The sequence below is a fragment of the Streptomyces sp. NPDC050508 genome, from assembly GCF_040655155.1.
GTDB lineage: Bacteria > Actinomycetota > Actinomycetes > Streptomycetales > Streptomycetaceae > Streptomyces.
This window is the reverse complement of the sequence record NZ_JBFAJJ010000005.1, coordinates 394,735-510,077: the sequence shown is the minus strand read 5'-3', so window position 1 is coordinate 510,077 and position 115,343 is coordinate 394,735. Positions and strand designations below refer to the sequence as shown.

At 70.2% G+C, this 115,343-nt stretch carries 103 protein-coding genes and 1 pseudogene (2 of these 104 only partly in view); 41 read left to right on the top strand and 63 right to left on the bottom strand.

The features are described from left to right. The 3 genes and pseudogenes from AB0I69_RS17880 to AB0I69_RS17870 all read right to left on the bottom strand — a co-directional run. Positions 1–168: the start of a hypothetical protein gene (locus tag AB0I69_RS17880; protein ID WP_363096568.1), read on the bottom strand. Its footprint begins 444 nt before the window's first position; only the first 168 of its 612 coding nucleotides appear in the window; it begins with the start codon at positions 166–168; its stop codon lies beyond the left edge, outside the window. 59 nt (positions 169–227) lie between these two features. Beyond that, positions 228–545, bottom strand: a complete 318-nt coding sequence (locus AB0I69_RS17875) for a barstar family protein (protein WP_363096567.1) — start codon at positions 543–545, stop codon at positions 228–230. Further along, a pseudogene (locus AB0I69_RS17870) lies at positions 542–619 on the bottom strand (ribonuclease domain-containing protein); the annotation flags it as partial. The gene AB0I69_RS17875 and the pseudogene AB0I69_RS17870, both read right to left, overlap by 4 nt. A gap of 237 nt (positions 620–856) precedes the next feature. On the opposite strand from AB0I69_RS17870, the gene AB0I69_RS17865 reads away from it, so the two are divergent. Continuing rightward, entirely contained in the window at positions 857–1,357 is a 501-nt protein-coding gene (locus AB0I69_RS17865; RefSeq protein ID WP_363096566.1) for a hotdog fold thioesterase, read from the top strand. A 189-nt stretch (positions 1,358–1,546) separates the two neighbouring features. Here AB0I69_RS17865 and AB0I69_RS17860 read toward each other — a convergent pair whose 3' ends face one another. Continuing rightward, on the bottom strand, positions 1,547–2,131 hold the full coding sequence (locus tag AB0I69_RS17860; protein WP_363096565.1) for a TetR/AcrR family transcriptional regulator: 585 nt from the start codon (positions 2,129–2,131) through the stop codon (positions 1,547–1,549). Positions 2,132–2,288: 157 nt separating this feature from the next. After that, complete coding sequence (locus AB0I69_RS17855; protein WP_363096564.1) at positions 2,289–6,149, bottom strand: acyltransferase domain-containing protein; 3,861 nt, start codon at positions 6,147–6,149, stop codon at positions 2,289–2,291. Positions 6,150–6,453: 304 nt separating this feature from the next. Here AB0I69_RS17855 and AB0I69_RS17850 point away from each other — a divergent pair, with 304 nt between their 5' ends. The 23 genes from AB0I69_RS17850 (at position 6,454) to AB0I69_RS17740 (ending at position 31,291) form a co-directional block, all read left to right on the top strand. Beyond that, on the top strand, positions 6,454–7,269 hold the full coding sequence (locus AB0I69_RS17850; protein ID WP_363096563.1) for an alpha/beta hydrolase: 816 nt from the start codon (positions 6,454–6,456) through the stop codon (positions 7,267–7,269). A 63-nt stretch (positions 7,270–7,332) separates the two neighbouring features. Then, a complete protein-coding gene (locus AB0I69_RS17845) occupies positions 7,333–8,157 on the top strand; it encodes an oxidoreductase (RefSeq protein WP_363096562.1) in 825 nt (274 codons plus the stop codon). Between the two features lie 29 nt (positions 8,158–8,186). Continuing rightward, positions 8,187–9,422, top strand: coding sequence for an MFS transporter (locus AB0I69_RS17840; protein ID WP_363096561.1), 1,236 nt, complete (start codon positions 8,187–8,189; stop codon positions 9,420–9,422). Between the two features lie 94 nt (positions 9,423–9,516). Then, positions 9,517–9,978, top strand: coding sequence for a PPOX class F420-dependent oxidoreductase (locus AB0I69_RS17835; protein WP_363096560.1), 462 nt, complete (start codon positions 9,517–9,519; stop codon positions 9,976–9,978). Between the two features lie 61 nt (positions 9,979–10,039). Further along, complete coding sequence (locus AB0I69_RS17830) at positions 10,040–11,185, top strand: FAD-dependent monooxygenase (RefSeq protein ID WP_363096559.1); 1,146 nt, start codon at positions 10,040–10,042, stop codon at positions 11,183–11,185. A gap of 28 nt (positions 11,186–11,213) precedes the next feature. Beyond that, positions 11,214–12,311, top strand: a complete 1,098-nt coding sequence (locus AB0I69_RS17825) for a phenazine biosynthesis protein (RefSeq protein ID WP_363096558.1) — start codon at positions 11,214–11,216, stop codon at positions 12,309–12,311. Continuing rightward, the gene (locus AB0I69_RS17820) at positions 12,312–13,664 is read left to right on the top strand and encodes an aldehyde dehydrogenase family protein (protein WP_363096557.1); all 1,353 of its coding nucleotides are present in this window, start codon (positions 12,312–12,314) and stop codon (positions 13,662–13,664) included. It abuts the gene before it with no gap. A 41-nt stretch (positions 13,665–13,705) separates the two neighbouring features. Further along, a complete protein-coding gene (locus AB0I69_RS17815; RefSeq protein WP_363096556.1) occupies positions 13,706–14,917 on the top strand; it encodes an acyltransferase in 1,212 nt (403 codons plus the stop codon). Between the two features lie 129 nt (positions 14,918–15,046). After that, positions 15,047–15,568, top strand: coding sequence for a hypothetical protein (locus AB0I69_RS17810; protein WP_363096555.1), 522 nt, complete (start codon positions 15,047–15,049; stop codon positions 15,566–15,568). A 52-nt stretch (positions 15,569–15,620) separates the two neighbouring features. Next, positions 15,621–16,838 (top strand): 3-deoxy-7-phosphoheptulonate synthase, encoded by a 1,218-nt coding sequence (locus AB0I69_RS17805; protein ID WP_363096554.1) that lies wholly within the window; start codon positions 15,621–15,623, stop codon positions 16,836–16,838. 129 nt (positions 16,839–16,967) lie between these two features. Further along, positions 16,968–17,498, top strand: a complete 531-nt coding sequence (locus AB0I69_RS17800) for a hypothetical protein (protein ID WP_363096553.1) — start codon at positions 16,968–16,970, stop codon at positions 17,496–17,498. Then, positions 17,485–19,176 (top strand): GH3 auxin-responsive promoter family protein, encoded by a 1,692-nt coding sequence (locus AB0I69_RS17795; protein WP_363096552.1) that lies wholly within the window; start codon positions 17,485–17,487, stop codon positions 19,174–19,176. Before AB0I69_RS17800 ends, AB0I69_RS17795 begins: the two co-directional genes overlap by 14 nt. Before the next feature lie 68 nt (positions 19,177–19,244). Next, the gene (locus AB0I69_RS17790) at positions 19,245–20,102 is read left to right on the top strand and encodes an SAM-dependent methyltransferase (protein WP_363096551.1); all 858 of its coding nucleotides are present in this window, start codon (positions 19,245–19,247) and stop codon (positions 20,100–20,102) included. 1 nt (position 20,103) lies between these two features. After that, positions 20,104–21,546 carry a hypothetical protein gene (locus AB0I69_RS17785; protein ID WP_363096550.1) on the top strand — a complete coding sequence of 481 codons (1,443 nt, stop codon included), beginning with the start codon at positions 20,104–20,106 and terminating at the stop codon, positions 21,544–21,546. Next, entirely contained in the window at positions 21,543–22,697 is a 1,155-nt protein-coding gene (locus AB0I69_RS17780; protein WP_363096549.1) for a hypothetical protein, read from the top strand. The genes AB0I69_RS17785 and AB0I69_RS17780 overlap by 4 nt, the downstream gene beginning before the upstream one ends. Continuing rightward, on the top strand, positions 22,694–23,449 hold the full coding sequence (locus AB0I69_RS17775) for a DUF6182 family protein (protein ID WP_363096548.1): 756 nt from the start codon (positions 22,694–22,696) through the stop codon (positions 23,447–23,449). The genes AB0I69_RS17780 and AB0I69_RS17775 overlap by 4 nt, the downstream gene beginning before the upstream one ends. Next, positions 23,442–24,080 (top strand): LysR substrate-binding domain-containing protein, encoded by a 639-nt coding sequence (locus AB0I69_RS17770; RefSeq protein WP_363096547.1) that lies wholly within the window; start codon positions 23,442–23,444, stop codon positions 24,078–24,080. Before AB0I69_RS17775 ends, AB0I69_RS17770 begins: the two co-directional genes overlap by 8 nt. Then, positions 24,077–24,904: an alpha/beta hydrolase gene (locus tag AB0I69_RS17765; protein ID WP_363096546.1), complete on the top strand. Its 828-nt coding sequence runs from the start codon at positions 24,077–24,079 to the stop codon at positions 24,902–24,904. Before AB0I69_RS17770 ends, AB0I69_RS17765 begins: the two co-directional genes overlap by 4 nt. Continuing rightward, positions 24,898–25,752 carry a class I SAM-dependent methyltransferase gene (locus tag AB0I69_RS17760; RefSeq protein WP_363096545.1) on the top strand — a complete coding sequence of 285 codons (855 nt, stop codon included), beginning with the start codon at positions 24,898–24,900 and terminating at the stop codon, positions 25,750–25,752. The genes AB0I69_RS17765 and AB0I69_RS17760 overlap by 7 nt, the downstream gene beginning before the upstream one ends. Positions 25,753–25,797: 45 nt before the next feature. Continuing rightward, positions 25,798–27,135: a cytochrome P450 gene (locus AB0I69_RS17755; protein ID WP_363096544.1), complete on the top strand. Its 1,338-nt coding sequence runs from the start codon at positions 25,798–25,800 to the stop codon at positions 27,133–27,135. Between the two features lie 49 nt (positions 27,136–27,184). Beyond that, on the top strand, positions 27,185–29,017 hold the full coding sequence (locus AB0I69_RS17750; RefSeq protein WP_363096543.1) for an AMP-dependent synthetase/ligase: 1,833 nt from the start codon (positions 27,185–27,187) through the stop codon (positions 29,015–29,017). An 87-nt stretch (positions 29,018–29,104) separates the two neighbouring features. Continuing rightward, entirely contained in the window at positions 29,105–30,544 is a 1,440-nt protein-coding gene (locus tag AB0I69_RS17745) for an MFS transporter (RefSeq protein WP_363096542.1), read from the top strand. Between the two features lie 99 nt (positions 30,545–30,643). After that, positions 30,644–31,291, top strand: a complete 648-nt coding sequence (locus AB0I69_RS17740) for a response regulator transcription factor (RefSeq protein ID WP_363096541.1) — start codon at positions 30,644–30,646, stop codon at positions 31,289–31,291. On the opposite strand, the gene AB0I69_RS17735 is transcribed toward AB0I69_RS17740, so the two are convergent. From AB0I69_RS17735 to rpe, 6 genes are all read right to left on the bottom strand, one after another. Further along, on the bottom strand, positions 31,257–32,813 hold the full coding sequence (locus tag AB0I69_RS17735; protein WP_363096540.1) for a long-chain fatty acid--CoA ligase: 1,557 nt from the start codon (positions 32,811–32,813) through the stop codon (positions 31,257–31,259). The two genes, AB0I69_RS17740 and AB0I69_RS17735, sit on opposite strands and share 35 nt — an antisense overlap. After that, a complete protein-coding gene (hemA, locus tag AB0I69_RS17730) occupies positions 32,810–34,060 on the bottom strand; it encodes a 5-aminolevulinate synthase (RefSeq protein WP_363096539.1) in 1,251 nt (416 codons plus the stop codon). The genes AB0I69_RS17735 and hemA overlap by 4 nt, the downstream gene beginning before the upstream one ends. A gap of 99 nt (positions 34,061–34,159) precedes the next feature. Beyond that, on the bottom strand, positions 34,160–35,740 hold the full coding sequence (locus tag AB0I69_RS17725; protein WP_363096538.1) for an AMP-binding protein: 1,581 nt from the start codon (positions 35,738–35,740) through the stop codon (positions 34,160–34,162). 186 nt (positions 35,741–35,926) lie between these two features. Continuing rightward, positions 35,927–36,292 carry a ribonuclease gene (locus AB0I69_RS17720; RefSeq protein ID WP_363096537.1) on the bottom strand — a complete coding sequence of 122 codons (366 nt, stop codon included), beginning with the start codon at positions 36,290–36,292 and terminating at the stop codon, positions 35,927–35,929. A gap of 110 nt (positions 36,293–36,402) precedes the next feature. Further along, complete coding sequence (locus AB0I69_RS17715) at positions 36,403–37,449, bottom strand: sugar-binding domain-containing protein (RefSeq protein WP_363096536.1); 1,047 nt, start codon at positions 37,447–37,449, stop codon at positions 36,403–36,405. 78 nt (positions 37,450–37,527) lie between these two features. Then, the gene (gene rpe / locus AB0I69_RS17710; RefSeq protein WP_317887984.1) at positions 37,528–38,214 is read right to left on the bottom strand and encodes a ribulose-phosphate 3-epimerase; all 687 of its coding nucleotides are present in this window, start codon (positions 38,212–38,214) and stop codon (positions 37,528–37,530) included. A gap of 211 nt (positions 38,215–38,425) precedes the next feature. Here rpe and AB0I69_RS17705 point away from each other — a divergent pair, with 211 nt between their 5' ends. Beyond that, entirely contained in the window at positions 38,426–39,592 is a 1,167-nt protein-coding gene (locus tag AB0I69_RS17705; protein ID WP_363096535.1) for an alpha-hydroxy-acid oxidizing protein, read from the top strand. Between the two features lie 344 nt (positions 39,593–39,936). Here AB0I69_RS17705 and AB0I69_RS17700 read toward each other — a convergent pair whose 3' ends face one another. Continuing rightward, positions 39,937–41,355, bottom strand: coding sequence for a transcription antitermination factor NusB (locus AB0I69_RS17700; protein ID WP_363096534.1), 1,419 nt, complete (start codon positions 41,353–41,355; stop codon positions 39,937–39,939). 75 nt (positions 41,356–41,430) lie between these two features. Continuing rightward, positions 41,431–42,372 carry a methionyl-tRNA formyltransferase gene (gene fmt, locus AB0I69_RS17695; RefSeq protein WP_363096533.1) on the bottom strand — a complete coding sequence of 314 codons (942 nt, stop codon included), beginning with the start codon at positions 42,370–42,372 and terminating at the stop codon, positions 41,431–41,433. Between the two features lie 265 nt (positions 42,373–42,637). Here fmt and AB0I69_RS17690 point away from each other — a divergent pair, with 265 nt between their 5' ends. Then, positions 42,638–43,189 (top strand): hypothetical protein, encoded by a 552-nt coding sequence (locus AB0I69_RS17690; RefSeq protein ID WP_363096532.1) that lies wholly within the window; start codon positions 42,638–42,640, stop codon positions 43,187–43,189. Between the two features lie 281 nt (positions 43,190–43,470). Here AB0I69_RS17690 and AB0I69_RS17685 read toward each other — a convergent pair whose 3' ends face one another. Further along, entirely contained in the window at positions 43,471–45,624 is a 2,154-nt protein-coding gene (locus tag AB0I69_RS17685; RefSeq protein WP_363096531.1) for a primosomal protein N', read from the bottom strand. Between the two features lie 264 nt (positions 45,625–45,888). Between AB0I69_RS17685 and AB0I69_RS17680 the strand changes: the two genes are divergently transcribed. The 4 genes from AB0I69_RS17680 to AB0I69_RS17665 are packed head-to-tail and all read left to right on the top strand — an operon-like array spanning position 45,889 to position 50,970. After that, a complete protein-coding gene (locus tag AB0I69_RS17680) occupies positions 45,889–47,190 on the top strand; it encodes a helix-turn-helix transcriptional regulator (RefSeq protein ID WP_363096530.1) in 1,302 nt (433 codons plus the stop codon). Between the two features lie 35 nt (positions 47,191–47,225). Next, positions 47,226–47,936, top strand: a complete 711-nt coding sequence (locus AB0I69_RS17675) for a toll/interleukin-1 receptor domain-containing protein (protein ID WP_363096529.1) — start codon at positions 47,226–47,228, stop codon at positions 47,934–47,936. Then, complete coding sequence (locus AB0I69_RS17670; protein ID WP_363096528.1) at positions 47,933–49,909, top strand: hypothetical protein; 1,977 nt, start codon at positions 47,933–47,935, stop codon at positions 49,907–49,909. Before AB0I69_RS17675 ends, AB0I69_RS17670 begins: the two co-directional genes overlap by 4 nt. Next, entirely contained in the window at positions 49,906–50,970 is a 1,065-nt protein-coding gene (locus AB0I69_RS17665) for a hypothetical protein (protein ID WP_363096527.1), read from the top strand. Before AB0I69_RS17670 ends, AB0I69_RS17665 begins: the two co-directional genes overlap by 4 nt. Before the next feature lie 74 nt (positions 50,971–51,044). Here the strand turns inward: AB0I69_RS17665 and metK are convergent, their stop codons facing one another. The 13 genes from metK to pyrR all read right to left on the bottom strand — a co-directional run bounded on the left by metK (position 51,045) and on the right by pyrR (position 65,328). Further along, complete coding sequence (metK, locus tag AB0I69_RS17660) at positions 51,045–52,253, bottom strand: methionine adenosyltransferase (protein WP_363096526.1); 1,209 nt, start codon at positions 52,251–52,253, stop codon at positions 51,045–51,047. A 239-nt stretch (positions 52,254–52,492) separates the two neighbouring features. Beyond that, positions 52,493–53,695: a bifunctional phosphopantothenoylcysteine decarboxylase/phosphopantothenate--cysteine ligase CoaBC gene (coaBC, locus tag AB0I69_RS17655; protein WP_363096525.1), complete on the bottom strand. Its 1,203-nt coding sequence runs from the start codon at positions 53,693–53,695 to the stop codon at positions 52,493–52,495. A gap of 112 nt (positions 53,696–53,807) precedes the next feature. After that, positions 53,808–54,080, bottom strand: a complete 273-nt coding sequence (gene rpoZ, locus AB0I69_RS17650; RefSeq protein WP_019059732.1) for a DNA-directed RNA polymerase subunit omega — start codon at positions 54,078–54,080, stop codon at positions 53,808–53,810. Between the two features lie 40 nt (positions 54,081–54,120). Beyond that, positions 54,121–54,714, bottom strand: a complete 594-nt coding sequence (gene gmk / locus AB0I69_RS17645; protein WP_363096524.1) for a guanylate kinase — start codon at positions 54,712–54,714, stop codon at positions 54,121–54,123. Positions 54,715–54,773: 59 nt separating this feature from the next. Next, the gene (locus tag AB0I69_RS17640) at positions 54,774–55,097 is read right to left on the bottom strand and encodes an integration host factor (protein ID WP_019059734.1); all 324 of its coding nucleotides are present in this window, start codon (positions 55,095–55,097) and stop codon (positions 54,774–54,776) included. 289 nt (positions 55,098–55,386) lie between these two features. Then, positions 55,387–56,232, bottom strand: a complete 846-nt coding sequence (gene pyrF, locus AB0I69_RS17635; RefSeq protein ID WP_363096523.1) for an orotidine-5'-phosphate decarboxylase — start codon at positions 56,230–56,232, stop codon at positions 55,387–55,389. Then, the gene (locus AB0I69_RS17630; RefSeq protein WP_363096522.1) at positions 56,229–57,335 is read right to left on the bottom strand and encodes a quinone-dependent dihydroorotate dehydrogenase; all 1,107 of its coding nucleotides are present in this window, start codon (positions 57,333–57,335) and stop codon (positions 56,229–56,231) included. The genes pyrF and AB0I69_RS17630 overlap by 4 nt, the downstream gene beginning before the upstream one ends. Positions 57,336–57,387: 52 nt before the next feature. Then, on the bottom strand, positions 57,388–60,696 hold the full coding sequence (gene carB / locus AB0I69_RS17625) for a carbamoyl-phosphate synthase large subunit (protein WP_363096521.1): 3,309 nt from the start codon (positions 60,694–60,696) through the stop codon (positions 57,388–57,390). Continuing rightward, positions 60,689–61,831: a glutamine-hydrolyzing carbamoyl-phosphate synthase small subunit gene (gene carA, locus AB0I69_RS17620; RefSeq protein WP_363096520.1), complete on the bottom strand. Its 1,143-nt coding sequence runs from the start codon at positions 61,829–61,831 to the stop codon at positions 60,689–60,691. The genes carB and carA overlap by 8 nt, the downstream gene beginning before the upstream one ends. Beyond that, the gene (locus tag AB0I69_RS17615) at positions 61,828–62,412 is read right to left on the bottom strand and encodes a hypothetical protein (RefSeq protein WP_363096519.1); all 585 of its coding nucleotides are present in this window, start codon (positions 62,410–62,412) and stop codon (positions 61,828–61,830) included. The genes carA and AB0I69_RS17615 overlap by 4 nt, the downstream gene beginning before the upstream one ends. Further along, positions 62,409–63,695 carry a dihydroorotase gene (locus AB0I69_RS17610; protein ID WP_363096518.1) on the bottom strand — a complete coding sequence of 429 codons (1,287 nt, stop codon included), beginning with the start codon at positions 63,693–63,695 and terminating at the stop codon, positions 62,409–62,411. The genes AB0I69_RS17615 and AB0I69_RS17610 overlap by 4 nt, the downstream gene beginning before the upstream one ends. A gap of 5 nt (positions 63,696–63,700) precedes the next feature. Then, complete coding sequence (locus AB0I69_RS17605; RefSeq protein WP_043683948.1) at positions 63,701–64,678, bottom strand: aspartate carbamoyltransferase catalytic subunit; 978 nt, start codon at positions 64,676–64,678, stop codon at positions 63,701–63,703. A gap of 86 nt (positions 64,679–64,764) precedes the next feature. Continuing rightward, on the bottom strand, positions 64,765–65,328 hold the full coding sequence (gene pyrR, locus AB0I69_RS17600) for a bifunctional pyr operon transcriptional regulator/uracil phosphoribosyltransferase PyrR (protein WP_363096517.1): 564 nt from the start codon (positions 65,326–65,328) through the stop codon (positions 64,765–64,767). A 252-nt stretch (positions 65,329–65,580) separates the two neighbouring features. Between pyrR and bldD the strand changes: the two genes are divergently transcribed. Further along, positions 65,581–66,081 (top strand): transcriptional regulator BldD, encoded by a 501-nt coding sequence (gene bldD / locus AB0I69_RS17595; protein ID WP_019059743.1) that lies wholly within the window; start codon positions 65,581–65,583, stop codon positions 66,079–66,081. Positions 66,082–66,263: 182 nt separating this feature from the next. Here bldD and nusB read toward each other — a convergent pair whose 3' ends face one another. From nusB to AB0I69_RS17530, 13 genes are all read right to left on the bottom strand, one after another. Continuing rightward, positions 66,264–66,698, bottom strand: coding sequence for a transcription antitermination factor NusB (nusB, locus tag AB0I69_RS17590; RefSeq protein ID WP_043683949.1), 435 nt, complete (start codon positions 66,696–66,698; stop codon positions 66,264–66,266). A 2-nt stretch (positions 66,699–66,700) separates the two neighbouring features. After that, positions 66,701–67,267 (bottom strand): elongation factor P, encoded by a 567-nt coding sequence (gene efp / locus AB0I69_RS17585; protein ID WP_019059745.1) that lies wholly within the window; start codon positions 67,265–67,267, stop codon positions 66,701–66,703. Between the two features lie 50 nt (positions 67,268–67,317). Further along, positions 67,318–68,424, bottom strand: coding sequence for an aminopeptidase P family protein (locus AB0I69_RS17580; RefSeq protein ID WP_363096516.1), 1,107 nt, complete (start codon positions 68,422–68,424; stop codon positions 67,318–67,320). Positions 68,425–68,576: 152 nt separating this feature from the next. Next, entirely contained in the window at positions 68,577–69,413 is an 837-nt protein-coding gene (locus AB0I69_RS17575; RefSeq protein ID WP_363096515.1) for a Pro-rich N-terminal domain-containing protein, read from the bottom strand. A gap of 166 nt (positions 69,414–69,579) precedes the next feature. Continuing rightward, positions 69,580–70,671, bottom strand: a complete 1,092-nt coding sequence (aroB, locus tag AB0I69_RS17570) for a 3-dehydroquinate synthase (protein WP_363096514.1) — start codon at positions 70,669–70,671, stop codon at positions 69,580–69,582. Continuing rightward, positions 70,668–71,186 carry a shikimate kinase gene (locus AB0I69_RS17565; protein ID WP_363096513.1) on the bottom strand — a complete coding sequence of 173 codons (519 nt, stop codon included), beginning with the start codon at positions 71,184–71,186 and terminating at the stop codon, positions 70,668–70,670. The genes aroB and AB0I69_RS17565 overlap by 4 nt, the downstream gene beginning before the upstream one ends. Further along, positions 71,183–72,367, bottom strand: a complete 1,185-nt coding sequence (gene aroC, locus AB0I69_RS17560) for a chorismate synthase (protein ID WP_363096512.1) — start codon at positions 72,365–72,367, stop codon at positions 71,183–71,185. The genes AB0I69_RS17565 and aroC overlap by 4 nt, the downstream gene beginning before the upstream one ends. A 210-nt stretch (positions 72,368–72,577) precedes the next feature. Next, positions 72,578–73,417 (bottom strand): shikimate dehydrogenase, encoded by an 840-nt coding sequence (locus AB0I69_RS17555; protein ID WP_363096511.1) that lies wholly within the window; start codon positions 73,415–73,417, stop codon positions 72,578–72,580. Then, entirely contained in the window at positions 73,398–75,146 is a 1,749-nt protein-coding gene (gene mltG / locus AB0I69_RS17550; RefSeq protein ID WP_363096660.1) for an endolytic transglycosylase MltG, read from the bottom strand. Before mltG ends, AB0I69_RS17555 begins: the two co-directional genes overlap by 20 nt. A gap of 122 nt (positions 75,147–75,268) precedes the next feature. Continuing rightward, positions 75,269–75,733 carry a Holliday junction resolvase RuvX gene (ruvX, locus tag AB0I69_RS17545; protein ID WP_363096510.1) on the bottom strand — a complete coding sequence of 155 codons (465 nt, stop codon included), beginning with the start codon at positions 75,731–75,733 and terminating at the stop codon, positions 75,269–75,271. Between the two features lie 15 nt (positions 75,734–75,748). After that, positions 75,749–78,421 carry an alanine--tRNA ligase gene (gene alaS / locus AB0I69_RS17540; protein ID WP_363096509.1) on the bottom strand — a complete coding sequence of 891 codons (2,673 nt, stop codon included), beginning with the start codon at positions 78,419–78,421 and terminating at the stop codon, positions 75,749–75,751. After that, positions 78,421–78,780: a hypothetical protein gene (locus AB0I69_RS17535; RefSeq protein ID WP_317884845.1), complete on the bottom strand. Its 360-nt coding sequence runs from the start codon at positions 78,778–78,780 to the stop codon at positions 78,421–78,423. The genes alaS and AB0I69_RS17535 overlap by 1 nt, the downstream gene beginning before the upstream one ends. 7 nt (positions 78,781–78,787) lie before the next feature. Next, positions 78,788–79,234, bottom strand: a complete 447-nt coding sequence (locus AB0I69_RS17530; protein ID WP_200686476.1) for a DUF948 domain-containing protein — start codon at positions 79,232–79,234, stop codon at positions 78,788–78,790. Positions 79,235–79,397: 163 nt separating this feature from the next. Here AB0I69_RS17530 and AB0I69_RS17525 point away from each other — a divergent pair, with 163 nt between their 5' ends. Then, the gene (locus tag AB0I69_RS17525) at positions 79,398–81,569 is read left to right on the top strand and encodes an AAA family ATPase (protein ID WP_363096508.1); all 2,172 of its coding nucleotides are present in this window, start codon (positions 79,398–79,400) and stop codon (positions 81,567–81,569) included. 31 nt (positions 81,570–81,600) lie between these two features. On the opposite strand, the gene rpsD is transcribed toward AB0I69_RS17525, so the two are convergent. From rpsD to AB0I69_RS17510, 3 genes are all read right to left on the bottom strand, one after another. Beyond that, entirely contained in the window at positions 81,601–82,215 is a 615-nt protein-coding gene (gene rpsD, locus AB0I69_RS17520; protein WP_019066381.1) for a 30S ribosomal protein S4, read from the bottom strand. Between the two features lie 297 nt (positions 82,216–82,512). Beyond that, entirely contained in the window at positions 82,513–83,868 is a 1,356-nt protein-coding gene (locus AB0I69_RS17515; RefSeq protein ID WP_363096507.1) for a replication-associated recombination protein A, read from the bottom strand. A gap of 47 nt (positions 83,869–83,915) precedes the next feature. Continuing rightward, on the bottom strand, positions 83,916–84,572 hold the full coding sequence (locus AB0I69_RS17510; RefSeq protein WP_363096506.1) for a vitamin K epoxide reductase family protein: 657 nt from the start codon (positions 84,570–84,572) through the stop codon (positions 83,916–83,918). A 142-nt stretch (positions 84,573–84,714) separates the two neighbouring features. Here AB0I69_RS17510 and AB0I69_RS17505 point away from each other — a divergent pair, with 142 nt between their 5' ends. From AB0I69_RS17505 to AB0I69_RS17490, 4 genes are read left to right on the top strand one after another with little or no spacing between them, the layout of a single operon-like run. Then, positions 84,715–85,581, top strand: coding sequence for an ABC transporter ATP-binding protein (locus AB0I69_RS17505; RefSeq protein WP_363096505.1), 867 nt, complete (start codon positions 84,715–84,717; stop codon positions 85,579–85,581). Continuing rightward, positions 85,578–86,441 carry an ABC transporter permease gene (locus AB0I69_RS17500; RefSeq protein ID WP_363096504.1) on the top strand — a complete coding sequence of 288 codons (864 nt, stop codon included), beginning with the start codon at positions 85,578–85,580 and terminating at the stop codon, positions 86,439–86,441. Before AB0I69_RS17505 ends, AB0I69_RS17500 begins: the two co-directional genes overlap by 4 nt. After that, positions 86,438–87,637 (top strand): sensor histidine kinase, encoded by a 1,200-nt coding sequence (locus AB0I69_RS17495; RefSeq protein WP_363096503.1) that lies wholly within the window; start codon positions 86,438–86,440, stop codon positions 87,635–87,637. The genes AB0I69_RS17500 and AB0I69_RS17495 overlap by 4 nt, the downstream gene beginning before the upstream one ends. Next, positions 87,634–88,257, top strand: a complete 624-nt coding sequence (locus tag AB0I69_RS17490; protein WP_262062283.1) for a response regulator transcription factor — start codon at positions 87,634–87,636, stop codon at positions 88,255–88,257. Before AB0I69_RS17495 ends, AB0I69_RS17490 begins: the two co-directional genes overlap by 4 nt. 209 nt (positions 88,258–88,466) lie before the next feature. On the opposite strand, the gene hisS is transcribed toward AB0I69_RS17490, so the two are convergent. Together hisS and AB0I69_RS17480 are read right to left on the bottom strand one after the other, a co-directional pair. Beyond that, the gene (gene hisS, locus AB0I69_RS17485; protein WP_363096502.1) at positions 88,467–89,729 is read right to left on the bottom strand and encodes a histidine--tRNA ligase; all 1,263 of its coding nucleotides are present in this window, start codon (positions 89,727–89,729) and stop codon (positions 88,467–88,469) included. A gap of 13 nt (positions 89,730–89,742) precedes the next feature. After that, positions 89,743–90,453, bottom strand: a complete 711-nt coding sequence (locus AB0I69_RS17480) for an MBL fold metallo-hydrolase (RefSeq protein WP_363096501.1) — start codon at positions 90,451–90,453, stop codon at positions 89,743–89,745. Positions 90,454–90,632: 179 nt separating this feature from the next. Between AB0I69_RS17480 and AB0I69_RS17475 the strand changes: the two genes are divergently transcribed. Continuing rightward, positions 90,633–91,460 (top strand): peptidylprolyl isomerase, encoded by an 828-nt coding sequence (locus AB0I69_RS17475; RefSeq protein WP_363096500.1) that lies wholly within the window; start codon positions 90,633–90,635, stop codon positions 91,458–91,460. A 135-nt stretch (positions 91,461–91,595) separates the two neighbouring features. Beyond that, positions 91,596–92,825, top strand: a complete 1,230-nt coding sequence (locus AB0I69_RS17470; RefSeq protein ID WP_363096499.1) for a DUF349 domain-containing protein — start codon at positions 91,596–91,598, stop codon at positions 92,823–92,825. A gap of 64 nt (positions 92,826–92,889) precedes the next feature. Here the strand turns inward: AB0I69_RS17470 and AB0I69_RS17465 are convergent, their stop codons facing one another. From AB0I69_RS17465 to pgsA, 16 genes are all read right to left on the bottom strand, one after another. Further along, positions 92,890–95,433 carry a RelA/SpoT family protein gene (locus AB0I69_RS17465; protein ID WP_363096498.1) on the bottom strand — a complete coding sequence of 848 codons (2,544 nt, stop codon included), beginning with the start codon at positions 95,431–95,433 and terminating at the stop codon, positions 92,890–92,892. A gap of 351 nt (positions 95,434–95,784) precedes the next feature. Continuing rightward, entirely contained in the window at positions 95,785–96,324 is a 540-nt protein-coding gene (locus AB0I69_RS17460) for an adenine phosphoribosyltransferase (RefSeq protein WP_363096497.1), read from the bottom strand. Next, positions 96,321–97,442 carry a protein translocase subunit SecF gene (gene secF, locus AB0I69_RS17455; RefSeq protein ID WP_363096496.1) on the bottom strand — a complete coding sequence of 374 codons (1,122 nt, stop codon included), beginning with the start codon at positions 97,440–97,442 and terminating at the stop codon, positions 96,321–96,323. The genes AB0I69_RS17460 and secF overlap by 4 nt, the downstream gene beginning before the upstream one ends. A gap of 1 nt (position 97,443) precedes the next feature. Next, positions 97,444–99,222: a protein translocase subunit SecD gene (gene secD / locus AB0I69_RS17450; RefSeq protein ID WP_363096495.1), complete on the bottom strand. Its 1,779-nt coding sequence runs from the start codon at positions 99,220–99,222 to the stop codon at positions 97,444–97,446. A gap of 143 nt (positions 99,223–99,365) precedes the next feature. Then, on the bottom strand, positions 99,366–99,872 hold the full coding sequence (gene yajC / locus AB0I69_RS17445; protein ID WP_363096494.1) for a preprotein translocase subunit YajC: 507 nt from the start codon (positions 99,870–99,872) through the stop codon (positions 99,366–99,368). Positions 99,873–100,036: 164 nt separating this feature from the next. After that, positions 100,037–101,107 (bottom strand): Holliday junction branch migration DNA helicase RuvB, encoded by a 1,071-nt coding sequence (gene ruvB, locus AB0I69_RS17440; protein ID WP_363096493.1) that lies wholly within the window; start codon positions 101,105–101,107, stop codon positions 100,037–100,039. An 11-nt stretch (positions 101,108–101,118) separates the two neighbouring features. Beyond that, the gene (gene ruvA, locus AB0I69_RS17435; RefSeq protein WP_363096492.1) at positions 101,119–101,727 is read right to left on the bottom strand and encodes a Holliday junction branch migration protein RuvA; all 609 of its coding nucleotides are present in this window, start codon (positions 101,725–101,727) and stop codon (positions 101,119–101,121) included. Continuing rightward, entirely contained in the window at positions 101,724–102,281 is a 558-nt protein-coding gene (ruvC, locus tag AB0I69_RS17430; RefSeq protein ID WP_363096491.1) for a crossover junction endodeoxyribonuclease RuvC, read from the bottom strand. The genes ruvA and ruvC overlap by 4 nt, the downstream gene beginning before the upstream one ends. A 201-nt stretch (positions 102,282–102,482) precedes the next feature. Beyond that, entirely contained in the window at positions 102,483–103,235 is a 753-nt protein-coding gene (locus tag AB0I69_RS17425; protein ID WP_363096490.1) for a YebC/PmpR family DNA-binding transcriptional regulator, read from the bottom strand. A 51-nt stretch (positions 103,236–103,286) separates the two neighbouring features. After that, the gene (gene pdxT / locus AB0I69_RS17420) at positions 103,287–103,901 is read right to left on the bottom strand and encodes a pyridoxal 5'-phosphate synthase glutaminase subunit PdxT (RefSeq protein ID WP_328684491.1); all 615 of its coding nucleotides are present in this window, start codon (positions 103,899–103,901) and stop codon (positions 103,287–103,289) included. Positions 103,902–103,907: 6 nt separating this feature from the next. Beyond that, positions 103,908–104,819 (bottom strand): pyridoxal 5'-phosphate synthase lyase subunit PdxS, encoded by a 912-nt coding sequence (gene pdxS / locus AB0I69_RS17415; protein WP_363096489.1) that lies wholly within the window; start codon positions 104,817–104,819, stop codon positions 103,908–103,910. A 126-nt stretch (positions 104,820–104,945) separates the two neighbouring features. Then, positions 104,946–105,488, bottom strand: coding sequence for a hypothetical protein (locus tag AB0I69_RS17410; protein WP_363096488.1), 543 nt, complete (start codon positions 105,486–105,488; stop codon positions 104,946–104,948). A gap of 25 nt (positions 105,489–105,513) precedes the next feature. Continuing rightward, positions 105,514–106,437, bottom strand: a complete 924-nt coding sequence (locus tag AB0I69_RS17405; protein ID WP_363096487.1) for a formylglycine-generating enzyme family protein — start codon at positions 106,435–106,437, stop codon at positions 105,514–105,516. 2 nt (positions 106,438–106,439) lie between these two features. Further along, positions 106,440–107,600 (bottom strand): glycosyltransferase family 4 protein, encoded by a 1,161-nt coding sequence (locus tag AB0I69_RS17400; RefSeq protein WP_363096486.1) that lies wholly within the window; start codon positions 107,598–107,600, stop codon positions 106,440–106,442. Beyond that, the gene (locus AB0I69_RS17395; RefSeq protein WP_363096485.1) at positions 107,597–108,508 is read right to left on the bottom strand and encodes a phosphatidylinositol mannoside acyltransferase; all 912 of its coding nucleotides are present in this window, start codon (positions 108,506–108,508) and stop codon (positions 107,597–107,599) included. The genes AB0I69_RS17400 and AB0I69_RS17395 overlap by 4 nt, the downstream gene beginning before the upstream one ends. Continuing rightward, positions 108,505–109,242, bottom strand: coding sequence for a phosphatidylinositol phosphate synthase (pgsA, locus tag AB0I69_RS17390; protein ID WP_363096659.1), 738 nt, complete (start codon positions 109,240–109,242; stop codon positions 108,505–108,507). Before pgsA ends, AB0I69_RS17395 begins: the two co-directional genes overlap by 4 nt. A gap of 232 nt (positions 109,243–109,474) precedes the next feature. On the opposite strand from pgsA, the gene AB0I69_RS17385 reads away from it, so the two are divergent. After that, positions 109,475–111,670 (top strand): elongation factor G-like protein EF-G2, encoded by a 2,196-nt coding sequence (locus tag AB0I69_RS17385; protein WP_363096484.1) that lies wholly within the window; start codon positions 109,475–109,477, stop codon positions 111,668–111,670. Between the two features lie 208 nt (positions 111,671–111,878). Then, complete coding sequence (locus tag AB0I69_RS17380) at positions 111,879–113,543, top strand: hypothetical protein (protein ID WP_363096483.1); 1,665 nt, start codon at positions 111,879–111,881, stop codon at positions 113,541–113,543. A 19-nt stretch (positions 113,544–113,562) separates the two neighbouring features. Here AB0I69_RS17380 and AB0I69_RS17375 read toward each other — a convergent pair whose 3' ends face one another. Beyond that, positions 113,563–114,123, bottom strand: a complete 561-nt coding sequence (locus tag AB0I69_RS17375) for an HIT domain-containing protein (protein WP_033282250.1) — start codon at positions 114,121–114,123, stop codon at positions 113,563–113,565. A gap of 67 nt (positions 114,124–114,190) precedes the next feature. Here AB0I69_RS17375 and AB0I69_RS17370 point away from each other — a divergent pair, with 67 nt between their 5' ends. Next, positions 114,191–114,847, top strand: coding sequence for a potassium channel family protein (locus AB0I69_RS17370; protein WP_363096482.1), 657 nt, complete (start codon positions 114,191–114,193; stop codon positions 114,845–114,847). Positions 114,848–114,899: 52 nt separating this feature from the next. Here the strand turns inward: AB0I69_RS17370 and thrS are convergent, their stop codons facing one another. Next, positions 114,900–115,343: the 3' end of a threonine--tRNA ligase gene (thrS, locus tag AB0I69_RS17365; RefSeq protein ID WP_363096481.1), read on the bottom strand. The gene runs 1,533 nt beyond the window's last position; 444 of the gene's 1,977 nt are visible here — the last part of the coding sequence; its start codon lies beyond the right edge, outside the window; its stop codon occupies positions 114,900–114,902.

The window sequence follows — 115,343 nt, the reverse complement described above, 5'->3', positions numbered from 1 at the left end:
CCGCCGGAAGGCCACGAGCCCGTCCGCGAAAAGCGCGTGCTCACGCACCCCACCGGCGGACTCGGCCAGGGGCGCCAGCAAGTGTTCCTCCACTCGGTCGCACTGCGCTTCGAGGTCCGGATCGACGACCACGAGACGAACCGACGTGCGCTGCTCCTGTTGCTCCATACCGAACACTCTGCCAGCCGCCTCGGACAATCGGGCTGGGTGCGCTGCCCGGACCGGCCCTAGCGGCCGGCTCCGCCCAGCGCGAGCGCCACGGAAAGCTCCGGCGTGCGGTCGACCGCGTCACCGAAGACGTCGACGGCGGTCTCCCATTCGTCCGGCCGCGCCTTGGCGTACGCCTGCCAGTTCCGTACGACGACCAGCAGCCCCTGCTCGACAGCGCCTTCGGGCCACACGGTGTGGTCGCCGAGGCTGTCCGCGAGCGCGTCCCAGTTACGGCCGAACCAGTCGGGCAGGGACAGCGCTCGGGCGCAACGGTCCATCAGGCCGGCCTTGTCCGTGACCCCGTCAAGGTCCAGCGTGACCGCGAGCTCCGTCATCTCAGTACCGTCCTGAACGCCTTGTAGTGATCATCGGTGTAGTAGATCCCGCCGCCCTGCCCGGTGACAACGCGCCGACCCGAAGCGGCTGCAACCTGCCTTCAGGCGGCCCGAGTTGGTGCCACACCACACCCACCCGAACATCCGAACCCGCCCCGCTACCAGCGCGTTTACCTGCTCAGACAGGAACGCGGCAGTTGACACTCCTCGAGGGGGAGACGTCGATCACAGTGCCGGGCTGATCAGATGGTGCAAACTGCAATCCCGCGAGCGATCCCTTCTCGACCCTACCGCCGATCGGAGCCGCACTCATGGGTGAGCAGACCCAGACGCAGACCACACCGCGCACTGGGGCGAAGATCCCGCCTGAGGTCCTCAGCCGTTTCGCCGACGCCGGCGTCGACCTTGAGTCGATGTTCTCCGGCGGGCACCTCGGCAACCGCATGGGCGTAGAGCTCGTCGAAGCCACCTCCGACCGCGTCGTGGGCACCCTCCCGGTCGAGGGCAACACCCAGCCCTACGGCCTCCTGCACGGCGGCGCCTCGGCGGTCCTGGCGGAACACCTGGGCTCGATCGGCGCGACGCTGTTCGCCGGCCCCACGAAGGTGGCGGTCGGCGTGGAACTGAACTGCACCCACCACAGGGGGCTGCGCTCGGGAACGGTCACGGGCACAGCGACCCCGGTCCACCGCGGCCGCACCATGGCGACCTACGAGGTCGTCATCACCGACGACCAGGACCGCCGCGTCTGCACGTCCCGCCTGACGTGCCTCATCCGGGACGTGGCCCCGAACGGGGCGGACGCGTCCTGACGGTCGCGAGAAGCCGTAACGACTTGATGGTCCGGCGCAGCGGCGAGGTCGCGCTGCGCCGCCCGGCCTGCGACCGCCGACCGCCAGCACCAGGTTCAAGCAGGGACGAGGTGCTGGACGGCTGGGGCGGAACGCTCCGTCACCACCGAAGCGCTACAGGGCCGTTGAGCGGGCACTCCCCCGCGACGGCTACTTCGTGTCGTCGGTGATGGGGCTGTCGCTGACGATGCTGGGCAGAAGGAAGTCCACGATGCCCTGCAGTTCCGTGGCCAGGCCCTCGCCCTTCAGATCGCCGCGACACCAGCGGAACAGTGCCCCCAAGTAGGCGTCCCGCAGCAAGTGCCCTACCTGCGCGGGATCCACGTCGGCCCTGATCCTGCCCTCCGCCACCCCGGCCCGGATCACGTCGGCGAAGACCTCGGCCGTGCGTGGCGGTTCGGTGATCGGCAGGCCTGCCCGCACCCATGAGGTGAGCATGACCCGGTTGAGCCCCGGCGCGTCCTCCTCCTCGTTGATCTCGACGAGTGCCGTCATGCATCGTCCGAGGGCGACGCGCAGGTCGTCGTTCGTGGGCGTTGCCCGCCGCAACTTTTCCTCGAATCGCGATTGGCGTTGACTGCTCCAGGTCGTGACGAGCTCTTCCTTGTGCTGGAAGTGGTTGAAGAACGTGCCGCGCGCGACGTCGGCGCGCTCCGTGATGTCGTCGACCTTCGTCTGCTCGAAGCCCTTCTCGGCGAACAGACTGAGGGCAGCGGAGAAGATGCGTTCCCTCATCCGCTGCTTGTTCCGTTCGCGGCGACCCATGACAACAGGGGCAACAGGGGATTCAGTAGACATACGTTCTCCAGCGACGAGGGCGTGACCTTGTAACCATGTCTTGCGCGACCCATAGAGATGGGTCTGGTCCCCCTCTGTGAAATTATACCAGAATTTAACTTTGATGCATAGTATTCGTTTGACCCCCGGTTGACGCCACCAGCTGGCCGATGCTCTCCCGGCCGAGCAGGCGCCCCACGGGGAAGTCGATGCCCATGGCGGTCCGTATACGCTGCCGCAGTCTCACGGCCGTGATGGAGTCGAGCCCGAGCTCGCGCAACGGGCGTCGGCGGTCGATGCGTTCGGGCGTCATTCCGAGGAGCGCCGCGGCGTGCGCCAGAACGGCCGCCTCGCCGTCGGCGGCCGGCTTGGGCGCAGGTTCGTTCGCGGTCTCCGCTGTCGGTGGGGCCGGCCTGGCCGCCCCTACGACCTCTCGCCGTGGCGAGGCGTCCCGAGCGTCCGTCGCCCCTGTCGCGCCTGCTGCGCCGGTCAGCCGCAAGAGCTGGATCCCGTGCAGCTCTGCCAGTACGTGTTCCCCGTTGTCCGCGTGGATCACGACGTCCGCGCGGACAACGGAGTCCCAGGAAGCCGTGTCGTGGTCCGCCGCCGGTCGGAGCACGGCCGAGCTCCACACCGGCTTCGCCAGGTCGGCCGAGTCGCCGTGCACCTTCACGGAGTCGATGCCGACGGGCACATAGGTGTAGCTCGTGCCGCCCGGTCCGCTGCGGGGCAGTACCGCGAGCAGCGGCTGCAGCGGGATCTCCCATGCCTCGCGGTGTCCGGGTTCCGGCAGGCGCATCCGGGCCACAGCGCGGTCCGCCCGTCGCCAGAGCCGGCAGACGCCCGCGAGGTGGTCGGGGATCTCGTATCCGTACCCCCGGATCTCGTCGTAGAAGTCCGGTCCTGGCAGGTACTCGGTGCAGTGTGCGAGTAACGCGTCCAGGCTTCGGGTCGTGGCGCTGCCCTTGGGCGGGGACGAGGTGACGCGGGCCGTCAGGCAGGTCCGGGCCGGTTCGCCGGTCGACCTCGGGCCGACGATCTGGACCGTCACGAGGTGGTCGGCGCCCTCGGGACGCAGCTTGACCCGGAGGGAGGCCCCGTGTGCCTGCCGGCGGTCGACCGGTTCTCCGGTCAGTGCAATGTCCTCAAGGCGGTGTGGTCCGCCGAGTTCGGAACGCGCCGCGCTCAGGACGGCGTCGACGTACAGCATCGGCGGTATGACGGTCGTGCCGCGGAACGACACCCCCGACTCCTCGATGTCCAGCGGTCGTTCATAGGTGAAACCGGTGGCCGCCGGGAGGGCTGCCGGTTCCCGCAGGTGCTCGTTGTCCCAGGGGTATCGGGGCAGTGGCACGGGGCGGGCCGCGCCCCGGAACCAGCGGGAGAAGTCGATGCCGGCACCGGCGGCGTGGAGGCGTCCGGCCGCGCGGGCGAGCTCGACGCCTTCGTGCTCCTTGCGGTGCAGGGAAGCGACGGTGAGGGACGGGGTGTCGATCGCGTCCAGGGTCTCCTCCACGGCCGAGGTCAGCAGCGGGTGCGGGCTGATCTCCAGGAAGACGCTCTCCTGCTGCTTCGCGAGCTGCGCCACGGCACCGGCGAACCGCACGGGGCGCCGCAGGTTGTCCATCCAGTACCCGGCGTCGAGGGCCGTCCCGGGGACGGACTCGGCACGCACGGTGGAGTAGAGCGGCAGCGATGTCTCGCGCGGCTCGATGTCGCTCAGGGCGTCGAGCAGCTCGGACCGCAGCGCGTCCATGTCCGGGGAGTGGGAGGCCACGCTGACGTTGACGAACCGGGCCAGCCGACCGCGCTCCGCCATGCCCTCGGCGAGCCTGCCGAGGCTTTCCGGATCTCCGGCGAGGACGGTGGAGTGCGGTGAGTTCTCCACCGCGACGCACAGTTGGCCGGGATACCGGGCGGCGGCCAGCTCGGCCTCGTCCGGGGACAGGTCGGTGGCCAGCATCCGCCCCCGCCCGCCGAGCCGGCGCATGAGTCGGCTGCGGCGGCAGATGACGGCGGCGGCGTCGCGCACCGGCAGAGCGCCGGCGACCACGGCGGCGGCCGTCTCGCCCATGCTGTGCCCGATGCACGCCGAAGGGCTGACACCGAGATCCCGCCAGAGGGAGGCCAGCGAGACCTCCATCGCCCACAGAGCCGGCTGGACCACGTCGATCTCGGTGGGAAAGTCCTCCTGCTCGCGCTTCAGCAACTCGATGACGGACCAGCCCAGTTCGGCCTGGATCGCGGCATCGCACTCGGCCATACGGTCGCGGAAGGCGGGGAAGGCCTCCAGCAGCCTGCGCCCCATGCCCGGCCACTGCGCGCCCTGCCCCGGGAAGACGAACACCGTCTGCCGCTCCGCGCCGAAGCCGGCCTCGCCGCGTCCGCCGTCGGCGATCTCCTCGCCGGCCGCCAGCGCCTCCAGCCGGTCGGCGACCTCCTCGTGGCTGCCGCCGATCACCCACATCCGGTACGGGTGGTGGTCGCGGCGCAGCGCGGCCGCGGCGCAGAGGTCGCGCAGGGGCTCCTGACGGCCCGCGCCACCGGGCCGCAGATGGCGGGCGTAGGCCGTCGCGAGCCGCTCCAGGGACCGCTGCGAACGAGCGCTGATCACCAGCAGCTCGGGGCGCTCGTCCGCGGTGGCGGGTGCGGCCTCGGCAGTGGGGCCGGAAGGGTAACGGCCCACGACGACATGGGCGTTGGTTCCCGACAGGCCGAAGGAGCTGACCCCGAGGTATGTCTCGGCGCGGTCTTCGAGGGGTTCGTTCTCGGTGACCACGTGGAGGGGGGAGTCCGGGTCGTCGAGCAGCGGGTGCGGAGTGTTCAGGTGAAGCGAGGCGGGGATCACGCCGTTGCGGGCGATCAGGACGGTCTTGATCAGCCCTGCGATGCCGGCGGCCGCCTCGGCATGGCCGATGTTGCTCTTCACCGACCCGGTCCGAAGCGGCCGGTCCGGGTCGCGCTCCGCGCCCATCACCGCTGCCAGCGCGGACAGTTCCACCGTGTCCCCGACGCAGGTGCCGGTGCCGTGCGCCTCCACGTAGCTGAGGTCGGCCGGGGTTATCCCGGAGCTGCGGCAGGCCTCGCGGAGCATCTCGGCCTGGCCCGATACGGAGGGCTTGACCAGCAGCCCGCTGCTGCGCCCGTCGTTGTTCACCGCGCTGCCGGCGAGCACCGCCAGTACCGGGTCGCCGTCGCGCCGGGCGTCCGCGAGGCGCTTGAGCAGCACGACACCGACACCGTCACTGCGCACGAACCCGCCGGCATCGGCGTCGGCGAAGGCGCAGCGCCCCTCCGGCGAGAGCATGTCCGCCTGCGAGTAGGCGATGGAGTCCCGGGGTGAGAGGACCACGTTGGCGCCGCCGACGACGGCGAGGTCGCTCTCCCCGGTGAGCAGGCTCTGCCGGGCCAGGTGCACCGCCACCAGGGACGAGGAGCAGGCGGTGTCCAGCACGATGCTGGGGCCGCGCAGGTCCAGGGCGTACGAGATGCGTCCCGAGGCCATCGCCCGCAACTGGCTGCTGATGGTGCGCCGGATGTCCTGCTCGGTCGGCGGCCGGTACTCGTCGCCGTATTCGGCGGTCGCCTGGCCGACGAAGACACCGGTCCGGCTGCCCGCGAGGGCGGAGGGGCGGATGCCCGCGTCCTCCAGCGCCTCCCACACGACCTGGAGCAGGACGCGGTGCTGTGGGTCGATGGCGCGGGCTTCAGCGGGCGAGATGCCGAAGAAGCCGGGGTCGAAGGCGAAGGGATCGTCGATGAACCCGCCCTTTGCCGATACCGACTTGCCCGGGGCGGCCCGGTCGGCAGCGTGGTACGCGGCCGCGTCGTACCGGTCGCCCGGAACCGCCGTGACGCTGTCGGCATTGCCGATCAGGTGCTCCCAGAACTCGTCGACGTTCGAGGCACCAGCGAACCTGCACCCCAGTCCGATGACAGCGATCGAGCGATCGGACGCTACTTCGGGCTGATCCATGTGGCGTACCTGCCTTCATGTGTGAGCGAAGCATCGGTGCTGCAGGAGTGATAGTCGTTCAATCATTGATGCGAGGTCAAGATTGAACCCGCGCGTCTACTTGCATCGCCGACTTCCATCGCCGGTCACCGCATACGCCCCTCACCTGCGCCGCACGGCTGTTCGGCGCGCAGGTGACACCTCCGAGCACGGCTCAGACCCTGCTCACTTACTTGGCTTTCAGTTAAAAGTGATACTTGCGTCCAACCTCAACTCGTGGTCCTATCTTGTCTGGCAGTTGACCAATCTCAAGGAGGCACCCGACATGCCGAGTGCGGAGATACGGATCAGCGGCGGCGATGCCGACGTCGCGTACACCATCAACGGCAGCGGCCCGGCTCTGCTGCTGGTGCACGGCACCGGAACCCGCGGTGACGCCTGGGCCCAGCAGGTCGAGGACCTGAAGGGGCAGTTCACCGTCGTCACCCCGGACCTGTCCGGTTCCGGCAGAACGGTCGACCACGGCGGGCCGCTGACCCTGGGCGACCTGGTCGCCGAGGTGCTGGCGGTGGCCGACCACGCCGGCCTCGACACCTTCCACCTCGCCGGCCACTCCCTCGGCGGAGTGGTGGCGCTCCTCCTCGCGGCCGAGCATCCCGAGCGCGTCCGCTCGGTCGTCTCGCACGCCGGCTGGGCGTACACCGACGAGCGGATGACGGCCGACTTCCGCTACTGCCTCGATCTGCTGCGCACCGACGCGGAGTTGGGGACCTCGCTCGTCCCGCAGATGTTCCCGCTGGCCACCCTCGGCCCCCGGTACTGGGCGGCGACGGACGAGACCTCGCACCAGAAGCTCGTCCAGCAGATCGCGGAGAGCGCCCAGCCCGGCACCACGCGGCAGTTCGAGGTCGGCCTCACCGTCGACCTGCGTCCGCTGCTCGGCCGCATCGCCGCGCCGGCGCTGGTGTTCGCCAGCACACACGACCGCGTCTGCGGAGCGGACCAGCAGCAGTTGCTGCGCGACGGGATCCCCGGTTCGTCCTACGCCGAGATCGACACGGGCCACAACGCGCTGGCGGAGGACCCTCAGGGGTTCACCGCGGTGCTCGGCTCGTTCCTCTCACAACACACCGGCGCCTGAGAACGGCGTCCACGGATCCGGGCCCCCGGGTCCCCGCAACACACCGAATGTTGGAGGAAGTTCATGTCCGTTTGGCTGATCACCGGCAGCTCCCGCGGCTTTGGCCTGCACATCGCCCGGGAGGCGCTGGCCCGCGGTCATCAGGTCGTCGCGACGGCGCGCGACCCTGAGGTCGTGCGCGCCGCGCTCGGCGAGGACAGCGGTGAGGTGCTGGCCCTGCCGCTCGACGTGACCGACGAGCGGCAGGCACAGGAGGTGGCGCAGGCCGCGGTCGACCGCTTCGGCCGGATCGACGTCCTGGTGAACAACGCCGGCCGGGGGCTGCTCGGCGCCGTGGAGGAGGCCTCGGACGCCGAGGCGCGCGCGGTCTTCGACGTCAATGTCTTCGGTCTGCTCGCCGTCACCCGGGCGGTGCTGCCGCACCTGCGCCGACAGCGCGCCGGCCGGATCCTCAACATCAGTTCTGTGGGCGGATTCACCGCCGGCTCGGGCTGGGGCGTCTACAACAGCACCAAGTTCGCCATCGAGGGCCTCAGCGAGGCCCTGCGCGCCGACCTCGCCCCGCTCGGCATCCACGTCACCATCATCGAGCCCGGAGTCTTCCGCACCGATTTCCTCGACGACTCCTCGCTGCGCCGCACCACCCCGATCGACGACTACGCGGGGACCGTCGGCAAGACCCGCGAGTGGGCGCTGGAGAAGAACCACCAGCAGCCCGGCGACCCGGTCAAGGCCGCCCGGGCGATCGTCGCCGTGGCCGCGTCGGACGCGCCCCCGATGCGCCTGCCGCTCGGCGCGGACTGCGTCGCCCGCGTCGAGAGCAAGCTTGAGGCCGTCGCCAAGGAGCTCGACGCCTGGCGGGACACCGCGCTGGACACCGCCATCTGATCCGACCGTCTCCGGAAAGGAGGACTCCGATGCGCTCGGTGAGCTCCGCCGGGCGGGTGGACCCGCGCGTCTGGCTGCTCGCGCTGGGAACATTCGCAACCGGTACCGACCTGTTCATCGTCGCCGGACTGCTGCCCGCAGTGGGACGGGAACTGCACCTCTCGACGGCACTCGCGGGCCAGACCAGCACCGCGTTCGCCGCCTCGTACGCGGTGGGAGCGCCGATCCTGGCCGGACTCACCGCCAAGGTCCGGCGCAAGCCGCTGCTCATCGCGGTGATGCTGGTCTTCGGCCTCGGCAACGTCCTGTCGGCCGTCTCCACCAGCTTCACCATGCTGCTGATCAGCCGTGTGATCACCGGTTCGGGCGCCGCTCTGTACTCCGCCAACGCCTCCGCGGTCGCCGCCCGCATCAGCCCGCCCGAGGTGCGTGGCCGGGCACTGGCCATCGTCTACGCGGGCATGACCAGCGCCATCGCCTTCGGGGTGCCGATCGGCAACTGGATCGGCGAACTCTCCTCCTGGCGTTGGGCGTTCGGCCTGGTTGCCTTCCTCGCGGCCTTGACGGTCGTAGGCATCCAGTTCTTCCTGCCGGACGTGCCCACCGGGCCCGTTGCCACGGTGCGGGAGCGGATCGCCGCGATCCGGATCCCGCAGGCTCCCACGCACCTGATGGTCACCGCCGTGTGGACCGCCGGCACGTTCACCGTCTACACCTATCTCGGCACCATCCTGGAGCAGGTCACAGGACTGTCCGCCGGTGAGCAGTCGTGGGTTCTCCTGCTCTTCGGCGTCGGCAGTTTCGGTGGGGTCTTCGTGGGCGGCCGGCTGGCCGACCGGTTCGGTTCGGTCGTCGGCCTCACGATCACCATCAGCGCGCTGGCCGTCTGGCTGGTCGTGCTCACCCCGGCCATCCGCTGGCCGCTGGCCGCGGCGGTCGCCGTCGGAGTGTGGGGGCTGGTGCACTGGCCCAGCTTCCCGTTGCTGCTGCACCGGGCCCTGGGTATCGGCGGAGACCGCGGCGACATGCTCCTCGCGCTGAACAACAGCGCCGTCTACGTGGGCCAGATGTTCGCCGCCGCGGTCGGCGGGCTGCTGGCCAACGCGGGCATGATCCGCTGGAACCCCCTGGCCGGCGCCGGCTTCGAGGTGCTCGCCGGCCTCGCCCTCGCCGTCAGCGTCGGCGCGTTCCGCCGCCGCAAGCGCCCGCTGCCGGCGGCGGCGAACAAGGAGACCGAGGAGTCCAGCCCCGTGCTGCGCGGGTGAACCGTGCCCCGGCTGTGCTCCGGCAAGATCCCCCGCCGTATCCCCGACGGACAGGTGCCAACGACGGAATCCCCTCCCGAAGGAAGGACTCAGCATGCCCGCACACCAGGAGATGGAGGTCGCGGTCGGGCCGCGCCTCGCCCCGGAGGTCCGCGCCCTCGCGGACGGACCGAACTTCGCCGCCCTGACCACCCTGATGCGCGACGGAACCCCGCAGACCCAGATCGTGTGGGTCTCCACCGCGGGTGACTACCTCGCCCTCAACAGCGAGGTGGCCCGGCAGAAGGTGCGCAACCTGCGCCGCGACCCGCGGGCCACCGTCACCATCTGGCAGCACGACGACCCCCTGAACTTCGCCGAGATACGCGGCCGGGTGGTCAAGGAGATCCTCGGCGCCGAGGCCCGCGACCACATCGACGAGCTGTCCCGCAAATACCTGGGCGGCCCCTTCGCCGACGAGTTCATCGCCTCGGACCGCGTGATGCTCCTCGTCGAACCCGACCGGCAGCTCGTCCGCGACCACGCGCGCTGGGTGGCGGGCCTGCCCCAGCAGTAACACCGGCACCAGCACCAGCACCAGTGACCCGGAATCGTCCACTCATACGTGAGGAGTCACAGTGAAACGTCGCATCCTGATCATCGGAGGGGGTATCGGCGGCCTTGCCGCCGGTGCCGCGCTCGGACAGCAGGGCATAGATACCACCGTCGTCGAGATCCAGTCGGAGAACCTCGTCGCCGGCGTCGGTATCAACATCCCGGGCAACGCCTTGCGGGCCCTGAAACAGCTCGGCCTGCTCGACGACGTTCTCGGCCACGGCTTCACCTTCGACCGTGTCGATTTCCACGACTCGGCCTCCCGGCTGCTGCTCGCGCTGCAGTCGAAGCTGGGGGTCGGCGGCGTACCCGCCAACTGCGCCATCCAGCGCAGGGATCTGGCCCGGATCCTGGAGAAGGCCTGTGTCGACGTAGGAACCAAGATCCACTACGGCACGTCCGTGGACACGATGCAGACCACCGCGGACGGCGGGGTCTCGGCCACCCTCACCGACGGCAGCACCGAACACTACGACCTCGTGGTCGCGTTCGACGGAATCCGGTCCTCCTTCCGCAAGGCGGCCCTCGGCGTCGAGCCCCGGTTCACCGGCTACTCGGTGTGGCGGGTGGCCATCGAGCGGCACGCCGACGTCACCCGGAACATGTACTTCCAGGGTATGGGCACCAAAGCGGGCCTCTTCCCGCTCAACGAGGACGTCATGTACCTGCTGCACGTGACGCCGGAGCCGGGCAATCCGCGCCACCCGAGGGAGCACTTCTACGGCCATCTCACCGAGCGGCTGGCCGGCTACACAGGTCTGATCGGCGATCTGCGCGACAGCATCAAGCCCGACGACGACATCGTGTACGCGCCGATCGAGGAGGTGCTCCTCCCGCTGCCCTGGTACCACGAAGGGCTGCTGCTGCTCGGCGATGCCGCCCACGCCATGGCGCCGCACCGTACCCAGGGCGCGGCCATGGCCATCGAGGACGCCGTCGTACTCGGCGAGACGCTCGGCCGGGACGGTGAACTCCGTGGTCTGCTCGCCGAGTTCCAGGAACGCCGCTTCGCCCGCGCCAAGATCGCCCAGGACGCCTCCCGCAACATCCTCCTGGCCGAGATGAACACCGCCGACCAGGCATCCCTCGACCGGCAGACCGACTTCCTCAGGAACGGCCTGGAAGCGGTGGCCCATCAGGTGGACGACGCGCTCAACCAGCCGTTCTGACGCCGCACCGCCCCGAAGGGACGAAAGCGTGACCATACCCCCTGCTCACCCGCCCGCCCCGCACCGGCCACCTTCCGGTGAGGCCGACTTCGACGCCCATGTGCGCGCCATGATGGCCTGGCACTTCGACGACCGCACGGGCTCACCGTTCTGGCTCGCCCGCCGCGCACAGCTGGGCTTCGACCCGCGCACCGATGTCACCGGCGCGGCCGACCTGCTGCGCTTTCCCGATGTCAGTCGCGAACTGCGCACCGTCCCTGCGGCCGACCTCATACCCCGGGGAGCCGCGCCGGGCCAGGTCTTCCGCGTCTTCGAGTCCGGCGGCACCACCGGCGCCCCCAAGCGGATCATCGACGGCAACTACCGCTCCCGGATGGGCGCCTGGACACGGCAACGGCTGACCGACCACGGCGTACCGGAGACCGGCGACTGGCTGCACCTGGGACCCACCGGCCCGCACGTGGTGGCCTTCGACACCTCGCGGTACGCGGAGCCCGCCGGCGGCCTGTGCTACACCGTCGACCTCGACCCGCGCTGGGTCAAACGCCTGCTCGGCTCAGGACGGCAGCAGGAGGCCGACGACTACATCGACCATCTCCTCGACCAGGCCCGCGAGGTCCTGCTGAGCCAGCCGGTGCGGGTCCTGAGCACCACGCCCCCGCTCATCGAGGCCATCTGCGCGCGGCCGGACCTGTACGAACTCGTCGCATCCCACGTCGAGGCCATCATCTGGGCCGGCACCTCCTTCAGCACGGAGAGCCTGCGCCTGGTCCAGGAGGACTTCTTCCCCGACGCCCGCCTGGTCGGGATCTACGGGAACAGCCTCATGGGTGTGGCCCCGCAGCGCGTGCGCACCCCGGATGACGCCTATGCCTGTGTCTTCGAGCCGTTCTCCGAGACCACCCGCCTGGACCTGGTGGACGAGGACGGCGAGCTGGTCGGCTACGGCGAGCGCGGCCGGGTCAGGGTGAACCTGGTCAGCGAGGAGATGTTCCTGCCCAACGTGCTGGAGCGGGACAGGGCCGTGCGGGTCCGGCCGGCCTCGGAGGGTGGCGCCGACGGCCTCGCGGAGGTGGCGAGCGTGGCGACCTACGAGGACGCCGACGTCGTGGAGGGGGTGTACTGAGTGCTCGTCATCGATCCCTTCGTCGCCGGTGAGAACCGGCCGAGCGCCGACCGCGGCGTCCTGAGAGACGTGCACGGCGAACCGCTCGCGGACGTCGGCCTCGCCCCCAGGCTGGCCGCCCAGGCCGCCGTCAACCGGCTGCGCCGCTCCGCCGACGGCCTGCCCCCCGATCCGGAGGTGTTCCGCACGGCCGCGCGACTGTTCGCGACGGCCGAGCTGAACGGCGAGAGCGCCGATGACTATGTGCACCACACTGTGCGCGCCACCGGTCTCGCGTCCACCACGGTCCGCCGTGCCCTGACGGACATGGCCACCGAGATCGAGGAACTGCCCGCCACCACCGCGGCGGACCTGCCCGCCGCGCAGTTGCGTCCGACCCACCGTGTCCACCGGGCGCCGTCGGGCCGGGTCTTCACCGCCGTGATGGCCAGCAACCACCCGCTGCCGCATGCCACTTGGGTGCAGCCGCTCTACCACGGCTACAGCGTCGCCGTCCGGCCCGGCAGCCGCGATCCGTTCACCCCGCGCCGGCTGTCCGCCGCACTGCTGTCCGCCGGGCTGCCACCGGACAAGCTGGCCTTCCTGCCGAGCCCGCACGCCGTCGGCTCGTTCCTGCTGAACGCCGCGGACCGCGGCATCATCTACGGCAACGAGCAGGCGGTGAGCACCTGGACCGATCACGCGCGGGTGGCCACCCGCGGCCCCGGGCGCTCCCGGGCCCTGCTCGACGTGCCGCTGACCGATGCCCTCCTGGAACACCTGACGATCAGCGCCGCCTTCGACGGCGGCACCCGTTGCACCAACCTCTCGGCGATCCTGACCAGCAACGACGTCCACGACACCGCGGCCCGGCTCGCCGAACGGCTGGCGCGCGTCCCGGTGCTGCCCGCCGCGGACCCGGAGAGCGTGCTCCTCGTCGTCGACCGCGAGCGCGCCGACGCGCTGCGCCGGCAGATGGCGAAGCTGGCCACCGAACTCACGGACCACAGCACCCCGCTGTACGGCGGCGACTTCCTCGTCGACCTCGGCGACGGCTCCTTCCTGCCGCGCCCCATGGTCCTCACCGCCGACCGCGCGGACCATCCGGCCATCGGTACGGAGCTGGGCTTCCCGTTCGTCGTGGTCGCCCCCTGGAGCCCGGCCGACGGCATAGCGCCACTGCGGCCGGCACTGGTGCTCAACCTGCTGACCGACGACGTCGCGATCACCGGGCAGGCCCTGCTCGACCACTCCGTCCGGAAGATCACTGACGGTGCCGTCCTGCCCTGGGACCTGGTGCCGGGCATGCCGCACGACGGCAACTACACCGAGTTCCTCCTGGACGCCAAGGGCGTCGTCACACCGGCCGGCTGACCCGGCCCCCGACCGCTCACCACACCATCGGGAGACTTGCCATGTCCAGCACAACCCGGACGACCGTGCCCGCGTCCGCGCGCTTCGCACGGCTGCCCTCGCTGACCGGCATGCGGTTCTTCGCCGCGTTCGCGGTTTTCCTCTTCCACTCCACCCTGCCGCCGTACACACCCTTCAGCGGCGGCACCGCCGAGTCCGTCACGCACGCCGTCAGCAAGGCGGGCTGGCTGGGTGTCGGGTTCTTCTTCGTGCTCAGCGGATTCGTGCTGACCTGGTCGGCACGCCCGGGCGACAGGCCCCGGCAGTTCCTGCGGCGCCGGCTCGTGAAGATCTACCCCAACCACGTGGTGACCTTCGTCGCCGCGCTGGTGCTGTTCGCCTGGGCCAAGAACACCTGGAAGCAGGAGCTGCCCAACCTGCTGCTGCTGCACACGTGGATCCCGGACGCGAAGACGTTCCAGAGCGTCAACCCGCCCAGCTGGTCGCTCTCCGTCGAGGTCGTCTTCTACCTCTGCTTCCCCTGGCTGCACCGGGCGATCCAGCGCATCCGGCCGGAGCGGCTGTGGCTGTGGGTGGGCATCCTGGGCGTCGCCGTGTTCGTCATCCCGGCCATCGCGTACGCGGCCCTGCCCGGCTCGCCCTCCATGCCGCTGGGGTTCAAGGCCTCCGTGTGGCAGTACTGGTTCGTCTGGCAGCTGCCGCCGTTCCGGATGATCGAGTTCGCCGTGGGCATCCTGATGGCTCGCATCGTCATGACCGGCCGCTGGATCAACCTCCCCGTCACCCCGGCGCTGCTCCTGGTCGCCGTCGCCTACGTGGTCGAACTGCTGTGGGTGCCGTGGCTGTACGCGATGAGCGCCGTGACGCTGATCCCGGTCGCGCTGCTGATAGCCGCGATGGCCACGACCGACATCTCGGGCCGGTACTCGTTCCTGCGGTACCGGGCCTTCGTGTGGCTCGGCGAGGTCTCGTTCGCCTTCTACCTGGTCCACGACATCACCGTGCACGTCTTCGTCGAGCGCTTCGGCCTCAGCCCGGTGCACAGCGCCCCGGCCGCGGCCGGGCTGCTCGCCCTGGAGGCGGGCATCAGCGTCTTCTTCTCCTGGCTCCTCTACATCGGCGTGGAGCAGCCGCTGGTGAACCGCTTCGGGCGCACCCGCCCGCAGCTGCCGCGCGACTCCGCGAGCGACACCGCCGGCACCGCCAGCACCGAGCCCGACGACAAGCCGACCGAAGCGGTACAGGCGCACTGACGCGCGCCTCACCTCAGCCGGAGAGGTGGTCGCGCCACATCCCCCGAGCGTGGCCACCTCTCCCCCGCACCGGCGCGATCGCCGGATGTTCCCTCTCCAGCACACTACGGGCAGCCCAGGAGACCAATGATGACCACGCTCCAGCAGACGCTCGAACTGGGCGCCAGCACCCGCATGCTGCTGGCCGGTGACGGCTCCACCACCCTGCTCCTGCAGGCCCTCACCGGCCACGACCTGTCGATCCGGGTCGACGCCCAGGGCGATTCCCCGGCCGGCCGGCTCCCGCCCGGCATACGTTCCGCGCTCGAACTCGCGGACACCGCAGTCGTTCTGGAGCGCCGCTCCTGCCTGGTGACCTCCGAGCAGGAGGTGGTCAGCATCAACCGGGTGGTGTTCGACGAGGTCGCCCGCAGCTGGATGGGGGTGCCCGACCCCGTCACCCCCATCGGTCTCCAGTTCCGTGAGCAGCAGGTGCACCAGCACCGTGAGCAGCTGTCCACCGGGCTCATGCGCTGGCGGGACAGCCTCACCGAGCGGTGGGTGGACTCCGCCTTCAAGGAGTACGTCATCCACTACGCCGCCGGTGGACGGGCCTATGTGCACGAGCAGTTCAACCCGCACATGGTCCAGCTCGCGAACGACAGGGCCTAGGCCCGGGTTGCCACCCGCCTGATCGCCGTTCACCACAGCGGAAGGAACTCTCATGTCCCAGGCCCTCGCGGCCGCCGAAGAAGCGGCCCGTATCCCGCACTCCCACGCCGGCGACCAGACCGGCTGGCGCTTCTACCGGGCGGGCCAGCAGCCCTCCTGGGTGGATCCGGCCCGGCGTGACGAGGTCTGCGCCGACCTCTCCGCCCGTCCTGTCCTGACCCGGCTGCCCGACCTGCTCCAGCTGCGTCGCGAGCTCGCCGACGTCGCGGCCGGCGACGGCCATGTGCTGCAGGCCGGCGACTGCGCGGAGAGCTTCGCGGAGTGCACGCCCGAGCACGCCGCCCTTAAGGAGGTCGCCCTCGCGCGCCTCGCGGGCGTCCTCGCCGCCCCGACCGGACTTCCCGTCGTCCGGATCGGCAGACTGGCGGGCCAGTTCGCCAAACCCCGGTCCGCTCCCACCGAGGACGTGGACGGCCGACCGCTTCCGGCCTTCCGCGGCCACATCGTCAACTCCGAGGCCTCGGACCCGGTGTCCCGCAGGCACGACCCCGACCGCATGCTGCGCGCCTACCGGGCCGCCAAGACAGTGGCCGACACCCTCGACAATCCAACGGCCGGACAGCGCACCTGGATCAGCCATGAGGCCCTGGTGATGGACTACGAGACCGCCCTGGTGCGGTTCGACGAGTCCACGGGCGGCTGGTTCCTGGGCTCCACCCACCTCCCGTGGATCGGAGAGCGCACCCGGCACAGCGAAGGAGCGCACGTCCGGTTGCTGGCGGACGTGATGAATCCGGTGGCCTGCAAGGTGAGCGGCAAAGGGAAGGAGCGGGACCTGCTCGACGTGGTCGGGCGTCTCGACCCCGAACGTGAGCCCGGCCGCCTGACGCTGATCGCGCGGTTCGGGAAGGACGACGTGCGCACGCTGCTCCCGGCTCTCGCGCGCGCCGTGAAGAACGCGGGTCACCCCGTCGTCTGGCTCTGCGACCCGATGCACGGCAACACGTACAAAGCCGCGAACGGGCTCAAGACCCGGCGCCTCGCGGATGTCTCCGACGAGATCCGGGGTTTTGTCTCCGCCCTGCGCGGCGTCGGGATCCGCCCCGGCGGCCTGCATCTGGAGACCACCCCCGAGGACGTCACCGAGTGCGTGGGCGCGGACGTGCCGGACGAGGCTGCCCTGACGTCGCGTTACACCAGCCTCTGCGACCCCCGGCTCAATCCCGTGCAGGCAGGCCTGGCCGTCGACACCTTCGTGTCGGCCCTGTAGAGGAGGCCTCTCATCCACTACGACACCGGGCACCCACCGTTCTGCGTACTCCTCGGCCCCGACTACTCAGGCAAGTCCTCGGCACTCGACCAGCTCGCCCGGACCGCTCCCCAGTGGCGGCCCCTCTCCGTGGACGACACCCGGCTCGCTCCCGAGCACGCCCTCATCGGCCGCCTGCGCCGGAACGTCGTCAAGGATGTGGCGCCGCACCGGAGCGCCTGGTCCCCGGAGTTCCTGGCCACCCTTGTGCAGACCGCCGTCGTCCACCTGCGCGACCAGCTGCTGCGCACCGATGCCGGCACCCCCGTTGTCGTCGACTCCTACTACTACAAGCTGCTGGCGAAATGCCGCCTCGCCGGCGCCGGGAAGAGCCCTCTGCTCGCCTGGTGGCGCACGTTCCCCCGGCCGAGCCGGGTGATCTATCTCGACGTCTCGCCGGAAACGGCCTGGCAGCGCAGTCGGCAGGGGGCCGATCTCAACCTCCTGGAGCACTACGGGCACCGGCCGGACCGGGACGGCTTCGGCCGGTATCAGACCGATCTGGCCAGGGTTCTGAGGGACGAGATCCAGGACCTGCCCGTGACCGTCATCGAGGAAACGGACCGTCCGGAGACCACCGCGGCGGCGATACGGGAGGTACTCACCCATGAGTTCGGCTGATGCCTGGGCCGACCCCGCCCGACTGCGGCGCTACCGCGAGCGCGTCTTCGCCGAACGGCAGGCTCTGCGGGACACGTTCGCCGACCCGGCCGGCCACCAGCGGCGGGTACTGGGCGACCTGCTGGAGTTCAACGCGGGTACGGAGTACGGAAAGCGGCACGGTTTCGCCGGCATCCGCACCCTCGACGACTACCGCAAGGCCGTCCCCGTACAGACGTATGCCGATCTCGAACCGTGGATCGAGCGGGCCGCGGGCGGCGAGCGGAACGTACTCACCGCCGACCGCCCCGCGGTGTTCTTCACCAGCAGCGGCAGCACCGGCGCCCACAAGAAGATCCCGGTGACCCCCCGCTTCATGCGCACGACCTTCTTCCCCTTCTACTACGCCGCATGGGCACCGCTCATCGAGCACTTCCCGGACATCCTGGATGCTCCCGACGCGGTCCTGAATCTGAAGCACGACCCCATCGCGGCCCCGCCCACCACGGCCTCCGGGCGCCCGCACATCGGCGCCAGCCAGGTCGACTTCGGAGCCGCTTTCGGGGAACCGCTGTCCGCGGAGCCCGGCACCGGTGCCCCCTGGGCAACGCTCGGCGTGCCCGTCGCGGCGGATCAGCACGCGGAGAAGATGTATCTGCGGCTGCGCCTGGCGGTGGAGAGCGACGTCCGTTGCGTCATCGGGATCAACCCGGCGATGGTCGCCGCCCTGCCGTACCAGCTGAACCTGTGGTGGTCCCGCATCGTCAAGGAGGTCCGCGACGGCACGCTCGGCGGACTGCCGTACCGCACCCCCAACCCCGTCCGCGCCGCCGAGCTCGATCGCCTCGCCCACCGGCACGGCACCGTGCGCCCCGCCCACATCTGGCCCCGGATGCGTGCCCTGTTCTGCTGGACCACCGGGCCCGCCGCGCTGTATCTCCCGCGGCTGTGCGAGGAGTTCGGCCCCGATGTCGCCGCGCTGCCCGCCCCGGTGGCCGCCTCCGAAGGCCCGGTGGGCGTGGCCCTGGACCGGCATCCCTCCGCCGGCAGCCTGGTGGTGAACGCCTCGGTGTACGAGTTCGCCGACGCCGACCGGGACCTCGGCCCCGACACCGCCACCCTGCAACCCCATGAACTGGAGGCGGACCGCGACTACCACGTGCTGTTCAGCCATGTCGGCGGGCTCTACCGCTACGCGGTCGGCGACGTCGTACGCGTCGTCGACCACCGGGACGGCGTCCCCCGCCTCTCATACGCCGGCCGCGCGAACCGCTCCGACCACGCCGGGGAGCGGCTGCGTGACGCCCAGGTGATCAGGGCCCTGCGCAGCGCGCTGGATGCCACCGGTCTCGCGCTGCGCAACGCCGCCTGCCGGGTCACCGAATCCGCACCCCGGTCCGCGGGTTACGAGTTCGCCGTCGCCCCGCGCACCCCATGGAGCCGGCACGAGTCCGACCGCTTCACCGCCCTCCTCGACGAGGCCCTGCAACGCGAATCGGCCGACTACGGCACGGCACGCACCCGCGGCCGGCTGTCCGCACCGGCACTCCTCCACCTCGACTCCGACGCCTTCCTGAGCGACTGGCAGGCCCAGGTCGAGAGCGGCATCCGGCCCACTCAGGTCAAGGACCGGCTGTTCAGGCAGGACCCGCAGCAGTGGGCCCGGCTGACCGGGCAGGCCCGGAACGGCACGGCGTAGCGGGCCCCGAGCCCGGCCGGCGACGAGCTGCACCGGTCCGGTGCACCCCCACCAACCCGAGGACCGATATGAGCACATCACTGGACGCCGTCGAGCGCACCGCGCTGCTGACCGCCGCCCTGCGCGCCGCCGAGACCAGGCGCGCGGACCGGCTGTACGAGGACCCGCACGCCGCCGATCTCGCCGGAGAGATCGGCCCCGAACTGCTCGCCGAGGTGCGGCACGCCACCTTCCCGCCGGGTCGCGAGCGCACCCTGCCGAGCACCCCCGACTACAACGCGATCCGCACCCGGTTCTTCGACGACTACCTCCAGGAGGCGGCCGAGGACCCGGGCACCACCCAGATCGTGGTGGCCCCGGCCGGCATGGACTCCCGCGCCTACCGCCTCGACTGGCCCGACCGGGTGCGCTGGTTCGAGGTCGACCGGCCGGCCGTACTCGCGTACAAGGACGAGCGGTTCGGGACGGCCGAGCCGCGCACGGACCACCGGAAGGTCGCCGTCGACCTCACCTCGCCCGACTGGGAGGCATGCCTGGAGGCCGCGGGATACGACCCCACCGTCCCCTCCACCTGGCTGCTCGAAGGGCTCCTCTACTACCTCCCCGAGCCCGACGCCCACCGCGTCCTCGCGCGGGTCGCCGCGATCTCGGCCCCCGGCAGCCGGGTCGCCGCCGACATCGTCAACTCCGCCGCCCTGACACTCCCCCACATGCGTGGTCTGCTCGATGTCTTCAGCGGCTGGGGCTGCCCCTGGCTGTTCGGCACGGACGAGCCGGAGGAGTTCTTCGACCGCTACGGATTCGACGTGCGGGCGACCCAACCCGGGGAAGCGGGCGCCGACTTCGGGCGGTGGCCCGATCCGGTGCCCCCGCGCAGCGAGCGCGACGTACGCCGGGTCTTCTTCGTCCACGGGCGGCGGCGCTGACATGCCGACCGCAGTGATCGCCGGCGGAAGCGTCGCCGGGCTGGCGAGCGCGCTCGCCCTGTCCGGTATCGGATACCAGGTCCTCGTTCTGGAGCGCGCCCCGCAACCGCCCCAGCCGTCCACGGTGGAGGCCACCTCCTGGTGGCAGCGCCCGACCGTGCCCCAGGGCCGGCAGTCGCACACGCTCACCTCGCTCGGCGTACGCGTCCTGCGCGAGCGCGCACCACAGGTGCTGGCCGACGCCGGGGCCGCGGGCGCGCCCACCCTCGACCTCACCCAGGCGCTGTCCGCCGAAGCCGGCGGCGGCGCACGGGAACCCGGCGACAGCGAACTGGTCGCGCTCGGCTGCCGCCGCTCCACTCTGGAGCTCCTTCTGCACCGCACGGTCAGCGACCTGGCCGACGTCACCGTCCGGCACGACACCACGGTCGCGAGTCTCGAACTCGACGCCGTGCACCGGAGGGTGAAGGCCGTGGTCACCGGTACGGGAGAGCGCATTCGTGCCGACATTGTGGTCGACGCGACCGGATACCGTGCGCTGTCCCGCCGCTGGCTGCGCGACGCCGGCGTACCCCTGGCCGCCGATCGCACCAGCCCGTCCGGGCTGGTCGGCCACACTCGCTTCTATCGGCTGAAGAGCCGCACCCTGCCGGGGCCGCTCAACCGCGGCCACGGTGTCGGAGACGTCTTCGGCCACTACGCGGGCGTGCTGCACCCCGGCGACAACGGCACTTTCGCCATCGCCCTGGGCTCCCTGCCGGGCGACAGGGCGTTGCTGGGCCTGCGCACCGGCCCGGGGTTCACCGCGGCCGCCCGCGCCACCCCGGGCCTCGCCCCCTGGCTGGAGGACGGCGTCAGTTCACCCGTCTCTCCGGTGCGGGTGATCTCCAGTCCGCCCAACACCCTCTCGGGGGCGGCCGGTCCGGAGCAGCGCCCGGTCCCGGGTCTCTTCCAGGTCGGCGATGCCGCCTGCATCACCAACCCGCTCTTCGGCCGCGGCATGTCGCTCGCCCTCGACCACGCGTTCAGGCTCGCGGACCTGCTGGCCGAGCAGCCTGACATCGATATCGCGCAGCGCCGGGCCGTCGCCCGTATGACCCACGACCTGTTCCTGCCCTGGTACGAGCAGTCCGCGGGATCCGACCGGCTCCGCATCGCCCGCTGGCGGGCCGCCGTCGACGGCCGCGCCCCCGCTGTCCCTGAGCCGCAGGGCGATCTGCCCACCACCGAGGAGATCGTGCACGCGGCCCGGAGCGACGGCACGGTGTGGCGGGGACTCACGCGCATGCTCATGACCTTGTCCACGCCCGCGGAGCTCTTCGCCGACGACAAGTTCCTCGCCCGGGTCAGGCAGGCGGCCCCCGCCGGTCCTGCACCGTCCCCTCAGCTCAGCCGGGAAGAGCTCGTACGCCGTGTCAGCGCGGCAGAAGGGACTCACACATGACGACCCTTTCCGTGGCGGGCCCCCGCCCGCGGCCGGACGCGGTGGACCGGCCCCGGGTGCTCCTCGCGCCCATCACCGTCACCCCGTCCAAGCCGCTCACTCCGAGCCACCTCAAGGGGCTGCTGTGGACGGACGTGATGTACCGGGCGACCCGCCCCCTCGCGGACGTCGCCTACCGCTACAGCCACACCACCTACCACCCCACCGAACAGACCCTGGGTTTCTGGGAGTTCCTCGACCGCACCCGTGGTGCCACCGACTACGGCGACTTCACCGAGGAACGCATCGGTGAGCTGTACGTCGCCTTCCGCGCGGCCGAGCGGGCGCCCGCGCAGGCGTTGTTCCCGTACGCCGAAGCGGTCGAACAGGGCTGGGTGCATCCGGCGAGCACCCGCATCCTTCAGCTGTGGTCCGCGCACTACGCGGCTCTCGGCCTGCACGATCCGGGACTCCTGCGGCACCAGCCGCCCGGCCTGGGCCTGGACGCCGTCCTCGAACGGCTCACCGGTCTCGGCATGTGCCTGGACCAGCGCGAGGTGGGCGGTCCCGTCTACCTGGACCTCACCCGCCTCGGACTGCCCCTGCGCCGGCTGGTCGCCGCGGACGGGCGGCCGAACTACCTGGCCTGCGCCCTGCGGGAACTCATCCCGCTCGCCCCGGACTTCGACGAGGTGGTGCTTCTCTACGATCACGAACTCGACTCCGACTACCAGCAGTTGGAGCGGGTACTGACAGCGCTCGGCCCCCGCGTGCGGCGGGTCGCGGTGAGCCGGGTGCCCGTCGAGGGCCGGATCTCCTCGGCGCGGCACGGCGGTTGGCGGGGTCTGCACGCCGGGACGCTCATCGACGCCGCGCGTGCCGAACACCACGAGGACGCCGTACGCCTGGGCATGCGGCTGTACTTCATCGCCGCGCTCGGTCCCGGGCGGCAGCAGTCGTTCCGCTCGGATCTGCTGCTGCAGTGCGTCAAGCGGGCCGCACGTCTGCTGGACGCGGCCGGCCCGGAGACGGACGGGGCTGCGCTCCAGGACCGGCTGGCGCAGCACCGCAAGGACCACGTGTATGTCGACCCCTACCGGCTGACCTCCCACCTCCTCGGCAAGCGCCGCGCCGCTCCCGCCGCCGACCTGCTGAGGACGGTGTTCCTGTGACGGCGACAGTGGGCCCGATAACGCAGGACTCCCTGCGCGCACAGGAAGCGATGCGCATCCGCGCCGCCCGCCCCGACCTCGCCGCCCGGCACGACCTGACCTCGCACGACGGACTGACCGCCGCCCGGAGCGACATCACCGCGGAAGGCGACGCGGGAAGCCTGGTCACGGTGGTGCTCAGGAACTTCGACCTGGCCCAATGGGTGCGCGACACCTGCGTGTTCGCTCTCAGTGTCGGACCGCAGCAGGCAGCGGACTGGCGTACGTCCTTCACCCGCACCGTCTTCCTCGCGGGCAACCCGGCGCAGCTGCGGGAGCGGTTCCGCTTCGCGCACATCGCCGACGACGACTCCGCGGCGTGGACCACGCCGGGGCCCGCCGCCCTGACCTTCTCGCTGCGCAGGCTCCTGAAGCTCTTCGACGCCCCCGCGGGGTTGCCAGCCCGACCGGACACCCTCGTCGAGATACCGGACGGACACCACCGGCCAGGACGCCCGCGAGCCCGCCGCGACCTGTATGTCGCCACCGCGGAATGCACCATCTCGGAGGCGCTGGTGCACGTCAACCATGTGCTGGCGGAAGCCGTCCTGGACGGCCTCATCGCACCCGGCGACCACCTGGTCGTGCACCAGGTACCCCGGATCGTCGGGCTGCCCGCGCGCCTGGCCACCGTGCGTGTGACCACCGAAAAGCACCTTCCCGGACGGCTGAAAGCGGCCGCCGGCCTGACCGAGGAGGCACTCGTTGCCTGAGCAGACCCTGACCGCCGCCGACTCCAGGACCGTCCGCTTCGGCTACCACGGATCCACCGAGGTGGTCACCCGCATCATCCGGCTCGCCGGCCGCGAGGAGGCCGGCGTGCGGCTGAGCGAGTACGACATCGCCGACCCGTTCCGTGGCGTACGCGCGGGCGAACTCGACGTGATGATCGTGAAGTTCGGTATCAACGAGCCCGACCTGGTCACCAGCCGGGTACTCACCGAGGACGCCCGTGCCGTGGTCGTCGGCTCCGGGCATCCGCTCGCCGCCCGTGCGTCGGTGTCCATCGAGGAACTCGCCGACTACGACGCCTTCGCCCCGCCCGGCGACTTCCCCGCATACGTCTGGGACGACGTCGTACCGCCGCGCACCCTCGCCGGGCGTCCCATCCGCCGCAACCGCCGGGTCCGCACCATCCCGGAGATGATGCGCATGGTCGCCGCCGGAGACGCCGTCCACATCTCGCTGATCTCCCTCGCCGACATCGCACCGCCCGGCATCAAGGTCGTGCCGATCCACGATCTGCCACCCGCCCCGGTCACCCTCGCATGGCTCCGTGGCGCCGAAGTCCACGACCACATAAGGGAGTTCATCACCGCGGCCGAGGCGGAGGCATCACGGTGACCGTCACTTCCCACCTGCCCGGCACCTCGCACCGTACGCCTGTCGTCCTGCTGCACGCCCTGTCTCTGCACTCATCGATGTGGGCAGCCCAGGAGCGTGCCTTACGCGCCCTGGGGCATCCGGTGCTGGCCGTCGACCAGCGAGGCTTCGGCGAAGTCCCGCTCGGCGACAGCCCGCCCTCCCTCAATGTGATCGCCGACGACCTGGCCCGCACGCTCGACGAGCACGGCATGGGTCGGGTGGTCCTCGCCGGATCGTCCATGGGCGGCTACGCGGCCATGGCATTCCTGCGCCGCTTTCCCGGCCGGGTCGCGGGGCTCGCCCTCCTCTCCGCCCGCGCCACCGCCGACAACCCCGAAGCGGCCGCCCAGCGGATGCGGTTCGCGGAGCTGGTCCAGGACCCTGCCCACCGCCCGGTGATCGTGGAGCGCGTCACTCCGCTGCTGCTCGCCGACACCACCCGCGCCGACCGTCCCGGGCTGCTCGCGCGGGTCCTGGCCGACGCCCACGCCGCCGACCCCGCCGCCCTGGCCTGGGCCCAGCGGGCGATCGCGGCCCGCCCCGACTCCACCGACGTCCTGCGTGCCGCCGAGATACCCGCCCTGGTGATCGCCGGCGCGCAGGACACGCTGGTCACACCGCGGGAATCCCGGCACGTCGCGGACGTCCTGCCGCAGGGGCGCCTGATCACCCTCACGCGCGCGGGACATCTGCAGCCCCTGGAAGCCCCCGAAGAGGTCACGCACGCGCTCTGTGGACTCCTCGACGAAGTCGACGAAGCCGAGGCCACGGCGGGCATCGGAAGCGGGGCCCGGGCGTGCTGACCCAAGACCACAAGGACTGGGGCTACACCTCCTCGACCGGCCTCGGCTTCACCCATCACACCATCGTCGACGCGCATTTCCGCGCCTGCGAGAAGCCCTATCTGGCGCTGCTCGGCCAGGCCGGTCTCCACCCGGGACAGCATGTCCTCGACGCGGGCTGCGGCACCGGCGACTTCCTGCCGCACCTCGCCGCGCTCGTCGGCGGCGAGGGCAGGGTCACGGCCGTCGACCTGGCCGAGGAGAACGCCGCACTCGCCGCGGAGCGCGCGGAGACCTGGCGCCTGCCCTGTCCCACCGAGGTCCGCGCGGCGAGCCTGCTGGACCTGCCCTACCCGGACGACACCTTCGACGCCGCCTGGTGCGCCAACACCGTGCAGTACCTCGACGACGACGAACTCGCGCGCGCACTCGCAGAGTTGATGCGCGTCGTCCGCCCCGGCGGCACCCTCGCCGTCAAGGACCTGGACGCCCACCTGATCACCGCCCGGCCCGCGGACCCCTACCTCTTCGCCGACTTCTTCCGCGCCGCGGGTGCGGAACCCGGGTACGCCCGTCAACTCCTGCGCACCCGCGATCTCCACCGGCACCTGAGACGCGCCGGACTCGCCGACGTACGCCGGCAGACCGTCCTGATCGAGCACCATGCCCCGCTGGCTCCCGCCGCCCAGGGCTTCTACAAGGCCGCGTGCGCGCAGCTGGCCAAGCAGGCCCTGGCGCTCGGCCTCAGCGGCACGTGGCGGCGGTTCGCCGATCCGGCCGATCCCGCCCACCCGCTGGACGACCCCGACGGATACATCAGCGAGGGCAACGTGCTCGCCCTCGGCACTGTGCCCCGCACCCACCACTGACCACGGAACCTGCCGCCCAGGCAACGACGAGGAGCCCGTAGAGCCATGTCAGCGACCACCACTGTCCCCTGCCCGCCGGCACCCGGGCGGGTTCCCGTCCTGGGCCATGTGCCCGCACTGCTGCTCAGGCCGCTGTCGTTCTTCGAGTCCATCAGGACCCGGGATCCGCTGGTACGCCTCGGGTTCGGGTCCTTCGGCCTCTACCTGGCCAACGACCCGGCCCTGGTGCACCGCATCCAGGTCGACACCGACGCCTTCGAACGCGGCCGCTTCTTCGAAGTCCTGGCCGGGCACTTCGGGAATCCGCCGATCGCCACGGACGGCGCCGCCCACCGGCACCAGAGGCGGACCCTCCAGCCGGGCTTCAGCCGGACCAGTGTGCGCGACCACTCCCAGGCAATCGTCGAGGAGGCCGAGCGGCGCTTCGCCGCCTGGCAGCCGGGAGTGCCCGTACAGGCGGACGAGGAGATGTCGGACTTCGTCGCCGCCGTGGTGCTGCGCTCCCTGTTCAGCGCGGATCTGCCCCCGGCCGTCGTACGCGACATCCGGCACACCCTCGGCCTGATCTCGGGCAAGCTGTTCACGGGGACCGTCTTCCCCGAGGCCCTGACGTCACTGCCCACTCCGGCCAACCGGCGCTTCAAGGCCGCCATGGATCGCTTCCACGCCGTCATCGACGCGCTGATCCAGGACCGCCGGGCCGAGCCCGGCTCCGTACCGGACGTACTCGACATCCTGCTGAAGGCGACCCACCCGGACACCGGCCGCCCCTTCACCGATCACGAGATCCGCGGTGAGTTCCTCATCCTGGTCTTCGCCGCCCTCGAAACCACCAGCACCTCGTTGACCTGGGCTGTCTTCGAGACGGCCATCCGGCCCAAGGTGCAGCAGCGACTGTACGACGAGGCGCGGTCGGTCCTGGACGGACAACCGCTCACCTACGACCGGGTCAGGGAGCTCTCCTACACCCGGAAGGTGGTGGACGAGACGCTGCGGCTGCACGCGTCGATGCTCTCCACCCGGCGTGCCCGGCACGATGTCGTCCTCGCCGGAACCCTCGTCCCGGCCGGTTCGGAAGTCGGCTACAGCCCGCGCGCCATGCACCGGAACCCGGCCACCTACACGGACCCGCATCTCTTCGATCCGGAGCGCACCGAGTTCGGCCCCGGCCAGGCACCCCCGTCCGGCGCCTACTTCCCCTGGGGCCTCGGAGCGCACCGCTGCGTCGGGGAGCACCTCGCCGCGGTCACGATGACCGTCGCTCTGGCCGCCCTCGCCGCCCGCTGGCAGCTGCGCATCGCGCCGGGCGCCCGGATCCGCGTGGCGAAGAGCTCCCTGCCGCATCCCAGCAGCCTCCCCCTGCTGGTGACGCCGCGCGGCTGACGTGGCGCCGAGCAGAGCCGGAACGACCTTGCGACGAAGGGAGCCCGCCGTGGCCTCAGCAACACCGCTCGACCTGTCCGCCGCCACCGAGGAGGTGACGATCACCGGGCTGCTGCGCCGCAACGCCCGTGACTTCCCCGACCACCCCGCGCTCACCAGCGGCATCGGTCCGGACGCCACCACCTGGACCTGGTCGCGGCTGCGCGCCGAGACGGCCGCGCTCGCCCACGGGCTGGCCGGGCTCGGCCTGTCGCGCGGCGAGCGCATGCTGATAGCGATGTCCAAGCGGCCCGAGCACTGGGCCGCGGATCTGGCCGCGGTCCACCTCGGCGCCCTGGCCTGCACGACGTACGACACGCTGAGCACCGAACAGCTGCGCTTCGTGGCCCGGCACAGCGCGGCCACGGTCGTCGCCCTGGAGGGCGCGGAGCAACTGCGGCGCTGGCAGCCGGTGTTGGCCGAGATGGACCGGTTGCGCGCGGTCGTCGTCGTGGACCCGGACGCGGTCCCGGTGGGTGACCGGCGCTTTGTCACGTACGCCGAGCTGACCCGCGAGCTGCCCGACCGGGGCACCTTCGAGAAGCTCACCGACGCCCCGACGCCCGAGACGCCGCTGACCATCGTCTACACCTCGGGCACCACCGGCGATCCCAAGGGTGTGGTGCTCTCGCACCGCAACGTCATCTACGAGTCGATGATGCAGGACGGTCTGGTCGCCGTACCCGAGCATCCACGGACCGTCGCCTACCTGCCGCTGGCGCACATCGCCGAGCGGGTGCTGGGCATCTACATGCCGATCTGCAACGCCGGCCACGTCACCATCTGCGACGACCCGGCACAGCTGCCGCCGACGCTGCGGGCGGTGCGCCCGCACGCGTTCTTCGGCGTGCCGCGCGTGTGGGAGAAGCTGGCGGCCGGGGCGCAGACGCGGCTCGCGGCGTTGCCGCCCGAGCAGGCCGCGGTCGTCGGGCAGGCGCGGGAGACGGCCGTCGAGGTGTACCGGCTGCGGTCGGCCGGCCGGGCCGTGCCCGCCGAACTCGCCGCCCGCTGCGAGAAGTTGGACGGTGCCGTGCTGCAGCCGATCCGGTCCGCGCTCGGGCTCGACGACTGCCACCGCGCCTTGAGCGGCGCGGCGCCGATCCCCACCGCCGTGCTGGAGTTCCTGGCCGGTCTCGCGCTGTGCGTGTACGAGGTGTGGGGGCTCAGCGAGACCACCGGCGCCGCGACCGTCAGCACGCCGGAGGACTTCGCGCTCGGCGCGGTCGGCCGGCCGGGGCCCGGCATCGAGGTCCGGGCCGGCGCCGACGGCGAGCTGTTCCTCCGTGGCCCCGTGGTGTGCGCCGGCTACCTGCGCGCCGGCGACGGGCTGGAGATCGATCCCGCGACCGACGCCGACGGCTGGCTGCCCACGGGCGACGTCGGCACCGTGGACGACCGCGGCCTGGTCACCGTCACCGACCGCAAGAAGGAACTGATCATCACCACCGGCGGCAAGAACATCGCCCCGACCAGGCTGGAATCCCTGCTGCGCGCCCACCCGTTGATCGGCCAGGCCGCCGCCGTCGGCGACCGCCGCCGCTACGTCACCGCGCTGCTCGTACTGGACGAGGAGGCGGTGCCCGCGTGGGCACGGGCCAACGGGATCGAGGTGGCGGGGCCGGCCGACCTGGCCCGGCACCCGGCCGTCCTGGCCGCCGTGGCGCAGGCCGTCGCCGATGCAAACGCCGACCTCGCCCGCGTCGAGCAGATCAAGAAGTACCGCCTGCTGCCCGGCCCGTGGACGCCGGAGACCGGCGAGCTGACCCCGAAGCTCAGCCTGCGCCGCACGGCGATAGCCGAGCTGCACGCGGACACCATCGAGTCGATGTACGCCGGGGACTGACCGCGCGAGCGGAACCCGTCGGCCCGCCCTGCTCTGCTGCGGGCTCTTCGACTCCTGCCACCCCGACGATCGAAAGGAGCTACCCCTGTGTCCGACGGCATCCGTCCCCACACCAGGGTCGCCTTGCTCACCTTGACCTGCATCGGGCAGTTCATGGTTCTCCTCAACAACTCCATCACCAGTGCGGCACTGCCCGACATGCAACGGCGTCTGGACACGACGTTGACCGGGCTGCAGTGGATCGTGAACGCCTACGTGCTCGCCGTGGCGATGCTGCTGCTCGCCGGCGGCGTCTTCGCGGACCGCTTCGGTGGCAAGCGCGTCTTTCTGGGCGGCATGGCCGTGTTCACGCTCGCCTCGCTGCTGTGCAGCCTGTCCGCCACCGTCGGCTGGCTCCTGGCCGCTCGCATCCTGCAGGGCATCGGGGCCGCCGCGCTCAGCCCGGCCAGCCTCGCGCTTCTCGCCTCCGCCTACCCCGTACCCCAGGAACGGATCAAGGCGATCGGTCAGTGGGCCACCTTCAGCGGCATCGGCCTCGCGGTCGGGCCGGCGGTCGGCGGCATCCTGGTCGAGGCATTCGACTGGCGTGCCATTTTCCTGATCAACATCCCCATCGGCGTGCTGACGCTGGTCGTGGGTGCGCGCATCCTGCCGGACCGTCGCAACGCTGACGCGCCCCCGCTCGACGTGCCGGGTCAGGTGCTGGCCCTCCTTGTGGTGGGCACGCTGACCTTCGGGCTCACCGAAGCGGGCGATCACGGCTGGACGTCGCCGCTGATCCTGTCCTGCTTCGGCGCGACGGTCGTCCTGCTCGCGCTGTTCCTCACCGTCGAGGCGCGGGTGGCTGCTCCGATGCTGCCGCTGCGTCTGTTCAAGCATCGTCTGTTCACCGTCTCGAACGCGGCGATGACCGTGGTCGGCTTCGGCCTGATGGGCTCGGGCTTCTTCTTCACCCAGTTCTTCGCCACCGTCCAGGGCCATTCGGTGCTGCGTGCCGCGATGGAGACGCTGCCCTGCACGCTCGCGATGGTGGTGAGCAGCCCGTACGCCGCACGGATCGCCGCCAGGTTCGGCTTCCGCAGCGTGGTCACCGTGGGCCTGGTCCTTGCCGGGACCGGCCTGGTGACGATGGCTGCCGTGCACGCGAACACGCCGTACGCGAACGTGTGGTGGCGCCTGGCGGTCACCGGTGTCGGCTTCGGCCTCACCATGTCCCCGCTGACCGGAGCGGCCATCTCCTCGGTCGGTCCCCGTGAGGGCGGCCTCGCCTCGGGGATCAGCAGCACCACTCGGCAGATCGGGGCGGTCTTCGGGGTCGCGGTGCTCGGTGCCGTCGTGCGCACGCGTCAGGAGCACGGTGCTTCCTTCGGGAGCGGCCTGAACACCGCGTTCCTCACTGCCGGGGTCGTCACTCTGGTCGGCGGTGTCTTCACCGCCCTGTGGCTGGTGCGGCAGCAGGCCCCTGTGGACGACGCCCCGGAGACCACCCGGACAGCCGCCTCCCAGTCGACGGTCTCCCGGTCCTGACCGACAGCCCCGGACAGGCGCAGGAAGGTGGCCGACCCCGCACGGGGCGGCCACCCTCGCCCGACCCGGGCCCCACCCTCACACAGCGAGAAGGAGATCATGTCCCTTCCCACGTCTCAGTCCGCGCGGGGCCTCACCGTTGCCCTGGCGGTCCGCCAGGACATCCACAGATACGGACTCGAAGGGATGCTGCATTCCCTGGAGTCGATCGCGAGCATCTTCAGCTATCCGACCATCGCCGACGCCGCGGACGCCGCCCCGCAGCTGTCACCGGACCTGCTGCTCACCACCACCGCCGAGCTGGCGGAGACCACGGACCCGGTGTCGGTCCGACGGCTGCGCGACCACGATGTGCGCCTGATGGTCCTCATCGGCCCCGACGAACGGATGGCTCCGGTCTGGGCCTCGCACGTGCACGGCTTCGTGGACCGATCGGCCCTCCACCTCAGCCTGCTGCGGGAAGCGGTCTCCGACGTGTGCGCCGGGCGCTTCCACGTATCGGCGAGCCTGGCACGGCGCCTGCTCGTGCCTGCCGACCCCACCCCCGCCGTCGCACTGACGGGACGTGAGACACAGGTCCTGGAACTGGTCGCGGGCGGCCTCAGCAACAAGCAGGCCGCCCGCTCGCTGGGCATTTCCGAGAACGGCGTCAAGCGGCTGATGGGGAACATCCTCGCCAAGCTCAACAGCCCCAACCGCACCCTCGCCGTGGTCAGAGCGCTGGAGATCGGGCTGCTCGCGAAGTGACCAGCAGCTTGGTCAACTCACGCTTGAGGACCTTGCCGCTGGGGCCGAGCGGCAGTCGCTCGACGAACTCCACGCGGCGCGGCCGCTTGTACCCGGTCAACTCCTGGCGCGCCAACTCATCGATCTCGTCGACGAGTTCGGCGTCCGTGCCGGCGCCGCCCCTGCGCACCACGACCGCGCAGACCTCCTCGCCACGTGCCGGATGCGGAACGCCCACCACGGCGATCTGCTCGACGCCCGGATGGCGCAGCAGTACCTCCTCGACCTCACGCGGGTAGACGTTGTAGCCGCCCTGGATGATCACGTCCTTCTTCCGGTCCACGAGTGTGAGGTAGCCGTCCGGTGCCAGGTGCCCGAGATCTCCGGAGCGGAACCACCCGTCCACGAGCACCTCGGCGGTGGCCTTCGGAAGACCGAGGTATCCGGCCATCACGTTGTGGCCGCGGACGACGACCTCGCCCACCTCGCCCACGGGGAGCAACTCCACGCGGCCTTCCAGGTCGGCACGGGCGACGGCCACCTCCACACCGTCGACCGGCAGTCCCACGGTGCCGGGCCGTGGTGGCACCCCTGGCTGGTTGTACGCGACGCAGGGAGAGGTCTCGGTCAGCCCGTACCCCTCGTACACCTCGCAGCCGAAGGTGCGCCGCACCTGCGTCAGGACCGGTACCGCCAGGGCGGATCCGCCGCTGTAGGCACGCCTCAGCCGGAGCGCGGGCGCGCCCGCGGCCACGGCTTCGAGCAGGGCGTGGTACATGGTCGGCACGCCCATGAAGACGGTGCACCCATGACGTTCCATCGCCCGGAGTGCCTGCTCGGCGGCGAACCGGGGCGCGAGGACCAGCGTGGCGCCCGCCAGGAAGCAGGTGCCCATGACGCAGACCTGCCCGAAGGTGTGCGACAGCGGCAGGCAGCCGTAGAGCACGTCGTCGTCCTGGATCCCGAAGGGGGAGACGGCGGTCACCTCGATGTTCGTGACGAGGTTGCCGTGGGTCAGCATCGCGCCCTTGGGCCGGCCCGTGGTGCCCGAGGTGTAGAGGATCGCTGCCAGGCCGCCCGAGGCGACGTCCGCGTAGTCCGCGACGGGCTGCCCGGCGTGGGGAGCGTCGAGATCGACTCCGCCGGGGTGACCGTCCGCCACGGTGAACAACTCGACGCCGGCGGCCGAGGCCGCGGGTGCACCTTGCTCAAGGGCCGTGCCCTCGCAGACGAGGGCGCGCGCATCGCAGTCCCTGAGCACGAACTCCACTTCGGCGGCCCGGGACTGCGCGTTCATCGGCACCACGACCGCCCCCAGGGCGAGGATGCCGTAGTAAACGGCCGGGAAGCGGGGCGAGTTGGGCACGAGCAGCACCACCCGGTCGCCGGGAGAGACGCCGTGGCGGCGCAGCACTCCGGCGTAGTGGCGGGCCCGGTCCCACAGCCGCTCGTAGGTGACGACGGCGTCGTCCCAGACCAGAGCCGGATGGTCCGGCCGCCGTGCCGCCGTGTCGGCGAGCACGGCGGCCAGGGAGCGGGTCACACAAGCTCCTTCTCCGCGGCGGCACGTCCGGCCCTGCGGTCGGACGCCGTGGCGATGTCCAACTCCTGCCAGATGCCCGCGAGGGCCTCGGCGAACTTCTGTACGTCGGCCTCCGTGTGCGTCGCCGACGGGGCGATGCGCAGAAGCTCCTCGCCCGCACGGACGCTGGGGGCGTTGATGGCCTGGACGTAGATCTTGTGCCGGTCCAGCAGGATCGCCGAGGCCTGCTTGCACAGGGCGTCGTCGCCGACGAGCGCCGAGACGATGTGCGAGTCGGACGACAGGAACGGCACGTCGGCCTCGTCGAGCAGCCGGTGCAGCAACTGGGCGTTCCTGGCGAGGCTCTGCCGCTCGGCCTCGGAGGCGCGCAGGTGGCGTACGGCGGCCAGGGCGCCGGCCGCGGTGGCGGGCGGCAGCGACGTGGTGAAGACGAACGCCCGCGACAGTGTGCGTACCGCGTCGATCAGGTCCTGCGGTCCGGCGATGTAACCACCGGCGGTGCCGAGGCCCTTGGCGAGGGTGCCCATGATGACGTCGAACCGGTCGGCGATACCCTCGCGCGCTGATATGCCCGCGCCTTCGGGGCCGTACATGCCGATGGCGTGCACCTCGTCGAGGAAGGTGGTCGCGCCGTACTGGTGGGCGAGTTCGGCGATCTCGGCGAGCGGCGCCACGTCACCGGACATGGAGTACACCGACTCCAGCACGATCAGCTTGGGGGCTTCCGGGTCGGCCTGCGCGAGGAGTTCGGCGAGGTGCGCGACGTCGTTGTGACGGAAGATGCGCTTCTGGGCGCCGCTGCGCCGCAGACCGTCGATGATCGACGCGTGGTTCAGCTCGTCGGAGAAGACCAGGGTGCCCTGGGGGTTGCCCGCGATCACCGCGAGGGCGCCGTCGTTGGCGGTGTAGCCGGAAGTGAAGAGCAGTGCGGCGTCCTTGCCGTGCCAGTCCGCGAGTTCGCGCTCCAGCTCCACGTGCCGGTGGTTGGTACCGCCGATGTTGCGGGAGCCACCGGACCCGGCGCCGAACCGGGCGACGGCGTCGTGGACGGCGGCCAGGACGGAAGGGTGCTGTCCCATCCCGAGGTAGTCGTTGCTGCACCAGACGCTGACCTCGCTGTCCTCGTCGGCCGTGCGGGCGATCGCGCTGGGGAAGTTGCCGGCTCGGCGGCCGATCTCCAGGAAGGTGCGGGTGCGGCGCTGCTCGTCGGTGAGCTGCTCGGTGAAGTAGTCGAGGTGCCGGGACATGGGGTTCCTCTTTCAGCAGGAGATGAAGACGGCTGAGACAGAAGGGAGTTGAGGCAGAAGAGAGCTGAGGCAGAAGGGAAGTTGAGCCGACGCGGCGTCTCAGGCGGTGGCGGCGCTGAGCGCGCGCAGCCTGGCCTTGTCGGGCTTGCCCGTCGCGTTCATGGGAACTTCGTCGAGCACCAGGACCCGCTCGGGGGCCAGTGCCGGAGAGAGCGAGGAGCTGATGTGCTTGCGTACGGCGTCGGCTTCGACGCGCGTGCCGGGGCGGCAGGTCAGAGCGGCGTGGAGGTGCTCGGTGCCGTCGGTGTCGCGTACTCCGTAGACGGCCGCGAGAGCGACGCCGGGAACGGTCAGCAGCTCGCGCTCGACCACGGCCGGGTAGATCTTGACTCCGTCGACCTTGACGACGTCGGAGACACGGTCGAGCAGGTGGAGGTGGGCGCGTTCGTCGCGGTAGCCGATATCGCCGGTGCGGTACCAGCCGTCGCGCAGCGCATCGACGTCCAGGGCCGGGTCGAGATAGCCGTCCATGAGCTGCGGGGAACGCATCCGGATCTCACCTACCTGCCCGTCGGCCAGCAGCGCCCCGGTGTCCAGGTCACGCACCTCCACCTCGACCTCGGGGCAGACCCGGCCGACCGTCGCGGCCAGGCCGGGATCGGCGTGCCCGGCCGGGTCGAGGAAGGTGATGCGGCCGCTCTCCGTGGTGCCGTAGAGCTGCACCAGGATCGGGCCGAACACCTCAAGCGCGGCGGCGATACGGCTGGGTGCCGCCGATGTCCCGCTGTAGACCAGGCTCCGCAGTCCGGCCAGGCCGGCCGCCTCGGCGTCGCGGTGCCCCAGGTCGTCGAGATGGTCGAGCAGCCGGTACAGCTGGGTGGTGGCCATGAAGGTGCGGGTGACGCGGTGCTCGATGACGGTGCGCACCACCAGGTCCGCGTCGAACTCCGGGAGGAGGACGATGCCGCCGCCCACCGCCAGGACACCGTCGACCAGGAGCCCGGCGCTGTGGCTCAGCGGGGTGCTGAACAGGGCCGTGATCTCGGCGGCCTCCGCGGGTGTCTCGACCGCGATCCGCACGGTGCCCTCCCAGGTCCGCAGTGACTTGCGGATCCCCTTGGGGCGGCCGGTGCTGCCGCTGGTGAACATGAGCAGTGCCAGGTCGTCGGGCTCCCCGCGCTCCGGGGCGACGGCCCCGGGGTCGTCGGTGGGCACGATCCCGGCGGATCCGGCCTGACCGGGACCGACAAGGACGGCCGCGGAGAGCTCGGCGAGTTCCGCGGCACGCGCCGCGCTGGTCCGGTCGGCATAGAGGACGGTCGCGCCCGTGTCACGCAGGATGCCGAGCTGGTCGGTGAGCGGCAGCATGGCCGTGCTGGTGCCCGGGTTGGTGGAGCGCAGGAAACAGACGGCGGCACCGGCCAGGTGAGCGGCATGCCGGACAGCGATCATGTCCGGACTGTTGGGTGCGGTGAGTGCGGCGACCACGGTGCCGCGCCCGACGCCGGTCGCCCGCAGGGTGCGGTAGGTGCCGGTGACGGCGCGCAGGTAGTCGGCGGCTGTCAGCTCCGTACCCGGGTAGCGCAGCACCACCTTGTCGGGGTGCTCCGCCAGCGCCTTCAGTACCTCGGGCACATAGCCGCCCGCGTTCGTCCACCAGGCCTCGCCCGCAGTCACCATGCCGTCGCCTCCTTCCTGCCGCGTCGAACCCGGCAGTCAGCTGTTGATCTGACGACTGGAGTCTTCTGGTCGCGAAAGGTCTGGAACAGGCGTGTTCGTGCAGGTCGATGGTGCGGCCGTGCGGCCGCTCAACGGGGGTACCCGAATGGGTAGGTCACTCGGTGACCGGTCGACGGTGTACTCACGTCATCTCAGTACGGTCCTGAACGACTTGTAGTGATCATCGGTGTAGTAGATCTCGCCGCCCTGCCCGGTCACGATGCGCCGGGCCCCGCGATCGCGTGAGCCCGGCGTCCTGACGGTGTACTCGTGGTAGTAACCACGCTTCTGCTCCGGCAGCAGCTTCTCGTAGTTCCCGAAGACGACCCCGTCCTTGGCGTACGGGAAGGGGCCGCCCTGGTCGATGAGGGCGACGGTCTGCCGTGCCTCGGCGGGGAGTTGGGACACCTTGACGGTGGCGGTGCTCCCGCTCGTGCCCGCGGACGAACAGCCGACCGGCAGCAGCAGAGCCAGACAGACGAGGAACACTCGGGAGACCAACCGCAGCAGCATGCGCCCGATGCTGCCACGGCCGCCCCCGCACGACGTGCTGTCAGGGCCCGTCGGATTCCGTCGGGGTCCGTCAGATTCCGTCGGGGTCCGTCAGATTCCGTCGGGGTCCGTCAGATTCCGTCGGGGTCCGTCCGGCTGAGCGCCGACTTCGGCGGCGCCCCGGCCGTCATCAGATAGTCCGCCGCCGCGGTGTCCGTCACCAGGCTGGTGACGAGCCCGGACCGCAGCACCGCGTCGATCGCCGCCGCCTTCCGCTGCCCGCCCGCGATGGCGACGACCTCGGGGATACGGCGGAGCTGGTCCGCCTTGACGGTGATGCACCGCTCGCCCAGGTCCCGGCCGACCCGGCGGCCCTCGGCGTCGAAGAGGTGCGCGGACGTCTCGGCGGCGACACCGAGGGACGAGTAGTGCGCCCGCTCCTCGTCGCTGAGCATGTCGTAGACCGTCGAGATGCCCGGCTCCCAGGAGCCGATGGAGACACAGGCGACCGTGACCTTGTCGAAGTACTCGAAGGCCCGGGCGATCCCCGTCTGGTGGCGCAGCGCCTCCGCGGTGGCCGCGTCCGGCAGCAGCATCGGCGCGTAGATGGGGTGGGCGTCGCCGCCCGACACCTGCGCGGCGCGCCGTACCGCCTCGACCGAGCCGCGCTCGGCGGTCCCGGCGTCGTACACGCCCGTCAGCTGGACCACCGTGCAGGGCGGCAGCCGGTCGAGGGCCGCCGCCATGTGGATGGTCGATCGGCCCCAGGCGAGGCCGAGCACATCGCCCTCGGTGACCAGCTCGCCGAGCAGGTCGGCCGCGACCTCCCCGAGGTTCTCGGGGTCGGGCGACTCCTCGCTGACCTCGGCCGGGGACTCGACCACGACCGCGTGCCTCAGGCCGTACCGGGCACGCAGCGCGTCCGAGCGCTCCGCGTCCAGCTCGGCCGGTACTCGGATCTCGATCCGTACGAGATCCCGTTCGAGAGCGGTCTCCAGGACCCGGGCCACCTTGAAGCGGCTGACGCCGAACTCCTCCGCGATCTGGATCTTGGACTTGCCCTCAAGGTAGAAGCGGCGGGCCATGGCCGCCGCCTGCACCAGCTCTGCGGGTCCCATCCGCATGGCTGACCGGCCCGCCGACATACCCGACACGGCGATCTCCTCACTGCTGTTCACACTCTGGATTCGCCGTTCATCCTTGCAGATCCGGCGCACTTGATCAGCCTTGATGGCCGCCGTTCACATACCTGCCGCTCAGTGGTCGCACGCCCAGGATGCCTTGCTCACGACCCCTTCGGCCTGCGTGCGCAATGCACGTACCGCCGCGGCCGGGTCGGATGCCCCGTAAACCGCCGAACCGGCGACGAACACATCGGCGCCGGCCTCCGCGCAACGCTCGATCGTCGAGGCCGAAACTCCGCCGTCGACCTGCAGCCACAGCTCCAGTCCGTGCTTGCGGATCAGCTCCCGGGTGCGGCGGATCTTCGGCAGCATGATGTCGAGGAACGACTGGCCACCGAAGCCCGGCTCCACGGTCATGATCAGCAGCATGTCCAGCTCGGGAAGCAGATCCTCGTACGGCTCGATCGGCGTCGCGGGCTTCAGCGCCATGGAGGCACGGGCACCCTTGGCCCGGATCTCGCGGGCGAGCCGCACCGGCGCACCGGCCGCCTCGACGTGGAAGGTGACGGAGGAGGCACCCGCCTCGACGTACTGCGGCGCCCAGCGATCGGCGTCCTCGATCATCAGATGGCAGTCCAGCGGGGTGTCCGTCGCCCGGGCCAGTGACTCTACGACCGGCACACCGAGCGTGAGGTTCGGGACGAAGTGGTTGTCCATGACGTCGACGTGGAGCCAGTCGGCGCCCTCCACCGCCTTGGCCTCCTCGGCGAGGCGGGCGAAGTCGGCGGACAGGATGCTGGGGTTGATCTGCACGGCCATGCCCCAAGCCTGCCATGCCCTCCGGGGGTTAGCGGCATCGGTCCGTCGCGGATACCGTCCGATTCCGGGTCCGGATCGTGTGTGGTCGGTCCCGCCCCGTGGCGGAACAGGGAGCGGGGTACGGTCCCTCGCGACAGACCGACGTCGCCCCACGTGGATCATCTGCCCCATCCGCTGCGAGAATCCCTCCTTGAGCGGAGAGGGAGATGGCATGGGACAGCCGTTCGGCTCCTACCAGAACGAGATCTACTTCAACGGGCTCGGCGGCATCATGCCGTCCTACCCCATGGCCTTCGCGGAGCTGGAGGACAGGGCGCGCTCCGCGCTGCCGCCCTCCGTGTGGTCGTACGTCGCGGGCGGCGCCGGCGACGAACGCACCCAGCGCGCCAACGTGACCGCCTTCGACCACTGGGGACTGGTCCCCCGCATGTTCGTCGGCGCGGCCCAACGCGACCTGTCCGTCGACCTGTTCGGGTTGAAGCTGCCCTCCCCCGTGTTCATGGCACCGATCGGCGTCATCGGCCTGTGCGCCCAGGACGGCCACGGCGACCTGGCGACCGCAAGGGCCGCCGCAGGCACCGGAGTTCCGATGGTCGCCTCCACGCTCACGGTCGACCCGCTGGAGGAGGTCGCCGCCGAGTTCGGAGACACTCCGGGCCTCTTCCAGCTCTACACCCCCACCGACAAGGACCTCGCCGCGAGCCTCGTCCACCGCGCCGAACAAGCGGGCTACAAGGGCATCGTGGTCACCCTGGACACCTGGGTCACCGGCTGGCGCCCCCGCGACCTGTCCACCGCCAACTTCCCCCAGCTGCGCGGCCATTGCCTCGCCAACTACACAAGCGACCCGGTCTTCCGCGCCCGCCTGGCGCGCACCCCGGAAGAGGACCCTCAATCCGCGGTCCTCCTCTGGACCCAGCTCTTCGGCAACCCCCTCACCTGGGACGACCTCCCCTGGCTACGGTCCCTCACGAACCTCCCCCTGATCGTGAAGGGCATCTGCCACCCCGAGGACGCACGCCGCGCCAAGGACGGGGGCGTGGACGGCATCTACTGCTCCAACCACGGCGGCCGCCAGGCCAACGGCGGCCTCCCCGCCCTCGACGCGCTCCCCGCCGTAGTCGAAGCGGCCGACGGCCTCCCCGTCCTGTTCGACTCCGGCATCCGCAGCGGCGCCGACATCGTCAAGGCCATCGCCCTGGGCGCCACCGCCGTGGGCATCGGCCGCCCCTACGCCTACGGCCTCGCCCTCGGCGGCACGGACGGCATCGTCCACGTCCTCCGCTCACTCCTCGCGGAGACCGACCTGATCATGGCCGTCGACGGCTACCCGACACTGGCCGACCTCACACGGGAGGCCCTGCAACGCGTGATGTGACGACGCGCGCCTGAGCGGGTCAGGGCCAGGAGGCGCCGCCCCCACCAACGATCGTCCGCGATGCCCGCACGGCCGGGCGACGGGAACGGCGGGCCGGACGGTCGGCGGTCGGCGGTCGGCGGTCGGCGGTCGGATGACGGTCGGCAGACGGCGTGCCGGACGGATGGCCGTCAGCGGTCGGATGCCGCGCGACCGGGCAGCCGAGTAGCGCTACACCACCCCCGCAGTCGCCAACCCGCCCTCGGAGAGCGCGCCGCGCCGCTCAGCCGACGGCCCGGCAGAGCGTCGTCCCGTACGCCGACCGTCCGGGCGCCGAGGCTCGGACCACGCGTGCGGCCGACAGGTCACCCGGTCCGGCGGATGAGCGCCAGGTACATCGCGTCCGTCCCGTGCAGATGCGGCCACAGCTGTACGTCGGGACCCTCGCCGAGCGCCGGCACGTCCGGCAGGAGCGGGCGGGCGTCGATCAGTTCGGTGTGCGGGTACTGCTTGAGGATGTCGTCGACGACGGCCCGGGTCTCCGCGAGGTGCGGTGAGCAGGTCGCGTAGCCGACGACACCGCCGACCCGTACGGATTCGAGGGCGGTGCCCAGCAGATCGCGCTGCAGCGGTGCGAACCCTTCGAGGTCCTCCGGGCGGCGCCGCCAACGGGCCTCGGGCCGCCGACGCAGGGCGCCGAGCCCCGTACACGGCACATCCATCAGGACGCGGTCGAAGCTGCCGGGACGCCACGGCGGCCGGGTCCCGTCGGCGGCGATGACCTGGTACGGCCCCGGGTTCCCGGCAAGCGACTTCGCCACGAGTCCGGCCCGGTGCGGCGCCTTCTCCGAGGCAAGGAGCATCGCCCCGCGCTCGGCGGCCACGGCGGCGAGCAGCGCGGCCTTGCCGCCGGGACCCGCACACCCGTCGAGCCACTTCTCGTCCGGCCCGTCCAGCGGCGCGTTGGCGAGGGCCAGCGCGACCAGCTGACTGCCCTCGTCCTGCACCCCCGCACGGCCTTCCTTCACCGCTGCTACGGCCCCGGGCTCGCCGCCCTCGCTGAGCCGCACGGCGTACGGCGACCAGCGCCCCGGCACAGCGGCCTCCTCGCGGAGCAGCTCCTCGGTGGTGGAGCGGCCGGGCCGGGCAACGAGGGTGACCTCGGGCCGTTCGTTGTCGGCCGCCAGCAGGTCCTCGATACCGGCGCGTCCGCCGCCGAGCGAGTCCCAGAGCGCGGAGACGACCCAGCGCGGGTGCGAGTGCACGATGGCGAGGTTGTCCTCGGGGTCGTCGTCGTAGGGCGGCGCGACCCGTTCGATCCAGGTGTCGAGGTCGTCCTGCGCGACCTTCCGCAGCACGGCGTTGACGAACTTGGCCCGCCCGTCGCCGAGGACGACCCGGGCGAGCTCGACGGAGGCCGACACGGCGGCATGCGTCGGGATCCGCGTCCCGAGCAACTGGTGCACCCCGAGGCTCAATACGTCCAGCACCGGCGGGTCGACCTCACGGAGCGGCCGGTCGACGCAGGAGGCGATGATCGCGTCGTAGGTCCCCTGCTTGCGCAGCGTCCCGTACACCAGCTCGGTCGCGAGCGCCGCGTCCCGGGCGTCGAAGTCGCCCTTCTCGCGCGCCTTCCGCAACAGCGGCGGCAGGACGAGGTTGGCGTAGGCGTCCCGCTCGTCCACGGCCCTCAACGCCTCGAAGGCGAGGAAGCGGACGGGGTCCTTCTGCGGCCGACGGTAGGGCTTGCCGGGCTTACGGGGTCGCGGGGACTGCTCACTCACGAAAAAGGTGCTCCGGATTTCTGGCCGAGATGTGCACCCAGCCTACGTCGCACCGCCCCGACCGCGCGCGGGCCGTCAGGCCCTGACACTCCCGAGGCTCTCCCCCGCGCCGATCCGCGCCCCACGCGCCCAGTCCGCCGCGCGCATCGGCTTCTTGCCCTGCGCCTGCACCCACAGCAGCTCGACGGCGTACGAACCGGTGCCCACGTACACGTTGTTCTTGCCGACGGCCAGCGCACCGGGCGCGAGGTCGGTCCGCTCCGGCACCGGCACGACGTGGATGAGCTTGAGCCGCTCACCGCGGAACACGGTCCAGGCGCCGGGGGCAGGGGTGCACCCGCGCACCACCCGATCCACCCTCAGCGCGGGAGCCGCCCAAACCACCTCCGCGTCCTCGACGTTGATCTTCGGAGCGAGGGTGATGCCCTCGTTAGGCTGCGGTACGGCCTTCAGAGTGCCGTCCTCGATGCCGTCCATGGTCGCGGCGAGCAAGCCCGAGCCGGCGAAGGCGAGCCGGGTGAGCAGGTCGCCGCTGGTGTCGGTGGGACGGATCTCCTCGGTGACGGTTCCGTAGATGGGCCCGGAGTCGAGTCCTTCCTCGATCAGGAAGGTGGAGGCGCCGGTGATCTCGTCGCCGGACATGATCGAGTGCTGCACGGGGGCGGCGCCGCGCCAGGCGGGAAGCAGCGAGAAGTGCAGGTTGACCCAGCCGTGGGCGGGGATGTCGAGGGCGACGCGGGGCAGCAGGGCGCCGTAGGCGACGACGGGACAGCAGTCGGGCGCGATCTCCCGCAGCCGCTCCAGGAACTCCGGGTCGCGCGGCTTGACGGGCTTCAGCACCTCGATGCCCGCCTCCTCGGCCCGCTCGGCGACGGGACTCGCCACCAGCCTGCGCCCACGCCCGGCCGGCGCGTCGGGCCGCGTGACGACGGCGGCCACCTCGTGCCGCCCGGAGGCGATCAGGGCGTCCAGGGCGGGAACGGCGACCTCGGGGGTACCGGCGAAGACGAGCTTCATGGGAGGGTTCGGGCCTCTCGGGCGGAGGTGGGCGGGCAGCGCACCAGTCTATGGCGCGTCCCGGCACGAGCGCCCGGCGGCTCACATCCGTCAACTCACCGACGCGCGCAGCGCACACCGGTTCAGCGGGGGCGTACGCATATGCCCTTACGCCCCCGTTGCGTGACCAGCGGAGCGCACACGCGTTGGTCAAGAAAGAGTTGACCACTATGGGCCGCATTCACGCGGCCCGATCCTTTTCAACGCCGGTTCGAGAGGCTTGTTCATGGCCGACCACGCAACCCACGACGCCCAGGCTCGGGCCAGCCTGCACTTGCTGGTGCGGGACATCGAGCGGGTCCGCCGGCAGGTGGACGCACTGCGCACGCTCACCGCCCAGCTGGGCAACGTCTACCGCCCGCGCCGCTCCGGCCCGTCCACGGGCTTCGTCGTCTACGGGCGCGCCCCCGCTCCGACGGTCCGTCTCGCGCAGGAGCTGCGGGACAGTGTCGAGACCCTGGTCACGGCTGCCGTGGACTTCGACCGCTCGCTCGGCTTCTCGTGGGACGCGGTCGGCTCGGCCCTCGGGGTCACCAAGCAGGCGGTACACCGCCGCTACGGCGCCCGCCGCGCCGTTGCCCAGGCGGCGGCCGACGCCGAGCGCACGACCGAGGCGGCGAGCACCCGCCCGGTGGCCGTGAACACCGGCCTCCCGACGATGCCCACCATGCCGACGGTCCCCGCGGCCCGCTCCATGCCGACCCAGCCGACGGCAGGCAGCCCCACCCTCCGCGACGAGGCCAGGCCAACGGCTTTCCCGGGCCCACGCAACGGCTGACCTCCCCGAACGAACCTTGTCTGCCTCCCGGACAAAGACCGGGAGGCAGCTGCATGCCGGAACCACGCACGGTCGACCGCCAACGGCGAGGACCCCCACGGCAAAGGCCCACTTCCCAACGAACGGCGAACGGCCAACGGGCGGTGCGCCGCAGCCGCATGCCGGAACTACGCACAGTCGACCGCCAACGGCGAGAACCCCCACGGCAAAGGCCCACTTCCCAACGAACGGTGAACGGGCGGTGCGCGGGTGGGAGACAATCCGAGGCCGAAGGCCGAGGCTCACCCAATATCCGGCGGATCCACCCGCACACGCACCCGCACCACATCCCCCCCACCCCGAGCCATCCGAGCAGCCTGCGCAGCCTTCAACGCGGCAGCCAACGCACTCCCGCTCCCCGGCCGCACCCGAATCAACGCCCGCTCCCACTCCTCCCCCACACCCGGTCCCCCCACCCGCCGAGGCCCCCCTGCCATAGCAGCCGACACCGGAACCGGCCCCAACACCTCAGCATCAGGCGGCAGTTCAACAGCAGCAAGAAACTCCGCCACAGCCCCAGCCACCCCAGCCACCGCAGCCATCCGAGACACCGGCGGAAACCCCAACTCGGCCCGCTCGGCAAGCTCCCGCACCGCATGCCCCACGGGATCCCACCGCACCAACGCCTGCACAGGCCGCAAGGTAGGTTCCGCAACCACCACCACGGTCCCCCCACCCCCCTGCGCCCGCACCAAGGAACTCGCCGCGATCCACCGCCGCAACGCATCCTCCCCGGCCCGCAGATCAGGCCGCCCGAGCATCGCCCACCCGTCCAGCAACAACGCCGCCGCATAGCCGCCGTCGGCAACCGGCTCGGCCCCCGGCGTACTCACGACCAACGCAGGCGTCCCCGGCACAGTGTCGAGCACCTGCTCCCGCCCGGACGTCCGCACCGGCACCGCAGGAAACGCCCGCCCCAACTCCTCCGCGGTCCGCCGAGCCCCCACCACCTGAGCCCGCAACCGGAACCCCCCGCACTCGGGACAGTGCCAGGAGTTCTCCTCGACCCCGCACCACCCACAGCGCAGAACGCCCGCGTCCTGCCCCTCCAACGGCCCCGCACAGTGCCGACACCGCGCGGCGGCCCGACACTGGGCGCAAGCCATCCGCGGCACATACCCCCGCCGAGGCACTTGCACCAGCACAGGCCCGTGCTTCAACCCCTCCCGCACCGCCTGCCAGGCCAGCGTCGGCAACCGCGCGGCCCGAGCGGCCTCGTCCCGCGCCAAGTCCCCGTCCCCCACAGTCCGTACGAGCGGAGCGGCCCCCCGCACCTGCTCGCGCGACGCGACCAACGGTCGCGCCCACCCACTCTCCACGAGCTGCGCGGCCTCCACCGTGCAACTCCAACTCCCCAACAAAAACCCGCACTTGTCCAACGCGGCCCGCAACAGCAACACCTCCCGCGCATGCGGCTGCGGCGCGTGCGGCTCGCTGTGACTCCCGTCCCCGTCGTCCCAGATCGCGACAAGCCCCAGATCCTGTACCGGCGCGAACATCGCGGCCCGCGTCCCGACGACCGCGCGCACGGACCCCCGCCGCACGGCCAGCCATTGCCGATACCGCTTCTCGGGCCCGGCGTCGGCGGTGAGCAGCGCATGCCGCCCCTCACCCAGCAGCGCGGTCAACGCGGCATCGACCCGCCCGGCGGCCCGCCCGTCCGGTACGACGACGAGCGCCCCACGCCCGGAGGCGAGCGTCGCGGCAACGGCCCGAGCGATCTCCTCGCTCCACTCGGGCCCCGGCAGCGCGTTCCACACCGCGCGCGGCGCACCCCCCGAGGCCAGCGCCTCCAGGAACCCGGCCCCCCGCTCGTACCGCCCCCAGGACCCCGCCTCGGGTACCTCAGGCGGCGGCAACGGCGCGGGCGACGGCTTCTGCTCGGCGCGAGCACTGCGCGGCGGCACGGCGAGCTGCAGCACATCGGCAAGACTCCCGGCATACCGATCGGCAACGGCCCGAGCAAGCCCCAACAACTCTTCACTCAGCACAGGCTCGGGCGACACGACCTGAGCCAGCGCGGCAAGCGGCCCGGAGTAATCCGACTCGGCAAGCCGCTCGACAAGAAACCCGTCGATCAGCCCCCCGCCCTCACGCCGCCCGTCCCGCACCCGATGCCGCCCGGCCCCGAACCGCACCCGCACCCGCACCCCGGGCTGCGCGTCGGCGTCAAGCTCCTGCGGCACGGCATAGTCGAAGTACCGATCAAGATGCAGCACCCCCTTGTCGACGAGCACCCGCGCAACCGGCAACTCCCCGGCCAGCGCGGCCCCCCGCCACGTCCGCGGCTTCGCCTTCGACCCCTTCGCCTGCCGCACACTCTCCCGAATCAGCGCAAGCTGCTCAGGCGGCGCACCCTCCGCCCCGCTGCCCCGGTCCCCGTCCTCGCTGCTCACGCCTGCATTCTTACCAAACGCGACTGACAACCGAGGTCGGCCCGAGATCATCACGGCCTCGGATCGCTTACGTCCCCAGGCGTTTCCACATTCGGCCGCTCGACCACTCGGGGTCCAGGACCCGAAGCAGGCTTCGCATCCGGTACCAGAACTGGAAACAGGAAACTCCGCCGACGGTCTTGCTCGCTCCGCCTCGCACGCCCGACGCTGGACGCGACGACGGGCGGTCCAGCGCATCGGCGGCGTCGGCATGAGGGGGATCACATGGTGGAGCAGCCATCTGTGTTCGGGGCCGAACTGCGCCGCTTACGCATCGCCGCCGGACTCACGGTGGCACAGTTCGCTTCTGCGGTGCACTACAGCAAGAGCCAGATCAGCAAGGTGGAGACCGGTCAGCAACGAGCGACGCCCGAGTTGGCTCGCCCGTGCGACGCGGTGCTCGGCGCGGGCGGCGCTCTGGCCGCGCTCGCTCCCGCACGCGGCCGCCGTCGCCGAACCGTTCAGCTCCCCGCCCCCGCCCCGACACGAGCTCTACGAGACGAGCCGAACGAACAGTCCGGCCACACCCCTTGGCCGTCGCCGACACGTCGCGAGCTGATGACCGCCGGCGCGGTGTCCGCGTTCGAGATCGGAGCCGCCCGCCTCCTTCAGCCCGCCGCCACGGACCAGCCCCTGCTCGACGCCTACCGCAGACTTTTCGGGCAGTATCGCCGCATCGGCCAGGTGTCACCGCCGCGAGCCATGCTGCCGACACTGGCCGAACAGACCAGCGCGCTCACCGAGTTGGCGGCGGGAACCGGCGGTCGCACAGGTCAGAGCCTGCTGTCTCTCTCGGCACGCTTCGCGGAGTTCACCGGTTGGATGGCGCAGGAAGCGGGCGACGAAGTGGCCGCCATGCGGTGGACCAGCCACGCCGTGGACATCGCCGAGTCGGCCGGCGACCGTCAACTGGCCTCGTACGCCTTGGTCCGGCGCGCTCTGATCACCTACTACCGGGGGGAGTCGGCCGACACCGTCCAGTTCGCGGAAGGCGCGCTGAGCAGCCGCCTGGCACCTCGTATTCGCGCACTGGCGGCGCAGCGCGCGGCCCAAGGACATGCCCTCGACGGGGACTACGACGCCTGTATGCGCCGTCTCGACCAGGCCCGCGTGCTGTTCGGGTCGGCCGCCGCCGAAGCGCCCGAGGCGGACACCCCTGTTCTCGGCCCCACGCACCTCGGCGACCCGGTGGCCATGGTGACCGGTTGGTGCCTCGTGGATCTCGGCAGGCCTCGCGAGGCAGCCGATGTTCTCGACGTGGAGTGCGCCCGCCTTCCCGCGCACGCCCTGCGGACCCAGGCCCGGTACGGGGCCCGACGTGCTCTCGCCCACGCCTTGGCCGGAGAAATCGATCACGCCTGCGCGCTCACCAGTCGTCTGGTGCGGAATACCGCCTGTGTGGGTTCCGAGACCATAGCGACCGACCTGCGTCGCCTCGCCCGCGTCCTCGCCAGGCACCCCCGTCATCCCGCTTACCGGGCCGTAGCGTCCTCGCTCGCTGCCTCCCTCACCCCGCCGGAACTCTGACCGGCACCGTCCCCAGGCCGAGAGGTGATTTGGTCATGCCCGAAATCTTCATCAACTACCGCACCAACGACGGCGAACAGGCCGCGGCGACGCTCGACAACGCGCTCCGCGTCCGCTTCGGCGACGAACACGTCTACCGCGCCAGTCGGTCGATCAAGCCCGGCACACGGTTCGACGACGACCTGATCAAGAACGTACGCGGCAGCTCCGTGATTCTCGTCCTCATCGGCGATCAGTGGATGGACAAACCCGCGCTCGGCACGGACGAGGACTGGGTCACCAAGGAAATCCTGGAAGCGTTCCGCTACGACCTCCGAGTCATCCCTGTCCTCCTCGGCCGCCGCACGGAACGGCCGGCCAAGCGCGAGCTGCCCGCCTCCCTCATGTGGCTCTCCAGCTGCCAGACCCTCCGCTACGACCACCAGAACGACGAGGCCGACCTCAAGCGCATCGGCGACTCCCTCGCGGATCTCGTCCCCGAACTCGCAGCCGCGGACCGCACCGCCGCCCAGCCGGAGACGCCCGCCGAAGCCGGCAACGCCACGGGCGATCTCCACGAGTCCCGTGTGGTGCAGACGGACGGAGGCTCAGGCAATGTCGTCCGCATCGGCCCCGACAACTCCCGTCACCACACCAAAAAGGTCCATCTGAACGGCACCGGCTCGACCCTTGCGGAAAGGGACATTCGCGGCGGCATCCGCCAGAACTTCGGTGCCACACCGCCCTCCGAGGACGACCAGCGATGAGCGACGAGCCCGGTTCCTCGGCCGACGAACCGGGCGAGTCGAGAGCGACAGGCGGTTTCCGCGACCAATACATCACCTACGTCAACACCGGGCGCGAAGGCCTCCTGGAGTCACCGGCCGCTCCTCCCCGTCAGGTCGCCGAACAGCAGTTGCTCCGTCTCCAGCGACGGTTCACCCGCCCCTCCGGCATCAATGACGCCTACGACACGCTGGAGCGGAACAACATCGTCTTCCTCGACGGCACCCGAGGGAGCGGCAGGACGACAGCGGCCCGGGTTCTACTGCGAGAGCTGCCGCGTGGCACTGGCCGGTACCACGAGATCAGCACCGTAGCGAAGGGAAAGTCACCCGAAATCCTCACCCCCGATCTCGTCGAGGAAGAGGACCGGATGCTGCTGGACCTGTCGCCGGTGAACGAGACCTTGTGGAAGCAGTACCACGACAGACTTCTGGGCTTTCACAAGACGCTGGTGGACAAGCGCGCGTTCCTGGCGGTAGTGCTACCGCATCAGTACGCCGACCAGTTGAGCGCGGACTTCATCGAGTACCGCAAGACGGTCGACCGTCCCGACGGCCTGGAGGTGTTGATCGCCCACCTGCGAGTTCATGGCGTGGCCATTCGCCGGCCCCGGCCGACTTCGCAGGTGCTGAGTGACTATCTGGGCATCAGTCCGCCCATGCGGGAACTCGCACGGCTGGCCGATCTCATCCTGGAGGCACGTGAGGCACTCAGGGGCGACGGCTCCTTCACCGACTGGTGCGAACTGGCGATCGCGGCGCGGACCGCCCGCGCCGAGGAGGTCGATTCCTTCGTCCCCGAACTACGCAAAGGCGCCCAGCGTGCCCTGCTCCTGACGGTTGCGATGCTGCACGGCGCCCCCGCCGACGCGATCCACCGGGCGGCTGTCCTCCTTCAGGAGATCCTCGGCATCCCGTCCGACACCCGTCCGCTCCTTGAGCACAAAGGACTTGCCGAGCGCCTGCGGAAGGTGGGCGCGGCCCGCGACACGTCGGCCTGCGTACATTTCGAGAAGCTGCGTTACGACCACGCCGTGCGCCGTCATTTCTGGCTGAACATGCCCGATCTTCGCCAACCGCTGCGGAGTTGGGTGAACCGCGTGCTCTCCCTTCCCGAACTCCCCGCCGCCGATCACGAGCGACTGGTCGTCCGCTTCGCGGAGTTGTGTCTGACGACGAACGGGGTGGCGGATCTCCTCGACACAGCCTGGTATTGGGCGGGGAAATCGGATGGCCGGTCGACGTATCTGCAGGCGTCAGCCGAGTTGCTCGGTTGGGGGGTTCGCAACGAAGAGGTCAGTCTGGGGTTCCGCGTTCAGATCTACCGCTGGTCACTGCGGACGATGGCGGACGGACCGCGCAGGGTCCTGATCGAGGTGTGCCTCAAGGTCATGTCGGTCTACTACCCGGAGCAGGCCGTGGTCCGACTGCACCATCTGGCCCGGGGCGAACCTCCCGGCCGGCGTCCGGCTCGTGACGCACTGCTGGGATTCGTGGCGCAGGATCCGGGGCTGCTGCGTTACCTCCTCTACCGCCTGGTCGTGTTCCCTTCGACGCGGCCCGGGCACAGGGAGTTCGACGTCCGGCTCTTCCTCGATCTCACCACCGTGCCGACCCGGCCGCCGCACGCTTTTCTGCGGGGCTCCTCGACCCGTGGCTGGCTCACGGTGTGCTGGACCGACGTGTTCCAGCACGCCAAGAACAAGACCTGGCGCCCTTACCTGGAGCGGTGGATCACTGCCGCGGACACGGCCGACGATCCGGCGATCATCCGTCATGCCCTCGATGTGCTGATCACCGCCGCAGCGGACGACTATCCCGCCCTCAGCCAGATCTATCTGACAGCCCGGACGTCTCTCTCCGTCGACAAGACGGAGCATCTCCTGTCCGCGATCAGCGAGGTCCAGCGCGCACGTATGTCACAGCGGAATAAGCCGCAGGAGGCTCCGTCATGAGTTCCGGTCAGAAGACCGTTTCCGTCTTCCTGATGCTGATCAGTTCGATACTCGTCCTGATCCTTGGCCTCTACGTGGTTTGGCCGCCATGGGCCTGGCCCATCGCTGTCGTCCTGCTGGGCGCTTCCTGGGCGGGGGCCACCTTCTCGGCGGCGCGGGCGAACCGGGGGAAACTGTTCCCCGACACCGTGACGGCGCCGCCGGTCCCGGAGGTGGAGCGTCGCGAGCTGCTCATCAAGAGCGTCGCGCTGCCCAGTTCGATGGACGACTACGACTTCCTCCTCTCGGCGACCATCCGGTGGTGCCCCGAGAAACCGTACGCACAGGAGTCCGGTACCCATCACGGGGGACTGGCCGTGGAGGCAATACTCGCCCGCGCCCGGGAGGTGACGGTGTCGCGTAACCCGTTCCGCAGCTCGCTGGTTCAACACGAACTGAGCGGCGCGCTGGCGGAGATGCACCCGGACCGTACCGAACACGTCCGGGCGATGGCCCTGGACGTCGTGCTCACACTCTCGGAGGAGGACCAGCGCCGCCTGGACCGTCTCGCCGCCATCCGAAAGGACGAGGAGGTCTGGAGGCACGAGCGCAAGTACGAGAAGGACCGGCGGGCCTATCTGGGCGGCGACGTACTGCTGGACACAGGAAGCGCGGTCGTCTGGTGGCTGACGAAGAACGACGACCAGGTGGAGAAGACAGTCAAGGACATCGGGCTACTCGCGCGGCTCACCTCGGCCGCCAACAACGAGCAGGTCGCCGAGCCGTTCCGGCACCTCGTGCCGGAGGCCTTCCCGAAGGAACCCGCCACCGAGACGGAACGCGGACCGGCCGACCTGTTCACCGACTTCTTGCGGCAGGTGGGCTTCTCGCCCGGTGACGACGAATGCGTGATGATCGCCGACCAGGTGGCGATGGCCATCAAGGACAAGGACTCGGACGCGGCGGAAGAGATCCGCACGCTGTTCGCCCCACCTCCCGTTCCACTCGCCGAGAACGGGGACGGGAACGGGGACGATCCCGACAGCCCCTCGACCGACATCGAACCCGTCACCGAGGCGTAGGCCCCGTTCGACACGAACGAGGCCCGGCTCCCCCAGAGGGAAACCGGGCCTCGCAACACCTGATGGCGCAGGACCTACAGCCCCGCAGCCTTCCGCAGCGCGTCCACGCGGTCCGTGCGCTCCCACGTGAAGTCGGGGATCTCACGGCCGAAGTGGCCGTACGCGGCGGTCTGGGCGTAGATCGGGCGCAGCAGGTCGAGGTCGCGGATGATGGCGGCCGGGCGGAGGTCGAAGACCTCGTCGATCGCCTTCTCGATCCGGTCGGTGTCGACCTTGGCGGTGCCGAACGTCTCGACGAACAGACCCACCGGCTCGGCCTTGCCGATCGCGTACGCCACCTGCACCTCGCAGCGCGAGGCGAGGCCCGCGGCCACGACGTTCTTCGCGACCCAGCGCATGGCGTAGGCGGCGGAGCGGTCAACCTTGGACGGGTCCTTGCCCGAGAACGCGCCGCCGCCGTGGCGGGCCATGCCGCCGTACGTGTCGATGATGATCTTGCGGCCGGTCAGGCCGGCGTCGCCCATCGGGCCGCCGATCTCGAAACGGCCGGTCGGGTTCACGAGCAGGCGGTAGCCGTCGGTGTCGAGCTTGATGCCCTCGTCCAGGAGCACCTTCAGCTCGGCCTCCACCACGAACTCGCGGATGTCGGGGGCGAGCAGCGACTCCAGGTCGATGTCGCTCGCGTGCTGCGAGGAGACGACCACGGTGTCGAGGCGGACGGCCTTGTCGCCGTCGTACTCGATGGTGACCTGGGTCTTGCCGTCGGGGCGCAGGTACGGGATGGTCCCGTTCTTGCGGACCTCCGAGAGGCGCTTGGCGAGGCGGTGCGCCAGGAAGATCGGGAGCGGCATCAGCGTCGGCGTCTCGTCCGTCGCGTAGCCGAACATCAGGCCCTGGTCGCCGGCGCCCTGCTTGTCGAGCTCGTCGTCGTCGCCCTCGACACGGTTCTCGTACGCCGTGTCGACGCCCTGCGCGATGTCCGGGGACTGCGCGCCGATGGACACCGAGACGCCGCAGGAGGCGCCGTCGAAGCCCTTCTTGGAGGAGTCGTAGCCGATCTCCAGGATCTTGTCGCGGACGAGCTGCGCGATGGGCGCGTAGGTCTTGGTGGTGACCTCGCCGGCCACGTGGACCAGGCCGGTGGTGATCAGCGTCTCGACGGCGACCCGGGAATTCGGGTCCTCCCGCAGAAGCGCATCGAGAATGGTGTCGCTGATCTGGTCAGCGATCTTGTCGGGGTGACCTTCGGTCACGGACTCCGAGGTGAAAAGGCGACGGGACACAACGCTCCCTGAGGTTGCAGCGGCTGCTGGCTGATCATTGGCGGACGGGACGGGAGCTGCGCCCGACGTCGTCCGAGAACAGTTTATCGGTCGCGGTCGACAGACGGTCCCCCTGTCTCGACTCTCGGGAAGTGCTGTGACCTGCGGCACGCGCATTTTGCCCAATGGCGAGTGCCGTTGGCCAGAGGCGCCACGCGCCAATGTCAGGTTTCAGCGAACCGATAAACGGCTGAAACAAATCAGTTCAGGCGGTGCGCGACAAGATCCCACACGATCTCGGCCAGTGCTTCCTTCGGGCCGTGGGGCACGGTGGTCTCGCTGCCGTCGGCGCCCAGCACGACCGCCTCGTTCTCCTCGGAACCGAAGGTCTTGCGCTCCCCCACCTCGTTCACCACCAGCAGATCGCACCCCTTGCGTGCCAGCTTGGTACGGCCGTTGGCGAGGACGTCATCCGTCTCGGCGGCGAACCCGACGACCACCTGTCCGGGTCGGGCCCGGTCGGCGGAGATCTCCGCGAGGATGTCCGGATTCCGCACCAGGACGACGGGCTCGGGGTTCTGGCCGTCCTTCTTCTTGATCTTCCCGGTCGCGTACTCGGCCGGTCGGAAGTCGGCGACCGCTGCGGCCATGACGACCGCGTCCGCGTCCGCGGCGGCCTTCAGCACCGCCTCCCGCAGCTGAACGGCGGTCCCGACGGGGACGACGTCCACGCCCGCCGGGTCCGGCAGTCCCGTGTTCGCCGCGAGCAGGGTGACCCGGGCGCCCCGGGCGGCGGCGGTGCGCGCGAGGGCGTACCCCTGCTTGCCGGAGGAGCGGTTGCCGAGGAAGCGGACCGGGTCGAGGGGCTCGCGGGTGCCGCCGGCGCTGACGACGACGTGCCGTCCCTTGAGGTCGGGTTCGGTGACGCCCCGCGCGAGCACCCGGCGGCAGACCTCGAAGATCTCGGCGGGGTCGGGCAGCCGGCCCTTGCCGGTGTCGACGCCGGTGAGCCGGCCGACGGCCGGTTCGATCACTACGGCGCCGCGGCGGCGCAGCGTCGCCACGTTCTCCTGGGTGGCCGGGTGTTCCCACATCTCCGTGTGCATGGCGGGCGCGAAGACGACCGGACAGCGGGCGGTGAGAAGGGTGTTGGTGAGGAGGTCGTCGGCCAGGCCGTGGGCCGCCTTCGCGAGCATGTCCGTCGTCGCCGGTGCCACGATCACCAGGTCGGCACTCTGGCCGATGCGCACGTGCGGGACCTCGTGGACGTCGTCCCACACCTCGGTCGAGACGGGGTGCCCGGAGAGCGCGGACCAGGTGGCGGCGCCGACGAAGTGCAGGGCGGAGGCGGTGGGGACGACACGGACGTCATGGCCCGACTCCGTCAGTCTGCGCAGCAGCTCACAGGCCTTGTACGCGGCGATACCACCGCTGACCCCCAGAACGACCTTGGGCTTGTCCACCGTCTCTCCCCGAACTCGGAAACGTGCGTGCGACTCGTGCGATCCGTACGACTCCATGACACACCACAGGCCCGACAGTCGCTGCCGGGCCTGTGGATAAAGCTGCTGCGTCTCAGGTCGCGGGGCCCTCGACGGCCTCGGAGGTCAGCAGACCCGCGTTGATCTCGCGCAGGGCGATGGAGAGCGGCTTCTCGTGGACGTGCGTGTCGACGAGCGGACCGACGTACTCAAGGAGGCCCTCGCCGAGCTGCGAGTAGTACGCGTTGATCTGACGGGCGCGCTTGGCGGCGTAGATCACGAGGCTGTACTTCGAGTCCGTAGCCTCAAGGAGCTCGTCGATCGGAGGGTTGATGATGCCCTCGGGAGCGGTGATGGAAGAGGACACGCTCTGCCTTCCGAAAGATGGGATGAGATCGGAAAAACGATCACACAACTTCCATCAAGGCTAGCAGCTCGCGCGCTACGTCCTCGACGGAGGTGTTGACCAGGGTCGCGTCGAACTCGGGCTCCGCCGCCAGCTCGACCTTGGCCGCCTCCAGGCGGCGGGCGATCACCTCGGGCGGCTCGGTGCCCCGTCCGGTGAGCCTGCGCACCAGCTCCTCCCAGGAGGGAGGAGCCAGGAACACCGAGTGGGCCTCGGCCATGGAGTCGCGGACCTGACGGGCACCCTGGAGGTCGATCTCCAGCAGGACCGGCACGCCGGACTCCAGGTGCTCCAGCACGGCCGCGCGCGGCGTGCCGTAGCGGTTGCCGGCGAATTCGGCCCACTCCAGCAGCTCGCCGTTGGCGATCAGCTTGTCCATCTCATCGTCGCTGACGAAGAAGTAGTGGACCCCGTGCTTCTCACCGGGGCGGGGCTTACGGGTCGTCGCCGACACCGAGAGCCAGACCTCGGGGTGTTCCTTGCGCATATGGGCGACGACCGTGCTCTTGCCGACCCCAGAGGGGCCGGAGAGCACGGTCAGCCGCGGACGTACGTCCGGGGGCTCGGGGGTCGTCCCCCGGAATGTTGCAGCCATGCAGCGATTATTCCAGCAATCCCGGTGTGCCCGGGACTCCCGGTCCGGAGTACCCGGACTCAGGAACCAGTGCTGCCGAACTCACGCTCCAGGGAGGCGATCTGGTTGGAGCCGAGGCCACGCACACGGCGGCTCTCGGAGATGCCGAGTCGCTCCATGATCTGCTTGGCGCGGACCTTGCCCACGCCAGGCAGGGACTCAAGCAGCGCGGAGACCTTCATCTTGCCGATGACGTCGTTCTCCTGGCCCTGCTTGATCACGTCATGCAGGGAGGCGCCGGAGTGCTTGAGTCGATTCTTGACCTCGGCCCGCTCCCGGCGAGCCGCGGCGGCCTTTTCGAGCGCGGCTGCGCGCTGTTCAGGGGTAAGGGGCGGAAGAGCCACGCCTACGTCACCTCGGATGTCGAACTGTCGGATACGGACCGGTGAGGAACCTAGTCGCCCCACACCTGGGGAGCTACGAGCAACACGCTTGCCCGTTAACTCTGCTCGGAGACTAGCGGCCAAGGGCGCCAGAGTCAGCGAGAACAGAGGAAAAGTCCTGGTCAGCCTGCGCCAGGCCGGACATTTCCGACATAACGCCCCCGATTTGAGGATGTATTCAGACTCAAGTCGCTCCGGAGTCGCCCGTCGAGTCACTCATCGGAGGACTCGATCGACCCGTTCGAACACCTCAGACGGTCGCAAAGGCGACGCGGATCTCCTCCGCGAAGCGATTCGAGGCCGTCCGCAGCGCTCCCACGTCGGGACCGTGACGTAGAACACTCCGACTCACGTTCGGAACGACATTGCGCACCACGTTCCCGAAAACCCCGGGAAGGTCGGCCGGAGTGGCTCCCTGTGCCCCGATGCCGGGCGCGAGGATCGGACCGTTGATGCCGAGGTCGTACGACGACAGGTCGCCCAGGGTGGCGCCGACGACGGCCCCGAAGGAGCCCAGGGGCTCCTCCCCCGCGTTCTCGGCGGCCAGGTGGGCCAGCATGGTCGCTCCGACGTTCCGGCCGTCCGCGCGGACGGCGTGCTGCACCTCGCCGCCCTCCGGGTTCGAGGTCAGCGCGAGCACGAAGAGGCCCGCGCCGCTCTCCCGGGCCAGTTCGATCGCCGGGGCGAGCGAGCCGTAGCCGAGATACGGCGAGACGGTCAGCGCGTCGGAGAACAGCGGGGAGTCCTTCCGGAGGAAGGACTCGGCGTACGCGGCCATGGTCGAGCCGATGTCACCGCGCTTGGCGTCCATCACGACCAGCGCGCCGGCCTCCCGTGCCTCCTCGACGGACTTCTCCAGGACGGCGATCCCGCGCGAGCCGAAGCGCTCGAAGAAGGCGCTCTGCGGCTTGAGGACGGCGACGCGGTCGGCGAGCGCCTCGACGACCGTGCGGCTGAACCGCTCCAGGCCCGCGATGTCGTCGTTCAGGCCCCATTCGGTGAGCAGCGCGGCGTGCGGGTCGATGCCGACACAGAGCGGTCCGCGCTCGTCCATGGCTCGGCGAAGACGTGCGCCGAAGGGTTCGAGAGGGCTCATACCGGCTTCCTTACGTCGGCGCCGACCGCGTCGGCGAGGGTGGCGTACGGGCTCGTGCGCAGGCGTGCGGCGAGGCCCTTGTGGAGGTCGCGAGCGTAGAACGGCCCTTCGTAGATGAAGGCGCTGTAGCCCTGCACGAGCGTGGCACCGGCGAGGATGCGCTGCCAGGCGTCCTCGGCGTTCTCGATGCCGCCGACCCCGACGAGGGTGATGCGGTCACCCACGCGCGCGTAGAGGCGGCGCAGTACCTCCAGGGAACGAGCCTTCAGCGGCGCTCCCGACAGTCCGCCGGTCTCCTTGACGAGCTCGGGTTCGGATTTCAGACCGAGTCCCTCGCGCGCGATGGTGGTGTTCGTGGCGATGATCCCGTCCAGGCCGACTTCCACGGCAAGGTCGGCTACGGCGTCGACGTCCTCGTCGGCGAGGTCCGGGGCGATCTTCACCAGCAGCGGGACGCGGCGGTCGGTCACCGCGCGGTCGGCGGCCTCGCGGACGGCCGTGAGCAGCGGGCGCAGCGCCTCGGTCGCCTGGAGGTTGCGCAGCCCGGGCGTGTTGGGCGACGACACGTTGACGACGAGATAGTCGGCGTGCCGGGCGAGTCGCTCGGTCGACTTCACGTAGTCGCCGACGGCCTCCTCCTCGGGGACGACCTTGGTCTTGCCGATGTTGACGCCCACGACGGTCTTGAAGACCGCCTCACGAGCCTCCAGGCGGGCCGCCACGGCCGCGGAGCCCTCGTTGTTGAAGCCCATACGGTTGATCAGCGCCCGGTCCGGCACAAGGCGGAACAGCCGCTTCTTGGGGTTGCCGGGCTGCGGCTCCCCCGTGACCGTGCCGATCTCGACGTGGTCGAAGCCGAGCATCGACATCCCGTCGATCGCGACCGCGTTCTTGTCGAAGCCGGCGGCGAGCCCGAACGGGCCGTGCATGCGCAGCCCGAAGGCCTCCGTGCGCAGCTCCTCGTACCGGGGCGCGAGGGCTGCCGCGACGAACGTACGCAGCACGGGGATGCGGGCGGCCAGCCGGATCCAGCGGAAGGCGAGGTGGTGCGCCTGCTCCGGGTCCATCCGTTTGAAGACGAGATTGAAGAAGATCTTGTACATGGTGTCCTCATGAAGAGGGGGACACCGTTTCCGGTGTCCCCCTCTTCGGCTGCTAGTCGCGGGCCGCGGTCAGGTGCTGCGCGTGTTCCTGGAGTGAACGCACGCCCACGTCACCGTGGTTGAGGGCGTCGATGCCCTGGACGGCGGCGGCGAGCGCCTGGACCGTCGTCAGGCACGGCACGGACCGCGCCACGGCCGCCGTACGGATCTCGTAGCCGTCGAGGCGGCCTCCGGTGCCGTACGGGGTGTTGACGATGAGGTCGACCTCGCCGTCGTGGATGAGCTGGACGATGGTCTTCTCGCCGTTCGGGCCGACGCCCTCGGACTGCTTGCGGACGACCGTCGCGTTCAGGCCGTTGCGCCGCAGGACCTCGGCGGTGCCGGACGTGGCGAGCAACTCGAAGCCGTGGGCAACCAGTTCGCGCGCCGGGAAGATCATCGAGCGCTTGTCGCGGTTGGCGACCGAGATGAACGCGCGGCCCTTCGTGGGCAGCGGGCCGTAGGCGCCCGCCTGGGACTTGGCGTACGCCGTGCCGAAGACGGAGTCGATGCCCATGACCTCGCCGGTGGAGCGCATCTCCGGGCCGAGGACGGTGTCGACGCCGCGCCCGTGGATGTCGCGGAAACGCGACCACGGCATGACGGCCTCCTTGACGGAGATCGGCGCGTCCAGCGGGAGCTCGCCGCCGTCGCCATGGGCCGGGAGCAGCCCCTCGGCGCGGAGTTCGGAGACGGTCGCGCCCAGGGAGATGCGGGCGGCGGCCTTCGCGAGCGGCACGGCGGTCGCCTTCGAGGTGAAGGGGACCGTGCGGGACGCGCGCGGGTTGGCCTCCAGGACGTAGAGGATGTCGCCGGCCATCGCGAACTGGATGTTGATCAGCCCGCGCACGCCAACACCCTTGGCGATGGCCTCCGTCGACGCCCGCAGGCGCTTGATGTCGAAGCCGCCCAGGGTGATCGGCGGCAGGGCGCAGGCCGAGTCGCCGGAGTGGATGCCGGCCTCCTCGATGTGCTCCATGACGCCGCCGAGGTACAGCTCGTGGCCGTCGTAGAGCGCGTCGACGTCGATCTCGATCGCGTCGTCCAGGAAGCGGTCGACCAGGACCGGCCGCGAGGGGCTGATCTCGGTCGACTCGGCGATGTACGACTCCAGGCGGGTCTCGTCGTAGACGATCTCCATGCCGCGTCCGCCGAGGACGTAGGAGGGGCGGACGAGGACCGGGTAGCCGATCTCGTCGGCGATCGCCTTGGCGCCGACGAAGGTGGTGGCGGTGCCGTGCTTGGGGGCGGGGAGGCCCGCCTCCGCGAGGACCTGGCCGAAGGCGCCGCGGTCCTCGGCGGCGTGGATGGCCTCGGGGGGCGTGCCGACGACCGGGACGCCGTTGTCCTTGAGTGCCTGCGCCAGGCCCAGCGGGGTCTGGCCGCCCAGCTGCACGATCACACCGGCGATCGGACCGGCGAGGGACTCCGCGTGGACGATCTCCAGCACGTCCTCAAGCGTCAGCGGCTCGAAGTACAGGCGGTCGGAGGTGTCGTAGTCCGTGGAGACCGTCTCGGGGTTGCAGTTGACCATCACGGTCTCGTAGCCCGCGTCGCTGAGCGCGAAGGAGGCGTGGACGCAGGAGTAGTCGAACTCGATGCCCTGGCCGATGCGGTTGGGGCCCGACCCCAGGATGATGACCGCGGGCTTCTCGCGCGGGGCGACCTCGTTCTCCTCGTCGTAGGACGAGTAGAAGTACGGCGTCTTCGCGGCGAACTCGGCGGCGCAGGTGTCGACCGTCTTGTAGACCGGGCGGATGCCGAGCGCGTGCCGGACCTCGCGTACGACGTCCTCGCGCAGGCCGCGGATCTCGCCGATCTGCTGGTCGGAGAAGCCGTGCCGCTTGGCCTCGGCGAGCAGCTCCGGGTCCAGCTTGTCGGCGGCGGCCAGCTCGTCCGCGATCTCCTTGATGAGGAAAAGCTGGTCGACGAACCAAGGGTCGATCTTCGTGTACTCGAAGATCTCTTCCTGGGTAGCGCCCGCGCGGATGGCCTGCATGACCGTGTTGATCCGGCCGTCGGTGGGCCGTACGGCCTCCTCCAGGAGCTGGATCTTGTCGCCGGGCTCGCCGACGAAGGTGAACTGGCTGCCCTTCTTCTCCAGGGAGCGCAGCGCCTTCTGGAAGGCCTCGGTGAAGTTGCGGCCGATGGCCATGGCCTCGCCGACCGACTTCATGGTGGTCGTGAGGGTGGAGTCGGCGCTCGGGAACTTCTCGAAGGCGAAACGCGGGGCCTTCACGACCACGTAGTCGAGGGTCGGCTCGAAGGAGGCCGGGGTCTCGCGCGTGATGTCGTTCGGGATCTCGTCGAGGGTGTAGCCGACGGCCAGCTTGGCGGCGATCTTGGCGATCGGGAAGCCGGTCGCCTTGGAGGCGAGGGCCGAGGAGCGGGACACGCGCGGGTTCATCTCGATGACGATGACGCGGCCGTCGACCGGGTCGATCGCGAACTGGATGTTGCAGCCGCCGGTGTCGACACCGACCTCGCGGATGATCGCGATGCCCACGTCGCGCAGCACCTGGTACTCGCGGTCGGTCAGCGTCATCGCCGGGGCGACGGTGATCGAGTCGCCGGTGTGGACGCCCATGGGGTCGAAGTTCTCGATGGAGCAGACGACCACGACGTTGTCGTTCTTGTCGCGCATCAGCTCCAGCTCGTACTCCTTCCAGCCGAGGATGGACTCCTCAAGGAGGACCTCGGTGGTCGGCGAGAGGGTCAGGCCCTGGCCGGCGATGCGGCGCAGTTCCTCCTCGTCGTGCGCGAAGCCGGAGCCGGCGCCGCCCATGGTGAAGGAGGGGCGGACGACGACCGGGTAGCCGCCGAGCGTGTCGACGCCGGCGAGCACGTCGTCCATGGTGTGGCAGATGACCGAGCGGGCGGACTCGCCGTGCCCGATCTTCTGGCGGACGGCTTCGACGACGCCCTTGAAGAGGTCGCGGTCCTCGCCCTTGTTGATGGCTTCGACGTTGGCGCCGATCAGCTCGACGCCGTACTTCTCCAGGGTGCCCGCCTCGTGCAGCGAGATGGCGGTGTTGAGCGCCGTCTGACCGCCCAGGGTGGGCAGGAGGGCGTCCGGGCGCTCCTTGGCGATGATCTTCTCGACGAAGTCCGGGGTGATCGGCTCGACGTAGGTGGCGTCGGCGATCTCCGGGTCGGTCATGATCGTCGCCGGGTTGGAGTTGACCAGGATGACGCGGAGGCCCTCGGCGCGCAGGATGCGGCAGGCCTGGGTGCCGGAGTAGTCGAACTCGGCGGCCTGGCCGATGACGATCGGGCCGGAGCCGATGACCAGGACGGACTGGATATCGGTGCGCTTAGGCACGCTGGCCCTCCATGAGCTCTACGAAGCGGTCGAACAGGTAGGCCGCGTCGTGCGGGCCCGCCGCCGCCTCGGGGTGGTACTGGACGCTGAACGCCGGCCGGTCAAGCAGCCGCAGCCCCTCGACGACCTGGTCGTTCAGGCAGACGTGCGAGACCTCGGCGCGGCCGTAGGGCGTGTCGGAGACCTTGTCGAGGGGCGCGTCGACGGCGAAGCCGTGGTTGTGCGCGGTGACCTCGACCTTGCCCGTCGTACGGTCCTGCACGGGCTGGTTGATGCCCCGGTGGCCGTACTTCAGCTTGTACGTGCCGAAGCCGAGCGCGCGGCCGAGGATCTGGTTCCCGAAGCAGATGCCGAAGAGCGGCGTGCCGCGCTCCAGGACCGCCCGCATGACGGCGACCGGGTGGTCGGCGGTGGCGGGGTCGCCGGGTCCGTTCGAGAAGAAGACCCCGTCGGGCTGTACGGCGTACACGTCCTCGGCGGTCGCGGTGGCCGGGAGCACGTGCACCTCGATGCCGCGCTCGGCCATGCGGTGCGGGGTCATGCCCTTGATGCCGAGGTCGACGGCGGCGACGGTGTACTTCTTCTCACCGATCGCGGGGACGACGTACGCCTCCTTGGTGGCGACCTCCGCGGAGAGGTCGGCGCCCTTCATCTCGGGAGCCTGGCGCACCTCGGCGAGCATGGTGCCGTCGTCGGGCAGCGCGTTGCCGGAGAAGATGCCGACGCGCATGGCGCCGCGCTCGCGCAGATGGCGGGTCAACGCGCGCGTGTCGATGCCCGAGATCCCGACGACGCCCTGGTTGCGCAGCTCCTCGTCCAGCGAGCGGCGGGAGCGCCAGTTGGACGGCACGCGCGCGGGGTCGCGCACCACGTAACCGGCGACCCAGATGCGCTGCGACTCGGGATCCTCGTCGTTCACCCCGGTGTTGCCGATGTGCGGGGCGGTCATCACGACGACCTGGCGGTGGTACGACGGGTCGGTCAGGGTCTCCTGGTAGCCGGTCATGCCGGTGGAGAACACGGCCTCGCCGAAGGTCACCCCCACGGACCCGTAGGCACGGCCGCGGAAGATCCGGCCGTCCTCCAGGACGAGTACGGCGGGAACCTTGGCGGCTCCCCTGGTGGAGGTGGTCATCGTGCGCCTTCCGTGTCGGTCGTTTCGAGACTCTTGTTGATCATGCTGTTCAGGGTGTCGACCCACTCGGTGTGCTCGGCCGCGTGGTCGGAACGGAACCCGGAGTCGATCAGCTTGTCGCCGTGCGCCCAGGTGACGACGAGCAGTCCGCCCTCGCTGAGGACCTTCCCGGCGATGCCCTTGCCGAGCAGGGCCTCGCGCAGCGCCTCGGCCGGGATGAAGAAGTCGGTGGCTCCCGGTCGAACGACATCCAGGCCGGCCTCCGTCAGGGTCAGCTCGACCCTGCTGCGGGTGCCCAGGCCGTGCGCCACGATGCGGTCGAGCCACTGCCCGGCGGTGGTGGAGCCGTGGTAGCGACCGCTCATCGTCAGTTTCGCCTCGCCCGGGTCTTCCGGCGAGGTGGGCAGCTCGGGGACGTCGCCCTGGAGTGTGCCGCGCCACTTCCAGCCCTCGCGCATCAGCCAGTAGACGAGCGCGATGAAGAGGGCGAGGCCGACGAGCCAGCCGATACGGGCGGCCCAGTCGGTCACCGGGGCGGACTTCTCCCCGGCCGCGAGGTGGGTCAGTTCCAGAGGTGTCACGTGAGCTTCCCGTCGACGAGCGTGGCCTTGCCCCGGAGCCAGGTGTGCGTCACACGGCCCGGCAGCTCACGCCCCTCGTACGGGGTGTTGCGACTGCGCGAAGCGAAGCCCGCGGGGTCCACCGACCCACGGTATTCCGTGTCGACGAGCGTGAGGTTGGCGGGCTCACCAGCCGAGACGGGACGACCGTGACCCGCCGCCCGCCCGATCTCGGCGGGCTTGACGGACATGCGCTCGGCGACCCCGGTCCAGGTGAGGAGCCCGGTGTCCACCATGGTCTCCTGCACCACTGACAACGCGGTCTCCAGGCCGACCATCCCCATGGCGGCGGCGGCCCACTCGCAGTCCTTGTCCTCGTGCGGGTGCGGGGCGTGGTCGGTGGCGACGATGTCGATCGTGCCGTCGGCGAGCGCCTCGCGCAGGGCCAGGACGTCCCGCTCGGTGCGCAGCGGCGGGTTGACCTTGTAGACCGGGTTGTAGGAGCGCACCAGCTCATCCGTGAGGAGGAGGTGGTGCGGGGTGACCTCGGCGGTGACGTCGATGCCGCGGGACTTGGCCCAGCGGACGATCTCGACGGACCCGGCGGTCGACAGGTGGCAGATGTGCACGCGGGAACCGACGTGCTCGGCGAGCAGGACATCCCGGGCGATGATCGATTCTTCGGCCACCGCCGGCCAGCCCCCGAGCCCGAGTTCGGCGGAGACGACGCCCTCGTTCATCTGGGCGCCCTCAGTCAGCCGCGGCTCCTGCGCGTGCTGGGCGACGACTCCCCCGAAGGCCTTCACGTACTCCAGCGCCCGGCGCATGATCACCGCGTCGTCGACGCACTTGCCGTCGTCCGAGAAGACGGTGACCCCGGCGGCCGACTCGTGCATGGCGCCCAGCTCGGCGAGCTTCTTGCCCTCCAGGCCGACGGTGACGGCGCCGATGGGCTGCACATCGCAGTACCCGTGCTCCTGGCCGAGCCGGTAGACCTGCTCGACGACACCGGCGGTGTCCGCGACGGGGAAGGTGTTGGCCATGGCGAACACGGCCGTGTAGCCACCGCTCGCGGCGGCACGGGTACCGGTCAGGACGGTCTCGGAGTCCTCGCGGCCGGGCTCGCGGAGGTGGGTGTGCAGGTCGACGAGACCAGGAAGGAGCACCTTCCCCTCGGCCTCGACGACCTCGGCGCCCTCGGCGCTCAGTCCGACGCCCACCTCGGAGATCGTGTCCCCGTCGATCAGCACGTCCTGCGGCTCGCCGCCGAGGATCTTCGCACCACGGATCAGGATCTTGCTCATGTGACTTACTTCTCCTCGATACGGGCGTGGCTGACGGCGGGTTCGTTGCCGCCCAGAAGCAGGTAGAGCACGGCCATCCGGATGGAGACTCCGTTTGCGACCTGCTCGACGACGGTGCAGCGGTCCGAATCGGCGACCTCGGCGGTGATCTCCATGCCCCGGACCATCGGCCCGGGGTGCATCACGATGGCGTGCTCGGGCATCTTCGCCATCCGGTCGCCGTCGAGGCCGTAGCGCCGCGAGTACTCGCGCTCGGTGGGGAAGAACGCCGCGTTCATGCGCTCGCGCTGCACGCGCAGCAGCATCACCGCGTCGGACTTGGAGAGCGTGCTGTCGAGGTCGTACGAGACCTCGCAGGGCCAGGCCTCGACGCCGACCGGCACCAGGGTGGGCGGGGCGACGAGGGTGACCTCGGCGCCGAGGGTGTGCAGCAGGTCGACGTTCGAGCGGGCGACGCGGCTGTGCAGGATGTCGCCGACGAGGGTGATCCGCTTGCCGGCCAGGTCCTGCCCGAGCCCGGCGTCCCGGCCGACCAGCCGGCGGCGCATGGTGAACGCGTCCAACAGGGCCTGCGTCGGGTGCTGGTGGGTGCCGTCACCGGCGTTGATGACGGCCGCGTCGATCCACCCGGAGGTGGCGAGCCGGTACGGCGCTCCGGAGGCACCGTGCCGGATGACGACCGCGTCGACGCCCATGGCCTCCAGGGTCTGAGCGGTGTCCTTCAGGGACTCGCCCTTGGAGACGCTCGACCCCTTGGCGGTGAAGTTGATCACGTCGGCGGAGAGGCGCTTCTCGGCGGCCTCGAAGGAGATACGCGTACGCGTGGAGTCCTCGAAGAAGAGGTTGACGACGGTACGGCCGCGCAGGGTCGGCAGTTTCTTGATCGGCCGGTCGGCGACCCTGGCCATCTCCTCGGCGGTGTCGAGGATCAGGACGGCGTCGTCGCGGGTGAGGTCGGCGGCCGAGATGAGATGACGCTGCATCTGTCAGGCTCCGTAAGGCAGTTCGCGAAAGAGGGAGATTCCGGGCAGACGGGGGCACGCCGAACCGGCGTACGCCCCTCGGCCCGCTACGAGGTCTGCTTGGCGCCGAGCAGCACGGTGTCGCGACCGTCCTCCTCGGCGAGCTGGACCTTGACCGTCTCCCGCAACGACGTGGGGAGGTTCTTGCCGACGTAGTCGGCGCGGATGGGCAGTTCGCGGTGGCCTCTGTCGACCAGGACCGCGAGCTGCACGGCGCGGGGGCGCCCGATGTCGTTCAGGGCGTCGAGGGCGGCGCGGATGGTGCGGCCGGAGAAGAGCACGTCGTCGACGAGGACGACGAGGCGGCCGTCGATGCCGTCACCGGGGATGTCGGTGCGGGCCAGCGCACGCGGCGGGTGCATGCGCAGGTCGTCGCGGTACATCGTGATGTCGAGGGAGCCGACCGGGATCTTTCGGTCGGTGATCTCCTCCAGCTTGACGGCGAGCCGCTGGGCGAGGAAGACGCCCCGGGTCGGAATGCCGAGGAGCACCACGTCGTCGGCACCCTTGGCGCGCTCGACGATCTCGTGGGCGATGCGGGTCAGGACCCGCGCGATGTCGGGGGCTTCGAGAACCGGCCGGGCATCGGACTCGTACTGCTGAGTGTCCATAAGAAACGGACCTCCTTCTCCGCCTCACGGGACGGACCTTAAAGGACGTCGGATTTGCGCCATCCACGGTAGCAGGCCCGGGCGACACCCCTGATCACCCCTATGGAGTAATCGGCCACGGCTACCACGGAAGAGCCGGTGCGGACCATTCGGCTTGACGCGGCAGCGTAACGCTGCGTAACCTCACAGTGAGTTACCAGCCGCGCGGCGCGGAAACACTGCAGCCGCGTCGACACAGTGTCCGGGAGCTATATGTCCAGCGAATACGCCAAACAGCTCGGGGCCAAGCTCCGGGCCATCCGCACCCAGCAGGGCCTTTCCCTCCACGGTGTCGAGGAGAAGTCACAGGGACGCTGGAAAGCGGTCGTGGTCGGGTCGTACGAGCGCGGCGACCGTGCCGTCACCGTGCAGCGCCTTGCCGAGCTGGCTGACTTCTACGGGGTTCCGGTGCAGGAGCTGCTGCCGGGGACCACGCCGGGCGGGGCCGCCGAGCCGCCGCCGAAGCTGGTCCTGGACCTGGAGCGGCTGGCCCACGTGCCCGCCGAGAAGGCCGGCCCGCTGCAGCGCTACGCGGCGACGATCCAGTCCCAGCGCGGTGACTACAACGGCAAGGTGCTCTCGATCCGCCAGGACGACCTGCGCACACTCGCCGTCATCTACGACCAGTCGCCCTCGGTCCTCACCGAGCAGCTGATCAGCTGGGGCGTGCTGGACGCGGACGCGCGTCGCGCGGTCTCCCACGAGGAGAACTGAGCCGCTTCCCGTCTCAGCAGAAACGTGCCGCCGGGGTGGCCGGAACTTCACTGTTCCGGCCACCCCGGCGGCTTTCTGCGGGCCTTAGGAGCCTCACGGGTACGGGAACGCCGGAGGGCCCGCAGCGGTCGTGCTGCGGGCCCTCCGGCGTTTTCCGGGCTGACCGGACGGACTCGTACTGCTTACGCCTCGTCCCGGCGCAGCGACGGCTTCAGGTCCTTGAAACGGCCCAGCAGGCCGTTGACGAACGAGGGCGACTCGTCCGTGGAGAACTCCTTGGCCAGCTGCACCATCTCGTCGAGGACGACGGCGTCCGGGGTCTCGTCGGCCCAGATCAGCTCGTAGGCGCCGAGGCGCAGGATGTTGCGGTCCACCACGGGCATGCGGTCGAGCGTCCAGCCGACCGAGTACTGCGCGATGAGCTCGTCGATGCGACGCGCGTGCTGCGCGTACCCCTCGACCAGCTCCATCGTGTACTCGCTGACCGGCGGCTGCCGGGTGTCGTCCCGGGAGAGCCGGATCCAGTCCGCGAGGACCGTGGTGACGCCGACTCCGCGCTGGTCGCCCTCGAAGAGGATCTGGAAGGCGCGCTTGCGGGCCGTATTGCGGGCAGCCACGGTTAGCTGTTCACCCGGCCGAGGTAGTCGCTGGAGCGGGTGTCGACCTTGATCTTCTCACCGGTGGTGATGAAGAGCGGGACCTGGATCTGGTAGCCGGTCTCCAGGGTGGCGGGCTTGGTGCCACCGGTGGAGCGGTCGCCCTGGACGCCGGGCTCGGTCTCCTGGATGACCAGCTCGACGGCGGCCGGCAGCTCGACGAAGAGCACCTCGCCCTCGTGCTGGGCGACCGTGGCGGTGAAGCCCTCGATCAGGAAGTTGGCGGCGTCGCCGACGGCCTTGCGGTCGACCATGAGCTGGTCGTAGGTCTCCATGTCCATGAAGACGAAGTACTCGCCGTCCATGTACGAGAACTGCATGTCGCGCTTGTCGACAGTGGCCGTCTCGACCTTGACGCCGGCGTTGAACGTCTTGTCGACGACCTTGCCGGAGAGCACGTTCTTGAGCTTGGTGCGCACGAAGGCAGGGCCCTTGCCGGGCTTGACGTGCTGGAACTCGACGACGGACCAGAGCTGGCCCCCGTCGAGCTTGAGCACCAGGCCGTTCTTGAGGTCGTTCGTGGAAGCCACGGTTGCGGAATCTCCTGGACTGACGTGGACGACCCAGGGGCACGCGCAAGCTAGAGCGCGAGCAGTTCCTTGGTCGTGATGGTGAGTAGCTCGGGTCCGCCGTCCGCCTCAGGGCGTACGACGAGCGTGTCATCGATCCGGACACCGCCCCGGCCCGGGAGGTGAACCCCCGGTTCGACGGTGACCGGCACGCAAGCGTCCAGTTTACCCATGGCTGCGGGGGCCAGCTGCGGGTCCTCGTCGATTTCGAGCCCGACACCGTGGCCGGTGAGGGGTGCGAGGCCCTCTGAGTACCCCGCGGAGTCCAGCACCTGACGTGCCGCGCGGTCCACATCCCGGTAGGCCGCACCGGGCGCCAGGGACTCCCGTGCGGCGCGCTGGGCGGCGAAGACGAGGTCGTAGAGCTCGATCTGCCAGTCCGCCGGAGAGGTGCCGATGACGAACGTACGGCCGATCTCGCAGCGGTAGCCGCGATAGGTGGCGCCGAGGCAGACAGAAAGGAAATCTCCCTCCTCGACCCGGCGGTCGGTCGGCCGGTGGCCGCCTCTGCCGGAGTGCGGGCCGGTCGCGACGGAGGTGGCGAAGGCCGGGCCGTCGGCGCCGTGATCGACGAGCCGCCGCTCAAGTTCGAGGGCGAGATGGCGTTCGGTACGGCCGACGAGGATCGACTCCAGCAGCTCGCCTAGGGCCTGGTCGGCGATTTCGGCGGCGATTCTCAGACAGGAGATCTCCTCCTCGTCCTTGACGACCCGCAGCTGCTCGACCGCGCCGCCGATGTCGGTGAGGCGGAGTGTCGGGGCGACCGAGCGGAGGGCTCGGTGGCGGGCCACGGTGAGGTGGTGTTCTTCTACGGCCATGGATTCGGCGCCGGTCGCTGACGCCAGGTCTGCGGCGGCTACGGCGGGGTCGCCGTCGGGGCCGGGGAGCATGTGGATGCGCAGGGTGTCGTCGGGACGGCCCTCGGAGGGGCGCTCGTCCAGCGGGCTCGCGCAGACCAGCATGTCTTCGCGCCTGCCCAGCAGCAGGACGGTGCCCTGTGGGGCTGGACCGGCCAAGTAGCGCACGTTGGCCGGGCTGGTGACCAGCGCGGATTGGCTGCCGCCGGCTTGGGCGTGTGCCCTGAGCCTGGCTCGGCGGGTTGCGTGGACCTCTGACATGAGATGAGCGTAGGAGCGGTGGCTGGATTGTGCCGGTTGGGAGAGTGCCGTTCGGGGGACGGGGGTGGGCTTCGGGTTGTTCGCCGAGTGCGGGTCGGTGGGGGTTGAGCGCGCAGTTCCCCGCGCCCCTTGGGTAGGACGCTGGCCGTTGGTTACCAGCTCGGGGGGCTGGCTATGGAGCGGGCCAGTACGTCGTTCAGGACCTGGGCCGTCTGTGGCACGTCCATCTGGGAATTGTCGATGATCGGGAGGCCCGAGCCGTACCAGCCGGCCATGCGGCCGTGGATGCGGGCGACCTCTTCGTCGGTGAGGCGGCGGTTGCCTGAGCGTTCGGCGTTGCGTTCCAGGACTATTTCCAGGCCCGGGAGGAGGACCACGGGGAGGAGGCCGGGGCCCACGTGGCGTTTCCAGCCGCCGAGTCCTACGACCGGGCGGTCGGGGAAGACCGCGTCGTCGAGGATGCAGGAGATGCCGTTGGCGAGGAAGTTGCGGGCGGCGAAGCCGCAGGTGCGGCGGGCCAGGCGGTACTGGGCCTCGGAGTGGTCGTTCCAGCCGGACTGGGGGTCGGCGAAGCCGGAGCGGACCCATTCGCGGACGTCGTCGAGGCTGATGTGGGCGGTGGGGACCCGCCGGTGGTCGGCCCAGTACTTGGCGACGCTCGTCTTGCCCGCGCCGGCGGGGCCGATCAGCAGCACCGCGAGGGTCGTGGAGGTCGGATCGGGGGCCGCGGTGGCGGGCGGGGCGCTCGGCATGGGCACGGGACCGCCCGGCGGGAGCTGGACATGGCCGGTGGTGTCCGGTGCGTGACGCGGGACCGTGTGCGGCAGCGGCGGGGCGGGCGTGAAGCCCGGGGCCGGTGGCGGCGGTGGCACGGGGGCCGGGCCGGGATGGTGCGGGCCCGAGTGTTGTCCGGCCGGGGACCAACCGGTGGTCGGTCCCTGCCCCGGCTGGTGGGGCGGCGGCAGCGGAGACCCCACTGCGTGCTGCATCCGGTGCCACTCCGTCTCGTACAAAGGCAATTGGCGCTGGCAGCGGGCCCGAACCCCGCTCCCTACCGAACGGTACCTTCCCCGGCCGCCATTTGGTGAACGGCCGGGGAGCGGCCGAAGTGCCCATCCCCGCAAGGCACATCGGACGGATGGGGCTTGCCGGGACTTACTCGCCCACTTCGCCGTAGGCGGCGAGGAGGACGGCCGGGTCGGGGCCCTCAAGGACCGTCGGCTTGGCGAGGCCGTCGAGGACGATGAAGCGGAGCAGGTCGCCGCGGGACTTCTTGTCGACCTTCATGGTCTCCAGCAGCTTGGGCCACTGGTCGTAGCGGTAGCTGAGCGGAAGGCCGACCGATTCGAGGACCGTGCGGTGGCGGTCGGCCGTCGCGTCGTCCAACCGGCCCGCGAGACGGCCCAGTTCGGCCGCGAAGTGCATGCCTACGGCGACTGCCGCGCCGTGACGCCACTTGTAGCGCTCGTTCTTCTCGATGGCGTGCGCGAGGGTGTGGCCGTAGTTGAGGATCTCGCGCAGGCCCGACTCCTTGAGGTCGGCCGAGACGACCTCGGCCTTGACCTTGATGGAGCGTTCGATGAGCTCGGCGGTGTGCGGTCCTGCCGGGGTGCGCGCGGCCTCCGGGTCGGACTCGATGAGTTCGAGGATGACCGGGTCGGCGATGAAGCCGGCCTTGATGATCTCGGCGAGCCCGGAGACGTAGTCGTTGACCGGGAGGGAGTCCAGCGCGGCGAGGTCGCAGAGCACACCGGCCGGCGGGTGGAAGGAGCCGACCAGGTTCTTGCCCTCGGCGGTGTTGATGCCGGTCTTGCCGCCGACGGCCGCGTCGACCATGGCGAGCACGGTCGTCGGGATCGCGATCCAGCGGACCCCGCGCAGCCAGGTCGCGGCCACGAATCCGGCCAGGTCGGTGGTGGAGCCGCCGCCGACACCGACGATGACGTCGGAGCGGGTGAAGCCGGACTGGCCGAGCGCCTTCCAGCAGTAGGCGGCGACCTCGGCGGTCTTGGCCTCCTCCGCGTTGGGCACCTGGATGGCGACGGCCTCGAAGTCCTGCCCGGCCAGGTCGGCGCGCAGCGCTTCGCCCGTCTCGGCGAGCGCCTCGGGGTGGATGATCGCGACCCGCTTGACCCTGTCGCCGATCAACCCGCCCAGTTCGCCCAGGAGTTGACGGCCCACGAGGACCTCGTACGGGTCGCTGCCCGCCGTGCCGCCGACCTGGATCCGCGTCACTGACTCGCTCATGCTGCCTTCAACTCCAGTGCGTCCAGGACGGCTTGGGTGACCTCTTCGGGGGTGCGCCCGTCGGTGGGTACGACGGCCTGCGCGACCTCGGCGTACAAGTGGCGCCTGGCTTCCATCAGTTCGCGCCACTGCTTGCGCGGGTTGATGGCGAGCAACGGGCGGGCCGCGTTCAGGCCGGTGCGCTTGACCGCTTCGTCGACGTCCATGGAGAGGTAGACGACCCGGTGTCCGGCGAGCAACGCGCGCGTGTCCTCGTCGAGAATCGAGCCGCCGCCGAGCGCCAGAACGCCCTCGTGCGCGGCCAGTGCCTGGTGCACGGCGCGCTTCTCGATGGCGCGGAAGACCGGCTCGCCCTCGTCGACGAAGATCTCGGCGATGGTGCGGCCCTCGGCGGCCACGATGTCGTCGTCGGTGTCCCGGTAGACGACACCGAGCCGCTCGGCGAGTTGCTGTCCGACCGTCGACTTGCCGACGCCCATCGGGCCGACCAGGACGACCAGCGGTGCAGCGCTCATCGGATGGCCAGGTTCTCAAGGTACGACTGGACGTTGCGGCGGGTCTCGGGCACCGAGTCGCCGCCGAACTTCTCCGCCACGGCGTCCGCGAGGACCAGCGCGACCATCGCCTCGGCGACGATGCCGGCGGCCGGAACCGCGGACACGTCGGAGCGCTGGTGGTGGGCCTGCGTGGCCTCACCGGTGACCACGTCGACGGTCTGCAGGGCGCGCGGCACGGTCGCGATGGGCTTCATCGCTGCGCGTACGCGCAGCAGTTCGCCCGTGGACAGGCCGCCCTCGGTGCCACCGGAGCGGCCGGAGACCCGGCGGATGCCCTCGTCGGTCTTCACGATCTCGTCGTGCGCCTGCGAACCCGGCACCCGCGCCAGCTCGAAACCGTCGCCGATCTCGACACCCTTGATCGCCTGGATGCCCATGAGGGCACCGGCCAGCCGGGCATCCAGCTTGCGGTCCCAGTGCACGTGCGAGCCGAGCCCGACCGGAACGCCGTAGGCGAGGATCTCGACCACACCGCCCAGCGTGTCGCCGTCCTTGTGGGCCTGGTCGATCTCCTCGACCATGGCCCTCGACGCGTCCTCGTCCAGGCAGCGCACCGGGTCCGCGTCCAGCCGCTCGACATCCGCGGGAGTCGGGTACACACCCTGCGGAGCCTTTGCCGAAGCCAGCTCGACCACGTGCGAGACGATCTCGATACCGGCCGTCTCCTTCAGGTACGACCGGGCCACCGCACCCAGCGCCACCCGGGCCGCCGTCTCCCGAGCGGAGGCCCGCTCCAGGATCGGCCGGGCCTCGTCGAAGCCGTACTTCTGCATACCCGCGAGGTCGGCGTGGCCGGGGCGCGGCCGGGTCAGCGGGGCGTTGCGGGCCAGGCCCGCCAGGATCTCCGGGTCGACCGGGTCGGCCGCCATGACCTGCTCCCACTTGGGCCACTCCGTGTTGCCCACCATGACCGCGACCGGGGAACCGAGCGTGAGACCGTGCCGGACACCACCGAGGAAGGTGACCTCGTCGCGCTCGAACTTCATGCGCGCGCCGCGTCCATAGCCGAGCCGGCGCCGGGCCAAGTGGTCCGCCACCATCTCCGTGGTGATCGGCACGCCGGCGGGAAGCCCCTCCAACGTCGCCACGAGTGCGGGACCGTGGGACTCCCCCGCGGTCAGCCAGCGCAACCTGCTCAACGGTGCTCCTCATGCTCGCGCCCTGATACTGCCCTGCGTACGCGCATCCTCGCGTACGGCGACGGCGTGACCGGGTGCGCGGCCCTGGCCCGCCACCCCCGATCCTCCCATGTCCGGGCCATGGACCTGGACTGCGGTCCAGAAAGCGGACGCCGCACATGGGGCCAGCGGCCGACCGGCGCCGAGGTCAGGAGTCGGCCGACGTCCGCGTCAGCGGTCCGCCAGCGCCTTCTCCCCTGCCCTGCGCATCGCGTTCACCGGTGCCGGCCGGCGGCCGGTCATCTGTTCCACCTGGAGTACGGCCTGGTGGACCAGGAGGTCGAGGCCGCTGACGACGGCGCCGCCGTAGCCGGACCAGCGGGCCGCGAGGTCGGTGGGCCAGGGGTCGTAGAGGACGTCGAAGAGGGTGGCGGGCCGTTCCGGTACGGACGAGGCGAGGGCGTCCGTCGCGCCGGCGGGCGTGGTCGCGAAGACCAGGGGGGCGTGCAGCCCCTCGGCCGCGTCGGCCCAGTCCGCCGTGCGGACCTCCACGTCGAGCCGCTCGCCCCACTCCCGCATCTCGGCGGCGCGGGCCGCGCTGCGGACGTAGGCGACGACCTCGCCGGTGCAGATCCGGGCCAGTGCGGCGAGCGCGGAGGAAGCGGTGGCGCCGGCGCCGAGGATCGCGGCCGAGTCGACCTGTTCGATGCCGTGTTCGCGGAGGGCGGCAACCATGCCGGGGATGTCGGTGTTGTCGCCGACCCGTCGGCCGTCCTCCGTGAAGACGACGGTGTTGACCGTGTCCACCGACGCCGCGGTCTCGCTGATCTCGTCGAGCAGCGGAATGACGGCACGCTTCAGCGGCATGGTCAACGACAGCCCGGCCCAGCCCGGTCCGAGCTTCTCGAAGAACCCCGGCAGACCGGCCTCGTCGACGTCGAAGCGGTCGTACGACCAGCCGTCCAACCCCAGCTCCCCGTACGCCGCGCGATGCAGCACCGGGGAGAGGGAGTGGGCGATGGGTGAACCGAGCACGGCGGCCCGGCGGGCGTCAGTTGCCCGAGGTGGCATTGAACTTTTCCTTGAGTGCCTGGAATTCGGCGTACGTCTTGGCGAATTCGGTCTTGTTCTCACCGTCGGTCGCCACGAAGTAGATCCAGCCGTCATGGGTCGGATTCAGTGCCGCTGCCAGAGCCTCGTCACCGGGATTGTCGATGGGACCGGGCGGCAAGCCCTTTGTGGTGTAGGTGTTGTACGGGTCCTTGTTGCTGTTGATCTCGGACTCGCTGATGTGAATCTTGCTCTGACCCTTCAGGTAATTGAAGGTCGAGTCGAATTGCAGGTACCGGTTGGTCTGGTCGTTCGTGGTCTTGAGACGGTTGTAGACGACTTCGGCCATCTTGCGGAAGTCCTCGTGCGTCTTGCCCTCGGCCTGGACGAGGCTCGCGACCGTGATGACCTGCAGCGGGTTTTCCAGGTTGAGCCCCTTGGCCTTCGCCGCGAGGTCGATCGCACTGTATTTGTCATTGGCCTGGGCGACCATCTGCTTGAGGACCGTTTCGGGTTTCATGCCCTTGGCGGCGCCATAGGTTCCCGGGAAGAGGAAGCCCTCCAGCGGGTCCTTGATGTCCTTGTTGTCGTTCGCCCAGCCGGGCAGTCCGAGGCTCTTGTATTCCTTGGTGGCAACGGCCTTGGTGGTGCCGTCGGAAACCTGGAGTTTCTTGTCGATCGCCGCGTACACCTGGGCGTTTCGCCAGCCCGGGGCGACGATCAGATTGTCCTGGCTCGTGGGGTCGAGCATCAGCTTGACGGCGCTCGCGGCGGACATGTTCTTCTTCAGCAGGAAGACGCCGGCCTGGATCTTCTTCCCGTCCGGATTCTGGGACTGGGCGACGACGAAGGCGTCCACGCTCTTGACGACGCCCGCCTCCTTCAGCTTCTGCCCGATATCCGATCCGAAGGCGCCCTTGGGAATGGTGACGCTCACCGAACCGGTACCGTCGCCCGCGTAGTCCGGCGCCGAGCCGAAACGGTTCTGGTAGAAGTGCCAGCCGAAGTAGCCGACGCCTGCCAGGCCGCCGCCGAACACCATGACGACCACCAGGCAGGCGCAGCCGTTGCGGCGCTTCCGCTCCTTGCCGCCTTTGTCCTTGCCTTTGCCTTTGCCGCCCTTGCCGCGCCGGCCCCGGTCACCCGGTTCGTCGTCGGCCTCGTCGTCATCATCGCCGCCACCCGCGAAGAACGCGTGTTCGCCCTGGTCGGGGCCCGGGTCCCAGTCGGTGTGCTCCGGTTCGGGCTCGGTGCGTCGCCTGCTCGGCGGCTCCGGCGGCGGGTACGCGTCGGGCGTGCCGTAGAAGTCGGGCTGCTGTTCGCCGTAGGCCGCGGCCTGTTGCCCGTACGGGTCGACGGGGTCCGCGGCGTACGGAACGTGCGCATGCGTGGCGGTGCCGTCCCAGCCGCCCTGCTGGTACTGCTGTTGCTGATCGACGTACTGCTGATGACTCTGATCGGCGTACTGCTGCTGGTCCGCCCACTGCTGCTGGTCGGGGTACTGCGGGTTGCCCTGTGCGTCGTAGACCTGGTACTGCTGCTGCGCCTGACCGTAATCGGCCTGCTGGCCATGGCCCCAGTCGCCGTACTGCTGCGGCTGCTGCGGCTGTTCCGGATAGTGCTGCGGCTGGCCGCCGTAGGAGGACTGCTGGCCCACCTGGGCCTGCTGTCCTTCCCATCCGACATCCCCGAACAACGGGTCCTCCGGATGCCACGGTTCGGAGCCTGGGCCCCGGCCATACTCAGTCATCGATCCCCTAGAGCCGCGAGGCGGCGGTCGCGGCGCTTGCGGCTCCGGCTCCCGTCCCGCCTCTTGCTGTGCCATGGCTGTTCGAACACCATCACATCGCGCGGAACGTTACCGTATCGCGATCAGATGACCACTTCGACGCCCTCGCCGGGTGCTTTACCTGACACCCGTTCGGATTCCAAGGCCTGCTGCAGAATGATGACAGCCGCTGCCTGATCGATGACCGATCGGCCCTTCTTGGACTTCACTCCTGAGGCGCGCAGTCCCTGACTGGCCGTCACCGTGGTCATCCGTTCGTCCAACAGTCTGACCGGTACCGGGGCGATGCCCTGCGCGAGTTCCTGAGTGAAGGCACGGACCTTCACGGCGGCGGGGCCCTCGCCCCCCTTGAGGGAGCGAGGGAGACCGACGACGACTTCGATCGGTTCGTACTCCTCGACGAGCTGCTTCAGCCGGCGGTGCGCCGCCGGGATGTCGCGGCCGGGGACCGTCTCGACGGGAGTGGCAAGGATCCCGTCGGGGTCGCACGAGGCGACCCCGATCCGGGCGTCCCCGACGTCGATCGCGAGTCGACGTCCTCTTCTCATACTCTCGACCGTTTCTTACTTGGCCGTGTCGGCGACGAGGCGCTCGACAGCGTCCACGGCCTCGCCGACGGCAGCCGGGTTCTGGCCACCGCCCTGGGCCACGTCCGGCTTGCCGCCACCGCCGCCGCCGAGGGTCTTGGCGGCGGCTCGGACCAGGTCACCGGCCTTGAGACCGCGCTCGCGAGCGGCCTCGTTGGTGGCGATGACCGTCAGCGGCTTGCCGTTGTTGACCGTGAACAGGGCTACGACCGCGGCGCGTCCGCCCTGGATGCGGCCGCGCACGTCGAGGACCAGCTTGCGCAGGTCGTCGGGGGTGGTGCCGTCCGGCACCTGGCCGGTGACGACGGCGATCCCGTGCACGTCCTTGGCGGACTCGACGAGACCGGCGGCGGCCTGCAGCACCTTCTCGGCGCGGAACTTCTCGATCTCCTTCTCGGCGTCCTTCAGCTTGCCGAGCATGGCGGAGACCTTCTCCGGAAGCTCCTCGGGGCGGCCCTTGATCAGCTCCTGGAGCTGGGCGACGACCGTGTGCTCACGGGCGAGGAAGTTGTAGGCGTCGACACCGACGAGCGCTTCGATACGGCGGACTCCGGAGCCGATCGACGACTCGCCGAGCAGCTTGACCAGGCCCAGTTGGGAGGTGTTGTGGACGTGGGTGCCGCCGCACAGCTCCTTGGAGAAGTCGCCGATGGTGACGACCCGGACCCGCTCGCCGTACTTCTCGCCGAACTCGGCGATGGCGCCCTGCTTCTTGGCCTCGTCGAGGCTGAGGATCTCGGCGTGCACGTCCAGGTCGCGGGCGAGCACCTCGTTGATCTTCTGCTCGACGTCGGTCATCACGGCCGTGGGAACAGCGGACGGCGAACCGAAGTCGAAGCGGAAGCGGCCCGGCTGGTTCTCGGAACCGGCCTGCGCGGCCGTCGGACCCAGCGCGTCACGCAGCGCCTGGTGGGTGAGGTGCGTGGCCGAGTGGGCGCGGGCGATGGCGGTACGGCGTCGGATGTCGATCGCGGCCTCGGCCTTGGCGCCGACGGTGACCTCGCCGTACTGAACGACGCCCTTGTGGACGTAGACGCCCGGGACCGGCTTCTGGCAGTCGCGGATCTCGATCACGGCGCCGGACTCGACCTTGATCCGGCCGGTGTCGCCGATCTGGCCGCCGCCCTCGGCGTAGAAGGGGGTGCGGTCGAGGACGATCTCGACCTCGTCGCCCTCGGTCGCGGCCGGGGAGGAGACGCCGTCGACGAGGATGCCGACGATGGTGGACTCGCCCTGGGTGTCCGAGTAGCCGATGAAGTCGGTCTCGCCGGCCTTGTCGGCAATCTCGCGGTAGGCGCCGACGCCGGCGTGGCCGGTCTTCTTGGCCTGGGCGTCGGCCTTGGCCTGGTCGCGCTGCTGCTTCATCAGGCGGCGGAAGCCGTCCTCGTCCACGGAAAGGCCCTGTTCGGCGGCCATTTCGAGGGTGAGGTCGATCGGGAAGCCCCAGGTGTCGTGGAGCAGGAACGCCTTGTCGCCGGCGAGGACCTTACCGCCGGACTGCTTGGTGTCGGCGATGGCCGTGTCGAGGATGTTCGTGCCGGCCTTCAGCGTCTTGACGAAGGCGGCCTCCTCGGCGAGGGCCACGGTCTCGATGCGCTGCCGGTCGGTGACGAGCTCGGGGTACTGCTGGCCCATCATCGCGATGACGGTGTCGATGAGGTCCTTGACGACCAGGCCCGTGGCACCGAGCAGCCGCATGTTACGGATGGCGCGGCGCATGATGCGGCGGAGGACATAACCGCGGCCTTCGTTGCCGGGGGTCACGCCGTCGCCGATGAGCATCACGGACGTGCGCATGTGGTCGGTGACCACGCGCAGGGAGACGTCGGACTCGTGCGAGTCGCCGTACTGGACACCGGTCAGCTCGGTGGCCTTCTTGATGACGGCCATGGAGGTGTCGATCTCGTACATGTTCTGCACGCCCTGCAGGATCATCGCGAGGCGCTCCAGGCCGAGGCCCGTGTCGATGTTCTTGCTGGGCAGCTCGCCGAGGATCTCGAAGTCCTCCTTGCCGATGCCCTCGCCGCGCTCGTACTGCATGAAGACCAGGTTCCAGATCTCCACGTACCGCTCGTCGTTGACGGCCGGGCCGCCCTCGACACCGAACTCGGGGCCGCGGTCGTAGTTGATCTCGGAACACGGGCCACACGGACCCGGGACGCCCATCGACCAGTAGTTGTCCTTCTTGCCGAGGCGCTGGATGCGCTCGGCCGGGACGCCGATCTTCTCGCGCCAGATGGTCTCGGCCTCGTCGTCGTCGAGGTAGACCGTGATCCACAGGCGCTCGGGGTCGAGGCCGTAACCACCCTTGTCCTGGGGCGAGGTGAGCAGCTCCCAGGCGTAGGTGATGGCCCCTTCCTTGAAGTAGTCGCCGAAGGAGAAGTTGCCGCACATCTGGAAGAACGTGCCGTGCCGGGTGGTCTTGCCGACCTCTTCGATGTCGGGCGTGCGCACGCACTTCTGCACGCTGGTGGCGCGCGGCCACGGCGGCTTGACCTCGCCGAGGAAGTACGGCTTGAAGGGGACCATGCCGGCGGGGACCAGGAGCAGAGTCGGGTCGTCCGCGATGAGCGACGCCGAGGGGACGACGGTGTGGCCGCGCTCCTCGTAGAAGCTCAGCCAGCGGCGGCGGATTTCAGCCGACTCCATCAGTGGTCCTCATTCCGGTTGTACGAGTACGTCGTCCTGTCGTTTCTTTCGACGGACATCGGGTTGTTGCGGTTCTCGATGGCGATGTGCTGCCGGGGCGCCGGGAGTTCGGGGTCGACCGGGGCGTTGATCCCCAGCGCGTCGCCGAGTTCGGCCTCGCGCTGGGCCATGCCCGCGCGGACGTCGAGCGCGAAGTGCACCGCGCTGTCCTTGAGCTTGTGGCCCGCTTCGAGCGCCTTGTTGGCCGCGGCGACGGCGAGGTGCTCGGGGGTCAGCTGCTTCAGCTTGCGGTTGACCTTGGTGGTCGCCCAGACACCGGCGGCCACGCCCGTGCCGAACCAGAACGTACGGCGGAACATCGCTCGGTCAGTCCTTCTTCCGGGTGCGCTTGCCCCGCCGTCCGGCCGGGACGGTACGGCCCACGATCACCGTACGACGGGACGCCCCGGACGGCGCGGGCACGTCCTCGCGGCGGCCGCCCAGGGCCCGGCGGACGCCGTAGCCGAAGGCCGCGACCTTGACGAGGGGGCCGCCGAAGGTGGAGGCGACGGTGGTGGACAGTGCGGAGGCGTTCGAGGTGACTTCCTGGACGTCGGAGGCGATCGCGTCGACCCGGTCGATCTGGGTCTGCGCGGAGCGCACCGCCGAGGAGGCGTCCGCCAGCAGCGGCACGGCCTGGTCGGTCACGTCCGCGACCAGCTTCGTGGTCGCCTTGAGCGTCTGGGCCAGCCTCACCAGTGCGACGGCGAGGAACGAGACCAGGATCGCCCAGAAGACGGCCACCAGGATCCCGGCCACCTCTCCACCGGACACTGTCTGCACCCGCTCCCGTAAACGTGCCTGAACATCGAGAAAATCGTGGGTCGAGCCTATCGCGCCGGGGGTGGCGCTCCGTACCGCATTATCGCCCCGAGCGCAGCGGAGTTGAGTGAAGCGATTGTACGGACTGAATACGGTTCAGTACGCTCCGTGTTCCATGCGAGCTTCCCATGGCGGCGACGCCACCGCGGACGGCAATCTGCCCCTCGAACCCGACCGGTTCGTGGGCCGCTTCGCCGAACTCACCGAACTGGCGCGGGCGCTCGACGCCTCGCGTCTGGTCACGGTGACCGGGCCCGGAGGGGTCGGCAAGTCGCGGCTCGCGGCCCACGCGGCGGCCAGGTCCGCTCCCCCGGGCGGGGTGTGGCGAGTGGAGCTGGCACCGGTGCGCGACCCCGAACTCGTGGACTTCGCCGTCGTAGAGGCGCTGGGGCTGACGGATCACACCGCGCGGCTGCCGCGTGAGGCACTGCTCGCGCATCTTGCCGGGCGTCAACTCCTGTTGGTGCTTGACGGGTTCGAGCATCTGGTGGAGGTGTGTGCCTCGCTGGTGGCCGAGTTGTTGCGGCGGGTGCCGGGGTTGCGGGTGCTCGCGGTGGGGCGGCGGCCGTTGGAGTTGGCGGGCGAGCGGGTGGTGGCGCTGGCGCCGTTGGGCGAGGACGAGGCGGTGGAGCTGTTCGCCGACCGGGCCGCGCAGCAGGGGGTTGTCCTCGGGGAAGACGAGCCGGACGTACGGGAGTTGTGCCGGCGGCTCGACGGGATTCCGCTCGCTGTCGAACTGGCGGCGGGGCGGCTGCGGGCCTTGTCGCCCGGGGAGTTGCTGGCGCGGTTCGACGACCGGTTCCGGCTGCTGGCGGGTGGGCGGCGGGACGCGCTGCCCCGGCATCAGACGCTGCGTACGGCGATCGGCTGGAGCCATGAACTGTGCACGCCCGAGGAGCGGTTGCTGTGGGCGCGGCTGTCTGTGTTCGCCGGGCGCTTCGACCTGGAGGCCGCCGAGTACGTGTGCGGCGGCGACGGACTGCCCTCGGACGGCGTCCTCGACGTGCTGTCCGAACTACTCGCGCAGTCCGTGGTCGTCCGTGAGTTGACGGCGACGGGCATGCGCTACCGGATGCTCGACACGATCCGGGCCTACGGCGCCGACTGGCTGGAGGCGACGGGGGACGCGGCCCGGCTGCGGCGGCGGCATCGTGACTGGTATCTGGGGCTGGCCACTTGGTGCGAGCTGGACTGGTTCTCGCCGCGCCAGGGCGAGGTCGCCGCGCGCGTCGAGGCGGAACTGCCGAATCTGCGCGGCGCCTTGGAGTACTGCCTGACCGAGCCCGACGAGACGCACCTGGGCCAGTACCTCGCGGGCTCGCTCTGGTTCTACTGGGCGGGCTGCGGGCGGCTCGCGGAGGGCCGGCACTGGCTGGAGCAGGCCGTGCAGCTGGACGCCGAGGACACGGCCAACGACCAGTCACGGCTGAAGGCCCTGTGGGTGCTCGGCTATGTCGCGATCCTCCAGGGCGACACCGTGCCCGCGCTGGCCGCGCTCCAGGAGTGCCGCGAGGAGGCCGACCACGCGGCGAACCCCACGGCGGTCGCGTACGCCGAACACCGCACCGGCTGCCTGGCGTTGGTCACGGACGACATGCCGCGCGCGGAGACTTTGCTGCGCTCGGCCCTCGACCGCTATCAGCAGATCGGCGAGCTGAACAGCAATGTGCTGATGGGCCAGGTCGAGCTGGCGATGGCGCGAGCGTTCCAGGGCGATCTGGCGGACGCGGTGAAGCTGTGCGAGGACGTCCGGCGCGTGTGCGAGGACCACGGCGAGCGGTGGACCCGGGCGTACGCGCTGTATGTCCTGGCCTACGTCGCCTGGACCGACGGCGAACTCCCGCTCGCGCGCGACCTGTTGGCGGACTGTCTGGGCAGTGCCCACGGTTTCCGCGATCTGCTGGGCTCGGTGCTCGCGGTCGAACTGCTGGCCCTGGTCACGGCGGCTGAGGGCGATGCCGCCGAGGCCGCGCTGTTGCAGGGCGCGGCGGGCGGGATGTGGCCGTCGGTGGGGCTGCCGCTGTTCGGTTCGGCGTACTACAACGCGCCGCACGAGCTGTGCGAGGCGATGGCCCGCGAGCGGCTGGGCGACGAGCGGTACGAGGAGTGCGTACGGGAGGGGGCGCGGCTGGGCCGGGAGGCGGCCGTGGCACGGGCGTTGGGGCAGGAGCGGTCGCTCGACGCGGTGCCGGTGCCGCGCGGCCCGGTGCGGCCCACGACGGTGAGCGTGGACATGCGAAAGCCCGCCGCCTCGCCCACCCGGAAGGGCGGGGAGACGGCGGGCTGACGCGAAAGGTGGTGCTACGTCCGTGAGGTGATCAGCGGGCGTAGTACTCGACGACGAGCTGCTCGTCGCAGATCACCGGGATCTCCTTGCGGTTCGGCTCGCGGTCCAGGCGGAACGCCAGGGCGCCGAGGTTCACCTGGAGGTAGCGCGGGGTCTCGCCGTCGGGGGCGAAGCCACCGGCGCGGGAGACCTCGAACAGGGTCTTGCTGCGGCTGCGCTCGCGGACCATGACGACGTCGTCCGGCTTGACGCGGAAGGACGGCTTGTCGACCTTCTGGCCGTTGACCTCAATGTGGCCGTGAACGACCATCTGGCGGGCCTGGTAGATCGTGCGGGCGATGCCCGAACGAAGGACCAGCGCGTCGAGACGACGCTCCAGCTCGATGATCAGGGCCTCACCGGTCTTGCCCTGGACCTTGGAGGCACGCTCGTAGGCGCGGACGAGCTGGCGCTCGGACACGTCGTACTGCGCGCGCAGACGCTGCTTCTCCAGCAGACGGACCTTGTAGTCCGAGTTCTGCTTGCGGCCACGACCGTGCTCACCCGGCGGGTAGGGACGGGCCTCGAAGTACTTGACGGCCTTCGGGGTCAGCGCGATGCCGAGGGCACGCGACTTCTTGACCTTGGGGCGGGACTGATTCGCCACTTCTTATCCTTTTTCTCTTCGGCTGCCTCAGGGTTAGGGGAGGTCGCATCCGCAGCCGGGGAATCCCGACAGGTCCACGAGGGACTTGTCAGGCAGCCGTTCCCTGGTCTGGGCACATGTGCAGCACACGAACGGCCCACCGACCGGTCCCGGAACCCCGGGTGGTGGTGGGCTGCCCGCGACACCTACGACGGTGCGCGACGCTCCTGGATCAGAAGATCCGGCTGATTGTCCCGCCTGAGGCGCCGACCGGAGTCGGACACGGGACGCAGCACTGCGCAGGATTCTACAGGGTGCTCAGGACCGCTTACGACCAAGGTGTTTTCTGGTCCACTCCACGGCGTCCGCGTACCGCGCCTCCGCCCCGTGGCGGGTGGGCTCGTAGTACTCGCGGTCCTTGAGCTCCTCCGGGGCGTACTGCTGCTCGGCGATGCCCTCGGGCAGGTCGTGCGGGTAGACGTACCCCTGGGCATGCCCGAGCTTGGCGGCGCCCTTGTAGTGCCCGTCCCGCAGATGCATCGGCACCGGGCCCGCGTGCCCCTTGCGTACGTCCTCCATGGCGGCGCCGATCGCCGTGGTCGCCGCGTTGGACTTGGGCGCCAGGGCTAGGGCGATGGTGGCGTGGCTGAGGGTGAGCGCGGCCTCCGGGAAGCCGATCATCGCTACGGCCTGGGCGGCGGCGACCGCGATCGGGAGGGCGTTGAGGTCGGCGAGGCCGATGTCCTCGCTGGCGGAGATCATCAGGCGGCGGGCGATGAAGCGGGGGTCCTCGCCGGCCTCGATCATGCGGGCGAGGTAGTGCAGAGCCGCGTCGACATCCGAACCCCGGATGGACTTGATGAGGGCGCTGGCCACGTCGTAGTGCTGGTCGCCGTCGCGGTCGTACTTCACGGCCGCGCGGTCGACGGTCTCCTCCAGGGTCTGGAGGGTGATGTCCGGCTCGCCCTTGTCGAGGGCGGCTCCGGCGGCGGCCTCCAGGGCGGTGAGCGCGCGGCGGGCGTCACCGCCGGCGATGCGCAGCAGGTGGTTCTCGCTGTCCTCGGGGAGGGTGACCGCGTCCTTGAGGCCGCGCTCGTCGCTCAGGGCGCGGCGGATCAGGGCGCGCAGGTCGTCGTCCGTGAGGGGTTCGAGGGTGAGGAGCAGGGAGCGGGACAGGAGCGGGGAGATCACCGAGAAGTACGGGTTCTCCGTGGTCGCCGCGATCAGGGTGATCCAGCGGTTCTCGACGGCCGGGAGCAGGGAGTCCTGCTGGGCCTTGCTGAAGCGGTGGATCTCGTCGAGGAAGAGGACGGTCTCCTTGCCGAAACCGCCGGTGGCGCGGCGGGCACCGTCGATGACCGCGCGGACCTCCTTGACGCCGGCGGTGATCGCGGACAGCTCCACGAACCGCTTGTTGGTGGCCTTGGAGACGACGTACGCAAGGGTCGTCTTTCCCGTGCCGGGCGGGCCCCAGAGGATCACCGAGGACGGTCCGGCGGGGCCGCCCGCACCCTCGCCGACCAGTCTGCGCAGGGGTGAGCCCGGCTTCAGCAGGTGCTGCTGGCCCACCACCTCGTCGAGGGTGCGCGGGCGCATCCGTACCGCCAGGGGACTGCTGGACGGGTCCTTCTCCTGGCGTTCTTCGGCTGCGGCGGTGAAAAGGTCGGGCTCCACGTCCAAAACCCTATGTCACGGCACTGACAATGCGGTCGGGCCGGGTGCTAAGCCCAGAGCTGGGTGCCCCAGCGGGTCAGGATCAGCATCGCGATGATGCCGACGTGAGTGACCGGGAGGACCCAGGTGAACTCGTTCAGGAAGTTCTTGACCGGGCGCGGGGCCTTCAGGAAGTCGTTACGGATGTTGAACGACGTGACGTACCAGAACATGGTGATCGTGGCGACCCAGGCCAGCGAGCACCACAGGCACAGCGCGTTGATCCGGTACAGCGACTGGAACTGCAGCCAGGTGCAGAAGCCCACCCCGAAGAGCGTGCCGAGGTTGAAGGTCAGCCAGTACCAGCGCGGGAACTGGACCCGGGTCAGCAGGCTGATGCCGACGCAGATGACGATGCCGTAGGCGACCAGGCCGAGCATCGGGTTCGGGAAGCCGAAGGCCGCGGCCTGCTTGCTCTCCATGACGCTGCCGCAGGACACGATCGGGTTGATGCTGCAGCTCGGGGTGAACGTCTTCCCGGCGAGCTTGCCCTCAAGGATCTTGAACTTGTCGATCGTGATGACCCACGCGGCGAGCAGTCCGGCCGCACCGGTGATCACCAGCAGCACGGCGAAGGCCCGGCTGCTGCCCACCGTGCGCGGCTCCCCGGCCGTGTGCTCCGGCTCGGAGTCGGTGGAGACGTCCTTCACTGTCGTCTTGCTCATCACGCCGATCCGTCACTTGAGAGTTGGACCTTCTTCGGGCACGGCCATTGTGCCGCACGCGCACCTGTGTCCACCGTTCGGTGGACATAAGGAAGTACGCACGGTCGTCCCTGAGCGCTCGATTCCGGACGATGCTCAACGCATGACAACACAGGCGAACGAACTCGCAGTGGATGTGCGGGGGCTGCGCAAGCAGTACGGGGACGTGACCGCCGTAGACGGAATCGATCTCGAAATCCGCACGGGAGAGGTGTTCGGCCTGCTCGGACCCAATGGGGCGGGCAAGAGCACCACGGTCGAGATCCTCCAGGGCAACCGCGGCCGGGACGCGGGCGAGGTGTCGGTGCTCGGTTCGGACCCGGCGACGGGCACGCGCGCGTGGCGTTCGCGGGTCGGGATCGTCTGGCAGGACGAATCGGCACCCGCGGAGTTGACGGTCGGCGAGACGGTACGGCACTTCGCCCGCTACTACCCCCGCCCGCGCGACCCCGAGGAGGTCATCGGCCTGGTGGGTCTGGAGGCCAAGGTGGACAGCCGGATCAAGGCCCTGTCGGGCGGGCAGCGACGGCGTCTCGACGTGGCCCTCGGGGTGATAGGCGGCCCCGATCTCCTGCTCCTGGACGAGCCGACGACCGGTTTCGACCCGGCGGCCCGGCGCCAGTTCTGGGACCTGATCCGCAAGCTCGCCGAGGAGGGCACGACCATCCTCCTCACGACCCACTACCTGGAGGAGGCGGAGAACCTCGCAGACCGCCTCGCCATCGTCGCCAAGGGCCGCGTGGTCGCCGAGGGCGAACCGGCCACCCTGCGCGAGCGCCACGGCACCGGGGCCAGCGTCGAGTGGACCGAGCCGGACGGCACCCCGCGCGCGGAGCACACGGACACTCCGACCAAGGTCGTAGCCGAGCTCATGCACCGCTTCGACGGCGAGATCCCCGGGCTGCTGGTGAGCCGCCCCACTCTGGAGGACGTCTACCTCCGGCTGACCGGACAGGAGGACGCCCGATGAGCACGACCACGAGCACGAGCACGAGCACCGTACGGGACCGGACGAGGACCTCTGGAGACCGACTGCCTGGTGCCTGGGGGCTCGGGCTGCGGCGCGGGTCGCTGGAACTCAAACAGTTCTTCCGCCAGCGCGACCAGGTCGTCTTCACCTTCGCCTTCCCGGTCGTCTTCCTGTTCCTGTTCGCGTCGATCTTCAAGGACGACGTCCGGGGCGCGGGCATCAACGCCTCCCAGCTCTACGTCCCGGCCATGATGGCCGCCGGCATCATGTCGACGAGTTTCCAGTCCCTCGGCATCTCGATCGCGATCGAACGCGACGAGAAGGTGCTGCGCCGACTGCGGGGCACCCCGATGCCACCGGCCGCGTACTTCCTCGGCAAGATCTGGCTGGTTCTGGTCACGGGCCTGATGGAGACGGCGATCCTGCTCCTGGTCGGCACCACGCTCTACGACGTGGATCTGCCCTCGTCCGCGGTGAAGTGGCTGGACTTCGGGTGGATCTTCGTGCTCGGCCTGACGGCGTGCGCGCTGCTAGGCATCGCGGTCAGCTCGGTCCCCAAGTCCGGCAAGAGCGCGACCTCCGTGGTCGTACTGCCCTTCCTGGTCCTGCAGTTCATCTCCGGGGTGTACATCTCCATCGACACCATCCCGGACTGGATGCTCAACATCGGCGCCCTGTTCCCGCTGAAGTGGATGTGCCAGGGGCTGCGCGGGGTGTTCCTGCCTTCGTCGGCGCAGGTGCTGGAGCAGGCCGGGAGCTGGGAGTTCGGGAAGGTCGCGCTGGTGCTCGGGGCGTGGTGCGTCGGAGGATTGGTGCTGTGCCTGCTGACCTTCCGGTGGAAGAACCGGCGCGACGGATGATCGGTCCCGCCCCGGTGAAGGGCTCGTACACCTGGGACCGCTCGTTCCGGCTCTGGGACACCTACTTCGCCCTGATCTGGCTGGCCACCCTGGTGTTCGTGCTCGGCACGAGCCATCCGGGGTGGCCGGTACGCGTCACGGCGGCCGGGCTGCTCGTCCCGCTCATTCCGCTCTACGTCCGGGTCGGGCGCCCGGTCCTGCAGGGTGATCCGCCCGACGAACGACGGGCCGTCGGCTACCTCGTCGCGGAGATGGCGCTGTTCCTGCCGTCGGCGGTGCTGGTCGGCGAGACCCGGCTGCTGGCCTTCGCCCTCGTCCCGCCCTGCTTCATGGTGCTGCGGCTGCGCTGGGCGCTGATCGCGGTGACCGTGATCAACATCGCGCCCGTGATCGGCTGGGCGCTGCTGTGGTGGCCGAGCGCACAGGACGTGTTCTTCAATTCCGTCTTCGCGGTGGTCACCCTGGTCTTCTCGATGGCTCTCGGCACCTGGATCATCCGCGTCATCGAACAGAGCCAGGAGCGGGCGGAGTTGATAGCCGAGCTGGACGCGAGCCGCCACGAGGTCTCCCGGCTGTCGTCGGCCCACGGCGCGCTCGCCGAGCGGGAACGCATGGCACGGGAGATCCACGACACCCTCGCCCAGGGCTTCACCAGCCTGCTGATGCTGGTCCAGGCGGTGGAGGCGGAACTGGACGACGATCTCCCCCAGGCCCGGCGGCACTTGGCCCTGATGGACGAGACGGCCCGGCAGAATCTGGCCGAGGCCCGCGCGCTGGTCGCCGGCGGCACACCGGCCGACCTGGAGGGCGCCTCGCTCCCGGACGCACTTCGCCGACTCGCCGCCCGCCATGACGCGACGCTCCAAGTCAGCGGCCCGGTGCGCGCGTTGCCCGCCGGACCGGAGGTGGTAGCCCTGCGCTCCTGCCAGGAGGCGCTCGCCAACGCCCGCAAGCACGCGGGGAGTTCGGCGACGGTGAGCCTTGCGCTGACGTACGCCGACGATCAACTCACCGTGTCGGTACGGGACGACGGGTGCGGCTTCGCCCCGGGGGCGGTGTCCGGCGGCTACGGTCTGGCGGGCCTGCGGACCCGGGCCGCCGAGGTGGGCGGGACAGCGCTGGTGCGGAGCGCGCCGGGCGAGGGCACGACGGTGACGGTACGGCTGCCGGTGTCACCTGTAAGGAGTTCCCGATGATCCGGATCGTTCTGGCCGACGACCACCCCGTTGTACGCGAGGGCCTGCGGGCCATGCTCAGCGCCGAACCGGACCTCGACGTCATCGCCGACGCGTCCAGTGGGCCACAGGCGGAGGCGCTGGCGGCCGAGTTGAGGCCGGACATCGTGCTGATGGACCTGCGCATGCCGGGCGGCGGGGGCGTCGACTCCATCGTGCGGATGAGCGCGGCCGGGCTGCCGTGCCGGGTGATCGTCCTCACGACGTACGAGACGGACCGGGACATCCTGCGTGCGGTGGAGGCGGGGGCGGCGGGCTACTTGCTGAAGGACCTGCCCCGGGGCGAACTGGCGAACGCGGTACGGGCCGCGGCTCGCGGCGAGACGGTGTTGGCGCCTTCGGTGGCGGCACGGTTGGTGGACCAGTTGCGGACGAAGCCGGAACGGCCGCGGCTGTCCGAGCGGGAGACGGCGGTGTTGCGGTTGGTGGCGGAGGGGTGCACCAACGCGGAGATCGGGAGGCGGCTGTACATCGGGGAGTCGACCGTGAAGACCCATCTCCTGCGCGTCTTCGGCAAGTTGGGCGTCGACGACCGGACTGCCGCCGTGACCAGTGCGATGCGGTACGGGTTGCTGGACTGAGGATTCTCGCCCCCGCCGCCCCTACCCGTCCCGTCCCTGGGGGCTGCCGCCCCCAGACCCCCGCTTCGGCCTGAACGGCCTCGTCCTCAAACGCCGGACGGGCTGAAAGAGGCTGATTTTCAGCCTCTCCGGCGTTTGAGGAGCGGGGTCTGGGGCGGAGCCCCAGAAGGATGGGACGGGTAGGGGCGGCGGGGGCGAAAAAGCCGTCCTCAGCCCAGCTTCGATTCCAGTTCCGCCACGATCTCGTTGACCCCGACCGCCGTCTGATCGCCGGACTCCATGTCCTTCAGCTGCACGACACCCTCGGCCAGATCACGCTCACCGGCGACGATCGTGTAGCGAGCCCCGCTGCGGTTGGCGTTCTTCATGGCGCCCTTGAGGCCCTTGGAGCCGTAGGAGAAGTCGGCCGCGATGCCCAGCTTGCGCAGCTCCGTCACCTTGGCGAACAGGACGCGGCGGGCCTCCTCGCCCAGCGGGACCGCGAACACGCTGGTGAGCGCGGGGAGTTGGAGTTCGACGCCCTCCGCCTCCAGGGCCAGCACCGTACGGTCGACGCCCAACGCCCAGCCCACGGAGGGCAGTGCGGGGCCGCCGATCATCTCGGACAGGCCGTCGTAGCGACCGCCGCCGCCCACCGCGGACTGGGAGCCCAGACCGTCGTGGACGAACTCGAAGGTCGTGCGGGTGTAGTAGTCCAGGCCGCGGACCAGCTTCGGGTCGTCCTCGAAGGAGACGCCCGCCGCCGTGATCAGCTCGCGCACCTCCTCGTGGTACGCCTTGCACGCGTCGCACAGGTAGTCGCGGAGCAGCGGGGCGTCGGTCAACTGCTTCTGGACGTCCGGGCGTTTGTCGTCGAGGACCCGGAGCGGGTTGATGTCCGCGCGGCGCAGGGTCTCCTCGTCGAAGTCCAGGCCCCGGAGGAAGTTCTGCAGTGCCTCCCGGTACACCGGGCGGCACTCCTTGTCGCCCAGGCTGTTGAGGAGGATGCGGAAGTTCCGTAGGCCCAGCGAGCGGTACGCCTGGTCCGCCAGGATGATCAACTCGGCGTCCAGCGCCGGGTCTTCCGCACCGATCGCCTCGGCGCCGACCTGGGAGAAGTGGCGGTAACGGCCCTTCTGGGGGCGCTCGTAGCGGTAGTAGGAGCCCGAGTACCAGAGCTTGACCGGCAGGTTGCCCAGCTTGTGCAGGTTGGCCTCAAGTGCCGCGCGCAGTACGGAAGCCGTGCCCTCGGGGCGCAGGGCGAGCTGGTCGCCGCCCTTGGTCTCGAAGGCGTACATCTCCTTGGTCACGATGTCGGTGGACTCGCCGACACCGCGCGCGAAGAGCTCGACGTTCTCGAAGCCGGGCGTCTCGATGTAGCCATAGCCGGAGTTGCGCAGCGGGGCCGCGATCGCCTCGCGCACGGCGAGGTACTTGGCCGACTCCGGCGGGATCAGGTCGTACGTGCCCTTGGGGGCCTGGAAAGTACTCACGAAAAGTCTCTCGTCACATTCCTCGTCGGGGAGCGTTCACGTCAGCTCCCTGGCCGGCGGCCACTTCCCGCAGGTACGGGTTGGTGGCGCGCTCCTGGCCGATGGTCGTCTGGGGGCCGTGGCCGGACAGCACCACGGTCGAGTCGTCGAGCGGCAGGCACACACGGGCCAGCGAGTCGAGGATCTCGGCGTGGGAGCCGCCGGGCAGGTCGGTGCGTCCGATGGAGCCGGCGAAGAGCAGATCCCCGGAGAAGAACACGGAGGGGATCTCCGTGTTCTCGGGCATCCGGAAGGTCACCGACCCCTTCGTATGGCCCGGCGCGTGCGCGACCGAGAACTCCAGTCCCGCCAGCTCCAGCCGCGCGCCATCGGTCAGCTCCTTGACCTCGTCGGGCTCCCCCACGGTCAGCTCGCCCATCAGCGGCATCCCGATCGAGCGGCCGAGCGCCTTCTCGGGGTCGCTCATCATGAACCGGTCCTCGGGGTGGATCCAGGCCGGCACGTCGTGCGCGCCGCACACCGGGACGACCGAGGCCACATGGTCGATGTGGCCATGGGTGAGGACGACCGCGACGGGCTTGAGCCGATGCTTCCTCAGCGCTTCCTCGACTCCCTGGGCGGCCTGATGGCCCGGGTCGATGATCACGCACTCCTCACCGGCGGCGGGGGCGACGAGATAACAGTTCGTCCCCCAGGCCCCGGCGGGGAACCCGGCAATGAGCACGATCGTCCTTCGTTGTGTCGATACGGGTGGGGATAAGGATCCCTGCGTCAGTGGTCAGAGCCTACCGGCGCTGCCGAATCCTCAGCGAACCCATATACGGTACGGGGCACACGCAGGCGGTCGGCTCACAAGACGCACGCGTCCCAGTCGACGTACGAGACGCATGAGGAGAGAATCCGGTGGTCACCCAGGAACAGCGGAAGCGGCAGCTCGCGCGGGAGAAGTTCTTGCGGCAGCAGCAGCGGCGTACGTCCGCTCGACGCAAGGCGCGCATGCGCAACTCGGTGATCGCGTCGGTGCTCGGCGTGATCGTGATCGGCAGTGTGGCGCTGTACACGTCCGGGGTCATGAAGAACGACGACAAGTCCAACGCGAGCGCGGACGTGACGCCCAGCGCCTCGGCGACGAGCAAGGCGCCGGACCCGTGCGCGAAGCCGGCGGCGGGCAAGATCAAGACGGCGACCTGGAAGAAGGAGCCGGCGGTCACGATCGACAAGTCGGCGAAGTACACGATGAAGCTGGCGACGACCTGCGGTGACATCGACATCGCGCTCAAGACGTCGGCCGCGCCGCACACCGTGAACTCGTTCAACTTCCTTGCGGGCAAGGGCTTCTTCGACCACACGAAGTGCCACCGGCTCACCACCAGCGGCATCTACGTGCTGCAGTGCGGCGACCCGACGGGCGCGGGCACCGGCGGTCCCGGTTACACGATCCCGGACGAGAACCTGAAGGACACCAGCCTCAAGGGCGGGACCTACCCGGCGGGCACGGTGGCGATGGCGAACACCGGTCAGAAGCACACCGGCGGCAGCCAGTTCTTCCTCGTCTACAAGAACAGCACGCTCCCGGCGAGCTACACCCCGTTCGGTACCATTTCGGCCTCCGGGATGAAGGTCCTGAACAAGATCGCCGCAGCTGGAGCGCAGGCCGCGGACGCCACGACGGGCAACACCGCTCCGAACGCGACGGTCGTGATCAACAAGGCGACGGTCACCAAATCCTGACCGTCAACAGCGAAACTTCGGTCGCGCGGGATGCGGACAGGCAACCCGCCGGTCGCCTATGTTGGCCGTGACGAAACTGTGGACGATGCCCGGGGGCACAGAGGCCCTGTGCAGGCATCATGTGGAGGAGGCGCTGTGAGCAGCGACCCGTGGGGACGCGTCGACGAGACGGGGACCGTGTACGTGCGTACGGCCGACGGCGAGCAGGTCGTCGGTTCCTGGCAGGCCGGCTCCCCTGACGAGGCGCTGGCCTACTTCGAGCGCAAGTACGAGGGCCTGGTTGTCGAGATCGGCCTCCTCGAAAAGCGAGTGAAGACCACCGACCTGTCGGCGAAGGACGCGCAGGCCGCCGTCGACCATCTGCGCGAGCAGGTCGACGCCCACCACGCGGTGGGCGACCTGGCCGCGCTGCGGGTCCGGCTGGACAAGCTCGTGGAGACCGTCGAGGCGCGCCGCGAGGAGCGTAAGCAGCAGCGCGCCAAGCAGTCCGACGAGGCCAGGCACTCCAAGGAGGCGCTGGTCGTCGAGGCGGAGGAGCTGGCGCAGTCGGACCAGTGGCGGGCGGCCGGTGAGCGGCTGCGCGCGCTGGTGGACACCTGGAAGGGTCTGCCGCGCCTGGACCGCAAGTCGGACGACGAGCTGTGGCACCGCTTCTCGCACGCCCGGTCGGCCTTCTCCAAGCGCCGCAAGGCGCACTTCGCGTCGCTGGACGCGCAGCGCGAGGAGGCCCGCAAGACCAAGGAGAAGTTGGTCGCCGAGGCCGAGGGTCTGTCGGCCTCGGCGGACTGGGGTCCCACGGCCGCGCGCTACCGCGAGCTGATGGCGGACTGGAAGGCGGCGGGCCGCGCCCAGCGCGAGCACGAGGACGATCTGTGGAACCGCTTCCGCGGTGCGCAGGACGTCTTCTTCGCCGCCCGCAGCTCGGTCTTCGCCGAGCGGGACGCCGAGCAGACGGAGAACCTGAAGCTCAAGGAGGAGCTGGCCGAGGAGGCCGAGAAGCTCCTGCCGATCGGGGACCTCAAGGCCGCCCGCGCCGCCTTCCGCTCGCTCAACGAGCGCTGGGAGGCCATCGGCCATGTGCCGCGTGACTCCCGCCCGAAGGTCGAGGGCCGGATGCACACGGTCGAGCGGGCCCTCCAGGAGTCCGAGGAGACCGAGTGGCGCCGGACGAACCCGGAGGCACGCGCGCGTGCCGAGGGTCTGACCGGTCAGCTCCAGGCGGCCGTCGACAAGCTCAGGGGCCAGATCGAGCAGGCGCGGACCCAGGGCAACAACTCCCGCGCCGACAAGCTGGAGCGCGAGCTGGAGGGCCGCCAGGCCCTGCTGGACCAGGCGCTGAAGGGCCTCCAGGAGTTCGGCGGCTGACACGTCGTAGGCATGAGGAAGGGGCTCCCGTACATCGCGTACGGGAGCCCCTTCCGCGTGCGCTCTACGACTTGTTGCGCGCCGACGTCACGCGGTAGACGTCGTACACGCCTTCCACTCCCCTGACGGCCTTCAGGACGTGGCCCAGGTGCTTGGGGTCGCCCATCTCGAAGGTGAAGCGGGAGGTGGCGACGCGGTCGCGGGAGGTCTGGACGGCCGCGGAGAGGATGTTGACGTGCTGGTCGGACAGGACGCGGGTGACGTCCGAGAGGAGCCGGGAGCGGTCCAGGGCCTCCACCTGGATGGCGACCAGGAAGACCGAGGACTGGGTGGGCGCCCACTCGACTTCCAGGATGCGCTCGGGTTCGCGGGACAGTGACTCCACGTTGACGCAGTCGCTGCGGTGAACCGATACGCCGCTACCGCGGGTGACGAAGCCGATGATGGGGTCGCCGGGGACGGGCGTGCAACAGCGGGCCAGTTTGACCCACACGTCGTCGACGCCCTTGACGACGACACCCGGGTCGGCGTTCGTCCGGCGCTTGCGGCCGCGGCCGGGCGTCGGCGGCACGCTCTCGTCGATCTCCTCGGTGGCCGCCTCCTCGCCACCGAGCGCCTGCACCAGCTTCTGTACGACGTTCTGCGCGGCGACATGGCCCTCGCCGATCGCCGCGTACAGCGAGGAGATGTCGGGGTAGCGCATCTCGTGCGCGAGCGTGACGAGGGAGTCGCCGGTGAGGATGCGCTGGATCGGCAGGTTCTGTTTGCGCATCGCGCGGGCGATGGCGTCCTTGCCCTGCTCGATCGCCTCGTCGCGGCGCTCCTTGGAGAACCAGGCTCTGATCTTGTTGCGGGCGCGCGGCGACTTGACGAAGCCGAGCCAGTCGCGGGAGGGGCCCGCGCCGGGCGCCTTGGAGGTGAAGACCTCCACCAAGTCGCCGTTGTCCAGGGTGGATTCGAGCGGTACGAGACGCCCGTTGACCCGTGCTCCTATGGTCCGGTGGCCGACCTCGGTGTGCACCGCGTACGAGAAGTCCACCGGGGTGGAGCCCGCCGGCAGCGCTATCACGTCGCCCTTCGGCGTGAAGACGAAGACCTCGTTGCGCGACAGGTCGAAGCGCAGGGACTCCAGGAACTCCCCGGGGTCCTCGGTCTCCTTCTGCCAGTCGAGCAACTGGCGCAGCCACGCCATGTCGTTGAGGTGGTCGTCCTTGCCGGTGGTCCGCGGCTGGTCCGAGCGCACCTTGGAGGTGCCGGCGACGGCCTCCTGCTTGTACTTCCAGTGCGCGGCGATGCCGTACTCGGCGCGGCGGTGCATGTCGAAGGTGCGGATCTGGAGCTCAACCGGCTTGCCGTTGGGCCCGATTACCGTCGTGTGCAGCGACTGGTACATGTTGAACTTGGGCATCGCGATGTAGTCCTTGAACCGGCCGGGGACCGGGTTCCATCGCGCGTGCACGGTGCCGAGGGCCGCGTAGCAGTCGCGGACGGTGTCCACGAGGACGCGGATGCCCACCAGGTCGTAGATCTCCGCGAAGTCGCGACCGCGGACGATCATCTTCTGGTAGACGCTGTAGTAGTGCTTCGGGCGGCCGGTGACGGTGGCCTTGATGCGGGCGGCGCGCAGGTCGGTCTGGACCTCGTCGGTCACTATGGCCAGGTATTCGTCACGCTTCGGTGCCCGCTCGGCCACCAGCCGGACGATCTCGTCGTACATCTTGGGGTAGAGGATCGCGAAGGCGAGGTCCTCCAGTTCCCACTTGATGGTGTTCATGCCCAGGCGGTGGGCGAGGGGCGCGTAGATCTCGAGGGTCTCGCGCGCCTTCTTCTCCTGCTTCTCGCGCTTGAGGTAGCGCATGGTGCGCATGTTGTGCAGGCGGTCGGCGAGCTTGATGACCAGGACGCGCGGGTCCTTGGCCATGGCGACGACCATCTTGCGCACGGTCTCGGCCTGCGCCGCCTCGCCGAACTTGACCTTGTCCAGCTTGGTGACGCCGTCGACGAGAAGGGCGACGGAGTCGCCGAAGTCGCGGCGCAGCTGGTCGAGGCCGTACTCGGTGTCCTCGACGGTGTCGTGCAGCAGGCCGGCCATCAACGTCGCCGGGTCCATGCCGAGTTCGGCGAGGATCGTGGTGACGGCGAGCGGGTGCGTGATGTACGGGTCGCCGCTCTTGCGCTTCTGGCCGCGGTGCCAGCGCTCGGCGACCTGGTAGGCACTCTCCACCTGGCGGAGCGTGGCCGTCTCGATCTTCGGGTCGTTGCTGCGCACTATCCGCAGCAGGGGTTCCAGGACCGGGTTGTACGGGTTCGAGCGCTGGACGCCGAGGCGCGCGAGGCGGGCGCGGACGCGGTTGGAGGAGCCGCCGCCGGTGCGTGCGGGCTGGCCTGCCGTGGGACGGGGCGCGGGAGGAGTGGCCGCCGGGTGCTCGGCCGGGGCCGGCTTGGGGCGCGCGGGCTCGGCTGCCTTGTCGGCGGGCGCCGACCTGTCGTGCTCCGCCGCCGGGCGCGGTTCGCTCGGCGCGGTGCTCGCGCTCGTGGCGGGCTCCGCCGCGGGGCCCGGGGTGGGCTCGGGCTTGGCGGCGGTCAGGGGCTGGGCCTCGTCTGCCAAGAGGACTCCTCGTGCGCGATCCGGGTCCCCCGGTCAGGCTCCGGAGTGCCCATGGTAGCGATCCCGGGCTCCGGGCTCGCCTTCAGGCCGATGTGAGGGCCGTCTACGGGTGAAACGCGAGGGGCTGCCGCCGGCATTCCGGGAGGCGGCTCCGGGGTGTCCTGGGGTTGTTCTGCGGGCGTGCTTGAGGTTGCGCGAATAGGCCGTGGGGTCCGAGGTCGTTGGCGAGTGCGGCCTCGCCGTGGCTGGTCGCGCAGTTCCCCGCGCCCCTCAGGGGGTGGCACCGAGGCCCGTGACATGCGCAACGGCCGTCCCCTGGGCCAGGGACGGCCGTTGCGTCACGCGTTCGCGTCAGACTACGAGGAGTGCCTCCAGCGGTGCCCCGCCCAGTGCCGGCTCCAGGCGGGAGCGTCCCTGCAGAAACCCGAGTTCCATCAGGACCGCGAGGCCGGCGACGTCGGCGCCCGCCCGGCGGATCAGCTGGATCGAGGCCTCTGCGGTGCCGCCCGTGGCCAGGACGTCGTCGACGATCAGGATGCGGTCGCCGGCCGACAGGTCCTCGGCGTGCACCTCGATCTCGGCGGAGCCGTACTCCAGGTCGTACGCCTGGCTGAGGGTCGCTCCGGGGAGCTTGCCCGCCTTGCGTACGGGGATGAAGCCGACGCCCGCGCGGACGGCCACCGGGGCGCCGAGGATGAAGCCGCGGGCCTCCAGGCCCACGACCTTCGTGGCGCCGGTGGTCACGACGATCTCGGCGAGCGCGTCAGTGAGGGCCGTGAACGCGGCCGGGTCCGCCAGGAGCGGGGTGATGTCCTTGAACATCACGCCCGGCTCCGGGTAGTCGGCCACATCACGGATACGGCTGAGCAGCAGCTCCTGGATGCCGGTCATCGGCGCTTCCCGGAGGGGCGTCCACGGCCGCGGTTGCGGGACGCCGGCTGGGTGCGCGGGCCCACGACGGCTGCCGCGTCCTCGGGCTCGTCGTAGTCGTCGTCCGAGCGGTCGGTGGCCTCGGGCTCCGGCTGATCGCCCTGCGCGGCGGCCTGGGCACGCTTGGCGAGGACGCGCTTCTTGAGCGCCTTCATCTGCGGCTCGGCCTCCTTGAGGTCGGCGACGAGCGGCGTGGCGATGAAGATCGAGGAGTACGCACCGGCCGCGAGGCCGACGAACAGCGACAGCGAGATGTCGTTGAGGACGCCCGCGCCGAGGAAACCGCCACCGATGAACAGCAGGGCCCCGACCGGCAGCAGCGCGACCACCGTGGTGTTGATGGAGCGGACCAGGGTGCCGTTGATCGAGCGGTTGGCGATGTCGCTGTAGGTCCAGCGGGTCTGCTTGGTGATGTCCTTGGTCTGCTCCTTGAGGCTGTCGAAGACGACGACCGTGTCGTAGAGCGAGTAACCGAGGATGGTCAGCAGACCGATCACCGTGCCGGGCGTGACCTCGAAGCCGACGAGGGCGTAGATGCCGATGGTGATGGTGATGTCGTGGATCAGGGCGACGAGCGCGGCCAGGGCCATGCGCCACTCGAAGGCGATCGCCAGGTAGATCACGACCAGCACCATGAAGATCGCCAGGCCCTCCCAGGCCTTGTTGGCGATCTGGTCACCCCAGCTGGGGCCGACCAGGTCCGCTGCGATGTTCTCGGAGCTGACGTTCAGGTCCTTGGCCAGCTGCGTCTTGATGCTGTCGGACTTGTCGGTGTCGATGCCGGCGATCTGGATGCGCAGGCTGCCGTCGCCGAGCTTCTGGACGACCGCGTCGTGGCCGGAGGCGTCCTGGGCGTACTTCTCCGCCTGGCTCACCGAGGCGCTCATGTGCTTCGGCGTGGTGAAGGCGGCGCCGCCCTGGAACTCGATGCCCATGTTCAGGCCGCGCACCGTCAGGCCGAGGATGGCCGTGATGGTGATCAGGATCGAGATGCCGTACCAGATCTTGCGATTGCCGACGAAGTCGTACCCGACCTCGCCGCGGTGCAGTCGGGCGCCGATGCTGCCGAGTTTCGACATCTCACGCCTCCTTCGGGTCGACAGGGCCCGCGGCAGAACCGGCGGGGCGGCGGGTGCGGCGCAACGGCGGCTTGGCGCCCAGCGCCTTCGGGTCGATGCCGGACCACTTGTGGCCGTCCGCGAAGAACTTCCTGCGGGCGAGGATGGTCATCAGCGGCTTGGTGAAGAGGAAGACGACGACCACGTCGAGCACGGTGGTCAGACCAAGGGTGAACGCGAAGCCCTGGACCTTGCCGACGGTGACGATGAACAGCACCGCGGCGGCGAGGAACGACACGAAGTCGGAGACCAGGATGGTGCGCCGGGCGCGGGGCCAGGCCCGCTCGACGGAGGGACGCAGCGAGCGGCCCTCGCGGATCTCGTCCCGGATGCGTTCGAAGAACACGATGAACGAGTCCGCGGTGATACCGATCGCGACGATCGCACCGCAGACGGCCGGCAGGTTCAGCGCGAAGCCGATGCCCGGGCCGAGCAGCGCCATGATCACGTACGTGAGGATCGCGGAGACCAGCAGCGAGGGGATCGCGATGACCGACAGGCCTCGGTAGAAGATCAGCAGGTAGATGACGACCAGCGCGAGGCCGATCGCGCCCGCGATCAGACCGGCGTGCAGCTGCTCACCGCCGAGGGCCGCGGTCACCGTGGTGACGCTGTCCTCGTGGAAGGTCAGCGGCAGGGCGCCGTACGACAGCATGTTGGCGAGGCTCTGGGCCTCTTCCTGGGTGAAGCTGCCGGAGATCTCCGCGTTGCCGCCCGTGATGGCGCCCTGGACGAACGGGCTGGAGACGACCTGACCGTCGAGGACGATGCCGAACTCGTTCTGCGGGGAGGTGTTCTTCGCCAGCTCGCCGGTGATCGTGGCGAACTTCTTGGAACCACCGCCCGTGAAGTCCATGGTGACCTGCCAGCCGGCGGCGGACGTCGTGTTGAAGACGGCCGAGGCCTTCTTGACATCGGTGCCGTCCACGGCGGCGGGGCCGAGCAGGTACTTGTACCAGACGCCGGAGACCTTGCCGCAGGCCACGGTCGCGTCGGTGGCCTTGGAGTCCTTGCCCGCGGTGTTCTGGACCGACTTCTTGGAGCAGTCGAGCGCGGTGTACTGGGCCTCCAGCTTGGCGGCGGCCGCACTGGCGGCGCTGCTGCTGGTCGCCGACGGGGAGGCGCTCGACGAGGCCGTGGCGCTGGGGCTCGCGGACGAGGTGGCGGCGGCCTTCAGGGCGTCGCTGACGGCACGGCCCTGAGAGGTGGCGGTGGCCGACGGAGTCGCGGAGCTGGAGGAGGACCCGGTCGCCTTGGGCTTGGCGGAGCTCGACGAGCTGCTGGAGGCGCTGCTGGACGTGCTCGGCGACGGGCTTGCCGTCGCGGCGCCCGCCGAGGCCTCCGTGGCCAGGACCGGGCGGAAGTACAGCTTGGCCGTGGTACCGACCTGCTGGCGCGCTTCCTCCGAGTTCGTGCCCTTGGGGATGTTGACGATGATGTTCCGGGTGCCCTGCGTCTGGACCTCGGCCTCCGAGACACCAAGACCGTTGACACGGCGGTTCATGATGTCGACCGCGGTGTCCATGTTGGTCTTGTTGACCGCGGACTCCTGGCCCTTCTCCGGGACGGCCCGGAGGGTGATGCTCGTGCCGCCGGCCAGGTCGATGCCGAGACGCGGAGTGGTGTGCCCGGATGCGAACATGCCACCGGTGAGCGCCACGATGGCGATCAGGATGAGGGCCAGCGAGCGCCCCGGCTTGCTCTGGGCGCTCGCGCTACGGCCCCTCTTAGGTGCTGCCACCTTCTCGTACTCCCTCTCGGGCCGCTCCGCGCCGGGTCAGCGCGCCTGCGGCCATGACATGGTGTCGGGATCCCGTGCGAGCGACGCACGTACCCGGGGTGCGCGGGGCGCGAGCGGGTCGCGCCGCGCTCCCGGGACGTGAACTACTTCGCGTCGGAGTCGCCGTCGGTCTTCTTCGGCTCTTCGTCCGTCTTGGCCTCGGCGGCCTCAGCCTGCTCCTCGGTGGCGTCGGCCGGCTCGTCGGCCGCGTCCTTCTTGCCGAGGTCGATGGGCTTGTCGTCGGAAGAGTCGGCGGCGGGCTCGTCGGTCTCGGTGAGGGAGGAGGCGTCGTCCGGGACGATGTCGGCGTCGTCCTTCAGGTCGTGCTCGATGCCGTGGACGATGCGGTTGTACTCGTCGTCGGTGAGGACGGCGCCGATCGCGTTCTTCGCGAAGAGAAGCTCGACGCCCGGGCCGGCGTCGAGAAGGACCGTCTCTTCGTTGACCTCCTTGACCGTCGCATACACGCCCCCGATCGTGCGGACGCCGGTGCCGGGCTGCATGTCACTTCGCATCGACGCGGCCGCCTGCTGCTTGCGCTTGGCAGAGCGGGTCATCAGGAACATGGCCCCGATGAGCACGATGAACGGGAGGAGGGTCACGATATTCACGGGACGGAATTTCCTTCGCACAACCGCGGCGGGAGCGGCCTGGTGGATGGGGGTGGTCGGCGCCGCCCACAAGGGCGGCATCGGCGGAGTCTAAGCGAGTCCACGCTGATGGAACAACGCACAGCATGGCACCGGGGTTCCTGACCCGGCCAGTGCCCCCGCCGTCACGCCCCGAACAGGTCCCCTTGTCCGTTTCCCCCGGTTGACGAGCGGGGCGGGGTGAGGCCGAGATGCGCCCACGCGGCGGGGGTGGCCACGCGTCCGCGCGGGGTGCGGGCGAGCAGCCCCTCCCGTACGAGGAAGGGTTCGGCGACCTCTTCCACGGTCTCGCGCTCCTCCCCCACGGCGACGGCGAGCGTGGACAGGCCGACCGGGCCGCCGCCGAAGAGTTTGAGCAGGGCTTCGAGGACACCGCGGTCGAGCCGGTCGAGGCCGCGGCCGTCGACCTCGTAGACCTTGAGGGCGGCCCCGGCGATGTCCCGGGTGATGAAGCCGTCGGCCTTGACCTGCGCGTAGTCCCGTACGCGGCGCAGCAGCCGGTTGGCGATACGGGGTGTGCCGCGGGAGCGGCCGGCGATCTCGGCGGCGCCGGCGGGGTCGATCTCCACGTCGAGGAGGTTCGCCGAGCGGTGGATGACGCGCTCCAGCTCGGTCGGCTCGTAGAACTCCATGTGCGCGGTGAAGCCGAAGCGGTCGCGCAGCGGGGGCGGCAGCAGTCCCGCGCGCGTGGTGGCGCCGACCAGGGTGAACGGCGGCAGTTCGAGGGGGATCGCGGTGGCGCCGGGGCCCTTGCCGACGATGACGTCGACGCGGAAGTCCTCCATCGCCATGTAGAGCATCTCTTCGGCGGGCCGGGACATGCGGTGGATCTCGTCGAGGAAGAGGACCTCGCCCTCCTGGAGGGAGGAGAGGATCGCGGCGAGGTCGCCGGCGTGCTGGATGGCGGGGCCGCTGGTGATGCGGATCGGGGCTTCCATCTCGGCCGCGATGATCATCGAGAGGGTGGTCTTGCCGAGGCCGGGGGCACCGGAGAGCAGCACATGGTCGGCGGTGGCGCCACGCGCGCGTGCGGCGCGCAGCACCAGGTCGAGCTGTTCGCGGACCTTCTCCTGGCCGATGAACTCGCCCAGGTCCTTGGGGCGCAGGGCGGCCTCGACGGCCTGGTCCTCGCGGTCGGCGACAGAGCCCACCAGCCGCTCGGCGGCGGTCTCGTCGGTCGTGTCGTCCCAGTTCACTGACGGTTCTCCTAGCGGGCGCGGTTCAGGGTCTGCAGGGCCGCCTTCAGCAACTGCCCCACCTGCGGCTTGCCCCCGGCGGCCTCCGCCTGCGGTGCTACGGCGGCCACGGCCTCGTCGGCCTCGCGCGTGGCGTACCCAAGGCCGATCAGCGCGGCGTGCAGCTGATCGCGCCAGCCACTGGTGACCGGGGCGCCGATCGCCGGGGCGGACCCCACCGGTGCACCGAGCCGGTCCTTGAACTCCAGCAGCAGCTTCTGCGCGCCCTTCTTGCCGATGCCCGGAACGGCCACCAGCGCCTTCTCGTCACCGGAGGCCACGGCTCGGCGCAGGCCGTCCGGGGTGTGCACGGCGAGCATGGCCTGCGCGAGCCTGGGGCCGACGCCGGTCGCGGTCTGGAGCAGCTCGAAGATCTGGCGTTCGTCGTCGTCCACGAAGCCGTACAGGGTGAGCGAGTCCTCCCGTACGACGAGCGAGGTGGCGAGCTTGGCATGCTTGCCGAGGCGGAGCGTGGACAGCGTGTTCGGCGTGCACTGGATGGCCATGCCGACACCGCCGACCTCGACCACCGCGGCGTCGGGAGCGAGTGCGGCGACCGTGCCGCTGACGAAGGCGATCATGCGGTACGGCCTTTCGATGCCTTGGATGCGTTCGGTGCTTTGGCTGCGTGCAGGGCGACGGCCTGCTGGAGGCGGTTCTGCGCGGGGGCCCGCCAGATGTGGCAGATGGCCAGCGCGAGGGCGTCGGCCGCGTCGGCGGGCTTGGGGGGTGCGTCGAGCCGGAGCAGCCGGGTGACCATGGCGCCGACCTGGGCCTTGTCGGCGCGCCCGCTGCCGGTGACGGCGGCCTTGACCTCGCTGGGGGTGTGCAGGGCGACCGGGATGCCGCGGCGGGCGGCGCACAGCATGGCGACGGCGCTGGCCTGGGCGGTGCCCATCACCGTGCTCACATTGTGCTGGCTGAACACCCGCTCCACGGCGACGAATTCGGGCCGGTGCTCGTCCAGCCACGCCTCGATGCCCTGCTCGATGGCGACCAGGCGCAGGCCCAACTCGGCGTCCGCCGGGGTCCGTACGACACCGACGCCGACCATGGTGAGCGGCCGGCCCGCGACGCCTTCGACGACACCGACACCGCATCGCGTCAGACCGGGGTCGACTCCCAGTACCCGCACACCAACCCCCTCTTTGCGGCTAAACCGCCGCCGCTCTCGCGGACCTGGCTGAGCACCGTCGGGGTTCCTCAATTGATGGTTTCGGTCCGCGGTCGGTGATCTTTGACTTCCGCCAGGCTATCCGCTGCCACCGACAACGGCGGCGGGCCGACGGGACGTGTCCCGTCGGCCCGCCGAAATCCCGCTCAGCTCGCGGCAGCGCTACGCGTCGACCTTCTCCATGACCTCGTCGCTGACGTCGAAGTTGGCGAAGACGTTCTGCACGTCGTCGCTGTCCTCCAGGGCGTCGATCAGCTTGAAGATCTTGCGGGCGCCGTCCTCGTCGAGCTCGACCTGCATGGTCGGGACGAAGTTGGCGTCGGCGGAGTCGTAGTCGATGCCGGCGTCCTGCAGCGCGGTGCGGACCGCGACCAGGTCGGTGGCCTCGGAGATGACCTCGAAGGCCTCACCGAGGTCGTTGACCTCCTCGGCGCCCGCGTCGAGCACGGCACCCAGGACGTCGTCCTCGGACAGCTCGCCCTTGGGGACGACGACGACACCCTTGCGGTTGAAGAGGTACGAGACGGAGCCGGGGTCGGCCATGTTGCCGCCGTTGCGGGTCATGGCGACGCGGACGTCCGAGGCGGCGCGGTTGCGGTTGTCGGTGAGGCACTCGATGAGCACCGCGACACCGTTCGGGCCGTAACCCTCGTACATGATCGTCTCGTAGTCGGCGCCACCGGCTTCGAGACCTGCGCCGCGCTTGACCGCGGAGTCGATGTTCTTGTTCGGGACCGAGCTCTTCTTGGCCTTCTGGATGGCGTCGAACAGCGTCGGGTTGCCGGACACATCGGCGCCACCGGTGCGGGCCGCGACCTCGATGTTCTTGATCATCTTCGCGAAGAGCTTGCCGCGCTTGGCGTCGATCACGGCCTTCTTGTGCTTCGTCGTAGCCCATTTAGAGTGGCCGGACATCTGCCTGTCTCCTTCGCGTAACCCAACTCTTAACGAACCCCAGAGATCCTACTAGGACCCCGGAGCCAGGTTCGCGCGCACCATGTCGACGAACAGGGAGTGCACGCGGTGGTCGCCGGTCAGTTCCGGGTGGAACGACGTGGCGAGCGCGTTGCCCTGGCGGACCGCGACGATGTGGCCCTCGTGTTCGGCGAGGACCTCGGTCTCGGCACCGACGGACTCGACCCAGGGGGCACGGATGAAGACGCCCTCCACAGGATCGCCCTCAATGCCCCGGACGTCGACAGCTGCTTCGAAGGACTCGTTCTGCCGCCCGAAGGCGTTGCGGCGCACGATCATGTCGATGCCGCCGATCGTCTCCTGGCCCGAGCGCGGGTCGAGGATCTTGTCGGCGAGCATGATCAGGCCGGCACAGGTGCCGTAGACGGGCATCCCGGCACGCACGCGTGCCCGGAGGGGGTCCATCACTCCGAAGAGGACGGCCAACTTGGAGATGGTGGTCGACTCACCCCCGGGGATGACGAGACCGTCCACCTCGGCGAGTTCCTCGGGGCGTCTGACCTGCCTGGCCACGGCGTCCGCCGCGGCCAGGGCGATCAGGTGCTCCCGTACGTCGCCCTGGAGGGCCAGGACTCCGATGACAGGGGCTGAAGACACATCTGCCATGGGTGGTTACCAGCCGCGGTTGGCGTAGCGCTCGGCCTCGGGGAGGGTGTCGCAGTTGATGCCGACCATGGCCTCGCCGAGGTTCCGGGACGCGTCCGCGATGATCTTCGGGTCGTCGTAGAAGGTGGTCGCCTTCACGATGGCGGCGGCGCGCTTGGCCGGGTCGCCGGACTTGAAGATGCCGGAGCCGACGAAGACGCCCTCGGCGCCGAGCTGGCGCATGAGCGCGGCGTCGGCGGGGGTGGCGACGCCACCGGCGGAGAACAGGACGACCGGGAGCTTGCCGAGCTCGGCGACCTCGCGGACCAGCTCGTACGGGGCGCGGAGGTCCTTGGCGGCGGCGTACAGCTCGTTGTTGTCGAAGCCGCGCAGCTTGGCGATCTCGTTCTTGATCTGGCGCAGGTGGCGGACCGCCTCGACGACGTTGCCGGTGCCGGCCTCGCCCTTGGAGCGGATCATCGCGGCGCCCTCGGCGATGCGGCGCAGGGCCTCGCCCAGGTTGGTGGCACCACAGACGAACGGGGTCGTGAAGGCGAACTTGTCGCTGTGGTTGACCTCGTCGGCCGGGGTGAGGACCTCGGACTCGTCGATGTAGTCGACGCCGAGGGACTGCAGGACCTGGGCCTCGACGAAGTGGCCGATGCGGGACTTGGCCATGACCGGGATGGAGACCGCCTCGATGATCTCCTCGATCATCGTCGGGTCGGACATCCGGGCCACGCCACCGTCCTTGCGGATGTCGGCGGGGACCCGCTCCAGCGCCATGACCGCCACGGCACCGGCGTCCTCGGCGATCTTCGCCTGTTCGGCGTTGACCACGTCCATGATCACACCGCCCTTGAGCTGCTCGGCCATGCCGCGCTTCACGCGCGCGCTGCCGGTCTCGGGGGTCTGGGCGAAGCTGGGGATGCTGGACACGGGGTGACCTCACTCGGTGAAAGAGGGTTTCTGCGATACCGAGCAAACGCCAGAGATGCAGGCCACAGCAAGGGCCAATGGGTAGGCGGTGGATCGTTTTCGAACCGCTGTGCCCCGGGGTGACCGCTACGCGGCCCGGTCGACCAGTGCCGCCGGCGGCTCGTCGTCCATCTCGAAGGCCATCGGGAAGGGGGCGTGTCCGGCCAGCCGGAACCAGCGGACCTTGCGGTGCCGACGCAGGGCGCGGGCGGCGCGTACGGCGTCGTTGTGGAAGCGCCGGGCCATGGGCACCCGCCGTACGGCCTCGGTCAGTTCGCGGGCCGCCGCCTCTCCCCCGGGTGCCTCGCGGACGCCCTCGACCTGCGGGGCCTCCGCGAAGACGGCGCGCAGGGCCTGGCTCAACTCGCTCTCGGCGACCTCCCGTTGCTCCTCCTCGGCCTGTCGGGCGGCGTGCGCGGCCTCGTAGAGGACGATCGAGGCGGCCGGGTCGAGGACTCCGGAGGTGGCCAGTTCCTGGGTCACCGAGGCGCGGCGGAGCAGTTGGGCGTCGAGTGCCGCGCGGGCCGCGTCGATCCGGGCGTGCAGCCGGTCGAGCCGTCCCGCGGTCCAGCTCAGGTACAGGCCGATCGCCACGAGGGCGACGAGGATCCAGATCAGGGTTGCGGTCACGGGCGGCAAGGCTACCCGCCCGCGGTCACCGCCCCGTCAGGTCCCACGCGCACCGGAAACCGCCGTGCCCCGTCGACGAGTCGGGGGTGTTCTTCGAGCGGGCCGCGACCCGGTAGCGGTGGCAGTAGGAGGCGTGGCAGAGGTACGAGCCGCCGCGGATCACGCGCTGCTCGCCGTCCGGGGCGAAGCGGTCGGCGCACCACTCCCACACGTTGCCCGAGGTGTTGAACAGACCGAAGCCATTGGGCTCGTACGCGTCCACGGGGACGGTTCCGGTGGCTCCGCCGGGGCGGGTGCTGACCCTCGGGAAGTCGCCCTGCCAGGTGTTCAGCCGCTCGGGGGCGAAGTCGTCGCCCCAGGGGTAACGCCGTCCGTCGAGGCCGCCGCGTGCCGCGTACTCCCACTCGGCCTCGGTGGGCAGCCGGGCGCCCGCCCAGGCGCAGTAGGCGAGGGCGTCGCGGTACGAGACGTGCACGACGGGGTGGTCGGCGCGGCCCGTGACCTCGGAGCCGGGGCCCTCCGGCGCGCTCCAGGAGGCGCCTTCCACACCGAGCCACCAGGGTGCCGCCTCGACCTGGCCGAACACGGCGTCCCGCGCGCGGGGGTGCAGCAGCAGGTGGAAGACGAACGAACTGCCGTACCGCTCCGCCTCGGTGACGTATCCGGTGTCCTCGACGAAGTGCGCGAAGCGCGCGTTGGTGACAGCGGTCGTGTCGATGCGGAACGGCTCCACGGTGACGGTCCGGACGGGTCCCTCGGCGTCCTCCGGGTAGCCCTCGTCGAAGGCGTCGCCCATGCGGAACTCGCCGCCGGGGAGGGCGATCGCGCAGGTGCCGTCACGGCTCGCAGGAGAGGTGAATCGGCCGCCCGGAGCTGTGAGTTGGAAAAGCGAACCGACCTCCCCGCGCGCGGGCGCACAGCACGCCCCCGCACGGTTCTCCCCCGGCATCCTCAGTCCCGGGCCAGTCCGAACCGCGCCCGCAGTCCGGTGCGTTCGTCGGTGGCCACGGCCGCCGCACCGGCGGTCACCGTCTCGTACACGGACAGGATGTCGGCCCCGACCGTCGACCAGTCGAACCGCCGTACATGCGCGCTCCCGCTCCGCCGCAGCTGCGCCAGCCGCTCGGGGTCGCCCAGGAGCCGTACGGCCGCCTCGGCGAGCGCGTCCGCGTCCTCGTTGGTGAACAGCTCGCCGGCCGCGCCCTGGTCGAGTACCTGCGCGAAGGCGGGCAGGTCGGAGGCGAGCACCGGGGCGCCCGCCGACATCGCCTCGACGAGGATGATGCCGAAGCTCTCGCCGCCGGTGTTCGGCGCGACGTAGAGGTCGACGCTGCGCAGGAAGCGGGCCTTGTCGTCGTCGCTGATCATGCCGAGGAACTCGACGCGCGAGCGCAGTTCCTTCGGCAGCGTCTCGACGGCCTCCTCCTCGTCGCCTCGCCCAGCGACCAGGAGCCTGGCGCCCGGACGCTCGGCGAGGATCTTCGGCAAGGCGCCCATCAGCACCGGGAGGCCCTTGCGGGGCTCGTCGATACGCCCTATGAAGCCGATCGTCTCTCCCTGCCACTCGGGCTTGGGCTCGGCGCGGGCGAAGAAGCCGACGTCGACGCCGTTCGGGATGACCACCGCGTCCCCGCCGAGGTGTTCGACGAGCGTGCGGCGGGCGTACTCGCTCACGGCGATCCGCGCGCTGATCTTCTCCAGCGCGGCCTGGAGGATCGCGTACGCGGCGATCATCGCCCGGGAGCGCGGGTTCGAGGTGTGGAAGGTGGCGACGATCGGGCCCTGCGCGGCCCAGCAGGCCAGCAGACCGAGGGAGGGCGAGGTCGGTTCGTGGATGTGGATGACGTCGAACTCGCCGTCGTGCAGCCAGCGGCGGACCCGGGCGGCGGACAGGAAGCCGAAGTTCAGCCGGGCCACCGAGCCGTTGTACGGCACCGGGACGGCACGGCCGGCCGAGACGACGTACGGCGGCAGCGGGGTGTCGTCGTCGGCCGGAGCCAGGACGGACACCTCGTGGCCGAGCCGGATGAAGTACTCGGCGAGGTCTCTGATGTGGAACTGGACGCCGCCGGGGACGTCCCAGGAGTAGGGGCAGACGATGCCGATCCTCACGAGGGCCCCTTGCTGGGATCGAGATCCGTGAGCCACAACCGCTGCAGCATGTGCCAGTCCTCCGGGTGGTCGGCGATGCCGGTGGCGAAGGCGTCGGCCAGCGCCTGTGTCATGACAGACGTCTTCTCGGCCCGGTCACCTGACTCGGGCACCTCGACGGGCGGATGGATCCGGCCCTGCATGACCGGCGAGTCGTCGTACCAGAGCGTCACCGGGAGCAGCAGCGCGCCCGTCTGCTGGGCGAGGAGGGCCGGTCCCGCGGGCATCCGGGTGGCCTCGCCGAAGAACTTCACCTCGACCCCGGAGGCGGACAGGTCGCGCTCGGCGACCAGGCAGACCAGGCCGCCGTCCCGCAGCCGCCGGGCCAGTGTGCCGAAGGCGGTGCCGCCGCTGTGCGGCAGGACCTCCATGCCGAGTCCCTCGCGGTAGGCGACGAACCGGTCGTAGAGGGTCTCCGGCTTGAGGCGTTCGGCCACCGTGGTGAACGGCGTGTCCAGCTTGGTGGTGACCCAGGCGCCGGCGAGGTCCCAGTTGGCCAGGTGCGGCAGCGCGAGGATGACGCCCCGGTCGGAGGCGATGCCGTCGGTCAGGTGGTGCACGTCCTTGCAGTCGAAGCCCGTGCGGATCCGCTCGGCGCTCCAGGCGGGGAGCCGGAAGGACTCCATCCAGTAGCGCAGATACGACCGCATGCCCGCGCGCGAGAGCTCGGCGAGGCGCTCGGGGCTCGCGTCGGGCACCACGCGCGCGTAGTTGCTCTCCAGCCGCCGTACGCCCTTGCCGCGTCGTTTCCAGGCGAGGTCGGCGATGGTGCGGCCGAGCCGGACCGCGACCGGCTCGGGGAGCTTCTTGACGGTGCTCCAGCCGAGGCCGTACAGCGCGTCCGTCAGCCGGTCCTGGGCACTGCTCACGAGGTCGCCCCGCTGCTGTGCTGTTCCGCGGCCTCCTCGGCTGCCGTGGCGTCGGCCTCCGCGGCCTCCCGGCGGACCGTGACGACCCGCTGGATCAGCGTGACCAGGCTGCCCACGGCGACGACCCACAGCGCGATGGGCAGCAGCCACTGGATGCCCGGGACGCCGAACTTGTGCAGACCCGCGAGACCGCACGCGACCAGCGAGATCACGAGCCGCTCGGCCCGCTCGACCAGGCCGTTGACGGCGACCGGCAGGCCGATCGACTCGCCGCGCGCCTTGGTGTACGACACCACCTGGCCGCTGGCCAGGCAGAAGATCGAGACGGCGCACAGGGCGATGTTGTCGCCGCCGCCCGCGTACCAGAGGGCCAGGCCGCCGAAGACCGCGCTGTCGGCCACCCGGTCGAGGGTGGAGTCCAGGAAGGCGCCCCAGCGGCTGGAGCGGCCCAGCTGGCGGGCCATGTTGCCGTCGACGAGGTCCGAGAACACGAACAGCGTGATCACGACCGTGCCCCAGAAGAACTCGCCCATGGGATAGAAGACCAGCGCGCCCGCGACCACTCCGGCGGTGCCGAGGAGGGTGACCGTGTCGGGGCTGACGCCCCGGCGGATCAGAAATGCGGCGAACGGCGTGAGGACACGCGTGAAGAATGCACGCGCGTACTTGTTCAGCATGGCCTTCCCGAGGGTCGGTGTCGCCGCGCGGCCCCTGCTGGCCACCGGCTGGCCCATCGTAGCCACGCGCGCGCGTGGGCGACGGCCGGGCACCCGCGTGCCCATGTTTTGAATGGCTGCAGCACGACGGGATGCCATCGGTGTCACGGTCGGATCGCGTCCGCTGTATGGACGCACCGTGACGGGAGTGGAAAGCTCGAAGCACCGCGGGCGTCATCGGAGCCGCCACCGCACGCGGCTGCGTGTGTCCGCGCCCACAGTGACCTCACCGTGCACGGGAGGCAAGGCCATGGGCGACAAGGCGAACGCACACCCCGGAGCCGCCGGCAGGGCTACAGCGGCCGACCACCCCGCGTCCGTACGGAATGTGGTGCTGGTCGGCCACTCCGGATCGGGCAAGACGACTCTGGTGGAGGCCCTCGCGCTGACCGCGGGGGCGGTGAACAGGGCGGGCCGCGTGGAGGACGGCGGCACCGTCTCCGACTACGACGAGATCGAGCACCGGCAGCAGCGCTCGGTGCAGCTCTCCCTGGTGCCCGTCGACTGGGACGGGTGCAAGGTCAATCTTCTCGATACTCCCGGATACGCCGATTTCGTCGGGGAGTTGAGGGCCGGTCTGCGAGCGGCGGACGCGGCCCTCTTCGTCGTCTCGGCCTCCGACGGCGTGGACGGCTCGACCCGCATGGTGTGGGAGGAGTGCGCGGCGGTCGGCATGCCGCGCGCCATCGTCATCACGCATCTGGAGTCCGCGCGCGCGGACTTCGAGGCGATGACGCGGACCTGCGCGGAGGCGTTCGGCGCGGACGACCCCGACGCCGTACTCCCGCTGTACCTGCCGTTGCACGGCGCGCCGGGGCCGGACGGGCACGCGCCCGTGGCCGGTCTGGTCGGGCTGCTGTCGCAGAAGCTGTTCGACTACGCGTCCGGGGAGCGCAAGGAGTCCGAGCCCGGGCCCGACCAGCTGCCGCGGATCGAGGAGGCCCGTAACCGGCTCATCGAGGGGATCATCTCGGAGAGCGAGGACGAGACCCTCATGGACCGCTATCTCGGCGGCGAGGAGATCGACGTCAAGACACTGATCGGCGACCTGGAGCGGGCCGTCGCGCGCGGGGTCTTCTTCCCCGTGCTGGCCGCCGCCCCCGCCGCCGAGGGCTCCCGGCAGGGCCTCGGCACGGTCGAGCTCCTGGAGCTGATCACGGGCGGTTTCCCGACCCCTCTGGAGCGCGAGGCGCCCGGGGTCACCACGGTCGACGGCAGGGCGCGGGAGCTCAAGCCGTGCGACCCGAACGGGCCGCTCGTCGCCGAGGTCGTGAAGACCGCCTCCGACCCGTACGTCGGCCGGGTCTCCCTTGTCCGCGTCTTCTCGGGCACCCTGCGACCCGACGAGACGATCCACGTCTCCGGGCACGGGCTCGCCGACCGCGGGCACGAGGACCACGACGTGGACGAACGCGTCGGCGCCCTGTCCGCGCCCTTCGGCAAACAGCAGCGGCCGCTCACGCACTGCATCGCGGGCGACCTCGCGTGTGTGGCGAAGCTGGCCCGGGCGGAGACCGGCGACACCCTCTCGGCCAAGGACGACCCGCTCCTCATGGAGCCGTGGGAGATGCCCGACCCGCTGCTGCCGCTCGCCATCGAGGCACACAGCAAGGCGGACGAGGACAAGCTCTCGCAGGGCCTGAGCAGGCTCGTCGCCGAGGACCCGACCATGCGCCTGGAACAGAACCAGGACACCCACCAGGTCGTCCTGTGGTGCCTCGGCGAGGCCCACGCGGACGTCGCGTTGGAACGGCTGCGCAGCCGCTACGGCGTCCAGGTCGACCTCGTGCCGCACAAGGTCTCCCTACGGGAGACGTTCGCCGCCAAGGCGCAGGGGCGCGGCCGGCACGTCAAACAGTCCGGCGGGCACGGGCAGTTCGCGATCTGCGAGATCGAGGTCGAACCGCTGCCGGGCGGCACGGGCATCGAGTTCGTGGACAAGGTGATCGGCGGCGCGGTGCCGCGGCAGTTCATCCCGTCGGTGGAGAAGGGCGTAAGGGCCCAGGCGGCGAGGGGAGTTGCGGCCGGGCATCCGCTGCTCGACGTACGGATCACGCTGCTCGACGGCAAGGCGCACTCGGTGGACTCCTCGGACGCCGCGTTCCAGACGGCCGGTGCGCTGGCGCTGCGGGAGGCCGCGATCGACGCGAAGATCCATCTCCTGGAACCGGTGGCCGAGGTGACCGTGCTGGTCGGCGACGACTACGTGGGCGCGGTCATGAGCGACCTGTCCGGGCGGCGGGGCCGGGTGCTCGGCACCGAGCAGACGACCGGCGGGCGCACGCTCATCCGGGCCGAGGTGCCCGAGATCGAGATCGGCCGCTACGCCGTCGACCTCCGTTCCCTCTCGCACGGCACGGCCCGCTTCAACCGCGCGTACGCCCGCCATGAACCGATGCCTCCGCAGATCGCCGAACGGATCCGCGAAGAGGCGGGCGACGCCTAGCAGCTGATACCGGGCGGCTCACTTGTGGCTCGCGGCGACCCACAAGTGGCTCAAACGGAACGCTTTCCTCCGTGTCGGCGGACTCCTTCGGGCGTCCGCCGACGAATGTCAGTCGCTGCCGATACGCTGATGACCTGATCAACAGGTGTGCGGAGCACGGAAGTCGGGAAAGCCGCAGAAGCGGGAGCAGCGGCGATCGGGGGCGGGAATGACCGTTGACAGCGGTTACGCGGACATCTTCGGACCACAGGTGCCGCGTACCGGCGACGAGGGGCAGACGGCGACCTACGCGCTGGCGTCGGCGGCCTATCGGGACAACCCGGTGGGCGACATCAAGAAGGCCGACAACGAATGGCACCAGACGGCCGTCAACGAGGGCAAGTGGGCGTCGCTCTTCCGCCCCAACCTCGGCGAGGCGTTCTCCGGGGCTGTCGTGGCCCGCATGCTCGGCCCCGGACGCAAGCCGCTCATCCAGTCGTTCGGCACCGAACCACAGGCCGTCGTCGAGCACGCCCTGGCGGCGAACAACATCCGCCGGGCCCGGGACAACAGGCTGTCCACGATCATGGTGCTGTGCGGCGTGCTGTTCCTGCCCGGGCTCGTCGTCTGGCTGCTGATCTTCCAGCTGCGCAGCCTGATCGACAAGCGCACGCAGACCAACAAGAGGGCCGGCGCGCTCGCCACGACCCTGCTCGTGGCCGTGGGCGCCTTCGCCGTGATCTTCCTGATCAAGATGCCGTTCACCGGCTTCTGGGCCTGGTACGCGCGTGCGTGCGTCGTCCTCCCCGTGGTCGGCTGGCTGTGGGCCAAGCAGGTCTGCGAGAACACCGCGAAGGATCTGCGCGGGCGTTGGGACAGCCTGCTCTCCGGCAGCAGCGTCGGCGCCAAGGTCCCCGAGGCGGTGCCGACCAGCCCCGGCGAGACCCAGGCCGAGCAGCTCCGCCAGTCCCTGGCCAAGCTCAGCGCCGAGCAGCAGTCCAACTCGATCTTCTACGCCGGCCCCAAGGGCATCCTCGGCATGGGCACCCGCTGGGGCAGCTGGCAGCTCGCCGAGGACCTGATCGCGCGCGACGAGAACCGGGAGATCCACCCCTTCCGCAGCTGGGACGTCATCCGCAACATCCACGACGACCTGCGCATGCTGGAGCGGAACACGATCAACACCGGCGGCTTCCCGAAGGCGTCCATACGCCACTGGGTCGTCACGCCGATCGGTGAGGGCGCGAAGGCGGTGTCCCGGCCCGAGGGCACGGACGTGGACGCGTACCAGGTCAAGTCGCACGCGATACAGACCATCTGCAACACGCAGCAGTTCGGCGCCGGTGACCGGCACTACCTGGGTGTCCAATGGACGCTCTGGGAAGGCCAGTTGGTCATCACGATGATGATCACGGTGACCGTGCTGCACAAGACGCTGCGCATCGAGATCACCGGGCATGCCCTGGGTCCCGTGAACTCACTGTTCACCGGCAAGCCCGAGGCCCCGTCGAAGGACGTCCAGAAGACCCTCAAGCCGTGGGAGACCCGCAAGGTCAAGCTCCCGCTGGTCCCGACCGACGAGGTGGTACGTCTCGCGGTCCGCGCTCCGATCACCTGGTATCCGCCGTTGCTGAACTGGCTCGGCGGTTCCATATCCCTGCCCGAGCCGTTCGGCCTGCGGCACGCGTGGGCGGACCAGCCTTGGCGGCACCGCTTCATGGCGGACGACGCGCTGCGCGCCGCGACACCGGTCCTGCGCGTGGTGCACGCGGCGGCGATCCGGGTCCTCGACGAGAACGGCGTGGACACGGAGAAGTTCAGCAGCCGCTCGTCGGCCCTCAGCGGAGGCGTGCAGGAGGTGTCACCGAAGAAGGCGGACGTCTACGACGCGTAGCCAGGCGGAGTCGCGTGGCTCACGCCGTGGGCCACGCGTCCGCGAGCATCTTCCGTGTGTCCGCGAGGAGTTGGGGCAGCACCTTCGTGTGGCCGACCACCGGCATGAAGTTGGTGTCGCCGCCCCAGCGCGGGACGATGTGCTGGTGCAGGTGGGCGGCGATACCCGCGCCCGCCACGCTCCCCTGGTTCATGCCGATGTTGAAGCCGTGGGCGCCGGACGCGGTGCGCAGGGCCGTCATCGCCTGCTTGGTGAGGGCCGCGAGTTCCACGGTCTCCGCGTCCGTCAGGTCGGTGTAGTCGGCGACGTGACGGTAGGGCACGACCATCAGATGGCCGCCGTTGTACGGGTACAGATTGAGCACCCCGTACACCAGCTCACCGCGCCTGACGATCAGCCCGTCCTCGTCCGATTTCGCCGGAATCGAGCAGAAGGGGCAACCGTCGTCGGCACCGGGGCCGGTCGGCTTGTTCTCGCCCTGGATGTAGGCCATCCGGTGGGGCGTCCACAGGCGCTGGAAAGCGTCCGGTGTGCCCACTCCGATCTGCTGTTCCGGCTCACTCGTCATGCAAGGAAGCATATGGCTTCGCTCGTTCGCGGCGTGTCGCCGGGGTTGCGTGAAACCCCTCCCGCGCCAAGCTGGGCCGATGGACGACGACAGCCGCAAGGCCCGCTGGGAGCAGCACACGGAGGTCCCCCTCGCCGTGGCGTCGATGGTCTTCCTCGCCGCGTACGCGGTCCGCATCCTGGCCCACGGCCTGCCGGACACCTGGCAGGACCTCTGCCTCGCCGTGCTGTTCGCCGCCTGGGCCCTCTTCGCCGTCGACTACGCGGTCCGCTGGCGACTGAGCGGCCAACGCCTGCGCTTCGTCCGCACGCACTGGCTGGACACCCTGGTGCTGCTCCTGCCCCTGCTGCGACCGCTGCGCGTCGTCAGGGTGTACGAGGCGGTGCAACGACGGCACGGACAGCCCCGGCTCGCGCTGCACGCGCGCGTGATCGTCTACGCCGGCCTGTCCACCGTCCTGCTCGGCTTCGCCGGCGCCCTCTCCGTCTACCACGAGGAACACGCGGCCCCGGGCGCGACGATAAGGACGTTCGGCGACGCCGTGTGGTGGACCTGCGCGACCTTCGCGACCGTCGGCTACGGCGACGTTGCCCCCGTCACCGCGCTCGGCCGACTGATCGCCGTAGGCATGATGGCCATCGGTCTGGCCCTGCTCGGCGCGGTCACCGGAACCTTCGCCTCCTGGCTGCTACAGGTCTTCACGCGGGAGGACGACGAAAGGCCCCCGGGGATCTGAACTCCCCGAGGGCCTCCCGAACAACAGCAGACTCAGACCTGCAACGACAGACTCAGACCTGCGCCCGGTCCGCCACGACCTGCTCGATCTTCGCGATGGCGTCGTCGAACGCGATGCCGTTCTCCTGCGAGCCGTCGCGGTAACGGAAGGACACCGTGCCGCCGTTCATGTCCTCGTCGCCGACGATGACCATGAAGGGGACCTTCTGCTTCTGCGCGTTGCGGATCTTCTTCTGCATCCGGTCCGAGGACGAGTCGACCTCGACGCGCAGCCCCTTCTTCTTCGCCGCTACGGCGAACTTCTCCAGGTACTCGACATGCCCGTCCCCGATCGGGATGCCGACCGCCTGCACCGGCGCCAGCCACGCCGGGAACGCCCCCGCGTAGTGCTCAAGCAGCACCGCGAAGAACCGCTCGATGGATCCGAACAGCGCCCGGTGGATCATGACCGGCCGCTGCTTGGAGCCGTCGGGACCGGTGTACTCCAGGTCGAACCG

What these genes read in the sequence shown, in the direction of transcription:
- AB0I69_RS17680 (WP_363096530.1), top strand. Translation starts at nt 45,889, where the DNA reads ATGGTGGAGCAGCCATCTGTGTTCGGGGCCGAACTGCGCCGCTTACGC.
- AB0I69_RS17565 (WP_363096513.1), bottom strand. Translation starts at nt 71,186, where the DNA reads ATGAGCGCTGCACCGCTGGTCGTCCTGGTCGGCCCGATGGGCGTCGGC.
- AB0I69_RS17665 (WP_363096527.1), top strand. Translation starts at nt 49,906, where the DNA reads ATGAGTTCCGGTCAGAAGACCGTTTCCGTCTTCCTGATGCTGATCAGT.
- AB0I69_RS17780 (WP_363096549.1), top strand. Translation starts at nt 21,543, where the DNA reads ATGACGACCCTTTCCGTGGCGGGCCCCCGCCCGCGGCCGGACGCGGTG.
- AB0I69_RS17740 (WP_363096541.1), top strand. Translation starts at nt 30,644, where the DNA reads ATGTCCCTTCCCACGTCTCAGTCCGCGCGGGGCCTCACCGTTGCCCTG.
- mltG (WP_363096660.1), bottom strand. Translation starts at nt 75,146, where the DNA reads ATGACTGAGTATGGCCGGGGCCCAGGCTCCGAACCGTGGCATCCGGAG.
- AB0I69_RS17815 (WP_363096556.1), top strand. Translation starts at nt 13,706, where the DNA reads ATGTCCAGCACAACCCGGACGACCGTGCCCGCGTCCGCGCGCTTCGCA.
- AB0I69_RS17425 (WP_363096490.1), bottom strand. Translation starts at nt 103,235, where the DNA reads ATGTCCGGCCACTCTAAATGGGCTACGACGAAGCACAAGAAGGCCGTG.
- AB0I69_RS17875 (WP_363096567.1), bottom strand. Translation starts at nt 545, where the DNA reads ATGACGGAGCTCGCGGTCACGCTGGACCTTGACGGGGTCACGGACAAG.
- AB0I69_RS17505 (WP_363096505.1), top strand. Translation starts at nt 84,715, where the DNA reads ATGACAACACAGGCGAACGAACTCGCAGTGGATGTGCGGGGGCTGCGC.
- AB0I69_RS17610 (WP_363096518.1), bottom strand. Translation starts at nt 63,695, where the DNA reads ATGAGCAAGATCCTGATCCGTGGTGCGAAGATCCTCGGCGGCGAGCCG.
- hemA (WP_363096539.1), bottom strand. Translation starts at nt 34,060, where the DNA reads ATGTCCCGGCACCTCGACTACTTCACCGAGCAGCTCACCGACGAGCAG.
- AB0I69_RS17575 (WP_363096515.1), bottom strand. Translation starts at nt 69,413, where the DNA reads ATGCAGCACGCAGTGGGGTCTCCGCTGCCGCCGCCCCACCAGCCGGGG.
- AB0I69_RS17490 (WP_262062283.1), top strand. Translation starts at nt 87,634, where the DNA reads ATGATCCGGATCGTTCTGGCCGACGACCACCCCGTTGTACGCGAGGGC.
- AB0I69_RS17535 (WP_317884845.1), bottom strand. Translation starts at nt 78,780, where the DNA reads ATGTTCCGCCGTACGTTCTGGTTCGGCACGGGCGTGGCCGCCGGTGTC.
- AB0I69_RS17790 (WP_363096551.1), top strand. Translation starts at nt 19,245, where the DNA reads ATGAGCACATCACTGGACGCCGTCGAGCGCACCGCGCTGCTGACCGCC.
- pdxT (WP_328684491.1), bottom strand. Translation starts at nt 103,901, where the DNA reads ATGGCAGATGTGTCTTCAGCCCCTGTCATCGGAGTCCTGGCCCTCCAG.
- AB0I69_RS17500 (WP_363096504.1), top strand. Translation starts at nt 85,578, where the DNA reads ATGAGCACGACCACGAGCACGAGCACGAGCACCGTACGGGACCGGACG.
- AB0I69_RS17555 (WP_363096511.1), bottom strand. Translation starts at nt 73,417, where the DNA reads ATGCCACCTCGGGCAACTGACGCCCGCCGGGCCGCCGTGCTCGGTTCA.
- AB0I69_RS17810 (WP_363096555.1), top strand. Translation starts at nt 15,047, where the DNA reads ATGACCACGCTCCAGCAGACGCTCGAACTGGGCGCCAGCACCCGCATG.
- AB0I69_RS17860 (WP_363096565.1), bottom strand. Translation starts at nt 2,131, where the DNA reads ATGAGGGAACGCATCTTCTCCGCTGCCCTCAGTCTGTTCGCCGAGAAG.
- fmt (WP_363096533.1), bottom strand. Translation starts at nt 42,372, where the DNA reads ATGAAGCTCGTCTTCGCCGGTACCCCCGAGGTCGCCGTTCCCGCCCTG.
- carA (WP_363096520.1), bottom strand. Translation starts at nt 61,831, where the DNA reads ATGACCACCTCCACCAGGGGAGCCGCCAAGGTTCCCGCCGTACTCGTC.
- AB0I69_RS17385 (WP_363096484.1), top strand. Translation starts at nt 109,475, where the DNA reads ATGGGCGACAAGGCGAACGCACACCCCGGAGCCGCCGGCAGGGCTACA.
- alaS (WP_363096509.1), bottom strand. Translation starts at nt 78,421, where the DNA reads ATGGAGTCGGCTGAAATCCGCCGCCGCTGGCTGAGCTTCTACGAGGAG.
- AB0I69_RS17835 (WP_363096560.1), top strand. Translation starts at nt 9,517, where the DNA reads ATGCCCGCACACCAGGAGATGGAGGTCGCGGTCGGGCCGCGCCTCGCC.
- secF (WP_363096496.1), bottom strand. Translation starts at nt 97,442, where the DNA reads ATGTCGAAACTCGGCAGCATCGGCGCCCGACTGCACCGCGGCGAGGTC.
- AB0I69_RS17845 (WP_363096562.1), top strand. Translation starts at nt 7,333, where the DNA reads ATGTCCGTTTGGCTGATCACCGGCAGCTCCCGCGGCTTTGGCCTGCAC.
- AB0I69_RS17675 (WP_363096529.1), top strand. Translation starts at nt 47,226, where the DNA reads ATGCCCGAAATCTTCATCAACTACCGCACCAACGACGGCGAACAGGCC.
- AB0I69_RS17405 (WP_363096487.1), bottom strand. Translation starts at nt 106,437, where the DNA reads ATGCCGGGGGAGAACCGTGCGGGGGCGTGCTGTGCGCCCGCGCGCGGG.
- AB0I69_RS17510 (WP_363096506.1), bottom strand. Translation starts at nt 84,572, where the DNA reads ATGAGCAAGACGACAGTGAAGGACGTCTCCACCGACTCCGAGCCGGAG.
- AB0I69_RS17865 (WP_363096566.1), top strand. Translation starts at nt 857, where the DNA reads ATGGGTGAGCAGACCCAGACGCAGACCACACCGCGCACTGGGGCGAAG.
- AB0I69_RS17795 (WP_363096552.1), top strand. Translation starts at nt 17,485, where the DNA reads ATGAGTTCGGCTGATGCCTGGGCCGACCCCGCCCGACTGCGGCGCTAC.
- AB0I69_RS17460 (WP_363096497.1), bottom strand. Translation starts at nt 96,324, where the DNA reads ATGACCGGCATCCAGGAGCTGCTGCTCAGCCGTATCCGTGATGTGGCC.
- aroB (WP_363096514.1), bottom strand. Translation starts at nt 70,671, where the DNA reads ATGAGCGAGTCAGTGACGCGGATCCAGGTCGGCGGCACGGCGGGCAGC.
- AB0I69_RS17805 (WP_363096554.1), top strand. Translation starts at nt 15,621, where the DNA reads ATGTCCCAGGCCCTCGCGGCCGCCGAAGAAGCGGCCCGTATCCCGCAC.
- AB0I69_RS17840 (WP_363096561.1), top strand. Translation starts at nt 8,187, where the DNA reads ATGCGCTCGGTGAGCTCCGCCGGGCGGGTGGACCCGCGCGTCTGGCTG.
- rpe (WP_317887984.1), bottom strand. Translation starts at nt 38,214, where the DNA reads ATGGCCGTGCAGATCAACCCCAGCATCCTGTCCGCCGACTTCGCCCGC.
- AB0I69_RS17630 (WP_363096522.1), bottom strand. Translation starts at nt 57,335, where the DNA reads ATGTACAAGATCTTCTTCAATCTCGTCTTCAAACGGATGGACCCGGAG.
- ruvA (WP_363096492.1), bottom strand. Translation starts at nt 101,727, where the DNA reads ATGATCGCCTTCGTCAGCGGCACGGTCGCCGCACTCGCTCCCGACGCC.
- AB0I69_RS17670 (WP_363096528.1), top strand. Translation starts at nt 47,933, where the DNA reads ATGAGCGACGAGCCCGGTTCCTCGGCCGACGAACCGGGCGAGTCGAGA.
- bldD (WP_019059743.1), top strand. Translation starts at nt 65,581, where the DNA reads ATGTCCAGCGAATACGCCAAACAGCTCGGGGCCAAGCTCCGGGCCATC.
- AB0I69_RS17850 (WP_363096563.1), top strand. Translation starts at nt 6,454, where the DNA reads ATGCCGAGTGCGGAGATACGGATCAGCGGCGGCGATGCCGACGTCGCG.
- AB0I69_RS17690 (WP_363096532.1), top strand. Translation starts at nt 42,638, where the DNA reads ATGGCCGACCACGCAACCCACGACGCCCAGGCTCGGGCCAGCCTGCAC.
- AB0I69_RS17525 (WP_363096508.1), top strand. Translation starts at nt 79,398, where the DNA reads ATGCGAGCTTCCCATGGCGGCGACGCCACCGCGGACGGCAATCTGCCC.
- pyrF (WP_363096523.1), bottom strand. Translation starts at nt 56,232, where the DNA reads ATGAGCCCTCTCGAACCCTTCGGCGCACGTCTTCGCCGAGCCATGGAC.
- AB0I69_RS17580 (WP_363096516.1), bottom strand. Translation starts at nt 68,424, where the DNA reads ATGTCAGAGGTCCACGCAACCCGCCGAGCCAGGCTCAGGGCACACGCC.
- AB0I69_RS17785 (WP_363096550.1), top strand. Translation starts at nt 20,104, where the DNA reads ATGCCGACCGCAGTGATCGCCGGCGGAAGCGTCGCCGGGCTGGCGAGC.
- AB0I69_RS17370 (WP_363096482.1), top strand. Translation starts at nt 114,191, where the DNA reads ATGGACGACGACAGCCGCAAGGCCCGCTGGGAGCAGCACACGGAGGTC.
- AB0I69_RS17380 (WP_363096483.1), top strand. Translation starts at nt 111,879, where the DNA reads ATGACCGTTGACAGCGGTTACGCGGACATCTTCGGACCACAGGTGCCG.
- ruvX (WP_363096510.1), bottom strand. Translation starts at nt 75,733, where the DNA reads ATGAGAAGAGGACGTCGACTCGCGATCGACGTCGGGGACGCCCGGATC.
- pyrR (WP_363096517.1), bottom strand. Translation starts at nt 65,328, where the DNA reads ATGGACACTCAGCAGTACGAGTCCGATGCCCGGCCGGTTCTCGAAGCC.
- AB0I69_RS17495 (WP_363096503.1), top strand. Translation starts at nt 86,438, where the DNA reads ATGATCGGTCCCGCCCCGGTGAAGGGCTCGTACACCTGGGACCGCTCG.
- AB0I69_RS17375 (WP_033282250.1), bottom strand. Translation starts at nt 114,123, where the DNA reads ATGCTTCCTTGCATGACGAGTGAGCCGGAACAGCAGATCGGAGTGGGC.
- AB0I69_RS17855 (WP_363096564.1), bottom strand. Translation starts at nt 6,149, where the DNA reads ATGGATCAGCCCGAAGTAGCGTCCGATCGCTCGATCGCTGTCATCGGA.
- AB0I69_RS17605 (WP_043683948.1), bottom strand. Translation starts at nt 64,678, where the DNA reads ATGCAGCGTCATCTCATCTCGGCCGCCGACCTCACCCGCGACGACGCC.
- gmk (WP_363096524.1), bottom strand. Translation starts at nt 54,714, where the DNA reads ATGGCTGCAACATTCCGGGGGACGACCCCCGAGCCCCCGGACGTACGT.
- AB0I69_RS17725 (WP_363096538.1), bottom strand. Translation starts at nt 35,740, where the DNA reads ATGGTGACTGCGGGCGAGGCCTGGTGGACGAACGCGGGCGGCTATGTG.
- AB0I69_RS17720 (WP_363096537.1), bottom strand. Translation starts at nt 36,292, where the DNA reads ATGCTGCTGCGGTTGGTCTCCCGAGTGTTCCTCGTCTGTCTGGCTCTG.
- pgsA (WP_363096659.1), bottom strand. Translation starts at nt 109,242, where the DNA reads ATGGGCCAGCCGGTGGCCAGCAGGGGCCGCGCGGCGACACCGACCCTC.
- AB0I69_RS17705 (WP_363096535.1), top strand. Translation starts at nt 38,426, where the DNA reads ATGGGACAGCCGTTCGGCTCCTACCAGAACGAGATCTACTTCAACGGG.
- AB0I69_RS17755 (WP_363096544.1), top strand. Translation starts at nt 25,798, where the DNA reads ATGTCAGCGACCACCACTGTCCCCTGCCCGCCGGCACCCGGGCGGGTT.